We start from the raw sequence: 111,447 nt of genomic DNA on the forward strand, positions 1-111,447 counted from the left end.
TACGACCCGTCCATCGGCCGCTTCCTCAGTCCCGACCCCCTCCTCGACTCGGGCTCCCCGCAGTCCTGGAACGCCTACGACTACGCCGACGACTCCCCCGTCGCCACCTCCGACCCCACCGGAGCCTGCGCCGACATCGACTGCCCCACCCGCAACTGCGCCTACTGCACCAACGGCACGCCCACCGACTCCGACTCCATGCACCGGGCCATGAACGACCACCCCGGCTCGGGCAGCACCCCCAACAACACCAAGTCGTACGCCAAGAAGTACAAGGCCGACATCAGCAACAGCACGGCCAACGCACAGGCGGAACAGCACGCGCTCGAACGGCAGAAAGCGACAGCGGACGCGGCCGCGGCGGCCGCCAAGAAACAGATCTCAGGCTTCAAGCACCAACTGCTCAGCCTGGTCGCGGACGTTCTCGGCCTCACCGACGCCTACAACTGCTTCACCAAGGGCGACGTCATGGGCTGCGTCAACACCGCCCTGACCGCCGTTCCCTGGGGCAAAGCCTTCAAGGCCATCAAAGTGGGCGTCGAAGCCTTCAAGGTCTGGCGCGCGCTGGACCGCGCCTACACCGCCGTGAAGGACGCGGAAGAAGCCGCCAAGATCGCCGACGATGCCGTCGACGCGGAACATTTCTTGGCGGAGGCGGGCAAGACGGAGGGCGCGGGGGCCGAGGCGGTCGAATCCTGCGCGGTGCACAGCTTCGCGCCGGATACGGGGGTCCGCCTTTCCGACGGCACCTCCACGCCGATCAGCAAGCTGAAAGTCGGCGACACCGTTCTCGCGACGGACCCGCAGACCGGGCTCACCGCGCCCGAGCAGGTCCAACGGGTCATCGTCACCAAGACCGACAAAGACTTCACCACCCTCACCCTGAAAACGACCTCGCCCCACCGGAATCAACCCCATCCCCCCACCCGCGAAACCCTCACCACAACCTGGCACCACCCCTTCTGGGACGCCACCCACCACCACTGGACCGACGCCCGCAACCTCACCCCCGGCACAAAACTCCGCACAGCAACCGGCACCACAGCCACACTCACCAGCGTCCACAACTTCCACCACCACGGCACGACATACGACCTCACCGTCGAGAACCTGCATACGTACTATGTGGTGGCGGGGGCGACTCCGGTACTCGTTCACAATTGCGGAGATGCATCCGTTGACGAGCTGGCTGAGGCGGCGACTGGGCCTTACAAGAAGGCCAAAATCGACACGCGTACCGGTAAGATTGCTCGCGGTCAAAGCAATGCGGGACGGGCGTTGCAGAAGCATGCAGACCCCAGTCGAGGGCCGGTTCATGCGAGCAAGTTCCCGACCCTCGCGTCGGATGCAGAGCGTACGGAAATGGGCGACGACATGGTCCTTGAGTTGCTGACCAATCCAGGTAGTACAGACACACTGGGTTCCGCCTCGGCACACTATGGGGGAACTGTTCGCGACATATGGCATCCAAGCGGAAGCTATGGTGCACGCTGGAGTACGCGCGGAGGCGGACTCACGTTCGAAGGGTTCCTCGGGTGAGGATTGCGGAGATTTCCGGGCGTCGATATCGCCTCTTCATGGTGGCCAGCATTCACGAAGATGCCAGCTACGTTGAATGCCGTGCCATGGATACTGGAGATTGCGTATGCGAGATCCGTATTGATTCTCCAGAGGGGCTCTATCTGATGCCCATGGCGAGGGAGGCTGATGTGGATGTGGTCACCGAGACGATCGCTTACGCGAAAGAAGTAGCGCGCCCTTCAGCGGGTGCGGCGAGCAATTAGAATTCATTCGCCAAATGATCGCAAAGCCCCACCGGCAGTGGGCGAATTCCAGGGGTCGTTGCAACACAAGTGATCAACTGGCTGTGGCCAGGAGCTTAAGGGCTGTCCCGTAACTGCTGGTCACGGGTGAGATGATCTTGGTGTGGCTGGTGTGATCACGGCGTCGGAGCCGTCCTGGATAGCCCCGTTCACCGGGCTGAGCCCGCGGCAGTTCGGCAAGCTCGTGACCGTGCTGCGACGCGAGGGTGCGGAAGCCGTCCGCAAGGGCCGGCCGTGGAGCCTTCCGCTGGAGGACCGGGCGTTGCTGGTCGCCACGTACTGGCGCACGAACCTCACCATGCGGCAGCTCGCGCCGCTGTTCGGGGTGTCGAAGTCGGCGGCGGACCGGATCATCGACCACCTCGGGCCGATGCTCGCGCTCCAGCCCCGCAAGCGGTTCGCCAAGGACGCCGTGCTCATCGTCGACGGCACCCTGGTGCCCACCCGCGACCACACGATCGCCGAGCGGTCGAAGAACTATCGGTACTCCACCAACCACCAGGTCGTCATCGACGCCGACACCCGCCTGGTCGTCGTGGTCGGCCGACCGCTGGCCGGGAACCGCAACGACTGCAAGGCGTGGGAGGAATCCGGCGCCGAGGCCGCCGTCGGCAAGACCCTCACGATCGCCGACGGCGGCTACCTGGGCACCGGACTCGTCATCCCTCACCGCAGACAGCGCGGGCAGGCCGAACTCCCGGACTGGAAAGAGAGACACAACAAGCCCCACAAACATGTACGCGCCCGTGTCGAGCATGTCTTCGCCCGCATGAAGACCTGGAAGATCCTCCGCGACTGCCGTCTCAAAGGCGACGGCGTCCACCACGCCATGCTCGGCATCGCCCGGATGCACAACCTCGCCCTCGCCGGATAGGCCAGCGGGCCGTCCCGCGGCCTCCCCCTCCCGAGACAACACAAAGATCATTTACGGGACAGCCCTAAGCGTCGATGATTTGGCTGAGGCAGGGAAGGCTCCAGGGAAGAACGGGTTTACGCGCGCAGGAGGCCGGCGACAACACCAACCAGTACTTGCTGCCCGACCGAGGAGTTCAGTTCAGGTTTACGGTCCTGAGCGACGAAGCCGATGGTTGGGTTGCGGAGGGTTGGAGTCTGGGATTTCCGGGCGGAGAAGTCATGCATATCCTTTCTGCCGGACGGGAGGAGCTCAACGCGTACTGAGCCTGAGCCGTCCGCGTTGGGTGATGACAGATCTCGGCCCGTTCGCCTCTGTGACGCGCCCCGCACGAACAACACGTTCGGTCGTGAGCAGTCGGACGGACCCGCGTAGGGGATGGGGATAGGTGCGTCCGGACGTCCGCCGCCCGGATGCGGGGCCCCCACCCCCGGACCCCCGCCCCCTCGCCTTCGCGTCCGTCTCGACGGACACTCGTAGGCCATGGAGTTGGCGCCGGAGGGGGACGGGATATGCGGGACGGGCATCGGGGGGATGTCGAGCGGTTGTTGGTGCGGGCCGTGGAGGAGGAGGTGCGGCGGTCGGGTGGGCGCAGCGACGGGAGCGTGTTGCTGTCGCGGGCGCGTGGGGCGCTGGACGTGATGGCGCGGTCGGCCGCCGACGAGTACGGCGCGTACACGCGGGCGCTGGACGAGACGGAGGCGGGACGGCTCACGTTCGGGCAGCGGTACGCGCAGGACGGGGCCGGAACTCCCTTGCTGGTGGCTGCCGTTGCCGCCGTCGCGGCTGCCGTGTCCGACCTGGTCGCCGGCACCGACACGGCGACCGCGCTGGGCGTCGGCGTGACCGTGGGCCTGGTGGGCGCCGCCGCGACGGTGGTGAAGGTGGCCGGTGCGCATCTGCCCGCCGCCCATCACCGCGCCGGTGCGGCGAGTCAGCCGGGCGGCCCCGAGCAGCTGAGGTTGCAGTGGCTGACGGCGCTTGAGGTGCGGGGCATCCGGCCGTTCCTGGACCAGCAGCGGGTGTTGGCCGCGTCGACGGGGCCGAAGAAGAAGACCGGCGGGCCCCAGCTGCGCGGCGCGGACAAGAGCGGGGCGGCCCGGGGGCGGACGGTGCTGACCCAGTCGTTCGGTCATCTCCCGGACAGCAAGGGCGTGTTCGCGGGCCGGCGCGGCGAACTGGGCCGGATTCGGCAGTGGGTGCAGGCGTCGCGGGCGGCGACCGAGACCCGGCCGACGGTGGTCGTGCTGCACGGCGCGCCCGGCAGCGGGCGGACGGCGCTCGCGGTGCGGGCGACGCACGAGCTGAAGGACTACTTCCGGGGCGCCTGCGTCGTCGACCTGCGGGGTGCGAGCCCCGAGGAGCAGCCGCTGCCCACCCGGGACGCCCTGCTGCATCTGCTGAACCGGCTCGGCGCGCCGCGCGAACAGCTGCTGTTCCGGGAGCGTTCCTCCCCCGACCAACAGGTGCGGCGGCTGGGCGAGTTGTACCAGCAGCATCTGACCAACGTCGCCGTCACGATCGTTCTGGACGATGCCTCGGACCCGGAGCAGGTGCGGGCGTTGGTTCCTGAACGGTCGGACAGTCTGGTGCTGGTCACCGCGCGGCGCCCGTTGGAGTTGCCCGAACTGCCGGGGCAGGTGCACCAGTTGGCGGTGGAGGAGCTGGACGCGGCGGGGGCCGAGGAGTTGTTGGAGGCGGCGGCGCAGGAGAGCGCGGGGCCCTACGATGCCGAATCCGCCGACCGGATCAGGGAGTTGTGCGGTGGGCTGCCGCTGGCGCTGAGTGTGGCGGGGTCGGCGCTCGGGCCGCGTTCGCCGCGTCAACTGGCCACGGATCTGGGGGTGTACGGGCCGGTCGAGCCCATCGAGCGGGCGCTGTGGCTGCGTTACACCGACCAGTCGGAGGCGGCCCGGCGGCTGCTGCGGCGCCTCGCGCTCGCGGGGCGGGCGTCGCTGGGCGCGGCGGCGGCCGCCGCGCTGCTGGCGACAGACGAGACGGAGGCGAAACGGCAGTTGGCCGCGCTGTCGAGAGCGGGGCTGATCGCGCACGTGCGCGGCAACCGTTACCGACTGCACGATCTGGTACGGGCGTTCGCGCATGCCCGGCTGCTCGACGAGGAGGAGCAGGCGGAGCGGGCGGCGGCGCAGGAGCGGCTGATCGTGAACTACGCCGATCTCGCGGACTCGGTGCTGCGGCTGGTCGACGGCAACATGTCGACGCGTTCGGACCGGTTCAGCCCGCACGGATTCACCTCGCTGGACGAGGCGTTGCGCTGGCTGGACGACGAGACGAGCTTCATCACGTCCACGCTGCGGCACGCGGAGGGCGTCAACCAGGCCGCCGTGCTGAACCTGCTGGGCGCCCTGTGCGACTACTGCCTGTTGCGCGGTGACCTCTACCGCCTGGGCGAGATCAGCGAGTTGGCGCAGGCCGTCGATCAGGGGCTGCTGGTGCGCTCGGTGCAGTGGCGGACCGGTATCGCGGCCCGGCAGCTCGGCGAACTGGACAAGGCGCGGACGACGCTGGCGTCGGTGGTCGACCTGTACCGGGACGCGCAGCACGACGCGGGCGTGGCGCGGGCCCTGTGCTCGCTCGGCATCACCCTGCACCACCAGGGCAATCTGACCGAGGCGGCGGCGAAACTCCAGGAGGCCCTGGACCTCCAGGCCGCGCCGGAACTGGCCACCGACCGCGCCTGGACCCTGCACGCGCTGGCGGCGGTGGAACGCGACCGCGCCCATCTCGCGCGGGCGCTGACCCTGCTCACCGACTCCCTGGTGCTGCACCGCGCGGGCGAGTCCGTGCACGGCGAGGCGTGGGCCCACTTCCAGCTCGGGCAGCTGGCGCTGCGACTCGGCGACGTTCCCCGCGCGGAGGAAGAGTTGCGCACGGCCCTGGAGCTGTACGGCAGGACCCGGGACGCGCGCGGCGAGGCGTGGGCGCTGACGCAGTTGGCGCGGGCCCGGCTGGTGGCGGGGGACGCCTCACCGGCGGTCGACGCGCTGCGGCAGGCGGCGGCCAGGCACCGGGAGAACGAGGACGCGCGCGGCGAGGCCTGGACCGTCTACTACCTGGGCCAGGCGCTGGAGGAGACCGGTGATCTCGACCGGGCGGTACGGGAGTTGGAGCGGTCGCGCACGATGTTCTCGCGGATGCGGGACGTCTACGGGCTGGCGTGCGCCCGGCACCATTCGGCGCGGGTGACCCGGGACCAGCGGGCGGCGCAGACCGGTTCGCTGCGCAACTCCGGTTTCGCCCGCCAGCTCCTCGTCGACGCGCGCGCCGACTTCCAGCGCATCGGCGTCGCCCACGGCGAGGCGTGGACGTGCCTGGAGCTGGTCGTGGTGGACGCGGGCAACGGGCGCGCGCAGCAGGCGCTCGCCCTGTGCGAGGAGGCGACGGCGTTGTTCACGTCGTACGGTGACCGGCGCGGCGAGGACTGGGCGCGTTTCCTGCGCTGCACCCTGCTCCCCTACGCGGCGCCGGGCGGCACCGAGGTGGGCACGGCGGTCGCCGAAGAAGAACTGACGGAGCTGTCCCGCACCGGCCATCCGCTGCGGGACGAGAAGCTGGACGAGTACGTGGCCGCCTACCGGCTGCTGCTGGAACGCGGCGTCGACCTCGACACCGGCTGGCAGGCCTGGCGCCTGGGCATGGTCCCGGGCCGGCACGCCCGCGAGGTCATGGGGGTGGCGACCGGCGAACTCCAGGTCTGACCGCCGCCCCGCCCTGACCGACGTTCCACGCTGACCGCCGTTCCGCGCGACACCTGCACCGCCCCGGACCACTGTCCGGACCACCGCCGGACCACTGTCCGGACCACCGCACGGGTCACTGTCCGGATCGCCGTCGGTGAGGGTCGCGCGGAACGTCAGCCCTGGGTCTTCGAGCCCGCCGAGCCGGCCGCCGACTCCTCGGACTTCGCCCCGGCCTTCGACTCGGTCTGCGTCCCCGTCGTCGCCCGGGCGGCCGTCTCGGAGGCCGGTTCGGAGCCGGGCTCCTTGAAGTCGACCTTGTTCATGTGCTTGCTCATCGACTTCATCAGCCCCCAGACGGCGACCGCCATCGCCGCGAAGACGACGAAGCCGAGGACGCCGGGGGTGACCTTGTTCTCGTCCACCTCGGCGAGGGGGACGAGGTGCGTCATTGCGATGCTCAGACTTGCACTCATGTCAGGCATTGTCGCGGATGCCCGCGAAGAGGTCGTCCTCGGGGAGGGAGGTGTCGACGAGCGACTTCGCCAGCTCGTACTCCTCCGTCGGCCAGACCTCCCGCTGAAGCTCCAGCGGCACCCGGAACCAGCCCCCGTCGGGGTCGATCTGGGTGGCGTGCGCGAGCAGCGCCTTGTCACGGATCTCGTAGAAGTCGGCGCACGGGACATGCGTGGTCAGGGTGCGCTCCACCCGCTCGAACTCCTTCCACCGCTGGAGCCAGTCCCCGTACGGCGACTCCATGCCGCGCTCCAGCAGCGCCTGGTGCAGCGCCTCGGTGCGGGGCCGGTTGAAGCCCTGGTTGTAGTAGAGCTTGCTCGGCTGGAACGCCGGGCCGAACTCCGACTCCGGGTACTTCTCGGTGTCCGTCGCCCCCTCGAAGGCGACCATCGAGATCTTGTGGGTCATGATGTGGTCGGGGTGCGGGTAGCCGCCGTTCTCGTCATAGGTGGTGATCACCTGCGGACGGAACGAACGGATCTGCTTCACCAGCTCACCGGCCGCCTTGTCGACGTCCTCCAGGGCGAAGCAGCCCTCGGGCAACGGGGGCAGCGGGTCGCCCTCGGGCAGCCCCGAGTCCACGAACCCAAGCCACTCCTGCTTGATCCCGAGGATCTCCCGGGCCTCGTCCATCTCCTTCTTGCGTACCTCGTGGATGTGCTCCTCGATGTACGCGTCACCTTGCAGTTTCGGGTTGAGGATGGAGCCGCGCTCCCCGCCCGTGCAGGTCACGACCAGCACGTCCACCCCCTCGGACACGTACTTCGCCATGGTGGCCGCGCCCTTGCTCGACTCGTCGTCGGGGTGGGCGTGGACGGCCATCAGTCGCAGCTGGTCAGTCAAGACTCAATCCTCAGTCAGTCGGCGCCCCCGCGGACGGGAGTGCGATCGGCGGCTTCTATAGTGACCGAATCGGGGGGCGAATAATTCCGGGGTCCGCTCCGGAAGCCCCTTTCGGGACCTCGGTCCCGCACCTTGCGAGAGGACCGATCATGAGCACCGCGACCCCGCACCTGCCCGAGGGCCGTTACGGCCGTTCCTCGGACGAGCGGGCGGATCACAAGCTCAAGGTCCTCGGTGCGGTGCTCGGCGCCGTGCTGCTCGCCGTGGTCGGCTACTTCGCCTACTACTACGTCGTGCAGAACAAGATCAGCGCCGAGGTGATCGCCTTCGACACCGGCAAGGACTCGGTGAAGGTGCATCTGGAGGTCCGCAAGGACGCCGGTGCCGACGGCTACTGCACGCTGCGCTCCCAGTCCGCGGACGGCGCCGAGGTGGGCCGCGCCGACTTCCGCTTCGACGGCCGCGCCACCCGGATCGACCGGATGCTCACCCTCCGTACGACGGCCCCGGGGACCACGGCGGAGCTGCTCGGCTGTCACGCCGACTGACGCGACCGGCGCCGGTCGCGATACCTCGCCGCTGACCAGTACCGACGGGTTTCTGATGCCTTATGTCCTCCCCCTTCGGCCGGTGAATTGTTAGGCTCGTGGTTTCGCCCTTCCATGAAGGAACATTCTTCTGGGTAGGGCGATGCTTTGTATTCCCAGTACCTACGAGGAGCACCTGTGACCCAGACCAGTGAGAACGTCACCTGGCTGACCCAGGAGGCGTACAACCAGCTCAAGGCCGAGCTGGAGTACCTGTCTGGTCCCGCGCGCACGGAGATCGCCGGGAAGATCGCAGCCGCGCGCGAGGAAGGCGACCTGCGGGAGAACGGCGGGTACCACGCGGCCAAGGAGGAGCAGGGCAAGCAGGAGCTGCGGGTCCGCCAGCTCACCCAGCTCCTGGAGAACGCCCAGGTCGGCGAGGCCAAGCCCACCGCTGACGGTGCGGTCGGCCCTGGCATGGTCGTCACGATCGCCTTCGACGGCGACGAGGACGACACCCTCACCTTCCTGCTGGCCTCCCGCGAGTACGCCAGCTCCGACATCGAGACCTACTCGCCGCAGTCCCCGCTGGGCTCCGGCGTGATCGGCCACAAGGTCGGCGAGGACGCCGAGTACGAGCTGCCGAACGGCAAGAAGGCCTCGGTGAAGATCCTCAGCGCCGAGCCCTACAACGGCTGACCTGCCCCCGGCCCCACCCGGCCGACCCCCGCAAGCCCTTCGCGAGCCCCCGGTGTCCTGCCCTGTGACTCCGGGGGTTCCGCCATTCCCGGCCACCGTCCGTGCGGTCCTTCCCGGGCAACGTCCGTGCGGTCCGGGGAGTCTCCGGGCTCCCCGGGGCGGCGGCTGCCCGAGGCTGCTGCCCGGCGGGGCCGCCGGGCGGGGTGGGCCGGTCAGGCGGGCCCGTCAGGCGGGCCGGTCAGGCGGTCGCCGAGCGGTATGTGCGGACTGCCAGGGTCCGGAAGACCGCGACGATCAGGACCGAGTAGATCAGCGAGGCCCACACCGGGTGCTGCATGGGCCAGGCACCGGACTGGGAGAGGCCGGGGTCGCCGAAGAGCTGTCGGCACGCCTGCACCGTGGCGCTGAAGGGGTTCCAGTCGGCTATGTGCCGCAGCCAGGGAGTCATCTGGCCGGAGTCCACGAAGGCGTTCGAGATGAAGGTGACCGGGAAGAGCCAGATGATCCCGCCCGAGGTCGCCGCCTCCGGGGTCCGCACCGACAGGCCGATCAGCGCCCCGATCCAGGTGAAGGCGTATCCCAGGAGCAGCAGCAGGCCGAAGCCGGCCAGGATCTTCCCGGCGTCGGTCGGCTCGGCCGAGCCGGGGCGCCAGCCCACGATGAGCGCGACGATCGCGAGGACGAGCAGGGTGATGGCCGTCTGGACGAGGTCGGCGAGGGTGCGCCCGGTGAGAACCGCGCCGCGCGTCATGGGCAGCGAGCGGAAGCGGTCGACGAGCCCCTTGTGCATGTCGTCGGCGATGCCCGCGCTGGACCCTGCGGTGGCGAAGGTGACGGTCTGCGCGAAGATCCCGGCCATCAGGAAGTTCTTGTAGACGTCCGCGTCGGTGGTGTTCCCGATCTTCAGGGAGCCGCCGAAGACATAGGTGAACAGCACCACGAACATCACCGGCTGAATGACCCCGAACAGCACCATCTCGGGAATCCTGGTCATGCGGATCAGGTTCCGCTGGGTGATGACCAGGGAGTCCCGGATCGACTGGCCGATGGGGTTGCGGCGGGCCGGTACGGGGGCGGCCTCGGGGGCGGTGTGGGGAACGGTGCTCACTGGTCTACCTCCGTCTTCCGGCTGCGGTCCGTGCGCGGGTCCGGCGCCCTCGCCCCGTCTGCCGCTTCGTCTCTGTCGCCCGGGTCGCCTTCATCGGCTTCGTCGCCCTCTCCGGCCTCGGCGGCATGGCCGGTCAGGGAGAGGAAGACGTCGTCGAGGGTGGGGCGGCGCAGGCCGATGTCGTCCATCTCGACGCCGCGTCCGTCCAGTTCGCGGATGACCTCGGCGAGGAGGACCGCGCCGCCGGAGACGGGCACGGTCAGCTTGCGGGTGTGCTCGTCGACGGAGACGTCACCCTTGCCGAAGCCGTTCAGGACCTCGATCGCGGTCGGTATGCGGGTGCGCTCGTGCACCACGACCTCGACGCGCTCGCCGCCGGTGCGGGCCTTGAGCTGGTCGGAGGTGCCGCGGGCGATGACCCGGCCCTGGTCCACCACCGCGATGTCGTGCGCGAGTTGATCGGCCTCCTCCAGGTACTGGGTGGTCAGCAGCATCGTCGTGCCGCCGGAGACGAGCTGTTTGATGACCTCCCACAGCAGCTGGCGGTTGCGTGGGTCGAGTCCGGTGGTCGGCTCGTCCATGAACATCACCGGCGGGGAGACGACCAGGGCCGCCGCGAGGTCGAGCCGTCGGCGCATGCCTCCGGAGTAGGTCCTGGCAGGCCGGTCGGCGGCGTCCGTGAGGCTGAACTGGTCGAGCAGCTGCACGGCCCTGGCCTTCGCCGCCCTGCCCTTCATCTGGTAGAGACGGCCGACCATCTGGAGGTTCTCCCGGCCGGTCAGATACTCGTCGACGGCGGCGAACTGGCCGGACAGGCCGATCGAACGCCGTACCGCGTCGGGGTGTCTCAGGACGTCGAGGCCCGCGACGACGGCCCGGCCGCTGTCGGGGCGCAGCAGGGTCGTCAGACAGCGGACGGCTGTCGTCTTGCCCGCGCCGTTGGGCCCGAGCAGGCCGAGGACCGTGCCCTCGGGGACATCGAGGTCGACGCCGTCCAGAGCCCGTACGTCGCCGAAGGTCTTGACCAGACCTTCCGCATGGATGGCGCCTGGCATATCTGTCTCCACGTCATCGGGGATTCTTCGAGAAGCCTAGGTTTGTGCCGATTGATCCGCCCAGCGGATGCCACGAGACACACCATAACGCGATGTATCGCGTCTCTCAATGGGGTTACCCGAACGAGTGACAAAGTCATTCCGAGCCGACCGGCGAGACGCCTCTGACCTCAGTCGATGACCGTGTAACCGGCCTCGCGCAGGGTCCGGCCGACCTCGGCGCAGTGCTCCGGGCCCTTGGTCTCCAGGTGGAGTTCGACCTCGGCCTCGGTGATCCCGAGCCGGGAGTCGGTCCGCACGTGGCTGACATCGACGACGTTGGCGTCCGCCTCCGACAGCGACGCGAGCAGCGAGGCGAGGGCGCCGGGGCGGTCGGTCAGGCGCAGCCGGACGGCGAGGTAGCGGCCCTGCGCGACCATGCCGTGGCGCAGGATGCGCTGCATCAGCAACGGGTCGACGTTGCCCCCGGACAGCAGGGCCACGACCGGCCCCTCGAACTCCCTCGGCCGGGCGAGGAGCGCCGCCACCGGGCTCGCCCCCGCCGGTTCCACCACCAGCTTGGCCCGCTCCAGGCAGAGCAGCAGCGCGGCGGACAGCTCGTCCTCGCTGACCGTGCGGACCTCGTCCACCAGGTCGGCGACGATGCCGAACGGCACGTCGCCGGGCCGGCCGACCTTGATGCCGTCGGCCATCGTCGCCGGGTGGGGGATCGACACCGGGTGCCCGGCCGTCAGCGAGGGCGGGTAGGCCGCCGCGCCCTCCGCCTGGACGCCCACGATCCGCACATCGGGCCGCAGTGCCTTCACCGCGACGGCGATCCCGGCCACCAGGCCACCGCCGCCGATGCCCACCACGAGGGTGCGCAGCTGCGGGCACTGGTCCAGGATCTCCAGGCCGACCGTGCCCTGGCCCGCGATGATGTCCGGGTGGTCGAAGGGGTGGATGAAGACCGCGCCGGTCTCGGCCGCGTAGGCCTGCGCGGCGGCCAGTGTCTCGTCGACGACCTGGCCGTGCAGGCGGACCTCGGCGCCGTACTCGCGGGTGGCGCTGATCTTGGGGAGCGGGGCGCCCTTGGGCATGAACACGGTCGCCCGCACGCCGAGCAGCGCGGAGGCGAGGGCGACGCCCTGGGCGTGGTTGCCTGCGCTGGCCGCGACCACTCCGGCGGCCCGTTCCTCGGGCAGCAGCCCGGCGATCCGCACGTACGCGCCGCGCAGCTTGAACGATCCGGTCCGCTGGAGGTTCTCGCATTTGAGGTGGACCGGGGCACCGACCAGCTGGGACAGATGCCTGCTGCCCTCCATCGCCGTGACCCGCGCCACGCCCGTGAGCATCTTCTGGGCGCCTCGTACGTCGTCGAGGGTCACGGGCCGCAAGGAGTCAGCCGTGCTGTAGCTCATGAGTCAAGCATCGCAGTTCACGGCTGTCGGCGGCCTGTGTGACCAACCTCCGAGACCGGCTTTCCACAGCGCAGGTACGACCCGCCGCCCGGCCGCGTAACCTGTCCCCCATCCCAGCAGCCCCTTCATGAAGCGAGCCCCCGGCCATGCCCACAACGCCTGGAATGTCGATGGACATGACGACCGCCGGTGACACCGGTCTCCTCGAAACGTTGCAGCACGAAGTGGCGCTCTTCGCCCGCCGTGCCGAGCAGACCCGGCTCGGCGGGGTCGGCCAGGTGCGCAACTCCATGGACCGCGCCGCGTACCTGCTGCTCAACCGGCTCGACAAGGAGGGCCCGATGGGGGTGAAGGCGCTCGCGGCCAGCATGGGCATCGACTCGTCGACGGTCACCCGCCAGGTCGCGCCGCTCGTCGACACCGGGCTCGTCAAACGCACCTCGCACCCGGAGGACGGCCGCGCGGTGGTCCTTCAGCTGTCCCCGCGCGGGCTCGCCCGCCTGGAGGAAGTGCGGTCGTCCAGGCGCCAGTTGATGGCCGAGCTGACCCAGGACTGGGAGCCCGAGCAGCGTGAGGCGTTCTGCTCGCTGCTGACCCGGTTCAACGTGGCGCTGTCCGCGCGGATGTCGACGCAGGGTGTGGCGGGACCGGACGAGACGCCGTCCGCCTCATAGCGTTCGCGGGGTTTCCGGCCGCCACGCGTGCGTGGCCGCCCCCCTCTTGACGGAGGGCCGTCGCTGCCCTCCTATGGGACCGAGCCCTGTCGCGGACGCTCCCGTCGGCCGGGCCCGTCCCCTCGCGGGACGCGTCAGGCGGGAGGGCGTGGTGCGTGACCGGCAGGCCGCTCAAGACGCCCGCAGGGCCCGGGAGTTCGAGGCGTTCGTCGCGGGCGCGGCGGGACGGCTGCTGCATGCCGCGACCCTGCTGACGGCGGAGGCGCCTAACGGCAACCCCCGCGCGCGACGCCTGCTGACGCTCGCCCTCGCGCACACGTACGCGCGCTGGGACCGACCGCGCGGCGAGGACCCCTACGACCGCGCCCGCCGCCATCTGGTCGCCCGCTTCACCCGCGCCGCCTGGCACCGCCACGGCGGCCGCACCCGCCCTCGGGGCCCCCTCGCCCGGCTGACCCCGCCGGAACGCCTCGTCCTGGTCCTCAGACTCCATGAGGGCGTCGCCGAGGAGCAGACCGCGGCCCTGCTGGGGCTGGCTCCTGGACGCGTCCGGGCGATCTGCGACCGAGCGACGGCCACGCTGCTGCATCCGCCCAGGAAACCGGCGCCCCCGGTGACGGAGGTGACTCCGTTGTGAGCCGTGAGGGAGCAGCCGGGGAAAACGGCCGCCACGCGTGCGTGCCGTTCACCGGTCACGCGGCCTGCGGGCGGCGCCGGTGAACCGGCGTGAGACCGCCGTGCGGCGCCTCATGGACGGGCCGCCGCCTGCGGTACCGCCGGGACTGTACGCCGCTGCCGTGCGGCGCGGGCAACGGCAGCTGCGCCGTCGCAGGGCCGTCCGGCGGCTGCTGTGGCTGCTCCTGCTGACCGGCGTCGCCGCCTTCGCGGTCTGGGCGCTGACCGTGCGCCCCTGGGTGGAGCCGCCGTCGCAGACGACGCCGCCGCTCACCGGCTGGTGACGCCGGTGAGCGGTCGGGTCGGCTAGCCGAGCGCCTGCTGGATGTCCTCCAGGAGGTCTTCGACGTTCTCGATGCCCACGGAGAGGCGCACCAGGTCGCCCGGCACCTCCAGGGCCGAACCGGCCACGGACGCGTGCGTCATCCGGCCGGGGTGCTCGATCAGGGACTCGACGCCGCCGAGGGACTCGCCGAGGGTGAACACCTTGGCGCGGTTGCAGACCTCGACGGCCGCCTCCTCGCCGCCCTGCACCCGGAACGACACCATGCCGCCGAAGGAACGCATCTGCTTGGCGGCGACCTCGTGACCGGGGTGGTCGGGCAGGCCCGGGTACAGCACCTGCGTCACGCGCGCGTGCCGGGTGAGCATGTCGACGACCTTGGCGGCGTTCTCGCTGTGCCGGTCCATGCGCACCGAGAGCGTCTTGGTGCCGCGCAGCACCAGCCAGGAGTCGAACGGCCCCGAGACCGCGCCGATCGCGTTCTGGTGGTAGGCCAGCTCCTCGCCGAGTTCCTGGTCGGCGACGACCAGGGCGCCGCCGACGACGTCGGAGTGGCCGCCCATGTACTTGGTCAGGGAGTACACGACGACGTCCGCGCCGAGCGCCAGCGGCTGCTGGAGGTAGGGCGTGGCGAAGGTGTTGTCGACGACCAGCCGGGCGCCGGCCTCGCGGGCGACCTGGGCGACGGCCGCGATGTCGGTGATGCCGAGCAGCGGGTTGGAGGGGGTCTCCACCCAGACGACCTTCGTCCTCGGGGTGATCGCGGCCCGCACGGCGGAGGGGTCGCTGGTGTCGGCGACCGACCATTCGACGCCCCAGCGGGCGACGACCTTCGCGAACAGCCGGAACGTGCCGCCGTAGGCGTCGTTCGGGATGACCACGTGGTCGCCGGGGCTGAGCAGCGTACGCAACAGGCAGTCCTCGGCCGCCAGTCCGGACGCGAACGCGAGACCCCGGCGGCCGCCCTCCAGCGCCGCGAGGTTCTCTTCCAGGGCGGTCCTGGTGGGGTTGGCGCTGCGGCTGTACTCGTAGCCGCCGCGCAGTCCGCCGACGCCGTCCTGCTTGAAGGTCGAGACCTGGTAGATGGGCGGGACGACCGCGCCGGTGAGGGGATCGGCGGTGTTGCCCGCGTGGATCGCGAGGGTCTCGAAGTGCTGACTGGGGTGCCTGTCGCTCATGGACACCGAGCGTAATGCGCGCGGCGGTCCGGTGGCGGACGACGAGGGTCACGGGGCCGTTCCGCAGGGTTTCCCCCCGGCCCATGTGACGGGTTTTCCACAGGCTCGGGGGCGGGTTGGCCAATTGTCGGCGGTGTCTGGAACGCTTGTCGCATGACGATTCTGTGGGTCCTGATCTCCGTGGCCATGATCGGCTTCGTGCTGCTGCCGGTCATACGGCGGCGCCGGGGCGTGATCGAGCAGGTCCCGCCGGGCCACCCGGACGCGGCGGACCCGGCGAACTACGGCTTCGCGCCGCAGGAGGAGCTGGACGTGCGGATGCCGGGGCCCGACCAGGATCTGCTGGACGTCCTGGACGTGGTGCAGCACACGCAGGACTACCGCGCGGCCGCGCAGCTGCTGGCCGGCACGGCGGCTGCGGGTGAGCTGCGCTGGCAGCGCGTGCAGGCGTTCGCGGGCGCCGCGTCGCTGGAGCTGGCGCAGCGGCCGGGCGGGGTCGGTCAGACGCCGGGCGGGCAGTGGCTGCGGGTGTGGCGGGCGGAGAACCCGAAGGACGCGGGCGGCGCCGCGGTGCACGCGGAGTTCCTGGTCCAGCAGGCGTGGCGGACGTCGACGCCGGGCACGGACGACTTCCGGATCATCATGGAGGAGGCGCTGTCGGCGTGCGAGGACGCGGCGCTGCTGGCGCCGGGCGACCCGATCCCGTACCTCGTCGAGCTGTCCGTGGCCCGCGGACTCGCCTATCCCCAGGCGGAGTTCGAGCAGCTCTGGCTGAAGATCCTGGACCGCGCTCCGGCGCACATGGGCGCGCACCTGGCCGCCCTGCACTACTGGTGCGAGAAGTGGCACGGCTCCCGCGAGCTGGCGAACTCCTTCGCGGAGGCCGCCGCCGCCCGCGCCCCGCAGGGCTCGCTGCTCGCCGCGATGCCGCTGTTCGCGGTCTTCGAGCACCTGCCCGAGGTGAACCTCGTCCGAGGCTTCTACCAGAGCGAGGTCGTCACGAAGGCGATGCACGGCGCCCTCTTCGCGGTGCACGCCGCCCGCTCCGACGACCCCATGCTGGCCCATGTCCGCCATCTCCTGGTCTTCTTCCTGGTCCGCGGCGAACGCTGGGCCGAGGCCATGTCCCAGCTCGTCCACATAGACGGCCACGTGGGCGCCCTGCCCTGGACGCTCTCCCCGGACCCGGCGGCGGAGTTCGCGGTCTACCGCGCCCTGGCGGTGGCGGGCTACGAGGCGAACGGGGGCAGCCCGGCGTCGTTGCCGCACTGAGGGCGCGCCCGTGGCCGCTGTCGGGGCCCTCGGGTCACCGGCTCGCCGTGCCCAGGGGGCGTCCGTCGGCGAGGCCCGTGTTCCGGCGCCACCAGGGCGCGAGCTGGAGTACGCCGAACGTCACCTCGACGGCGAGGAACAGCCACAGCAGCCGCGTCGCTCCATGGACCAGCGCGTAGGCCTGCCACGTCGCGAACAGGACCCGGGCGATGCCGTCGAACAACCCGTGCTCCAGCCGTGGCCCGACGAGGCGCAGCAGGGCCCAGACGACCACCAGCGAGCCCATCAGATTGGCGAACAGGGTCTGCCACAGGTCGAGTTCGGGCAGGCCGCCGAGCCCGAGCGCGCTGCCGGTCGACGACAGCGCGTCGTGGACCAGCGCATACGTCCACGGAGTCGCGAACCCCGCCGTGACGACCAGGTCGTACCAGGCGCTGGCGCGCACGACGCGGAGGTAGGCGGCGGGACGAGCGGACGGGCGAAGACGGCTCACGACGAGACTCCTGCTGGTCAGGTGACAGCGACACCTGACGCTAAACAGTGGACTACGCTCCAAGGTCAAGCCCGATATCCGATGGAGGGTCATGCGCATCGGTGAACTTGCCGCACTGGCAGGCATGAGCAGGGACACGATCCGCTTCTACGAGAAGGTCGGCCTGGTCGAAAGCCGACGCCTGCCCAACGGATACCGCGACTTCCCACCCGAGACCCTGACCTGGCTGCAATACGTCCGCACCGCCCAGACACTCGGCTTCTCCCTGTCGGAGATCGCACACACCGGCGAGAGACTCCGCGAGGCCCCGGACACCGCGGCAGCCCTGTCGGCCCTCTTCGAGGAAAAGATCCAGGTGCTCGACGCCCGCATGGCCGAACTCACCACCCTGAGAGCCGAGTTGACAACCCGAGTCGGCACGGGCTGCCCCCTGCGAGTGCCGGAGGGACCGGTGACCCAGCAGGCTCTGCGGTGAGGCGAGACGGTACGGCGGTAGGCCGGTACAGGGCCGAGATACCGACGGCGCCCTCGGCGGTTCGCGGCACCGTCGGCCGTGCGGCCCCGGGGGTAATTCAGTGGCTCTGCCCTTCCGTTCCCCCGCACGCTGAAGGGTATGGAGCAGAGGCAGTGTGAGGTTCGGGCCGTTCATGGTGGGGCCACGGTCACCGTTTATCAGGCGTATCCGGTCGGGATCGGGGGGCCGGCGGCGCGGGACGGGCGGTTTCCCGGGGGGTGGAAGCGGGAGCGGATGACGTGGATCAAGCCGTCGTTCCTGTGGATGATGTACCGCTGCGGGTGGGGGACGAAGGAGGGGCAGGAGACCGTTCTCGCCGTCGAGATCACGCGGGACGGGTTCGCGTGGGCGTTGCGGAACGCGTGCCTGTCGAGCTATGTGCCCGGGGTGCACGCCGATCTCGCCTCCTGGCAAAGGGAGTTGAAGCGGTCCCCGACCCGGGTGCAGTGGGACCCGGAGCGGGATCTGCGGCTGCGGCCGTTGCCGTACCGGTCGTTGCAGCTCGGGCTCTCCGGTGAGGCGGTCCGGCGGTACGCGGACGAGTGGACGGTCGGCATCCGGGACGTGACCCCGCTCGCCCGGGAGATCCACGCCCTCGTACGTGACGACGATCTCGACGCGGCGCGGAAGCTGTTGCCGCCGGAGCGGCCCTACCCGGTCCCGGACGAGCTGCTGTCCCCGCTGCGGCCGACGGGAGCCCGGGACCAGGGGCCCAATTCCCCTGGCACTCGGCGCCGTTGAGGCTCTCCCGACTCTCGCGCGTCCAGCGTTTCGGCCGACGGCTCGGGCCTCGCCGTTCCGATCTCCCGAGGCATCCGCCCGCGCCCCTTCCCCCTTCACCCCTCCCCCGTGATGTGGGCAACTCCGGGGAGCGGTTAAGGTAAGGCTTGCCTTATAGGATGATCGGAGTCGTTGTGCGTGCAATCGGTGTGAAGGCCGGGCTGGCCGTGGTGGTCGTCGGAGGGCTGCTGGTCGGCTGCTCCTCCTCGGACGGCGGCGGCAAGGAGGGCTCCGGGACATCCGACTCCGGGCGCAACCAGGTCATCGGGGCCAGCGAGGGGCCGTCCGTCGCGCCCAGCGAGCTGGCCGCCGGGATGGGGTCGAGCGAGGCCGAGGACGGGGTGTTCCCGCGTACGGTCACGCACTTCAAGGGGAAGACGGCCCTGAAGTCCGCGCCCCTGAAGGTCGCCGCCCTCAGCACCGGGCAGCTCGACGACCTGCTCTCCCTCGGTGTCGTCCCGGCCGCCACCACCCGCGCCGACAACGCCGGGCTCGTGCCCGACTACCTCGCCGACGCGTTCCCGCAGGACAAGTCCAAGCTCGCCGCCATGACCGACGCGGGCACCCGGCAGGCGCCGAACCTGGAGACCCTCGCCAAGGCCAAGCCGGACCTCATCCTGGCCAACGCCTCCCTCGGCGACCTCTACCCCAAGCTCTCGAAGATCGCCCCCACCGTGATCACCGCGGGCAACGGCGTCAACTGGAAGCGCGACCTCCTCCTCGTCGGCGACGCCGTCGGCAAGGGCGAGGCCGCGCAGAAGCTGCTCGACGGGATCGTCTCCGACGCCGGGAAGAAGGGGGCCACGCTCGGCGACGGCACCGTCTCCATGCTGCGGTTCACGCCCGACCGCACCCGGATGTTCGGCGTCTCCTCCTTCACCGGGTCGATCGCCGCCGACATGGGGCTCAAGCGGCCCAAGTCGCAGCAGTTCAAGGCGATTTCGCAGGACATCGGTTCGGAGAGCATCGACACCGCCGACGGTGACTGGATCTTCTACTCGGTACAGGGCGACGCGTCCAAGACCGACGCGTCGAGCGTGCTCGCCGGTCCGCTGTGGAAGTCGATGAAGGCCGTCAAGGCGAAGCACGCCGTGAAGGTCGACGACGACCCCTGGTACCTCAACGCCGGTCCCACCGCCGCGCGTCTGGTCGTGAAGCAGCTCACCGAGCATCTCGGCAAGTGAGCCGACGCCTCGCCTGGCCGGCGGCGGCGCTCGCCGTCGCCGTCGCCGTCCTGCTCTCGCTCGCCGTCGGCACCCGCGCGGTGCCCCCGGCGGCGGTGCTCGACGCCCTGCTGCACGGCGGGAGTTCACCGGACGCGCTGGTCGTACGGTCGTTGCGGCTGCCGCGGACCGAGGTCGGGCTGACGGCGGGCGCGGCGCTCGGCGTGGCCGGGGCGGCGCTCCAGGCCGTCACCCGCAACCCGCTCGCCGACCCGGGCATCCTCGGGCTGAGCCAGGGTGCGGCGGCGGGGGTCGTCGTCGCCATCGCGTTCGGCCTCGCGAACGGCTTCGCGGGCTACGTCTGGTACGCGTTCGCCGGTGCCGTCGTCGCCGCGTGCCTGGTGTACGGGGTCGCGTCGCGCGGGCGGGGCGGGGCGTCGCCGGTCAAGCTGGCGCTGGCCGGGACCGCGCTGTCCGCGATGACGGCGGGCGGAACGACGGTCGTGCTGACGTCCAGTTCGGCCACGCTGGACCAGTTCCGGTTCTGGCAGGTGGGCGCGCTCAGCGGGCGGGACGCCGGAACCGTCGGGCGGATGCTGCCGTTCCTGCTGGCCGGGGCGGTGCTGGTGCTGGTCTGCGCGCGGGGCCTGGACGCGTTGGCCCTCGGCGACGAGACGGCGCGGGCGCTCGGCACGAAGGTGGGGCTGATCCGGGGTGCGGCGGCCTTCGGCGCGACTCTGCTGACGGCCGCCGCGGTCGCCGCCGCCGGGCCGATCGCGTTCATCGGCCTCGCCGTACCGCACCTCGCCCGGCGCCTCGTGACGTCCGGCGGGCATCGGGCGATCCTGCCGCTGTCGGCCCTGCTCGGCGCCGCGCTGCTGCTGGGCGCCGACGTCGCGGGCCGCGTGGTCCGCGCCCCGGCGGAGGTCCCGGCCGGCGTGATGACCGCCCTGGTGGGCGTACCGGTCCTGGTGGTACTGGTGCGACGCAGGGGGGCCGTGAGTTGAACGGGGGCACGGTGGTGCGTGGGGTGGGCGGGGGCCCGGTGGCCAGTTGGCTGGGCGGAGGCCCGGTGGCGCGTGGAGTGGGCGGGGGCCCGGTGGCCAGTTGGCTGGGCGAAGGCCCGGTGGCGCGTGGAGTGGGCGGGGGCCCGATGCGTGGGCTGGGTGGGGGGCCGCTTCGGGGGCGGGAGTTCAACGGGGTCCGCTGCGAGGGGGCTGTCTGGTGAGCGGGGTTCGGCGGGGCGGGGCCGGTGAGGCTCGGCGGGGTGAAGAGGCGCACGGTGCCGTTGAGGCTCACCGCGTCGGCGACGCGCCCGTGCCGCCGGGTGCCCGGGACCGTGCCGCAGTCGCCGTTGGCCCCGATGTTCCGCCTGCTGCGGCCCGCCGTGCCGTGCTGCTGCCGTCCGCCCAGGCGATCCTGCTCCGGCCCACTCCCCGGCTCTCGGTGCTGCTGCACCGGCGTTCCCTGCTGGTCGGTGTGCTGCTGCTCGGGCTGCTGCTGGCCCTGATGGTGCTGTCGGCGTGCGTCGGACAGACGTTCGTGTCACCCGGCGAGGTGTGGCGCACCGTGCGCGGCGAGAGCACCGCGAACGACCTCGTCGTGAACGAGTTGCGGGTGCCGCGGATCGTGCTCGGAGCGTTGGTCGGTGCCGCCCTCGGGCTCGCCGGGGCCCTCGTGCAGACCGTCACCCGCAACCCGCTGGCCAGCCCCGATGTCATCGGCGTCGGACACGGGGCCGCCGCCGCGACGGTGCTGGCGCTGGCCACCGGTGCCGTCGCCTCGCCGGGGGCGGTGCCGCTCGTGGCCGTCGTCGGGGGGCTCGCGGCGGCCGGGCTGGTGTATGTGCTGGCGTGGCGGCACGGGATGCAGCCGAGCCGGTTCGTGCTGACCGGGGTGGGGATCGGGGTCGCGCTCTCCGCGATCGTGCAGCTCTATCTCACCGACAGTGAGTTGGAGGCCGCCGAGCAGGTCAAGCTGTGGCTCACCGGGAGCCTGAACGGGCGGGGGTGGGAGCAGGCGGGGCCGCTGGGGGTCGTTCTGCTGCTGGCGCTGCCCGCGTTGGTGTGGGCGGCGCGGGCGGCTCGGCCGTTGGGGCTCGACCCGGAGACGGCCGCTGCGCTGGGGGTGCGGGTGGATCTGACGCGGCTGGGGCTCACTGTGCTGGGCGTCGTTCTTGCCGCTGCCGCGACGGGGGCTGCGGGGCCGGTGGGGTTTGTCGCGCTGACTGCTCCGCAGGTGGCTCGGCGGCTTACTCGTACGCCTCAGTTGCCGCTGGTGTGTTCCGGGGTCACCGGGGCGGTGGTGCTGGTCGGGGCGGATCTTGTGGCGCGGACTGGGCTTCCTCCGCTGGAGGTGCCTGTGGGTGCGCTCACCTCGCTGGTGGGGGGACCTTACTTGCTGTGGCTGCTTGGGCGCGGGCGCGGGCGGTAGGACAGGGTTGTCGGGCGGCTGACCCGCCGTCGTGGCTGGTCGCGCCCACGCGGCGGAGCCGCATATCGATACCGCCCCGCGCCCCTTACAAACAGGGCGTTGCCCTAGCCGTCGGCCACCCGCTCGGGCCAGCCACCGCCGCCCGAAAAAACCGGGCGTCGCCCAACCCCTCCCCGGCCCGCCCAGGCCAGCCGGTCGCGCCCACGCGGCGGAGCCGCATATCGATACCGCCCCGCGCCCCTTAAAAACAGGGCGCGCCCTAGCCGTCGGCTACCCGCTCGGGCCTGCCGGATGACGGCGGTGGCCCCGTACCCCCCCCGGGAGTGGGGAACGGGGCCTTGTGTGGCCGTCAGTTGGTCTGGGGCTGGTTGCTCAGATCGTTGCCGTGTCGATCACGAAGCGGTAGCGAACGTCGCTGGCGAGTACGCGCTCGTACGCCTCGTTGATCTCGGACGCGGAGATCAGCTCGATCTCCGCGCCGATGCCGTGCTCCGCGCAGAAGTCCAGCATCTCCTGGGTCTCCTGGATGCCGCCGATGCCGGACCCGGCGAGGGTCTTGCGGCCCATGATGACGGAGAAGAGGTTGAGGGAGACGGGCTCCTCGGGGGCACCGACGTTGACCAGCGCGCCGTCCGTCTTCAGCAGCGACAGGAACTGGCTCAGCTCCAGCGGCGCGGACACCGTCGAGATGATCAGGTCGAAGCTGCCGCGCAGTTCCTCGAAGGTCTTCGGGTCGCTGGTGGCGTAGTAGTGGTCGGCGCCGTGCTTCAGGCCGTCCTCCTGCTTGCGCAACGACTGCGAGAGCACCGTGACCTCCGCGCCGAGCGCGTGCGCGATCTTGACGCCCATGTGGCCGAGGCCGCCGAAGCCCACCACGGCGACCTTCTTGCCGGGACCGGCGTTCCAGTGCTTCAGCGGGGAGTACGTGGTGATGCCGGCGCACAGGAGCGGCGCGGCGACGTCGAGGGAGAGGCTGTCCGGGATGCGGACGACGAAGCTCTCGTCGACGACGATCTTCTGGGAGTAGCCGCCGTAGGTGGGCTCACCGTCCCGGCCGACGGCGTTGTAGGTGCCGGTGTTGCCTTCCAGGCAGTACTGCTCAAGGCCCTTGAGGCAGTTCTCGCACTCCCGGCAGGAGTCGACCATGCAGCCGACGCCCACCCGGTCGCCGACCTGGTACGTGGTGACGCCCGGGCCGACCTCGGAGACGACGCCCGCGATCTCGTGGCCGGGAACCATCGGGAAGATGGCCTCGCCCCAGCCCTCGCGAGCCTGGTGAATGTCGGAGTGGCAGATTCCGGCGTATTCGATGTCGATCAGCACATCGTGTTCGCGGACCGCGCGGCGCTCGATCGTGGTGCGCTCCAGCGGAGCCTTGGCGGCGGGTGCTGCGTAAGCGGCGACAGTGGTCATGCCGGAGAACTCCTTGTGAGGGTGGCTGACCCGGCCGGTTTCAGTCGGGTACGCCGTCCAGCCTGCCCCCATCGGCAAGGACTACCCACCCCTCGCTCCAACGTACGACTGCTGTGCCTACCACTGGCGGGGACAGACTCACCGGCGTACGACCTCGGGGCCCGGGTGAATACTGGGCGTATGGACGAGATGCCCGGCGCCTCCTCGGCGCCCCTGGACCGCAGGGCCGAGCTGAGTGAGTTCCTGCGCACCCGGCGGGCCAAGCTGAAGCCGGAGGACGTGGGCCTGCCCGACTTCGGCCGGCACCGCCGGGTACCGGGGCTGCGCCGCGAGGAACTGGCCCAGCTGGCCGGGGTCTCCGTCGCCTACTACACCCGCCTCGAACAGGGCAACGGCCGCAACGTCTCCGCCGAGGTCCTCGACTCCATCGCCCGCGCCCTGCGCCTCACCGACGCCGAGCACGCCCACCTGACGCACCTCGCCAAGCCGAAGCAGCTCAAGAAGAAACCGGCCGCCCGCACCCAGCAGGTACGGGGCGCGCTGCGCCAGCTCCTGGACTCGCTGGACGGGCTGCCCGCGTACATCTCGGGACGGCGGTGCGACATCCTCGCCTGGAACCGGATGGCGGCGGCCGTCTTCGGCGACTTCGGGGAGCTGCCCCCGCAGGACCGCAACTGGGCGCGGCTGGTGTTCCTGAAGCCCGAGTACCGGGATCTGTACCTCGACTGGGACCAGAAGGCCTCCGACGTCGTCAGCTATCTGCGGATGGACGCCGGCTGCCACCCGGACGACTCCCGGCTCTCCGCGCTGGTCGGTGAACTCTCCGTGAAGAGCGAGGAGTTCCGGCGGCTGTGGGCCCGGCACGACGTCAAGGAGAAGAACCACGGCGTGAAGCACCTGCGCCATCCGCTGGTCGGTGAGGTGTTCCTGTCCTACGAGTCCTTCAACCTCCCCGACGACTGTGAGCAGTACCTCGTCACCTTCCACGCCGAACCCGACTCGCCGTCGGCCGACGCCCTGCGCCTGCTGGCCAGTTGGGGCACCGACGCCACCCGGGCGGGCTCCTCCGCCCGACAGGCCTGACCGGACGCCGGAGAACGCCGATGCCGCCCCCGCAGGGACGGCATCGGCACAACCGCGTCGGAGCAGAACGGTGAAGCGGGGTTGTGGGGTCGGGCGGTGCGGGTCAGACGGCCGAACCGGCCTTCCAGTCGGCCCAGTTGAGGTTCCAGCCGTTGAGGCCGTTGTCCGGGGAGACCGTCTTGTCGCCGGTGTTCTTGATGACCACGACGTCACCCACCATCGAGTTCGTGTAGAACCAGTAGCCCGGCGTGCCCTTGTCGTCGGCGCCCTTGGTGTCGGACAGGCCCACGCAGCCGTGGCTGGTGTTGACGCTGCCGAAGACGGACTTGGCGCCCCAGTAGTTGCCGTGGATGAAGGTGCCGGAGTTGGTGAGGCGGATGGCGTGCGGCACGTCCTTGATGTCGTACTCGCCCTTGCCGTCGTCGTCGGTGAAGCCCACGGTCGCGCCGTTCATGCGCGTCTCCTTGAACTTCTCGGACATCACCATGGTGCCCTGGTACGTCTTGTTCTGCGGCGAACCGGCCGAGATCGGGATCGTCTTGATCGTCTTGCCGTCCTGCGTGACCTCCATCTGCTTGGTCTTCGCGTCGACGTAGGAGATCTGGTTGCGCGCGATGTGGAAGGTGATCGTCTTCTGCTGCACGCCGTAGACACCGGAGGCGCCCTCGACACCGTCGAGCGCGAGCTTCAGCGTGACGGTGGAGTTCTCCTTCCAGTAGTCCTCGGGGCGGAAGTCGATCCGGTTGGCGTTGAACCAGTGGCCGACGACCTCCTGGCCGCTGCTGGAGCTGACCGTGATGCCCTTCTGGACGGCGGCCTTGTTGGTGATCGCCTTGTCGAAGTTGATCGACACCGGCATGCCCACGCCGACCGTGGAGCCGTTCTCCGGGGTGAAGTTGCCTATGAAGCTGTTGGTCGGGGAGACCGTCGTGAACGACGCGTTCTCGTGCGCGACCAGGCCGTCGGAGTCCTTCGCGGCGGCCGTCACCTTGTAGGTGGTCGAGCGCTCCAGCTGGGTGGTGGGCTTCCAGCTGGTCTTGTCGGCCGAGAGCTGGCCCGCGACCTCGGCGCCGTCGGTGGTCTTCATGGAGACGCTGGTCAGCGTGCCCTTGGCGACCTTGACGGCGGCGGAGTTGTTGATCGAGGCGTTGTCGGAGCCGTCCTTCGGCGTGATCTGGATGTCGGCCGCCGAGCTCTTCTGGGCCGCGGCCTTGTCCGCCTCGGCCTGCGAGGACTCCTTGCCGCCGCTGCCCGAGGCGTCGTCACCGCCGGAGCAGGCCGAGAGCACCAGCACACCGCCGAGCAGTGCGGACGCGGCCATCAGACCCTTGCGCCGCTTACTGTCCGTCATCACACGCTTCTCCATCGTCGCCGAACCCGGAACCCACAGTCCCCGTATAACGAACTTCAACGCTACGACCGGTTCATCCCGTTCCGCGATGCGAAAACATGTGGGGCATGCCACGTCGCCGGGGATGCGTCGCGGTGCGGCGGCCGGTCGGTGCGTCTCCCTGAGACGAGCGAACCCCGGACGGCGGTTGCCGACCGGGGTCACGATTTCCCCAAGCCGCGTCAGCGAACGCCGTCCTCCGCGTCGTCGCCTTCTTCATCATCCTCGTCCAGGTCCCAGTCGGGCGAATCGGGGTCGTACTCGATCTCCTCGCTGGACCAGGAGGCCTGCGCGAGTTCCACCCCCGGCACCGCGCTGACCAGGTCGAACGGGTCGACGAGGTAGGCCAGGGCCTCCGCGGTGTCTTCGGTCACAGCCTGCTGTGCGGGTACCCGTTCCCCGTCGGTCACACCCTCGTCGGTGATCCGGGCGAGCGCGGCCTTCCGGACGGCGTCCGGGTCCGCCACTTCGAGAACGACTTCCACCCGAAGCCGGACAAAACGTGAGGTCTCTTCGATGCTCATGCCCGGAGCGTACGGCCCGTCGCTCCCGTGACTTTCCCGTGACCCGCGCCTTTCACTAACATCGCCCCACACGGCCAATTCACCAGCGCCACAAGGGGATCGATATTCCGTGTCATCCGCTCGCCGTCCGTTGCTGACCGCCACCGCCGCGGGGACCCTCCTCGGCGCCCTGTGGTTCGTCCCCTCCGCCAACGCGTCCCAGGACGCCCCGGCCCGCGACGAACCCTCGGTGACCGCGACGACGCAGGCCAGAGCGGTGTCGGTGACGTCCTCGACCGACGGCGACGAGGTCCGCCTCGCCGACACCGGAAGCTTCGACACCACGCCCTACGTCATCGGCGGCACCCTCTGCCTGACCCTGGGGGCGGGCTTCGTCGTCTACTCGGTGCGCCGCGAACGCCTGGGCTTTTAAAGCGATTTGACGTTTCCTTGACTGAAACCTCATAGTCCGCTCATGAAGAGATCATCGAGGGCGCGCCTGGTCGCCACGGTTTCCGTGAGCGCACTGTCGCTCGTCCTCATCACGGGGTGCGGTGGAGAGTCGTCCGACAACGGCTCCAACGACGCGAAGGAGAAGGGCACTTCCTCCTCCGAGTCCGCCGCGAAGACGTACAGCGCGGCCGAGTTGAAGAAGCTGATCGTCGCCAAGGCGGATCTGCCGGGCTACGAGATCCAGCCGGCCGCGGCCACCGAGCGGTTCGCCGCGTCGAAGGACGCGGTGACGGCCAAGGACGCCACGTGCGCGCCGCTCGCCTACGCGGTGAGCGGGTTCGCGCCGGGCGACGAGAGCGCCTACACCGACCTGATCACCACCAAGACGCCCAAGGACGCGACGTCCGGTGGCGGTCTCGACTCCACGGTCACGATGGTCTCCCTCTCCTCCTACGAGGGCGAGGGCGCCCAGGAGACCCTGAAGTCCGCCAAGGACGCGGTCGCCGCCTGCGCGGGCGGGTTCACCGTCTCGGCCAAGGGCCAGGAGACGCAGAAGTACACGAAGGTCGCCGAGGAGCAGTCCTCCGGCACCGGTGACGAGTCGGTGGCGTTCGCTGTCACCAATGAGGGCGCCGGCAAGATGGTCGCCCACGCGGAGATCGCCCGCCACGGCAACACTCTCGCCACGTACTACTCCCTCAACCTCACGGCAGCCATGACCGGCAAGAAGCTCGACTACACGGTCCCGGCAGAAATCCCGAAGGCCCAGTCCAGAAAACTGAAGTAGGCGTCCGGCACGTGCGGGTTCCCTGAGCGGCAGAAGCAGGTCCGGTACGCCCCCAAGCAGCCGGGCCTGCGCACGCACGACTGACAGCGGGCACCTCTCACCGCACCACTGCTACGGTCACGTCCATGGCGCTCTCGGTCTCCACGGGTCAGGTTGTCGACCTGCGTGTACAGCCGGTTGACGAGGTTCTTGATCGCGTCGAGCGGTCTCTCCACGTGGGGCTGCTCCCGGACACGATGGTGCGCAAGCGCCGCTCCGTGGGGGCCGGAACAGACCGCGACACCTGGGTACGGATCGAGCGGCGCCCGCTCGACAAGATCTCCGACCAGGGCTGGAACGGGACGGAAAGCGCCGCCCGTCTGAAGGGCGTCGCCCAGCCCGAATGGCACGGATGCGTGGTCTGGCGGGCCACGGACGGGCCGGTGATGTGGCGAGCCGACGAAACCGAGCTCCTGCCAGGGGCTCCTGTCGGCAGCGCCGTCCTGAGTGGAGCCCCGGAGCTCCCGGACGCCTGGTGGGAGGCGTTGAACACCTCGCTGGACGCGCTGGCGGCCCAGAGCACGCGGCGGATCGCCACCCCGGACACCGACACCATCACCCAGGCCCTCGTCACCGAGTCCGTCCGCGGTGTCTTCTCCGGCGATGTCGATACGACCATCGAGCAGTGGGTGCCCGCTCACGCGGATCTGAACTGGGCCAACGTGACCGCTCCGGCGTTCAGTCTCTTCGACTGGGAGGACTGGGGTGACGCGCCGCTGGGGCTGGACTCGGCCTCGCTGTGGGCGAGTTCCCTCGCTGTCCCGGCTCTGGCCGATCGCGTACGGCACGAGCGCCGGTCCGACTTCGAGAGCCGGGACGGCAAGGTGATGACGTTGTTCGCCTGCTCGAAGATCCTCGGGCCGTACGCACACCCGGAGGACCCTCGGCTGGAACCCGCCCGGCGCATGGCCGAACAGGTCGTCAAGGAGCTTCAGACCGGCTGATCGCGTGAACGGTCCCGCAGGAGACTCCGGTACTCCCGGACCGTTCGTTCCTCGACCTCTCCGACCAGGGCGCCGACGAGTTCGCCGAGATGGGCGGGCTCATCAGTGCCCACAGCCACAGCGCCGACCCTCGGGAGGTGATAGGCAGCCAGGAACGTCGCCTGCACGCGCGACAGTTGACAGCTGTCACCGAGGAAGACACGGGGGTCGATCGCGCCCCACACCGAGTCGCTGGTACTACCGCCGAAGGGGCTCATGCCCCATACCTCACTGGGGCCCAGGTCCCACACCTCGACGAGAGCGTCTGCGGCGTCCAGTGTTCCGACTCCGACGAGCAGACCGGCCCGGACCATGAGAGTCGCCGGCCTCGGTACGGTCGGGCCGATCAGTCCCACCAGGGCTGACGGCTCCCAGGAGGCGATGCCCCAGGCGGCACACAGGCCCTTGCTCGCAGCGTCATCGAGGGCAGCGCACGCTTCTGCCAGCACCTCCTGGCCATCCGGGCCGACCTCGCGGAGCGAGTGTTCCGGGTTGTGCAGAAACACCAGATCCGGTTCCCGCCCCAGATCCTCAGCCGCCTGTTCCACGGCCGCGTGCAGCCGTACGGGGTCCAAGGAGTGCTCCGCCCCGCCCGGTCGCGGAAAGTAGCCCACCTTCGTGGAAACGGCGAACTCCGGCAGCAGGTCTCCGGCCGTCCGCGCCAGGACCTGATGCGAACGGAAGCCGAGGTAGGTGGTACTGGTGTCGAGTGCCGTGACGCCGACGTCGAGCGCCCCGGTCAGGAGCCGACGTTCGTGACGAGACCGGTGTAGCCCGAGGACAACTCGGGGGTCAGCACCGCGCACAGCTCCTCCTCCACCAGGATCTCAGCAACGTCCCTGACTTCGGCTCCGACGACGGCCGTGCCGTGGTCCAGCCCCACCGGCTTGCCGCTGAGCAGCAGACGAAGTGCGGGCAGGGCCTTGGCCGCGAGGGTGAGCTTCTTCCCCGAGGCCACGATGCCGACGGTCTCTCCGTGCTCCTGAACCCGGGGCGGGAAATGGGTGGTGCACACCACGGCGTCGAGCGGCCCGAGCATGTCGAGGAACGGCACGTGCCGAGGCAGGGTCGTCGCCTGCTCACAGGCGGCCAGGAAGTCGGACGGCGGGCGTTCCCCGACCAGTTGAGCGGCGGCCGCGGTCAGGGCTTCGCTGTCGGTTGCCTGCCAGCGGTCGAGGTCGTGGCGGAAGATCTCGTGTTCGCGGCACCAGTCGGCCAGCCACGCGAGCCAGCTCGCCCCCGTGCGTTTGGTGATGCCGAACGTGACGTGCAGGCTCTTGCCGGAGCCGCTGCCGGTGCGTGTCGCCTGGTGCCAGTGGCCCCGGGGGATGTGCATGACGTCGCCGGTCCGCATCGGGCCGGACCAGATGATCTCGTCGCTCGGAGTGGTGTTGGGGTCGGCGTCCCGGTACATCGGGACCGCGCGGGAGGTCGCACGGACCTCCCACTCCTTCTCACCCGCGAGCTGAACGATGACGACATCGTGATCGTCCCAGTGCAGAGGGAAGCCGGAGGCGTCGTTCGTCGTCAGGTACGCGTTGACCTGGACTCGCTCGCTCGACCACCACTGCATGGCCCGGCAGGCGACTTCCATGGTCGGATCGAAGACGTTGGCCTGGTCCATGATCACCGTCGCGCCTTCTCCCAGGAGCCTGCCCAGGCCGCGCATGTTGACCATGGAGATGCTCTGGCCCCGAGGACTGACGCTGTCGGTGTAGTAGACGGCCGGATGGACCTCCTCGCCCTTCTGGAAGCACCGGAACTGAGGGCGGTTCAGGCTCCTGCGCATGGCGATGTCGAGCAGGCGGTTCGGGGTCATGATGCGGGAGACGAGTGCGGGATCGTCCACGCTCCCCCGCACGAAGTCCTTGCCGAGTTCCTCGGCTCCATTCCAGCCGAGCGCCGCCTCGATGGCGCTGATCAACCGGTGTTCCATCATGCGTCCTCCATGGGTTCGACCACTGATGCGGACACAGAGAGGGCCGACGCGGCCAAGCGCACCGGCCCTCACCGCTTGGTACCTACTCGCTGTCGTGCAGGTTGCCGTCGCCACCCGGCCACGGCGCGTCGCCGGAACTGCCCTGGTTGTCCGACCGGAGGCTGTCGTACCGGTCGTGGACGGCGGTCAACTCCTGCACGGCCACCAGGAGGCCGCTTCGGTCCGGAGGCGGTGTCGAGTTCTCTGCCACCTCGTGCTCCTTCCTCTTCGGTTCTCCCGTCAGGGCTCCGACGGGAGGTCGATGGCCGCCCCACGGCCGTGGGAGACGTGGGTTGCCGTGGGACGGCGGTCATGGGGCGCACGATGAGCGGCAGTCCGGCGCCGGGACAGGGCGGGTCAGCGGTGATTCGGAAGACCGTCTGCGCACGTGCGCACGGTGATACTCAGTCAACGGCCCCTGCTGGCAAGGCGGAACGTTTCCAGGGGGTTCCTCATGGGCGGCCGCCCTCCCCGTGCGCGGCCACGCGAAGTAGCCTCCCCACTACGCCTTGAGCGAATAGCGCATGACGGGAAGTGATGACATGCCTGGTGAGCCGTTGGCGGTCCACCCGCTGAGCTTCCTCCGCCAGACACGTGGATGGGGAAAGGCCGAGTTCGCCCGCCTCATGCAGGCCCACGGGCGGTCGCTCGGAATCCCGCTCGCGACCAACCGGACCACGGTGTGGAAGTGGGAGCAGGGCCAAGAGCCGGACGCGGACGCCCAACGCGTACTCGCCGACCTGCTGCGCGTCCCGTACGAGCAGGCGCCGAGGGAAGGTTGGCCCCGGTGGCTGCCGGTCTGGGAGGTCACGGGGCTCACCGCCCCGTGGACCGAGGCCGGTACCGTGGAGGCGTTGTCCGAACTCGTGGGGAGCGGCCGCATGGATCGCCGGGGCTTTCTCACCATCACCGGCGTCGCCCTGACCGGTCTCGCGGCGAGTTGGGTGGACGCGCCGTCCGCCTTCGCCTCGGCGCTGGACGGGGATCAGGTCACGGACACGATGGTCTCGACGATCGAGCAGCGCATCAGCACGCTCCGCACCCTCGACGACCAACTCGGCGGCGCCACACTCCTGGAGCAGGCACGCGGCGATCTCGCCCTCGTCACCGGCCTCCTGAGCACCGGCAGGTACACGGAGAGCATCCGAATCCGCCTCTACGCCCTGGCACGCATGTATGCCGCGCTGATCAGCGAGGTGGACGGTACGCGCCTGCTCGCTCCGGAGACCTTGGAGTCGGCGACCAGGGAGCAAACGGGCGGGAAGGATCAAGTGATGCTGATCCCGAGCCGATTCAGCTCCGGGTACATGCTGCCCACCGATTCCAACCCGATGGCCGGCCCACACTCCTTCGGCCACACGGGACGAGGAGGCTCACTCGGGTTCGCCGACCCTCATCACGGAATTGCCTTCGGTTACGTGATGAACAACGTCGTCGGAGGGGACGACGTGCGCGCGGCTTCGCTGGCCGACGCGGTACGAAGGTCACTCAGGTAGAAGTCTGTTGTCTTGGAGCCCACCTATCAAAGCCGGGCGTTGCCCGGCCCACGGGTTGAGGGGCGGAACGGCACTGTCGTGGCTGATCGCCCCCACAGACCCGCACCCCGCATGCAACCGAACCGCCCCTCCCCTGGCCCCGCGTCAGCGGAGGGGGCCGGTGATCATCTCGGCCGCGGCCACCACACCCCCGCCCCGCACGAACGCGTCCGCCGCCTCAAGGTCGGGCGCCAGGAACCGATCAGGTCCAGGCCCCGCCACCCCCGCGGAGCGCACCGCGTCCACGACCGCCCGGGACGCCGGCGCGGGCTCCAGCCCGGTACGCAGCTCGACCGCCCGAGTCGCCGCGTACAGCTCGACCGCCAGCACCCGCGCCAAGTTGCCGACAGCCACCCGCAGCTTCCGCGCGGCGGACCACCCCATCGACACGTGGTCCTCCTGCATCGCGGACGAGGGAATCGAGTCCGCGGACGCCGGAACGGCCAGCCTCTTCATCTCGCTGACCAACGCCGCCTGCGTGTACTGAGCGATCATCAGCCCGGAGTCGACGCCCGGGTCGTCCGCGAGGAACGGCGGCAGCCCGTGACTGCGATTCTTGTCGAGCAGCCGGTCGGTACGCCGCTCGGCGATGGAGGCGAGGTCGGCGGCGGCGATGGCGAGGAAGTCGAGAACGTAAGCGACCGGCGCCCCATGGAAGTTGCCGTTGGACTCGACCCGGCCTCCCCCAGCGCCAAGCAGCACAACGGGGTTGTCGACGGCGGCGGCCAACTCCCGTTCCGCGACGAGGCGGGCGTACGCCACCGTGTCCCGCCCGGCCCCGGCGACCTGCGGAGCGCACCGCACCGAGTAGGCGTCCTGGACCCGCGGCGCCCCGTCCTGGTGGTGCCCGGTGAGCCCCGAACCCTTCAGCACGGCCAGCATGTTGGCGGCGGCGTCCGCCTGCCCCGGGTGCGGCCGGATGGCGTGCAGTTCGGGGGCGAGCACCTTCTCCGTGCCGAGGAGGGCCTCCAGGGAGAGGGCGGCGGTGACGTCGGCGGTCTTGTAGAGGACGTCGAGGTCGGCGAGGGCCATCACCAGCATGCCGAGCATGCCGTCGGTGCCGTTGAGGAGCGCGAGCCCCTCCTTCTCGCGGAGTTCGACGGGCTGGATGCCGTGCGCGGCGAGCAGGTCACCGGCGGGGCCGACGACGCCGTCGGGGCCCTCGGCGTCGCCCTCGCCCATGAGGGTCAGGGCGCAGTGCGAGAGCGGCGCGAGGTCGCCGGAGCAGCCGAGGGAGCCGTACTCGTGGACGACGGGGGTGATCCCGGCGTTCAGGACATCGGCCATGGTCTGCGCGACCTCGGGGCGCACGCCGGTGCGGCCGGAGCAGAGGGTCTTCAGCCGCAGGAACATCAGCGCCCGCACGACCTCCCGCTCGACGCGCGGCCCCATCCCGGCGGCGTGCGAGCGGACGATGTTGCGCTGGAGGCGGGCGCGCAGCTCCGGGCTGATGTGCCGGCTGGCGAGGGCGCCGAAGCCGGTGCTGACGCCGTAGACGGGTTCGGGCTTGGCGGCCAGCGCGTCCACGACCTCGCGGGCGGCGGCGAGTGCGGCGACCGCCTCGGCGGAGAGTTCGACCCGGGCGCCGGCGCGCGCCACGGCGAGAACGTCGGAGGCCGTGACCCCGGACGTCCCCACCACCACAGTGTGCATATCCATATTCAGGAGCGTACGCAGTGAATTCCACGATGTCACCAGTGGATCGGGGCCCCGCCCCTTACCGATACCTCACACCGAGCACTACCCCGCGTCCCCGCCCCGCCCCCGGAACCGTCGTCGTTCGGCCCCGTCACCCCGGGGCGGCTGGTCGGCGAGCCGGATGACGGGATCGTCGGGCCCCTCCCGCCCGGCGACCACCGGAACGGCGGCCCGCACGGCCTTGGCCCGGTACTGGGCGGCGTCCGCGAGCCGGAAGAGCCGGCGGGCCGAGTGGACAGGCCCGATCGGGTCGGCGGTGGAGGCGACCCCGCAGGCCACCCCCTCGCCCAACTCCAACTCGGCGGCCCGGCGGCACAGTTCGGCGGCCGCCCGCACCACGTCGTCGGCCGAGGGGCCCACCGCGAGGAGGCAGAACTCGTCACCGCCCAGCCGAGCGGCCAGCGTCCCCGGCAGCATCGCCCCGCACAGCGACAGCACCGACCCGAACCGCTCCAGGAGCCGGTCTCCGACGGCGTGCCCGTGAGTGTCGTTGACGTGCTTGAGGCCGTTCAGATCGCAGACGACGAGGCTGACGACGACGCCCTCGACGCGGTGCCGTTCGATGGCCTCGTCCAGTTCGCCGTCGACGGCACGGCGGTTGGCGAGACCGGTGAGGGCGTCGGTGAAGGCCAGCCGCCGGGCCTCCTCAAGCCGCTCGGCCTGCGCGATCCCGGCGGCGACGACGGAGGCCAGAACGGTGGCGAAGTCGGCGTCGGCCCGTTCGAAGACGGGGGCGTCGGCCGGGCGGGCCACGTACAGCTCGCCCCAGGCCCGGCCGTTGAGCACGATCGGCGCGACCACACAGGAACCCCGGCCCCGGCGGCGCAGGGCGGCGACGCGCTGATGGACGTAGCCGGGGCGGTTGCCGGCCGCCGGCCCCTCCGCCGTCTCCACCCAGGCGTTGGGCTCACCGCCCCCGGCCCACCGTTCGTGCAGGAACTCGGTGATCTCCGGGAACTGGTGCACCGGATACGACTCGTCCTCGGGGAACTCGGCCTCCCCCGCGCCCCGCTCCCCCACATTGACGAGGACCCGCAGCCGCCCCACTCCGCGCTCCCACACCGACAGCGCGGCAAAACTCCCGTCCAGCGCGTGACAGGCACCGGTCGCCGCCGCCCGCCAGGCCTCGCGCGAACCGTGAGCCGCAGCCATCCCCTGCGCCAACGCGACCACGGCCGTGAGCCGCCTGTCCTCACTCATCGCCCCAGGCTAGGGACGTTTCGGACAATTAGGGACATTGACGACGCGGCGGGGTGACCGAACGGCTCCCGCCGCTACTCCCCCGGCCACTGGGGCGCGCGCTTCTCGTTGAACGCCGCCACCCCCTCGGCCCGGTCCCCGGAGAAGGCCACGGTCCGCCAGGCGGCGTCCTCGACCTCAAGGCCCGCGGCCAGATCGAGCCCGTGCCCGACCCGCAGCGCCCGCTTGGCCGCCCGCAGGCCGACCGGTGAGTTCGCGGCGATCCGCCCGGCCAGCGCCAGCGCCTCGTCCCGGTCCTGGCCCTCGTCCACGAGCAGGTCGACGAGCCCGATCCCGACCGCCTCGGCCGCCGCCACCCGCCGCGCGGTGAAGATCAGCTCGGCGGCCCGGGCGGCCCCCACCCGCCGGGGCAGCAACTGCGTCCCCCCGCCCCCGGGAATCACCCCCACCGAAACCTCCGGCAGCCCGACCACGGCCGTGGGGTCGGCCACGATCAGATCGCACGACAACGCCAACTCGAACCCACCCCCCAGCGCGAACCCGTGCACCGCGGCGATCGTCGGCATCGGCAGCGCGAGAACCCCGCCGTAGGCCCCCCGGCTGACCGGCCGCTGCCGTAGCAGATCGGCGTCGCTGAAGGAATTCCGCTCCTTCAGATCGGCCCCCACACAAAAGGCCCGCGGATGCGTCGACGTGACCACCACAACCCGAACCGACCGGTCCCCGGCAAGAGCCTCACACGCCCCCGCGATGGCCAGAGCCATCCCACTGGACACGGCATTCATGGCCCCGGGCCGATCAAGCACCAGCTCAGCAACACCCCCCTCCCGCCGAACCCCAACAAACTCCCCAAACCGCACCTCACCCACAACGCCTCCAGTTAACGAGAGTTAACCCCAGCCCAAATAATGACACCCCCAGACCACCCGGAAAAGGGACGCGGGGCTGTATCGACATTGACGGCCCGGCAACGCCGCTAAGGGGCGCGGGGAACTGCGCGACCAGCCACGACGAACCGTCACATACGCACGGGCGAGCACCCACCACTCACCCAGGGGCGCGGGGAACTGCGCAAAACCTCAGCCCCCACCCACCCGCACCCGGCAACGGCCCCTCACCCCGCGGCCGCGGCCCCGTCCCGCCGAGCCAACAACCACGGCTCCACCACACCCAACCCCCGCACAGGCCGCTGCCACATCGGCTGAAGCCCAAACCGATAACCCGGCCCCACCTCCCCCGCAGCAGCCTCGGAGGCCGGAGCCTCATCCATCCGAATCAGCTCCTGAGCAAACGCACTGTCGACAAGGACAGCGTCCCGAGGAGCTATCGACGTCAACCGCGAGGCAAGATTCACGGTCGTACCGAACACATCACCCATCCGAGTGGTGACCGTCCCGAACGCCATCCCGACCCGCAGCTCAGGCATCGTCTCGTCGTTCGCCATGGTCTCGATGAGCCGCAACGCGATCTCCGCGGCGACCCCCGCGTCATCGGCGGCGTACAGGACCTCGTCGCCGAGGGTCTTGATGAGCCGCCCGCCGTGCGCGGCGACGAGGTCGGCGGCGGTGGTCTCGAAGGCCTCGACGAGTTCGCCGAGTTCCTCCTCCTCCATGCGCCGGGTGAGGCGGGTGAACCCGACGAGGTCGGCGAAGCCGACGGCGAGCCGCCGGTCGACCATCTCCTCGTCGTCGGCGGCCTGCACGACCCGCCCGGTCGCGGCGGCGAGCTGGCGCCGCCAGACGTAGACGATGAACTCCTCCAGCTCGGGCAGGAGCAGCTCAATGAGGGGGTAGGTCACCTCGGTGCGGGTCATGCCCGGCTCGGGCGGCTCGGTGAGGCCCTCCAGGAACGAGTCGATCTGCCACTCGGCGAGCCGCGCCGTGGTCTGCCCCGTCGAACGGGCCACCTGCACCGCCATCGCCTCGCTGAGCAGCCCCGCCTCCACGAGCCCGGCGAGGCGCCGCAGGGCGAGCACGTCGGCCTCGGTGAGCGCCTTGGCCTGGCCTATGTCGGCGAAGCCCATCGCCCGCCAGAAGCGGGAGGCCAGTTCCATGGAGATACCGGCGCTGCGGGCGGTCTGGAAGGGGGTGTAGCGGCGCTCGGCGCCGAGGATGAGCTGTTCGAGGCGCAGGGCGAGCGGGTCCTCGCCGGTATCGGCGTCCTCGGGGTCCACGCGGCCGTGCGCGCCGGTGCCGGAACCCGTGTCGTCGACGGTCACGCCTGCTGCCCTTCCGATCTGCCACGGTCAGGTATCGACCGGCCACAACTCTACGGCAGGTGTGCGGTAGCTCACTCCCGTGGCGCCGCCGCTCCCCCGCCGTTCCTCCTCCTTAACGCCCGCCGCGCCGATATTGCTCAGCCGGTGGTCACACCGGCCGCAGATGAACGATGTCCCCGGCGCCGACCGGTTCCTGCACCCCGTTCTCGGTGGCGAGGACCAGCCGCCCGTCACCGTCGACCGCGACGGCCTCACCGACCAGCTCGCGCCCGCCGGGCAGCTCGGCGCGGACGGTACGGCCGAGGGTGGCGCAGCCGGCCGCGTAGGTCTCCTGGAGGCCGCTGGCGGCGGGGTCGCCGTCGGCCTCCACCCAGCGCCCGTACCACTGCTCCAGGGCCCGCAGAACGGCCCGCAGCAGCGGGTCCCGGTCGGTGCCGGCGGCGCCCGCGAGGGCGAGCGACCCGGCGCCGGGCACGGGCAGCTCGTCGGCGCGCAGGGTGACGTTGATGCCGACGCCGACGACGACGGCGTTATCGCCGGCCCGCTCTGCGAGGATGCCGCCGGCCTTGCGTTCCTGGCCGTCGACGGTGACCAGGAGGTCGTTGGGCCACTTGAGTGCCGTGTCGACGCCGGCCGCCCGGGACAGCCCGGTGGCGACGGCGACGCCGGTCAGCAGCGGCAGCCAGCCCCAGCGGGCGACGGGGACGGCGGGTTCGAGCAGGACGGAGAAGAAGAGGCCGGAGCGGGCGGGTGCGCTCCAGCGCCGGTCGAGGCGCCCGCGGGCCGCCGTCTGCTCCTCGGCGATCAGGACGGCGCCCTCGGCGGCCCGGCCCGCGACCGCGCGGGCGGCGAGGTCGGAGTTGGTGGAGCCGGTGCTCGCCACGATCTGGACGTCGTTCCACAGGCCGCCGTCGCGGACCAGTGCCCGGCGCAGGGCGGTGCCGTTCAGCGGCGGGCGTCCCAGGTCGGACCAGCGACTGTCGTCGGAAGCGTCTCGCGGGGTCATGCGCCCCACCCTAGGCGTGCCGTGCCCGGGTGTGCTGCGCCGGATGTGGTGAAGACCGCACTGCCGATCGCCAGGCCCCGCACTACTCTACGGATGAGTAACCGTCACGCCCTTTTGAGCAGGCAGGGAGCCGCATCCCGATGTCCGAGCCGGAAGAGATCGACATGCACACGACGGCGGGGAAGCTCGCGGATCTGGAACGCCGCATCCACGAGGCCACCCACGCCGGTTCGGCCCGTGCCGTCGAGAAGCAGCACGCGAAGGGCAAGTTGACGGCCCGCGAACGGATCGGGCTCCTCCTCGACGAGGACTCCTTCGTCGAACTGGACGAGTTCGCCCGGCACCGCTCCACCGACTTCGGCCTCGACGCCAACCGCCCCTACGGCGACGGCGTCGTCACCGGGTACGGCACCGTCGACGGCCGCCCGGTCGCCGTTTTCTCGCAGGACTTCACGGTGTTCGGCGGAGCCCTCGGCGAGGTCTACGGGCAGAAGATCGCCAAGGTGATGGACTTCGCGCTGAAGACCGGCTGCCCGGTCATCGGCATCAACGACTCCGGCGGCGCCCGCATCCAGGAGGGCGTGGCCTCCCTCGGTGCCTACGGCGAGATCTTCCGCCGCAACACCCACGCCTCCGGTGTCATCCCGCAGATCAGCCTGGTCGTCGGCCCGTGCGCGGGCGGCGCGGTCTACTCCCCGGCGATCACCGACTTCACGGTGATGGTCGACCAGACCTCGCACATGTTCATCACCGGGCCCGACGTCATCAAGACGGTCACCGGCGAGGACGTCGGCTTCGAGGAACTGGGCGGCGCCCGCACCCACAACTCCGCGTCCGGCGTGGCCCATCACATGGCCGGGGACGAGAAGGACGCCGTCGAGTACGTCAAGCAGTTGCTGTCGTTCCTGCCGTCCAACAACCTCAGCGAGCCTCCGTCGTTCCCGGAGGAGGCGGACCTCGCCGTCACGGACGAGGACCGCGAGCTGGACGTGCTGGTGCCGGACAGCGCCAACCAGCCGTACGACATGCACGCGGTGGTCGAACACGTCCTGGACGACGCCGAGTTCCTGGAGACGCAGCCGCTGTTCGCGCCGAACATCCTCACCGGGTTCGGCCGGGTCGAGGGCCGCCCGGTGGGCATCGTCGCCAACCAGCCGATGCAGTACGCCGGTTGCCTCGACATCAGGGCGTCCGAGAAGGCGGCCCGGTTCGTGCGGACGTGCGACGCGTTCAACGTCCCGGTCGTCACCTTCGTCGACGTGCCCGGGTTCCTGCCCGGCGTCGACCAGGAGCACGACGGGATCATCCGGCGCGGCGCCAAGCTGATCTTCGCGTACGCCGAGGCGACGGTCCCGTTGATCACCGTGATCACCCGCAAGGCGTTCGGCGGCGCGTACGACGTCATGGGCTCCAAGCACCTGGGCGCCGACCTGAACCTGGCGTGGCCGACCGCGCAGATCGCCGTGATGGGCGCGCAGGGCGCGGTGAACATCCTGCACCGGCGCACGATCACGGACGCGTCCGACGCCGACGCGACCCGGGCCCGCCTGATCCAGGAGTACGAGGACGCCCTCCTCAACCCCTACGTGGCGGCCGAACGCGGCTACATCGACGCCGTCATCCGCCCCTCGGACACCCGGGCCCAGATCGTCCGAGGCCTACGCCAACTCCGCACGAAGCGCGAGCAGCTCCCCCCGAAGAAGCACGGCAACATCCCCCTCTAAATCCCCCTCCAACCCCAGGACCCCCCATGGACATCAGGGTACTCAGGGGCAACCCCACCCCAGAAGAACTAGCAGCAGCCCTAACGGTGGTCAGAGCAAGGGCAGCAGCAGCAACACCACCCCCACCCCCCACACCCCCCACCCCCTCATCCTGGTCCGACCCCTCCAGAATCGCCACCGCCCCCCTACCACCCCCAGGCCCCACGTCCTGGTCCCGCACCTACTGGCCAACCTGACCAAGCCCACCTGCTTTTGGCTTTTAGGGGCGCGGGGCTGTATCGATATGCGGCTCCGCCGCGCGGGCGCAAAACCCCAGCCCCCACCAACCCGCACCCGCCCACAAACCTGAGTACGCATACTCAGGCGGCGCAGCCAATCCCCCCGCACCCTGGAGGGCATGCTGTGGTCCGACCCGGAGAACGAGCCACCCGAAGATCTCCGCAAGATGCAGGAGACCCTCAGACGCCTCGGCCTCTTCCTGGCCCTGGCCATGATCCTGGCCCTGATAGTCCTGGGCGCCGGATACCAGTAACGACCCGCACCGGCAGGTCGGACACCGACAACCCCCCGCACCGGCAGGTCGGATACCGGTACCGCCCGCCAGAACGCCGCCCCAGCCCGCCGCTAAGGTGACCGCATGCGCCGACTGGTACTCGCCTCCCAATCCCCCGCCCGCCTCAACCTCCTGCGGCAAGCGGGCCTCACCCCCGAGGTACTGGTCAGCGGCGTCGACGAGGACGCGGTCACCGCCCCCACCCCCGCCGACCTGGCCCTCGCGCTGGCCGAGGCGAAGGCCTCGGTGGTGGCCGCCCGCCCGGAGGTCCACGGCGCCCTGGTGATCGGCTGCGACTCGGTCCTCGACCTGGACGGTCAGGCCCTCGGCAAGCCCGCCGACGCCGAGGAGGCCACCGCCCGCTGGAAGGCGATGCGGGGCCGCGTGGGGACCCTCCAGACGGGCCACTGCGTCTGGGACACGGCGAGCGAACGGCACGTGTCGGCGACGGCGTCCACGGTGGTCCGTTTCGGCGAGCCCACCGACGCGGAGATCGCCGTGTACGTGGCGTCGGGCGAGCCCCTCCACGTCGCCGGGGCGTTCACGCTGGACGGCCGTTCGGCGCCGTTCATCGACGGCATCGACGGCGACCACGGCAACGTCATCGGCCTCAGCCTGCCCCTCGTGCGCCGCCTGCTGGCCGAGCTGGGCGTGGGGATCACGGAGCTGTGGGCGCCGCAGGAGGCGTGACAGGAGCCGCCCCGGGCCCTTCATGGGGCCCTTCTCCGGGCCCGCCCTCGGCCCGGCGGTCGGCGGGCGCGTCGTAGCTCACCAGGAGCAGCACGATCAGGGCGAGGACGACGACCATGTACAGGAACGTCGTCCAGCCCACCAGGCCCCACCCGAACGCGCCCAGCATCCCGTGCACCACCGCCGCGCTGATCAGCAGCGCCCTGCCGAGGCCGGCCGGCTCCCGGTCGCGGACCGCCACCAGCAGGGCGACCAGCGCGCACAGGGCGAAGTAGAGGCCGAAGACGATCGCGGCGATCTGCGTGGAGCGCACCATCAGCGCGGGGTCGACGCGCGCCAGGGACATGTGCTGGCGGTCGGCGACGACGCCGAGGAGCCAGTTGAGCGCCCCGACCGCGAACGCCTCCACGCCCAGCACGACCGCCACGGTCCACGCCACAGGCCTGCGGATCACCGGCCCCGCCCCCTCCCAGCGTTCGACGGTTCGCCTACACCGTGAACGCTACTAACGGGTAAACCTCGGGACAAGGGTTCCACCGAGCGCAAAGATTCATTGGGCCATTAGTAGGGACTCCACAAAGAAACCCGGTACCCCGCAGCGCGCTCTCACAGAGACCTGCACCGCGTAGGAGGGCTAGGGTTTCCGGGAGGAGTCCGGCGTACCGAGGTGCGACAAGGGATTTCCCGGGTCGAGCGGACCTCGGTTCACGCTCCGTGTGGGCAAGCTCACCTCGGGGGACGGGTCGATGCGCCGTGTCGGCTGTCCCTAAACTCGGCTTGTTTCAAGGAGGGAGCCTCAATCGTGCGCAAGGTGCTCATCGCCAACCGTGGCGAAATCGCTGTCCGCGTGGCCCGGGCGTGCCGCGACGCGGGAATCGCGAGCGTGGCCGTCTACGCCGACCCGGACCGGGACGCTCTGCACGTCCGGGCCGCGGACGAGGCGTTCGCCCTGGGCGGTGACACCCCGGCGACCAGCTATCTCGACATCGGGAAGGTCCTGAACGCGGCCCGCGAGTCCGGTGCGGACGCCGTCCACCCCGGATACGGCTTCCTGTCGGAGAACGCGGAGTTCGCCCAGGCCGTCCTGGACGCGGACCTGATCTGGATCGGCCCGCCCCCGCAGGCCATCCGCGACCTGGGCGACAAGGTCGCCGCCCGGCACATCGCCCAGCGCGCCGGCGCCCCCCTGGTCGCCGGCACCCCCGACCCGGTCTCCGGCTCGGCGGAGGTCGTCGCGTTCGCCGAGCAGCACGGGCTGCCGATCGCGATCAAGGCCGCGTTCGGCGGTGGCGGGCGCGGTCTGAAGGTGGCCCGCACCCTCGAAGAGGTGCCGGAGCTGTACGACTCGGCGGTGCGCGAGGCGGTCGCCGCGTTCGGGCGCGGCGAGTGCTTCGTGGAGCGGTACCTCGACAAGCCCCGGCACGTGGAGACCCAGTGTCTGGCCGACACGCACGGCAACGTCGTCGTCGTCTCCACCCGTGACTGCTCGCTGCAACGGCGTCACCAGAAGCTCGTCGAGGAGGCGCCGGCGCCGTTCCTGTCCGAGGCGCAGGTCGCGGAGTTGTACGCGTCGTCGAAGGCCATCCTCAAGGAGGCCGGGTACGTCGGTGCGGGCACCGTGGAGTTCCTCGTCGGCATGGACGGCACGATCTCGTTCCTTGAGGTCAACACCCGTCTCCAGGTGGAGCACCCGGTCACCGAGGAGGTCGCCGGCATCGACCTCGTGCGCGAGATGTTCCGCATCGCCGACGGCGAGGAACTCGGCTACGGCGACCCCGAACTGCGCGGCCACTCCTTCGAGTTCCGCATCAACGGCGAGGACCCCGGCCGCGGCTTCCTGCCCGCGCCCGGCACGGTCACCCTCTTCGACCCGCCGACCGGCCCCGGCGTCCGCCTGGACGCGGGCGTCGAGTCCGGCTCCGTCATCGGCCCCGCCTGGGACTCCCTGCTCGCCAAGCTCATCGTCACCGGCCGCACCCGCAAGGAAGCCCTGGAACGCGCCTCACGCGCCCTGGAGGAGTTCCGCGTCGAGGGCATGGCCACCGCGATCCCCTTCCACCGCACCGTGGTCCAGGACCCCGCGTTCGCCCCCGAACTCACCGGCTCCGCCGACCCGTTCACGGTCCACACCCGCTGGATCGAGACCGAGTTCGTCAACGACATCAAGGCGTTCACCGCCGCCGTCGACGGGGAGTCCGACGAGGAACCCGGCCGCGAGACCGTCGTCGTCGAGGTCGGCGGCAAACGTCTTGAGGTCTCCCTCCCCGTCTCCCTCGGCATGTCCCTCGCCCGCACCGGCCTCGCAGCCGGCGCCAAGCCCAAACGCCGGGCGGCGAAGAAGTCCGGCCCCGTCGCCTCCGGCGACACCCTCGCCTCCCCCATGCAGGGCACCATCGTCAAGGTCGCCGTCGAGGAAGGCCAGGAGGTCAAGGAAGGCGACCTCATCGTCGTCCTCGAAGCCATGAAGATGGAACAGCCCCTCAACGCCCACCGCGCCGGCACCATCAAGGCCCTCGCAGCAGAGATCGGCGCCTCCGTCACCTCCGGCGCCCCCATCTGCGAAATCAAGGACTGACCCCACAACGCAGGGTCCAACGTGCCCGGCGCCGCAGCCAGTTGGCTGCGGCGCCGGGCACGTTGCGTTGAGACGCGCCAGGGTCATCGCCGTTAAGGGGCGCGGGGCTGTTCCCCATATGCGGCTCCGTCGCGCGGGCGCGACCAACTCCAGGCGGCGGCCCTTCTGGTCCAAGGCTGCCCGGACCCACCTGCTTTTAAGGGGCGCGGGGAACTGCGCGGCCAGCCCCCACCTACCCGCACCTGCCCACTGCCCCTCTTGCGCGGCAGCGCCGGTCGTTCGAACGGCATAACGGTTCCGGCCGAATCAGGTGGGTGGGCTGACCGGATTCTCCGTCGTTCGTCCAGTCGCCCGGCGTTTCTAATGAAGATCCGCACGGGGGCACACGTCGTCTTGCGAGGTCGTCATGCCGGACTGCACAGGAATGACAGCGGGGCAGAAAGACGGGCCGGACCCCGTCCCCTTCCCCCAGGACCGGACCTGTCCCTACCACCCGCCCGCCGCCTACGACCCCCTCCGCGCCACCCGCCCACTGGCACGTGTCACCCACTTCGACGGCCGCGAGGCCTGGCTCGTCACCGGTCACGCTGTGGCCCGCGAGTTGCTGGCGGACCGGCGCCTGACCGCCGACCGCACCCGCCCCGGCTTCCCCGCGCACACCTTCCGCTTCGCCCCGTCCCGCGAGCGCGCCGCGCTCCTCGGCGTCGACGACCCCGAACACCGCGCCCAACGCCGCATGGTGGCCGCCGACTTCACCCTCAAACGGACCTCCGCGCTGCGCCCGCGCATCCAGCAGATCGTCGACGAACGGCTCGACGCGATGATCGCGCAGGGGCCGCCCGTGGATCTGGTGGCCGCGTTCGCGCTGCCCGTGCCGTCCATGGTGATCTGCGCCCTGCTCGGCGTGCCCTACGACGACCACGACTTCTTCGAGGAACAGTCCCGTCGGCTGCTGCGCGGTCCCGGGCCCGGTGATGTGCGGGACGCTCGCGAACGGCTCGGCGCGTATGTCGAGGGCCTGATCGACCGGAAGCGGGAGGAGCCCGGCGCCGGGCTGCTGGACGACCTCGTCCGGCGGGAGCTGCGCTCCGGGGAGGTCGACCGCGCGTACCTCGTCAACCTGGCCTTCATCCTGCTGGTCGCCGGGCACGAGACGACCGCCAACATGATCTCGCTCGGCGTCTTCACGCTGCTCCAGCATCCGGAGCGGCTCGCCGAACTCCGCTCTGATCCGGGGCTGTTGCCCGACGCGGTCGAGGAGTTGATGCGGCTGCTGTCGATCGCGGACATGTTGCGGATGGCTGTCGAGGACATCGAGATCGCCGGGACGACGATCCGGGCGGGTGAGGGGGTGATCTTCTCGGCCGCCGTCATCAACCGTGACGAGAGTGTCTACGGCGATCCGGACGGCCTCGACTGGCGCCGGCCGGTGCGTCATCATGTCGCTTTCGGCTTCGGCATCCATCAGTGCCTGGGGCAGAATCTCGCCCGGGCGGAGTTGGAGATCGCCCTGCACGCCCTCTTCGACCGGCTGCCCGGCCTCCGCCTGGCCGTTCCGCCCGACGAGATCCCCTTCAAACCCGCCGAGGCGGTCCAGGGATTGCTGGAACTCCCCGTGACGTGGTGAGGGGCACTCCGTGGGGGGCTGAGGTGTTGTGCGCAGTTCCCCGCGCCCCTGGGGTGGGGGTGGTGCCCGCCGGTGCGTGTCTGCCGGTCCGTCGTGGCTGGTCGCGCAGTTCCCCGCGCCCCTGAGCGGCGTTGGCCTGGCCGTATGTTGAAAGGCTCAGCGGCCCTGGTCGCGCCCACGCGGCGGAGCCGCAGATCGACACAGCCCCGCGCCCCTTAACGGCGTTGCGGCTCAGGTTTCCTTCAGGCCTCGCAGGGTGAGTGTGAGGAGGCGGTCGGCGAGGGCTGGGTCGGTGGGGGATTCCTCGGCGGCCAGGGCTATGGCGTGGGTCAGTTGGAGGAGGTCGGTGATGGTGATGTCCTGGCGGACCGAGGCCGACTGCTGGGCCCGGGTCAGCAACGCCCCGCCGGCCTCCCGGATGGGGTCACCGCAACGGGCGGCCAACGCCGACGTCGTGTCCGTCGACACGGTCATCAGGGCCCGCGAAAGACCCCGGTACTCCCCCGCGTGGGCGACCATCTCCCGCAACCAGGTCACCAACGCCGTGCACGGTTCCGGGGCGTGCAGGAGTTCGCGGGAACGGCTCAGCAGGTCGCCCACCGCGTCCTCGAAGACGGCGCTGAGCAAGGCGTGCCGGTTGGGGAAGTGCCGGTACAGGGTGCCGATGCCGAGCCCGGCGCGACGGGCGATGTCCTCCAACGACGCGTCCGCCCCGTGCGCGGCGAACACCCCCCGAGCCTCGGTGACCAGCCGCTCATAATTCCGCCGAGCATCGGCCCGCATGACGCGCCCCACCCCATCCACCATCCCCCCAGCATGCCATCGCCCCACCCCCTCACCCCGAGCAAGCCCCAACGCCGCCAAGGGGCGCGGGGCTGTGTCGATATGCGGCTCCGCCGCGTGGGCGCGACCAGGGCCGCTGAGCCTTTCAACATACGGCCAGGCCAACGCCGTTAAGGGGCGCGGGGAACGGCGCGACAAGCCACGACGGACCGGCAGACACGCACCGGCGGGCACCACCCACACCCCAGGGGCGCGGGGAACTGCGCACAAGGCCTCAGCCCGCGCGCACCCGCACCCGCACCCGCGCCCCGCGCGCACCCGCACCCGCGCCCCGCGCGACCGCCCCCCACGGCGAGTGGGCGGGCCCACCTCCCCGACCTAGCGTCGGCGCATATCGGCGACTCGCGCCCGTTCCGCCGCCCCACCCTCCCCCAGCACGGAAGCAGCCGCACTCCGCAACCCGGGCCCCGCCCCAGGAACCCCCCGCCGGGGCCCAGGAACCGGCACCTCCCGCCGCCCCGGCCGCGAGGCCACCGGCCCCGCCTCCCCCCCGGCGACAGCGATCTGAACCCCCTGATCGGCCAGCGCCTGCAACTCCGCACCCGCCCGATCATCATGCGCAGGCGGCTCATCGGTGATCAACCGAGTGATCAGATCCGTCGGCACGGTCTGGAACATCGTGTCGGACCCGAGCTTGGTGTGATCGGCGAGCACCACCACCTCCGCCGCGGCAGCGACCAGCGCACGATCGACGGACGCGGACAGCATGTTGGACGTGGACAGCCCACGTTCCGCGGTGAGCCCGCTCCCGGAGATGAACGCGCGGGAGACCCGCAACCCGTGCAGGGACTGCTCGGCCCCGCTGCCCACGAGGGCGTAGTTGGAGCCGCGCAGGGTCCCGCCGGTCATGACGACCTCGACCCGGTTGGCATGGGCCAACGCCTGGGCGACGAGCAGGGAGTTGGTGACGACGGTGAGACCGGGCACCCGGGCGAGCCGGCGGGCCAGCTCCTGGGTGGTGGTTCCCGCCCCGACCACGATGGCCTCGCCTTCTTCCACGAAGTTGGCGGCGAGGTCGGCGATGGCCGTCTTCTCGGCGGTCGCGAGATGTGACTTCTGCGGAAAGCCGGACTCTCGCGTGAACCCGCCCGGCAGTACCGCACCGCCATGCCGGCGGTCGAGGAGTCCTTCTGCCTCCAGTGCGCGCACGTCCCGCCGTACGGTCACTTCTGAGGTCTGGACGACGCGGGCGAGCTCACGGAGCGACACGGCTCCGTTCGCTCGCACCATTTCGAGGATCAATTGGCGACGTTCTGCAGCGAACACGAAACTGACAGTAACCCCAACGACCGTCTGCTTTCAGCAGTTTGCGCCGGATAACCGAAGTTGTTCGTACAGGAGGTCGGGGAGTGATATAAGGCCTACCCGCCCCGACTATGCCGAGCGCATGCCCGGGCAACGCGCCGTGACCAGCGGGGACCCGACAGGGAGTCGCCCCGGGCCGCTCAGCCCTCGCCGACCGCCTTCCGGCTGTGCAGCTGACGTGCCACCTCCGCGAGCGAACCCGAAAGAGACGGGTACACGGTGAACGCGTTCGCGATCTGTTCGACGGTCAGGTTGTTGTCGACCGCGATCGAGATCGGATGGATCAGTTCCGAGGCGCGCGGCGCGACGACCACCCCGCCGACGACGATGCCGGTGCCGGGCCGGCAGAACAGCTTGACGAAGCCGTCGCGGATGCCCTGCATCTTGGCGCGCGGGTTGCGCAGCAGCGGCAGCTTGACGCCGAGGGCGTCGATCTTCCCGGCGTCCATGTCGGACTGGGTGATGCCGACGGTGGCGATCTCCGGGTCGGTGAAGACGTTCGAGGAGACGGTCTTGAGGTTGAGCGGGGCCACCGCGTCGCCCAGGAAGTGGTACATGGCGATACGTCCCTGCATCGCGGCGACGGACGCCAGCGCGAAGACGCCGGTGACGTCACCGGCGGCGTACACGCCCGGCGCGGTGGTGCGGGAGACCCGGTCGGTCCAGATGTGCCCGGAGTCGCGGACCTTGACGCCGGCCTCCTCCAGACCGAGCCCCTCGCTGTTGGGGATGGCGCCGACGGCCATCAGACAGTGCGAGCCGGTGATGACCCGCCCGTCGGCGAGGGTGACCTCGACCCGGTCGCCGACCCGTTTGGCGGCGGCGGCGCGGGAGCGGGCCATGACGTTCATGCCACGGCGCCGGAACACGTCCTCCAGAACGGCGGCGGCGTCCGGGTCCTCGCCGGGCAGCACCCGGTCACGGGACGACACGAGGGTGACCTTGGAGCCGAGGGCCTGGTACGCGCCCGCGAACTCGGCGCCGGTGACACCGGAACCGACGACGATCAGTTCGTCCGGCAGCTCGGTGAGGTCGTAGACCTGCGTCCAGTTGAGGATGCGCTCGCCGTCGGGCAGCGCGTCCGGCACCTCGCGCGGGTGGGCGCCGGTGGCGAGGAGCACGGCGTCGGCGGTCAACGTCTCCTCGGAGCCGTCGGCGGCGCTCACGACGACCTTGCGGGAGCCGTCGAGCCCCTGCATGCCCTCCAGCCGGCCCCGGCCGCGCATCACGCGGGCGCCGGCCCGGGTGACGGAGGCGGTGATGTCGTGCGACTGGGCGAGCGCGAGCCGCTTCACACGCCGGTTGACCTTGCCGAGGTCCACACCGACGACCCTCGCCGCCTGCTTGTCGGGGGGCCCCGCGGCGGAGCCGCTGTTGGGCGGCGTGTCGGCGACGATGATGCCGAGTTCCTCGTAGGAGGAGTCGAAGGTGGTCATCACCTCCGCCGTCGCGATCAGGGTCTTCGACGGGACACAGTCGGTCAGCACCGACGCCCCGCCCAGACCGTCGCAGTCGACGACGGTCACCTCCGCGCCGAGCTGCGCGGCCACCAGCGCCGCTTCATAGCCGCCGGGTCCGCCACCGATGATCACGATCCGAGTCACATGCCCCATTGTCCCGCACCCTTCAAGGCGGCACCGCGCGGGGGGCCGACGGTGGTGCCCATGACACCGGAGGGGCAGGTGGTCCGGCTGCCGTACCCTCGGACCCATGTCGCTCTACGCCGGGTACGCCGGCAACCTCGACGCGCGGCTGATGACCCGCCGCGCCCCGCATTCGCCGATGCGCGCCACCGGCTGGCTGAACGAGTGGCGGCTCACCTTCGGGGGCGAGCACATGGGCTGGGACGGCGCCCTGCCGACCCTCGTCGAGGACCCCCTCTCGCAGGTCTTCGTCGCCCTGTACGACATCGCCCCGCCGGACGAGGAGTCCCTCGACCGCTGGGAGGGCGTCGGCCTCGGCATGTACCGCCGCATGCGGGTCCGCGTCCACACCCTGGACGGCGAGGAACCCGCCTGGGTCTACGTCCTCAACGGCTATGAGGGCGGCCTGCCCTCGGCCCGCCACCTCGGCGAGATCGCCGACGCGGCGGAGTCGGCCGGGGCACCCCACGACTACGTGATGGAACTGCGCAAGCGGCCCTGCTGACCATCTGGACGCGGGCGACGCCCTCGCCTCGGCCGCACTGTCCCTCCTCCCCTCTTCGCCGAGTGCGGCCCGGGGCGGTCGGTGGTGGTGGTCGGAAACGACAAGACAACGATCGCCATCCCGTGGCCTCTGTCATCTACGCGCGTAGGCGGAAAGCGGCTACGCTCGACGCCGTGAACGCATCTCTTCTTCCGGACGACATCCAGGGCGACCCCTACGGTGCCGCCGACGCCGCCGCCGCCCGACTGCGCGAACTGACCGGCGCCGAGACCCACGACGTCGCCCTCGTGATGGGCTCCGGCTGGGCGCCCGCCGTGGACGGCCTCGGCACGCCCGAGGCCGACTTCGCGGTCACCGAGCTGCCCGGTTTCCCGCCCCCGGCCGTGGAAGGACACGGCGGGCGCATCCGTTCGTACCGCACCGGCGAGAAGCGCGCGCTGGTCTTCCTCGGCCGCACCCACTACTACGAGGGCCGTGGGGTGGCCGCCGTCTCGCACGGCGTGCGGACCGCCGTCGCCGCCGGGTGCAAGACGATCGTGCTGACCAACGGCTGCGGGGGGCTCCGCGCGGGCATGCGGCCCGGGCAGCCGGTGCTGATCAGCGACCACATCAACCTGACGGCGGCCTCGCCGATCGTCGGCGCGAACTTCGTCGATCTGACCGACCTCTACTCGCCTCGGCTGCGGGCGCTGTGCAAGGAGGTCGACCCGAGTCTGGAGGAAGGCGTGTACGCCCAGTTCCCCGGGCCGCACTATGAGACTCCGGCGGAGATTCGGATGGCTCGGGTGATCGGGGCGGATCTTGTGGGCATGTCCACGGTTCTCGAAGCGATCGCTGCGCGCGAGGCGGGGGCCGAGGTGTTGGGGCTCTCCCTCGTCACGAACCTTGCCGCGGGGATGACCGGTGCGCCGCTCAACCACGAGGAGGTCTTGCAGGCCGGGCGGGATTCCGCGACGCGGATGGGCTCGCTGTTGGCCCAGGTCCTCGGCCGGCTGTAGTCCCGCCCCCCTGGGGGCTGCCGCCCCCAGACCCCCGCTTCGGCCTGAACGGCCTCGTCCTCAAACGCCGGACGGGCTGAAATGGGATCAGTGAACCCGCGTTGAAAGCTCACGAGAGGTAATCCCAGGTGTACGACGAAGTGTTCTCGCGAGCTGCCGTGTGGTTGGGGGAGGACCCTGATCCGGAGACTCGGGAGGAGTTGGGGAAGCTCCTTGAGGCTCGGGACGGGGTGGAGTTGGCCGAGCGGTTCTCGGGGACCTTGCGGTTCGGTACCGCGGGGCTGCGGGGGGAGTTGGGGGCCGGGCCGATGCGGATGAACCGTGCCGTCGTCATCCGGGCCGCCGCCGGGCTCGCCGCGTATCTGCGGGCGCGGGGGCAGGGCGACGGGCTGGTCGTGATCGGGTACGACGCCCGGCACAAGTCCGCCGACTTCGCCCGCGACACCGCCGCCGTGATGACCGGCGCCGGTCTCCGTGCCGCCGTGCTGCCCCGGCCGTTGCCGACGCCGGTGCTGGCGTTCGCGATACGGCATCTCGGCGCCGTCGCCGGTGTGGAGGTCACCGCCAGTCACAACCCGCCCCGCGACAACGGCTACAAGGTGTACCTCGGCGACGGTTCCCAGATCGTGCCGCCCGCCGACGCGGAGATCGCCGCCGAGATCGACGCCATCGTCTCGCTGCACGACGTTCCCCGTGCCGAGGACGGGTGGGAGATCCTCGGGGACTCGGTCCTTGACGCTTATCTCGCTCGTACCGATGCCGTGTTGGCTCCCGGGTCTCCCCGTACCGCTCGGACCGTCTACACCGCCCTGCACGGGGTCGGCAAGGACACGCTCCTCGCGGCGTTCGCGCGGGCCGGGTTCCCGGCTCCGGTGCTGGTGGCCGAACAGGCCGAGCCCGACCCGGACTTCCCCACCGTCGCCTTCCCCAACCCGGAGGAGCCGGGGGCCATGGACCTGGCCTTCGCGCGCGCCCGGGCCACCGAACCCGACCTCGTCATCGCCAACGACCCCGACGCCGACCGGCTCGCCGCCGCCGTCAAGGACGGGGACGCCTGGCGGATGCTGCGGGGCGACGAGGTGGGCGCCCTGCTCGCCGCGCACCTGGTGCGGCGCGGCGCCTCGGGGACGTTCGCCGAGTCGATCGTGTCCTCCTCGCTGCTGGGCCGGATCGCCGAGCGGGCCGGGCTGCCGTACGAGGAGACCCTCACCGGGTTCAAGTGGATCGCCCGCGTCGAGGGGCTGCGGTACGGGTACGAGGAGGCGCTCGGGTACTGCGTCGACCCGGAGGGCGTCCGTGACAAGGACGGCATCACCGCCGCGCTGCTCCTCACCGAGCTGGCCTCGGAGTTGAAGGAGACCGGCCGTACCCTCCTCGACGTCCTCGACGACCTCGCCGTCGCCCACGGGCTGCACGCCACGGACCAGTTGTCGGTGCGGGTGGCCGATCTGTCGTTGATCTCCGACGCCATGCGACGGCTGCGGGAACAGCCGCCGACCTCGCTGGCCGGGCTCGCCGTCACCCGGGCCGAGGACCTCACCCGGGGCACCGACGCGTTGCCGCCCACCGACGGGCTGCGCTACACGCTCGACGGCGCCCGGGTCATCGTCCGCCCGAGCGGCACCGAGCCGAAGCTCAAGTGCTATCTGGAGGTCGTTGTTCCGGTCAGCGGCTCCGGTGAGCTTCCCGAGGCTCGGGGGACCGCCGCCGCACTGCTCGACGCCCTCAAGCGGGATCTGGCCACGGCCGCCGGTATCTGACCGGGAGGGCGGCGGAGGGGTCAGTCACGGGCCTCTTCGTCGCCCTATCGGGTGATGTGAGGCGGGAACTTGACCGGGGTCCCCGTCCTCCCCCGGCCGCCGGGCAACGGTGGAGCGGAACCGTATCCGCCGCGTCCGCCCTGGAGCCGCCGCCGTGTCCACGACCGCCTTCCGGCCGCCCCTCCTGACGAGGGCCCTGCCCCCGCCACCGACGCCCCGCGGTTCCCCCGTCCCGGCGCTGCTCGCCTACCTCGGGGTGCGCGGCCTCGGGCTGCTGGTGCTCACCCTGTGGGCGCACCGGCGGCACACCGGCGTCCGGCATGTCCTCGCCACCCAGTGGGACGCCAACTGGTACCTCGGCATCGCCGACCACGGCTACGCGCACACCCTCGGCACCGCCTACGACGCCAACAACCTGGCGTTCTTCCCGCTCTACCCGTACCTGACGAAGGCGCTCGCCGCCGTCACCCCCGGCTCTCGCGCCTCGGTCGGCCTGGCCATCGCCGTGGTCGCCTCCGTCGTCGCCGCGTGGGGCGTCTTCGCCGTCGGGGACCGGCTGTACGGGCAGCGGGCCGGGGTGCTGCTCACCGTGTTGTGGGCGGCGCTGCCGGTCGGTTCGGTGCAGTGGATGGGGTACACGGAGTCCCTCTTCACGGCGTGCGCCGCGTGGGCCCTGTACGCCGTCCTCACCGACCGTCCGCTGCGGGCCGCGAGCCTGGCCGTGCTGGCCGGTCTGACGCGGCCCACGGGGCTCGCGGTGGTGGTGGCCGTCGTCGGCTGGGCGCTGTACCGGCTCCGCCGACGCCCCCGTGACCTGCGGTTCCTCGGCGCCGCCCTGCTCGCGCCGCTCGGCTGGGGCGGGTACGTGGGCTGGGTGGGGCTGCGGCTGGGCCGCTGGGACGGCTATCTCGCCGTCCAACGGCTCTGGCACAACGAGTGGGACGGCGGCGCCGAGACCCTGCGCCGGGTCCGGCAGTTGCTGGCGCAGGACGCGTCACCGCCGTTGTTCCTGCTGGTGGTGACGGGCACGTTGATCGGGGCGGTGGTGCTGTTCGGGGTGGCGGTGGCGGACCGGCAGCCGCTGCCGTTGCTGGTGTTCTCCGGCGTGCTGCTGGTCATCGTCCTGGGCAGCGGGGGCGTCTACTTCTCGCGCGCCCGCTTCCTGCTCCCGGCGTTCCCGCTGCTGCTCCCCCTCGCCCTGCACCTGGCCCGCGCCTCTCTCCGCCACCGCGCCCTGGCCCTGACGACGGCCGTGCTCGGCGGGACCTACCTCAGCGCCTACATGTCCCTGGTATGGGCCAAGCCGATGTGAGGGAGGTGAGGAGGGCAGAAAAAAGGGCCGGACCATGAATCCCGTCCCGCCACTTTCCGGCTGTCCCGGCACTTTCAAGCTATAGCGCACCGGGGGGCTTGCGGCAAGGCCCCCGTCGTGGCGGAGAATCGCTGCTCCAAGCCGGACATCCGGTTCATCACAGCCCGGACATCCGGTTCATCACAGCAGGGACGGTTCGCGACGTGGGTGTGCAGTTGTCGGTTCATGGGGCGCGGGGTGCGAATGCCCGCCCCGTTCGCGGGACCGGATCGGAGCCGACGGGATGAAACCCCTGACCAGCAGCGCGTTCGAGCTGCCCGAGCGGCTCGCGGCCAAGGACGACCCGGCGCTGATCGCCGGTGACGAGCGGCACTTCCTGGCCATCGCCGAGAGCCTCCAGGCGACCATCGCCGAACTGACCGCGCGTCTCGACGCCGAACGCCGCTCCCCCGGCGGGCTCGGCCGGGCCGCGATGGAACGGGACCTGGAGGTCCACCGGCTCACCGGGCGCCTGCGGGCCCTGCGCCGGTTCGGTCTCGACCTGTGCCTCGGGCACATCGTGCACGCCGACGACCCCGAGCCCGTCTACATCGGCCGCCTCGGCCTCACCGACAGCACGGGCCGACGGCTGCTGCTGGACTGGCGTTCCCCGGCCGCCGAGCCCTTCTTCGCGGCCACCCACGCCCGCCCGATGGGCCTGACCAGCCGCCGCCGCTACCGCTGGACACGCGGCCGGATCAGCGACTACTGGGACGAGGTCTTCACCGCCGACGGCCTCGAAGGGCACGCGGCCCTCGACGACCAGTCCGCGTTCATCGCGAGCCTCGGCGGTAACCGTTCGGCGCGGATGCGGGACGTGCTCGCCACCATCCAGGCCGACCAGGACGCCGTCATCCGGGCGGGTTCGCGCGGCGCCCTCGTCGTCGACGGCGGGCCCGGCACCGGCAAGACCGTCGTCGCCCTGCACCGTTCGGCCCACCTGCTCTACTCCGACCCGCGGCTGGGACACCGGCGGGGCGGGGTGCTGTTCGTCGGCCCGCACCAGCCCTACCTGGCGTACGTCGCCGATGTGCTGCCGAGCCTCGGTGAGGAGGGCGTACGGACCTGCACCGTGCGGGACCTGGTCGCCGAGGGCGCGACCGCAGGACCCGAGCCCGACCCGGAGGTGGCCCGCCTCAAGTCGTCCGCGCGCCTGGTCGGGGCCGTCGAACCGGCCGTCCGCTTCTACGAGGAACCGCCCGCGAAGGGCATGAACGTCACGACCCACTGGAACGACATCTGGCTGAGCCCCGAGGACTGGGCCACCGCGTTCGAGGCGGCGGAACCGGGCACCGCCCACAACGAGGCCCGCGAGCAGGTCTGGGAGGAGCTGCTCACGATCCTGATCGAGAAGCACGACGGTGACGCCCCGGACCATCTGCTGCGCAAGTCCCTGGTCCGCAACCGGGAGTTGCGCACGGCGTTCGGGCGGGCGTGGCCGTTGCTGGAGGCGGCGGACCTGGTCGGCGACCTGTGGACCGTGCCCGCGTATCTGCGCCGGTGCGCGCCCTGGCTCACCCCCGCCGAGGTGAGCGCCCTCCAGCGCCCCGAACCGCAGGCCTGGACCGTGTCCGACCTGCCGTTTCTGGACGCGGCCCGGCAACGGCTCGGCGACCCGGACACCGCCCGCCGCCAGCACCGGCACAACGTCGCCGTCGCCGCCGAGCGTGAGCGGATGTCCGGCGTCATCGACAACATCCTCGCCGCCGACCCGGACGGCGAGGGCGCGGTGACCATGCTGCACGGGCAGGACCTGCGCGACTCCCTGATCGACGAGAGCGGGTTGCCGACGGGGGACCCGGAGCCGTTCGTCGGGCCGTTCGCGCATGTCGTCGTGGACGAGGCGCAGGAACTGACCGACGCCGAGTGGCAGATGCTGCTGCTGCGCTGTCCGTCCCGCAGCTTCACCGTCGTCGGTGACCGCGCGCAGGCCCGGCACGGGTTCACGGAGTCCTGGCGGGAACGGCTGGAGCGGGTCGGCTTCGACCGCATCGACGTGGCCTCCCTGAGCGTCAACTACCGTACGCCGGAAGAGGTGATGGCGGAGGCGGAGCCGGTGATCCGCGCGGCGATCCCGGACGCCAACGTCCCGACCTCGATCCGCGCCAGCGGTATCCCGGTCACGTACGGCGCCCCGGGGGACCGGGACCAGATCCTGACCACCTGGCTGACGGCCCACCCGGAGGGCATCGCCTGCGTCATCGGCGACCCGACGTTCCGTCCGACCCCGAGGGTCCGCTCCCTCACCCCCGAACTGTCCAAGGGCCTCGAATTCGACCTGGTCATCCTGGTCAACCCGACATCCTTCGGCCCAGGCATCGAGGGCGCGGTAGACCGCTACGTATCCATGACCCGAGCAACCCAACAACTCACGGTACTGGAGGGGTAGTTGGGGGGGTGCGGTGAGTGGATGACTGCGGGGCCGCTGTGGCTGATCGCGCAGTTCCCCGCGCCCCTAGGGGGTTGGCCCCGGCCCGCGTTGGCAGGCTCGCGAAGGTCTGCGCAGCTGTGCGCGCGCCCCCGCTCACTACCCCACGACGAGCAGGACCGTCAGCAAGATCGCCCCCGCAACCGCAGGCGCGACAACCTCGTACGCCCACCGCACGCTCACGTCGCCCACCTCACGCCGGGTCCCCCGCTGCTCCTCGTCAGCCGCGAGCAACGCCCGCAAGTCGTCCATCGCCCGGTCCCCCTCGGCCCGCACGGGCTCACTCCCCCCGGCTCCAGCAGGCCCCCGAAGCCCGCCAAGGACACGCCCGCCGCCCGCCCCCGCCTCACCGGCCGCCGTCGCCCGAGCTTCCCGTCGGCCGGCACGCTTACGCCCCCGCAACGACACCGGCAACGCCCAGAGCTGGTACTTGGCCCCGCCCTCGGTGATCACCTCGTTGGAGAGGCTGGACCGCAGCACGGCAACTCGCCCCCACGGCACGACGATCACCCGGAACGGGTTCCGGACCCGCACCCGCTCATCGTTGGCGTACACCGCGGGCCGGAACGTGAACGCGACGATCAACGGAACCGCCAGGATCAACACGGCCAGCGCCACCCAGGGCGTACGGCCCTGCCCCCGCACCACCGCGTCGATGCCGAGCCAGCCGACGATCGCGAGCATCAGGACACCACCGGCGATCGCACCGGACGACCGATAGACCCGATCCCGGGTCTCGGGTTCGGGCACCGAGGGCTGCGGCGCGGAAGACTGCGATTCCGGAGACGTCATACCCCGATTCTGCCCGACCCCCCACAACCCGCACCCCCACCCCCAAGGGCCACAACCACAACCAGCCGAGCCAAGCAACACAACCAACGCCAGAGCAACCCCCTGCCTTTAAGGGGCGCGGGGAACTGCGCGACCAGCCACGACGGACCCGCACTCACCCACCCAAGGGGCGCGGGGCTGTGCCAATCTGCGACTCCGCCGCGCGGGCGCGACCAGCCACAACGAACCCGCACCCACCCACTCCCCACACCCCCCACCCCCCAGGGGCGCGGGGAACTGCGCAAACACCACCACGCACCCGCACCAAGAACACCGCCCAAGCCAAGCGCCCAGCGCCCCGCAGGGGGTTGTCCTGCCGCTACGCGCGTAGATATGCTCGGCTGGTGACCATGCCCACCGCACCCGCCCCAAGGGACCTCACCGCGTCCGACAGCTCCCTACGCCGCTACCTCCACGGCCTCCCCGGCGTCGACCCCGTCGGCCTGGAGGCCCGCGCCGCCTCCCTCGGAACCCGTTCCGTCAAGGCGGCCTCGAAGGCGTACGCCATCGACCTGGCCATCTCGATGGTCGACCTGACGACCCTGGAGGGCGCGGACACCCCCGGCAAGGTCCGCGCGCTCGGCGCCAAGGCCGTCCACCCGGACCCCACCGACCGCGCCACCCCCGCGACCGCGGCCGTCTGCGTCTACCCCGACATGGTGCCGTTCGCGAAGGAGGCCGTGGCCGGCTCCACGGTGAAGGTCGCCTCGGTCGCCACCGCCTTCCCGGCCGGCCGCGCCGCCCTCGACGTGAAACTGGCCGACGTCCGGGACGCGGTCGCCGCGGGCGCCGACGAGATCGACATGGTCATCGACCGCGGCGCGTTCCTCGCGGGCAAGTACCTGAAGGTGTACGAGGAGATCGTCGCCGTGAAGGAGGCCTCCGGACCGGCCCGCCTGAAGGTCATCTTCGAGACCGGCGAGCTGTCGACGTACGACAACATCCGCCGGGCCAGCTGGCTCGGCATGCTGGCGGGCGCCGACTTCATCAAGACGTCGACAGGCAAGGTCGCCGTCAACGCCACGCCCGCCAACACCCTCCTCATGCTGGAGGCGGTCCGCGACTTCCGCGCCCAGACCGGCGTCCAGGTCGGCGTGAAACCGGCCGGCGGCATCCGCACCACCAAGGACGCGATCAAGTTCCTGGTGCTGGTCAACGAGACCGCGGGCGCCGACTGGCTGGACAACCACTGGTTCCGCTTCGGCGCCTCCTCGCTCCTGAACGACCTGCTGATGCAGCGTCAGAAGCTGGCCACCGGCCGCTACTCCGGCCCCGACTACGTGACGGTGGACTGATCCCCATGGCATCCGCATTCGAGTACGCACCGGCGCCCGAGTCCCGCGCCGTCGTCGACATCGCGCCCTCCTACGGCCTGTTCATCGACGGCGAGTTCACCGACGCGGCCGACGGCAAGGTCTTCAAGACCGTCAGCCCCAGCACGGAGGAAGTCCTCTCCGAGGTCGCCCGGGCCGGGTCCGCGGACGTCGACCGCGCGGTCCGGGCCGCCCGCAAGGCGTTCGAGAAGTGGTCGGCGCTGCCCGGCGCCGAACGCGCCAAGTACCTGTTCCGCATCGCCCGGATCATCCAGGAACGCAGCCGCGAACTCGCCGTTCTGGAGACGCTGGACAACGGCAAGCCGATCAGGGAGACGAGGGACTCCGACCTGCCCCTCGTCGCCGCGCATTTCTTCTACTACGCCGGCTGGGCCGACAAGTTGGACCATGCCGGGTTCGGCGCGAGCCCCCGGCCGCTGGGCGTCGCCGCCCAGGTCATCCCGTGGAACTTCCCGCTGCTGATGCTGGCGTGGAAGATCGCCCCGGCGCTGGCCACCGGCAACACGGTGGTGCTGAAGCCGGCCGAGACGACGCCGTTGTCCGCGCTGTTCTTCGCGGACATCTGCCGCCAGGCGGGCCTGCCCAAGGGCGTCGTCAACATCCTTGCGGGGTACGGCGATTCGGGCGCCGCGCTGGTCGCGCACCCGGACGTGGACAAGGTCGCCTTCACCGGTTCGACGGCCGTCGGCAAGGAGATCGCGCGGACGGTCGCGGGCACCCGCAAGAAGCTCACGCTCGAACTGGGCGGCAAGGGCGCCAACATCGTCTTCGACGACGCCCCGATCGACCAGGCGGTGGAGGGGATCGTCACCGGCATCTTCTTCAACCAGGGCCAGGTCTGCTGCGCGGGCTCGCGGCTGCTGGTCCAGGAGTCGATCCAGGAAGAGTTGCTGGATTCGCTGAAGCGCAGGCTCGCCACGCTGCGGCTCGGTGACCCGCTGGACAAGAACACCGACATCGGCGCGATCAACTCCGCCGAGCAGCTGGCCCGGATCACCGCGCTGGTCGACCAGGGCGAGGCCGAGGGCGCCGAGCGCTGGTCCCCGGCGTGTGAACTCCCCTCCGCCGGTTACTGGTTCGCGCCGACGCTCTTCACGAACGTCGCCCAGGCGCACACCGTGGCCCGCGACGAGATCTTCGGCCCGGTGCTGTCGGTGCTGACCTTCCGCACCCCCGACGAGGCGGTGGCGAAGGCCAACAACACGCCGTACGGCCTGTCGGCGGGCATCTGGACGGAGAAGGGTTCGCGCATCCTCGCGGTCGCGAACAAGCTCCGGGCGGGTGTCGTCTGGTCCAACACGTTCAACAAGTTCGACCCGACCTCGCCGTTCGGCGGGTACAAGGAGTCGGGCTTCGGCCGCGAGGGCGGCCGGCACGGCCTGGAGGCGTACCTCGATGTCTGACGCGCGACTGTCGGTGTTCAAGACCTACAAGCTGTACGTCGGGGGCAGGTTCCCCCGCAGCGAGAGCGGCCGGGTGTATGAGGTGACCGACTCCAAGGGCGGCAACTGGCTTGCCAACGCGCCCCTTTCGTCCCGCAAGGACGCCCGGGACGCCGTCGTCGCGGCCCGCAAGGCGTTCGGCGGCTGGGCGGGCGCGACGGCCTACAACCGGGGCCAGATCCTCTACCGCGTCGCGGAGATGCTGGAGGGCCGCAAGGAGCAGTTCGGCCGTGAAGTGGCGGACGCGGAGGGCCTGTCGAGGTCCAAGGCGGCCGCGGTGGTGGACGCGACGATCGACCGCTGGGTCTGGTACGCGGGCTGGACCGACAAGATCGCCCAGGTGGTCGGTGGCGGAAACCCGGTAGCGGGCCCGTACTTCAACCTCTCCTCCCCCGAACCGACCGGCGTGGTAGCCGTCCTGGCCCCGCAACGGTCGTCGTTCCTCGGCCTGGTCTCGGTGCTGGCCCCGGTGATCGCGACCGGCAACACGGCTGTCGTGATCGCCTCCGAGAAGTCCCCCCTCCCGGCCCTCTCCCTCGGCGAGGTCCTCGCCACCTCCGACGTCCCCGGCGGCGTCGTCAACGTCCTGTCCGGCACAACGGCGGAGATCGCGGCGCCTCTCGCGGCCCACCAGGACGTCAACGCGATCGACCTCGCGGGCGCCGGCGAAGAGTTGGCGAAGGAGCTGGAGATCGCGGCGGCCGACAACCTCAAGCGCGTCCTGCGCCCCCACCCGGGCACCGACTGGACGGCAACACCGGGCACCGACCGCCTGACGGCCTTCCTGGAGACAAAAACGGTCTGGCACCCCACCGGCGCCCTGGGCGCCACAGGCTCCGCCTACTGACCCACACCGCACCGCCGGGTGGCCGTCGACCGGGCCACCACAGACCGGGAGCCGCGGCCGTCCCCCGTCCGGGGTGGGCGCGGCTCCCTTCTGGGCGGTGGGCGTCAGCCGCCCACGCCGCCGAGCAGTCCGGTCACCTGCCCCAGTACCGGGATGTTCCCGATCGACGAGGCCTGGGCGATCGGGGCGGTCAGCATCTGGGTGTTGACGGCCTTGAAGTCGGCGAGCTGGGTGCCGACGCCGTTGTCCAGCGGGTCGACGCCGGTGCCGGCCAGCGGGTTGGGCTTGAGGGCCGAGAGCGGTCCGGTGACGTAGCCGACGGAGCCGGTCACCGCCTGGAGACCGGCCTGCGGGTCGATCTTGCCGAGGGTCGTGGGCCGGGTCCGCATGACGTCCACCACGGGTGCGGTGTCGGCCGCGGCCGTCGCGGCGCCCGCGCCCAGGGCCACTCCCGCGGTGGCGAGGGCGATCAGGGCGCGCTGGGCGGTCGGGTGCGGGGAGGGCGCTTGTCGTGCCATCGCTGATGCCACCTTCTGTGGGGCGCAGGGTAATCAGGTCGACACGAAGGGTAGTTGAGGTGTGATGCGCACTCCAAAGACGACCCGCGGGGTCGGCAGGGCGTACGGAATACGTCAAACTGGTGTCCCGTGAGCATCCATCTCCCCTCCTCCGCCCGCGTCGTGCTGCTCTGCGGCCCCTCGGGCTCGGGCAAGTCCCTCGTCGCCGCCCGCTGCGGCCTGCCCGTGCTGCGGCTCGACGACTTCTACAAGGAGGGCGACGATCCCACGTTGCCGCTGGTGGTGGGGAGTTCGGACATCGACTGGGACCACCCGGGGTCCTGGGACACCGAGGCGGCCGTCGCCGCGATCGCCGAGCTGTGCCGCACCGGCCGCACCGAGGTGCCGGTCTACGACATCTCGCTCAGCGCCCGCACCGGCACCGAGGGTGTCGACATCGCCCGCACCCCGCTCTTCGTGGCGGAGGGCATCTTCGCGGCCGAGATCGTCGCCCGCTGCCGGGAACTGGGCCTGCTGGCCGACGCGCTGTGCCTGAGCCGGGGCCCGCTGACCACGTTCCGCCGCCGTTTCCTGCGGGACCTGAAGGAGGGGCGCAAGTCGGTGCCGTTCCTGCTGCGCCGAGGCTGGCGCCTGATGCGCCAGGAACGCACGATCGTCGTCCGCCAGACCGCCCTGGGCGCCCACCCCTGCGACAAGGACGAGGCCCTCACCCGCCTCGCGGCAGCGGCGGTGGGCCGCCAACCAGCCCCGACCCCGGCCCCGGCCCCGGCCCCGACCAACTGACGGAACGAATCGGGCCACTTCCGCGTCCCAGAACAGAGCCCCGACGCAGAAGGAACCCACCGATGCCCGTTGTCCGCCGCCTGCTCCTGACGGCCGCCCTGCTGACCTCCGTCGCCGCCTGCACCCGCGTGGAGGGCGTGTCCTCCTGCGCGTACCGCGTGACGTACGAGGGTCGCAGCTACGGCGATGTGTCGAACGTCGACTTCACGGCCGGCGAGAGAGTGGGCACCGCCGTCCTGCCGCCCTGCGACCCCGAAGGCGGCGACTCCGGCCAGCGGCTCGCGGCGTACGCGGTCGAGGGAACGGACCCGTCCATCGCCCTCGCCGTCGGCCACGAACCGGACGACCTGACGTACGTGGAGACCCTGTCGCAACAGTGAGAGGGTCTCACGGAAGTGAACCCCAACCCGGATGTTAGAGGGTCTCACGAAAGTGAACGCCACCCCGGGCGCTAGAGGGTCTCACGGAAGTGAAGCCGTATCCCGTTCGCGAAGGGGCGGACATGAGAACGGGACTGGATGGACCCCCCGGCCCTCCAGTCCCGTTCTCCCCCCGTTCCCCCGAGCGATCCCCCGTGATCCCCCGCGGTGACGACCGGCGGCGCTCCCCCGAGCGCTGCCCGCCGTCTCCCCCCTCGAACCTTCAGGCGACAAGCTCCCCGAAGGCGTCCTGCTCGTCACGGCCGAAGGTGAGGACCTCGTCCTCGCGCATCCGGCGCAGGGAGCGCCAGATGCTCGACTTCACCGTGCCGACACTGATGTCGAGAAGCTCCGCGATCTCCGGGTCGGTGCGGCCCTCGTAGTACCGCAGGACCAGCATCGTGCGCTGGAGTTCGGGCAGCCGGGCCAGCGCCTGCCACAGGACGGCGCGCAGTTCGGTGCCGCGCATGGCGTCCGTGTCGCCGGGCGTCTCCGGCAGCTCCTCGGTCGGGTACTCGTTCAGCTTGCGGCGGCGCCACGCGCTGATGTGCAGGTTGGTCATGGTCCGGCGCAGATATCCGCCGACGGCGGCCTTGTCGGTGATCCGCTCCCACGCCCGGTACGTCGAGAACAGCGCGCTCTGGAGCAGGTCCTCGGCCTCGAAGCGGTCGCCGGTGAGGTGGTAGGCGGTGGCGTACAGGGAGGCGCGGCGCTCCTGGACGTAGGCGGTGAACTCCGCCTCCGTCAGCGAACGACGTTCCCCCGTGCCCTCCCTGTACTCGCTTCCCCCGTACGTCTCCCCCGTACCGGCGTCCACCACCGTCATGTAGGCGGTGTGCTGACGCCCGGTGCCGCGACCGCACCCCCGCCCGGTCATGACGGCACCGGACTTCTCCGAACCCCGTGTCACGTCGTGCAGTCGCGTGACCACCGCGCAGTTGCTGGTGCTGTGCAGGGTGTTCATCTCGCGCCCCCCGTCGTGGACTTCCGGTGTTCCGTTCGCTCCGGCGCTTGAGCCCCGCCGATGTCGAAAACTGTGCCGGGGCCACTTCATCGCCTTGTCCGCCGACTGTCACAGAGCTGTCACAGGGGCCCACCACGCGGCACGCACAGGACGATCACATAATCAGCCGCTACGGGTACGTACCTGTACAGGAGTCGAAACCCCGCCCCCGCATGGGCCAGAATGAGCCCCGTGCCTTCCCTGTTGCTGATCGAGGACGACGACGCCATCCGCACGGCCCTGGAGCTCTCACTGACGCGCCAGGGACACCGCGTGGCCACCGCTGCCACGGGAGAGGATGGCCTGAAACTGCTGCGTGAGCAGCGCCCTGACCTGATCGTGCTGGACGTGATGCTGCCCGGCATCGACGGTTTCGAGGTGTGCCGCCGCATCCGGCGCACCGACCAGCTGCCGATCATCCTGCTGACCGCGCGCAACGACGACATCGACGTCGTCGTCGGCCTGGAGTCGGGTGCCGACGACTATGTCGTCAAGCCCGTGCAGGGCCGGGTCCTGGACGCCCGTATCCGGGCCGTGCTGCGGCGCGGTGAGCGCGAGGCGAACGACGCGGCGACCTTCGGCAGCCTCGTCATCGACCGCGCCGCGATGACCGTCACGAAGAACGGCGAGGATCTCCAACTCACCCCGACCGAGCTGCGGTTGCTGCTCGAACTGAGCCGGCGGCCCGGACAGGCGCTGTCCCGGCAGCAGTTGCTGCGGCTGGTGTGGGAGCACGACTACCTGGGCGACTCCCGGCTGGTGGACGCCTGTGTGCAGCGGCTGCGCGCCAAGGTCGAGGACATCCCGTCGTCGCCGACGCTCATCCGCACGGTGCGCGGGGTCGGTTACCGCCTGGACGTTCCTCAGTGACCGACGCGGACGGGGCGGGGCGCGGCTGGGCCGCGGCCCGTAAGGGGATCTGGTCGCGGCTGCGCTTCACGAGCCTGCGGCTGCGGCTTGCGCTGGTGTTCGGCCTGGTGGCGCTCACCGCGGCGGTGTCCGCGTCGGGCATCGCCTACTGGCTCAACCGCGAGGCGGTGCTCACCCGCACCCAGGACGCGGTGCTGCGCGACTTCCAGCAGGAGATGCAGAACCGCGCGGGCGCCCTGCCCGAGAACCCCTCGCAGGACGAACTCCAGCGCACGGCGGGGCAGATGGCCGACAGCAGCCAGCGCTTCAGCGTGCTGCTGGTCGCCGAGTCGGCGGGCGGCAAGGCCGTGTACGGGACTTCGGGCGCGCTGGACGGCTTCTCCCTCCAGGACGTGCCGAGTTCACTCCAGAAGGCGGTGAACAGGAAGCAGAAGGTCGACTCCGCCAACAAGTACCCGTATCACCTGTACTGGCAGCGGGTGGTCGAGCACGGCACCCCGTATCTGGCGGCCGGCACGCAGGTGATCAACGGCGGCGCGACCGGTTACATGCTCAAGTCCCTTGAGCCGGAGGCCAAGGACCTCAACTCCCTCGCCTGGTCCCTCGGGATCGCCACCGCGCTGGCCCTGGTCGGCTCGGCGCTGCTCGCGCAGGCCGCCGCGACGACGGTGCTGAAGCCGGTGCACCGGCTCGGGGTGGCCGCCCGCAGCCTCGGCGAGGGCAAGCTCGACACCCGCCTGCGGGTCTCCGGCACCGATGAACTCGCCGATCTGTCACGGACGTTCAACCTCGCGGCGGAGGCGCTGGAGAAACGTGTCGCCGACATGGCGGGCCGGGACGAGGCGTCCCGCAGGTTCGTCGCGGACATGAGCCATGAGCTGCGCACGCCGCTCACCGCCATCACCGCCGTCACCGAGGTGCTGGAGGAGGAGCTGGAGGCGGAGTCGGGGAGCATCGACCCGATGATCGAGCCCGCCGTGCGCCTCGTCGTCAGCGAGACCCGGCGGCTGAACAACCTGGTGGAGAACCTGATGGAGGTCACCCGCTTCGACGCGGGCACCGCCCGCCTGGTCCTGGACGACGTCGACGTCGCCGACCAGATCACCGCCTGCATCGACGCCCGCGCCTGGCTGGACGCGGTGGAGCTGGATGCCGAGCGCGGCATCCACGCCCGCCTCGACCCGCGCCGCCTCGACGTCATCCTCGCCAACCTGATCGGCAACGCCCTCAAGCACGGCGGTTCCCCGGTGCGGGTGTCGGTGCGGACGGCCGGGGAGCGGCGCGACGAGATCGTCATCGCGGTGCGCGACCACGGTCCCGGCATCCCCAAGGACGTCCTGCCGCACGTCTTCGACCGGTTCTACAAGGCGAGCGCCTCCCGGCCGCGCTCCGACGGCAGCGGCCTCGGCCTGGCCATCGCCCAGGAGAACGCCCACTTCCACGGCGGTGAGCTGACCGCCGCCAACTCCCCTGAAGGCGGTGCGGTGTTCACGTTCCGGCTGCCGAGGGACGTGTCGGAGCTGACGGCCGAGCCGGACGACGGCGACGCGCCGGAGGGGGAGGTCCGATGAGGGCGCGCGCGCTGCTCGCGGTGCCGTTGCTGGCCGGTCTGCTGGCCGGGTGCGGCATCCGTTCGACGCAGGTGCCGACGGACTTCGGGGCGGCGCCCTCGCGGGTGCAGTGCTCGCCGGCCGACCCGAACGTCTCCACGGAGGCCGCGCGGGGGCTGCCGGTGCAGGTGTTCCTGCTGTGCGGGGAGTCCCTGGTCGCGGTGGACCGCACGGTGCGGGTCCCGGACGGAACGGCGGATTCCGCGCGGCGCGTCCTGGTGGCGCAGGGTCTGCTGGACGAACTGGCGGCGACGCCGTCGTCGTCGGAGCAGGAGGCCGGGTACACGACGGACGTGCGCGGCGGGATGACGGTGGACGGGCCCCGGCACGGCGATCCGGAGGACACGTTGCGGCTGAGCAGTCCGCCTGCCGACCTCACGTCGTACGCGCTCGCGCAGATCGTGTGTACGTTCTCGGACTCGGCGGCGGCCGAGGGCGACGGTTCGGTGATCCTGGGCGGCCCGGGCACGGACGTGCTGCGCCGTTACGAGTGCACCGACGACGTCCGCTCCCGCCCCGGCACCCTGACCCCGCCGTCGTCCGAGGTCGGCAAGGGCTGAGGCCGGGTGTGGCGGACGCCTCATGGGGCGGGCGGTGCGCACCGGAACCGTTCCCGCCGGGCGTGGCGTCTTGGGTGGCGTGCAGCGTGAAGGCTCAAACGGCGAAAGCCCCGCGATCCGACTCCGGGTGACGGGAGGTGTCCTCCTCGTCGCACACCTGGTGCTCGTCGCCTGGCTGACCCTGAGACCGCTGGACGTGCCCTGGGTGGCGCCGGCCAATCTGCATCCGTTCGCCGGTATCCGCGCCGACCTCGCGCTGGGCGGCCCGACGGCGGCCCGCCGGATCGCCGAGGGCCTCGCGCTGCTCGCCCCGCTGGGGGTACTGATCCCGCTGGCGCACGGCAGGCTCCAGGCGCCGCCGCTGGGTTCCTTCGTGCGGACGGTGGCGGCGGGCTTCCTCGTGTCGCTGGCGATCGCCCTGTTGCAGACGGGGGTGCCGGGGCGGGTCCCGGACATCGACGCGGTGCTCCTGAACACCGTAGGGGTGGCCCTCGCGCACGCCGTGGTGGTGCCGGGCGGGCGGGCCAGGGCCCGTCGCCGGGGTGCGCGCGAACGGCGCAGCGACGCCCCGAAGGAGGGAGCGTCTCAGGGTCGGACCCCGACGATTCCCAGGGTCGGGATCGTCCCGTAGACGGACGGTTTGTCTTGGGGGGCGGGCGTAGCGTGGAGTTCGGACGGGGCAGCCGCACCGGCGCCCCGGTCAGATGACGCTCACGAAGGAGCAGCACATGTCCGCCCTTGTCCGCCCCACCAACGGCCGCGTGATCGGCGGAGTCTGTGCCGCGCTCGCCCGGCGCTTCGGCACCTCCGCGACGACGATGCGGGTGATCTTCCTGCTGTCCTGCCTGCTGCCGGGCCCGCAGTTCCTGCTCTACATCGCCCTGTGGATACTGCTCCCCGCCGAGAACAAGTCCCGCACCGCCTGGTAGCGGCGCGCCCCCCTTGGCCACGGGGAAACGGCCACCGGGAAACGGCCACGGGGAACGGCGACGGGGCGCACCCCCGTGTCCAAGGGGTGCGCCCCGTCGGCGCGTCGAGGAGGCTCAGCCGAGCGGAATGCCGTTGATCGGCAGACCCTTGGTGGGCAGGCCGCTCAGCAGGGGCAGGCCGCCGAGGAGACCCTTGACCGGGGCGGTGGGGCCGTCGGCCAGCACGTTCGCGGCGGCCGGCTGCGCGGCGGCGACACCGGCCTGGACGGCGGCCGTGCCGTGGGTCAGCGCCTGACCGGCACCCGGCAGCGCGTTGGCGAGGCCCGCGGCGGGCAGCGCCGAGGTGACGGTGCCCAGCGCCTGGGTCGTGTCCGGGAGCGCCGGGGCCGCGCTGGCGGCGCCCGCACCGGCGGCGGCGAAGGCGGCACCGAGGGCGGCGACACCGAGGGTCTTGGCAGCAGACTGCTTCATGAAATGCGTCCTCGAAATGGGGTTACAGGGTACGAGCGGTCCCCGAACGTAAACACGCGAAGGCACCCGCCGCAAACATCGAAATGCGGACGGGTTGTGAATACCGGCCGCATTTACGCGCCCCGAACTCCTGTGTTCACTCGATAGATTCGACAGAACCGCTGGTGGACGCGGTCTGCTGGAACAGCCATTCGGATTTCAGTTCCGCATATCCGGGCTTCACGACGTCGTTGATCATCGCGAGTCGTTCGTCGAAAGGAATGAACGCTGATTTCATCGCATTGACAGAGAACCACTGGATGTCGTCGAGCGTGTAACCGAATACTCCGACGAGATGCTCGAACTCCTGACTCATGCTGGTCCCCGACATCAGCCGGTTGTCCGTGTTGACGGTGGCACGGAAATGCAGCCGCCGCAGCAGTCCGATCGGGTGCTCGGCGTAGGAGGCGGCGGCCCCGGTCTGGAGGTTGGAGGACGGGCACAGTTCCAGGGGGATGCGCTTGTCGCGCACATAGGAGGCGAGCCGTCCGAGGGTGACGGTGCCGTCGTCGGCGACCTCGATGTCGTCGATGATGCGCACTCCGTGGCCGAGCCGGTCGGCGCCGCACCACTGGAGGGCCTGCCAGATGGAGGGCAGCCCGAAGGCCTCGCCGGCGTGGATGGTGAAGTGGTTGTTCTCCCGCTTCAGATACTCGAAGGCGTCGAGGTGCCGGGTGGGCGGGAACCCGGCCTCGGCGCCCGCGATGTCGAAGCCGACGACGCCGAAGTCGCGGTAACGGTTGGCGAGTTCGGCGATCTCCAGGGAGCGGGCCGCGTGCCGCATCGCGGTGAGCAGGGCGCCGACGCGGATGCGGTGGCCGTCGGCGCGGGCGAGGCGTTCCCCGTCCCGGAAGCCCTCGTTGACGGCCTCGACGACCTCTTCGAGGGTGAGTCCGCCCGCGAGGTGCTGTTCGGGCGCGTACCGCACCTCGGCGTAGACGACGCCGTCGGCGGCGAGGTCCTCGGCGCACTCGCGGGCGACCCGCACCAGCGCGTCCCGGGTCTGCATGACGGCGACGGTGTGGGAGAAGGTCTCCAGATACCGTTCCAGCGAGCCGGAGTCGGCGGCCTCCCGGAACCAGAGGCCCAGTGCGCCGGGGTCGGTCTCCGGGAGACGTGCGTATCCGGTCTCCCGGGCGATGTCGACGACGGTGCCCGGACGCAGGCCGCCGTCGAGGTGGTCGTGCAGCAGAACCTTCGGCGCCCGGCGGATCTGGTCCGGCGTCGGGGTGTTCGCGATGCTCTGACTCGTCATGTCCGCACTGTAACTCCTCATCTCCTACGCGCGTAGACGTCCGGGTGTGTGCCCCCGTCGATACGGAACGGTGACCGCACGGACGGGGCGGGGACACCGTCGCTTCTGACACTGTTCTGTCATGGCACACCAAGTGACGCCGGTGCGGCGGGCCCGGCTGGGGAGGGCGTTCGGCCCGCGACCGACGGCGGTGAGCGGGGCGGTGCTGCTGCTGCCGCGCGGCGACGAGGACTCGGCCCGCAGACCGTCGCCGCTGCTCGCGACGGCGTCCGTGCGGGGGCTCGGGCGCAGGTTGGCCCGGGCGGGGCGGGGCGAGGGGCTCGCGGTGCACGTCGTGCACTATCGCGGGCGCGGCTGGAACGGAGAGGCGGCGCGGCTCGCGCAGGACGCGGAGTGGGGTGCCGACGAGGTCGTCCGGCGCTACGGGGATGTGCCGGTCTGTCTCGTCGGCGTCGACATGGGCGGGCGGGCGGCGTTGCGCTCCGGTGGGCACGAGGCCGTCAACTCCGTGCTGGCGATCGCCCCTTGTCTGCCCGAGGAGGATCTCGCTGCGCCACTCGAACCGGTGAAGCAGCTGGTGGGGCGGCGGGTGATGGTCGTGCACGGCACGAATGACCGGCGGACCGATCCGGAGCTGTCGTTCCGGCTTGCCTCGCGGGCGAAGAAGGCGAATCGGGAGGTGTGCCGGTTCGAAGTCCATGCCGACGGGCATGGGTTGCATCAGTACCGGGCCGAAGTGCATGCCCTCGCGGAGGATTTCGTGATGGGTGCGTTGTTCGGGCGGGCCTTCTCGCGCCCTGTGGAGGATGCGCTCGCGGCTCCGCCGCCTCTGGGCTTGCGCATGCCGCTGGCCGCGGGCTTCGGAAAGTCCCTACACCGACACTAGCCACCCGACTGCCGACCGGCGAGGGCAAACAGGCGGTGCCGCCTGGGGCTCTCGATTCGACTGACGGCCGGTGGGGGCTGATCGCGCAGTTCCCCGCGCCCCCTAAAAGCAAGGCGGTGCCGCCTCGGGCTCTCGATTCGGCTGCCGGCCGGTGGGGGCTGGCCGCGCAGTTCCCCGCGCCCCTTACTCGGCGTGGCCGGACCGTCGGCGAAAAGGCTCGGCCCAGTTGGTCGCGCCCACGCGGCGTCGCCGAAACGGGCCCTTCAGGGGGCGAGTCAATGCGGCGCCGGTTCAGCAGCGCCCCGAAAGGGGCGCGGGGAACTGCGCGGCCAGCCCCCACCGGGCGGCACTCGAAACTCAAGCCCAGGGCGGCACCGCCCCGTCTTCAAGGGGCGCGGGGAACTGCGCGGCCAGCCACCACCGGGCGCAGGCCGAAACGGGACCCGAGGCGGCACCGCCCCGTCTTTAAGGGGCGCGGGGAACTGCGCGGCCAGCCACCGCCGGGCGGTGGTCGGATCGCGAGCCCTGGGCGGCACCGCCCTGTCTTTACGGGCGCGGGGGACTGTGCGGCCAGCCAGCGCCGGGCGCAGGCCGAAACGGCAGCCCGAGGTGGGTTATTGGGTTAGCAAGTTGCCCTTTCTTGAGAGGAGGAAGTTTTTGAAGGCTGTCACCGGTGGGGTGTCCGGGTGGCCGTCCAGCCAGGTGAGGGCGATCTCCCGGACCGCCCGAGGCGAGGTGACGGCCAGCTCGACGACCCCGGGGCGAGGAAAGACCGGCGGCGGGAGAAGCGCGACCCCCAGCCCCGCAGCCACCAGCCCACGCAACGTCTCCGCCTCCTCCCCCTCAAAGGCCACCCGAGGCTTGAAGCCCGCTTCGAGGCAGGCGGCGTCGGTGATACGCCGCAACCCGTACCCGGCTTCGAGGGTGACGAACGTTTCCTCGGCGGCCTCCGCGAGCCGCACCCGACGCCGCGCGGCGAGCCGATGATCGGCCGGCACGACCAGGTACAGCTTCTGCTCGTCGAGGCGGCGAGCCACGAGATCGGGGGCGTCCGGCACCGGAGAGGTGAGGCACAGGTCGAGTTCACCGGCGCGCAGCCGCTCCAGCATGGCCTCGCCGTACGTCTGGACCAGCGAGAAACGGACCCGGGGATGATCCGCGCGGAACGCCTGGAGCAGCCCCGGCACCGTCTCCGCCCCCATCGTGTGCAGGAACCCGAAGGCGACCTTCCCGGTGGCCGGGTCGGCATCCGCCCGCACCTCCTCCACCGCACGGCCGATCTCCGCGAGCGCCCGCTCCACCGAGCCCAGGAAGGCGCGCCCGGCCGGGGTGAGCGAGACCGTGCGGCCGTGCCGGGCGAACAGGTCGACGCCGAGATCCTGCTCCAGCCGCACCAGCGCCCGGGACAACGTCGACTGCGGCACCCGCATCTCGTGCGCGGCCCGCGTGACGTGCTCGGTCCGCGCCACCCCGGCGAAGTGCGCAAGCCGCGGGACGAGCGACAGCACGATGGCTTCTGTGTCACTGGACGGTGACAGGTTCCCCTGTGACCTCTGCTGATGCTCCATGGGAACGATTATGGCCAGTTCGGGCATTGGACGGATGAGTCGGTCGTCCCTATCGTCGAAGGCATGTCTCCCGCCAGTACCGGGGCGTCCACCACCCAGGGCGCCGCAGCCCCACCCGCTCCCTCCGCCTCCGCCGCCTCCTCCTCCCTTTCCTCCCCAGACACCCGGCTGGCCCCAGGCTCCCCCGGCTACCGGCGGATGAGCTTCGCGCTCTTCCTGGCGGGCGTCGCGACGTTCGCGCTCCTCTACTCGACGCAGGCGCTGCTGCCGTTGATCTCCGGGGAGTTCGGGGTCGCGGCGAGCGACGCGAGCTGGACGGTGGCGGCGGCGACCGGCGGTCTCGCGCTGTTCGTGCTGCCGATGAGCGCCCTGTCGGAACGGTTCGGGCGTCGAACGGTGATGACGGCGTCCCTCGTGGTCGCGGTCTCCGTCGGCCTGCTGGTGCCGTTCGCGCCGTCGATCGGCACGTTGGTGGCGCTGCGCGCGGTGCAGGGCGCGGCGCTGGCCGGGCTGCCCGCGTCGGCGACGGCGTATCTCGCCGAGGAGGTCAGGCCGAAGGCGCTGGTGACGGCGATCGGCCTGTTCGTGGCGGGCAACAGCGTCGGCGGGATGAGCGGCCGGATCATCACCGGCTGGGTCGCGCAGGAGTGGGGCTGGCGGGTCGCGGTCGGTGTGATCGGCGCCCTCGCGGTCGGGTGCGCGGTCGCGTTCCGGCTGCTGCTTCCGGCGCCGACGCACTTCACGGCGGGGTCGCTGCGGCCCCGGGTGCTGCTCGGGACGGTCCGCGACCATCTGTCCAACCCGTTGCTGCGGCGCCTGTACGCGATCGGCGCCCTGTTCATGACGGTGTTCGGCGGCGTCTACACGGTGATCGGATACCGGCTGAGCGCACAGCCGTTCGGGCTCGCTCAGGGTGTCGTGGGGTCGGTGTTCCTGGTGTACCTGGTCGGTACGGTGTCGGCGTCGACGGCCGGTCGGCTGGTGGAACGGCTGGGTCGGCGCGGCACGTTCTACCTGGCCGGGGGGACGACCGCGGCGGGGCTGCTGCTGTCGCTGGTGGACTCGTTGGTGCCGGTGCTGCTCGGGCTCGTGCTGATCACCGCGGGGTTCTTCGCGGGGCACGCGGTGGCGTCGTCGGCGGTCAGCCGGACGGCGACGCGGGGGCGGGCGCAGGCGTCGGCGTTGTACCAGTCGTCGTACTACATCGGGTCGAGCACCGGCAGTACGGTCGGGGCGGTCGCGTTCCACTCGGGGGGCTGGGGCGGCACGGTCTGCGTGGGCCTGCTGGCCGTGCTGGGCGTCGGTGCGATCACCCTGGCGGGTAGCAGGGCGGCGTCCCGGGCGCAACCGGTGCCTACCGGCTGACGCCGGGGTCTGTGCGGGGCAGGTTGTCGGTCGGCTGCGGCGCCGTGGGGGCTGGTCGCGCCCGCGCGGCGGAGCCGCATATAAGACACAGGCACGCGCCCCTTTAGAAGCAGGGCGTTGCCGTCATCGTTGGCAACAGGTTCGCGCCCCCTAAAAGCAGGGCGTTACCGTCGTCGTCGGCGACATCGTCCCCGGCCCGGCTGGTCGCGCCCACGCGGCGGAGCCGCATATAAGACACAGCCCCGCGCCCCTTTAGAAGCAGGGCGTTGTCGTCGTCGTTGGCAACAGGTCCGCGCCCCTTGAAAGCAGGGTGTTGCCGTTGTCGGCGGCCGAAATAGGAGGGCTTCCACCCGTCGAACTGTTGAACCCGACCGGCCCCCGCCTGGGGGTTTTCTGCTGTGGGGGACGTTGTCAGTGGGCTGGGGTAGGTTCCGGAGTGGGGCGCGATGGTGCGCTATGGGAACGCCAGGGGTGGGTGGACGGCGATGACGACGGACCTCGACATCACGTTGGACAAGTACCGGACCGAGCTGACCGGGTACTGCTACCGCATGCTCGGGTCGTCCTTCGAGGCGGAGGACGCGGTGCAGGACACCATGGTGCGGGCGTGGCGCAGCTACGGGACGTTCGAGGGGCGGTCCAGCCTCCGTTCGTGGCTCTACCGGATCGCCACCAACGTGTGCCTGGACATGCTGAGCGCGGGCAACAAACGGGCCCGTCCGATGGACCTCTCCGACGCGACACCGCTGGCCCGGGCCGCCCTGTCGCCCCGCCCGGACACCACCTGGCTGGAGCCGATGCCGGACGCGCGGGTGCTGCCGGCCGTCGAGGACCCGGCGGAGGCGGCGGTCGCCAAGGAGTCGGTGCGGCTGGCGTTCATGGCCGCGCTCCAGCAACTGCCGCCCAAGCAGCGGGCGGTGCTGATCCTGCGGGAGGTGCTGGCCTGGCGCGCGAGCGAGGTCGCCGAGTTGCTGGGCACCTCGGTGGCGTCGGTCAACAGCGCGTTGCAGCGGGCCCGGGCGACGCTCGCCGAGCGGGAGGACAAGGGGGCTGGCGCGGCCGTCTCCGATCCGTTGGACGAGGAGCAGCAGAAGCTTCTGGAGCGCTATGTGGCGGCGTTCGAGGGGTACGACATGACGGCGCTGACGGCGTTGCTGCACGAGGACGCCATCATGACGATGCCGCCGTTCGACCTGTGGCTGACCGGGCATGCGGACATCGCGGGGTTCATGACGACGATCGGCGCGGCCTGCGCGGGCTCGCGTCTGCTGCCGGTGCGGGTGAACGGGCTGCCGGGGTTCGCCCAGTACAAGCCGGACCCGGAGCAGGGCGGTTTCGCGCCCTGGGCGATCCAGGTGCTGGAGATCTCAGACGGCCGGCTCACCGGGTTCCACTTCTTCCTGGACACGCAGCGCTGGTTCCCGCTCTTCGGGATGCCCCTCCACCTCGACGGGGAGGCCGACCAGGTCGAGGACGGCGCGTAGGGCGGGGGCGGGGTCCCGCAGCCGAATCCGCCCGTCGGCCCGGCGGGCGGCCAGCTGGAGCCGGGCCAGCAGCTCGACGGCGGCGAGGCCGGGCGGCCCGATCCCGGCGACGTCGACCACGACGACGCCGTTCCGACCGGCCGCGAGCCCGGCCCTGACGTCGTCGCAGAGCCCCCTCACCTCGTCCCGGGTGACGGGTCCCGGCGGCGCGACTACGACGGGTGTCATGGCGTCCACGACCGGTAGACCCGACGAGCGGGCGTAACTCATCGCGCCCGGCGGCCGGTCCACTGGTCGGGATCACATTGACCTGTCCCCCTTCTCCCGGGTTGGGTTGGTGTATGCCCCAAGGATCAGCGCCCCCCTGGATACCCGACGCCCTCGCTCACCCGTGGGAGGTGTCGTGCAGGGCGTTCTGACCGGGTTCGCGGTCATCGCGGTCGTCATCGGCGTCGGGTATGTCATCGGGCTCCAGGGTCACCTGGGCGAGCACGGCCGGGAGGTGCTGACGAAGCTGGCGTTCCATGTGGCCTCCCCCGCGCTGATGTTCACGACCCTGGCCCGCACGGATCTCTCGGTCGTCTTCTCCAGCCGCCTGCTGGTGACGGCGGTGAGCACGGCGGTGGCGGCCGGGGTCTTCGCGGCGGTCGGCGTGGCCCGGGGGTGGGGCGTGGGCCGCACCACGATCGGCGCCCTGTGCTCCAGTTACGTCAACTCCGGGAACCTGGGCATCCCGATCGCGGTGTATGTGCTGGGGGACGCGTCACTGGTGGCGCCGGTGGTGCTCTTCCAGCTGGTCGTCGTCACCCCGGTCGCCCTCATGGTCCTCGATCTGGCGGGCGGCGACGGGCAGGACCCGTTGTGGCGTCGTCTGCTGGCCCCGCTGACCAACCCGATCGCCCTCGCGTCCCTGGCGGGTGTGGCGGTCTCGGCATCGGGGCTGCGGGTGCCGGGGCCGGTGCTTGAGCCGTTGACGCTGATCGGCAACATGTCGGTGCCCGCGGTGCTGTTGGCGTTCGGGATCTCCCTGTGCGGCAGCACGATGCCGGGCAAGGGCGCCGAACGGCATCCGGTGTTCCTGTCGGTCGCCCTGAAGGTGGTGGGCCAGCCGCTGGCCGCGTGGGCGCTCGCGGCGGGCGTGTTCGACCTGCACGGCCACCAACTCCTCGACGTGGTCGTCACCTCGGCCCTCCCGGCGGCCCAGAACCTCTACACCTACGCCAGCCGCTACCGCGTCGCCGAGACCCTGGCCCGCGACTCGATCCTCGTCTCCACAGTCCTGTCGGTCCCGGTCCTGGTGGCCATCGCGACGGTGCTGGGCTGAGGGGCGGTCAGCCGACGGGGCTTCGGGGGCCCAGCGGTCGATGAGGAGGCAGAGGGGGTGCCCGCCGCAGCGTAGGCAGCCACCTTGGTGATGTCGTCCCAGCTCCGACCGGGGTCCTGGCTGACGGCGCGTGCGCTCATGACGGTTTTCTCTCGCGTGAGCGTCGCTCCCAGCACGTCGAACGGGACCGGCGATGGTCCGCCGATCCCGTTCACCCAGACGAAGGAAGCGCAGGTCAGGCGATACGTTCCCGCACCACCGGGGTCGCCGTGAACGGCGTTCCCTCGGGGCTGATGTCGTAGGAGCCCGCCGTCGCCTCCAGGGCGTAGGGGAAGCGGGCCGGGGTGTCGGTGTGGAGGGTCAGGAGGGGCTGGCCCGCGGTGACGTGGTCGCCGGGCTTGGCGTGCAGTTCGACGCCCGCGCCCGCCTGCACCGGGTCCTCCTTGCGGGCGCGGCCCGCGCCCAGGCGCCAGGCGGCGATGCCGACGTCGTAGGCGTCGAGGCGGGTCAGGACGCCCGCGGCCGGGGCGGTGACGACGTGCTGTTCCTTCGCCGTGGGCAGCGGGGCGTCCGGGTCGCCGCCCTGCGCCGCGATCATCCGGCGCCAGACGTCCATCGCGGAACCGTCGGCCAGCGCCTTCGCCGGGTCGGCGTCCTTCACACCGGCCGCGTCGAGCATCTCGCGGGCCAGCGCGATCGTCAGCTCGACGACGTCGGAGGGGCCGCCGCCCGCCAGCACCTCGACGGATTCCCGGACTTCGAGGGCGTTGCCGGCCGTGCGGCCCAGCGGGGTCGACATGTCGGTCAGGAGCGCGACCGTCTTGACCCCGTGGTCGGTGCCCAACCCCACCATCGTGGACGCCAGTTCACGCGCGTCCTCGATCGTCTTCATGAAGGCGCCCGTGCCCACCTTCACGTCCAGGACCAGGGAACCGGTGCCCTCGGCGATCTTCTTCGACATGATCGAGGAGGCGATCAGCGGGATCGCCTCGACCGTGCCGGTGACATCGCGCAGCGCGTACAGCTTCTTGTCGGCCGGGGCCAGGCCGTCGCCCGCCGCGCAGATCACCGCGCCGGTGGTGTCGAGAACGGCGAGCATCTCCTCGTTGGAGAGCAGGGCCCGCCAGCCGGGGATGGACTCCAGCTTGTCGAGGGTGCCGCCGGTGTGGCCGAGGCCCCGGCCCGAGAGCTGCGGGACGGCCGCGCCGCAGGCCGCCACGAGCGGGGCCAGCGGGAGCGTGATCTTGTCGCCGACGCCGCCCGTGGAGTGCTTGTCGGCGGTGGGGCGGGACAGCGCGGAGAAGTCCATGCGCTCGCCGGACGCGATCATCGCGGCGGTCCAGCGGGCGATCTCGCTCCGGTTCATGCCGTTGAGGAGGATGGCCATCGCGAGCGCGGACATCTGCTCGTCGGCGACCTCCCCGCGGGTGTACGCGTCGATGACCCAGTCGATCTGCTCGTCGCTGAGTTCACCGCGGTCCCGCTTGGTGCGGATGACGGAGATGACGTCCATGGCCTTGGCTTTCCTTCCGACGGTCAAAGAAAGACGCGGCCCCTCCGTGTCGGGCAGAGGGGCCGCGCGGGAGTTACTGGGCGGCCGTGAGGTGCCCGGGGCCGAAGGCCTGCGGGAGCATGTCCGCCAACGGCAGGATGCCCGCCGGGGTTTCGAGGAGCAGGTCGGCGCCGCCGAACTCGTACAGGAGCTGTCGGCAGCGGCCGCACGGGACGAGGATCTCGCCCTGGCCGTCGACACAGGTGAAGTGGGTCAGCCGGCCGCCCCCGGTGCGCTGTAGCTCCGAGACGAGACCGCACTCGGCGCACAGGCCCAGGCCGTAGGACGCGTTCTCGACGTTGCAGCCGGAGATGATCCGGCCGTCGTCGACACGCGCGGCCACCCCGACCGGGTACCCGGAGTAGGGGGCGTAGGCGTGGGTCATGGCCTCGCGGGCGAGGGCGCGCAGCGCGGGCCAGTCCACGGCGCCGGTCACTTGCCCTGTCCTCTGCGGTAGGGCATGCCGTCCGCCTTCGGCATCCGCAGGCTCTGCGCGGACAGCGACAGCACCAGCAGGGTGACGAGGTACGGGGTGGCGGTGACGACCTGCTTGGGGACGTCGTCGGTGGTGGCGTACCAGACGAACATCAGGGCCGAGGTGACCAGCGTGATGACGGCGGGCGTGTACCGCTTCCTCCAGGCGAGGTAGGCCGCGCCGAGGACGAGGAGGATCGCCAGGAGCAGGATGAGGGCGTGCACGTTGGTGGTGCCGCCGCGCAGGTTGAGGCTGTCGGTGTAGCCGAACAGGCCCGCGCCGAGGGCGAGTCCGCCCGGCATCCAGTTGCCGAAGATCATCGCGGCGAGGCCGATGTAGCCGCGCCCGGCGGTCTGGCCGTCGAGGTAGACGTTGGAGGCGACGATCGAGAGGTAGGCGCCGCCCAGGCCCGCGAAGCCGCCGGAGACGATCACGGCGATGTACTTGTACTTGTAGACGTTGACGCCGAGCGACTCGGCGGCGACCGGGTTCTCGCCGCAGGAGCGCAGCCGCAGCCCGAACGCGGTGCGCCACAGCACGTACCAGGAGAGCGGAACGAGGGCGACGGCGACGACGGTCAGCGGCGACAGGTCGGTGATCAGACCGCCGACGAGTCCGGCCAGGTCGGAGACGAGGAACCAGTGCTTGTCGTTGAGGGTCTCCAGGGCGCTGGAGAGGCCGGGGACGTCGAAGCTGCCCAGGGAGTCGATGGGCGGGGACTGCTTGGAGGAGCCGCCGGGCGCGTTCTCGAAGGTGAACTTCGAGAGGTAGCGGGTGGAGCCGAGGGCGAGGATGTTGATGGCGACGCCGGAGACGATGTGGTTGACGTTGAAGGTGACGGTCGCGATCGCGTGCAGGACCGCGCCGAGGGCGCCGCCGACGATGCCGAAGACGACGCCGGTCCACGGGCCCCACTGGTAGCCGGCCCAGGCGCCGAACCAGGTGCCGAGGATCATCATGCCTTCGAGGCCGATGTTGACGACGCCGGCCCGCTCCGACCACAGGCCGCCGAGCCCGGCCAGGCCGATCGGGACGGCGAGGCTGAGCGCGGTGGACATCTGGCCGGTGGAGGTGATGCCGTCGGCGCCGGTGATCAGGCGGACCACCGAGGTGAGGACCAGGACGCCCGCGATGATCAGCAGGAGGACCGGCAGGGACAGGCGGCGGCTGCGCGTGCCGGGCTTCTTCGCCTCGGGCTTGCTGAGGGTCGCGGTGCTCATCGGGCCGCCACCTCCTTCTTCTCGGTGTTCTGGGCGGCGGCCGCGGCCAGTTCGGCGCCGACCTGGCGCTGTTGCCTGCGCAGCCCCCACTGGCGGACGGCCTCGTAGGAGATGACGACGGCGAAGACGATCAGGCCCTGCATGATCGTCGCGATCTCCTTCTCGTACGCGACCGGGGTGGCGTAGTCGAGGGCCGGGGAGGCCTTGTCGAGGAAGGCGATCAGGAGGGCGGCGAAGGCGATGCCGACCGGGTTGTTGCGGCCGAGCAGGGCGATGGTGATGCCGGTGAAGCCGAGTCCGGTGGGGAAGCTGAGGCTGTAGGTGTGGGCGTCGCCGAGCAGCAGCGGCAGCCCGGACAGGCCCGCGACCGCGCCGGAGATGAGCATCGCGGTGAGGACCATCTTCTTGGCGTCGACGCCGGAGGCCGCGGCGGCGGTCTCGGAGGCGCCGGTGGCGCGCAGGTCGAAGCCGAACCGGGTGCGGTTGAGGATCACCCAGTAGGCGACGCCGAGCAGCACGGCGAGGAAGACCAGGCCGTAGATCTCGCCGACGTCCGCGCCGAGGTCGATGCCGGGCACCCAGCCGGAGGCCTTCATGGTGCCGGTGGTCATGTTGTTGCCGACCTGCACGCCGAAGACGTCGGAGAGGGTGAGGTAGCCGATGACGCTGGTGGCGATGGCGTTCAGCATGATCGTGGCGACGACCTCGCTGACCCCCCGGGTGACCTTCAGGACGCCCGCGATACCGGCCCAGAAGGCGCCGGTGAGGGCGCCGACGAGCAGCAGCAGCGGGATCTGGAGGAATGACGGCAGCGCGAGGTGGGCTCCGACGACGGCGGTCATCATCGCGGCGAGCCGGTACTGGCCGTCGACGCCGATGTTGAAGAGGTTCATCCGGAAGCCGACGGCGACCGAGAGGGCGGCGATGTAGTACATCGACGCCTGGTTGAGGATCAGCACCTGCACATCGGAGAACCCGACCTGCTCCAGCATCAGCACATACGGCTGGAACGGGTTCTTGCCGGACGCGATCAGCACGATCGAGGTCAGCAGGATCGCCGCGACGAGCGCGATGACCGGCCCGGCCACCGCGAGGAGCACGCGCTCCTTGTCGAACTTCTTCATCGGGCCTCGTCCTCCGGACCGGCGGCGTGCGCGGGGTCGTCGGTGCTCTCGGTGCTCACGGGGTCTGCGGGGGCAGTGGGTGCTGCGGGTGCCGCGGTTTCATCGGAGTCGGTGTGTTCCAGGTGGCCGGAGGCGGCGCCCGTCATGGCGGAGCCCAGCTCCTCCGGGGTGACGGTGGCCGGGTCGGCGTCCGCGACGAGGCTGCCGTTGTAGATCACCCGCAGGGTGTCCGACAGGCCGATCAGCTCGTCCAGGTCGGCGGAGATCAGCAGCACCGCCAGGCCCTCGCGGCGGGCCTCCCGGATGCGGTCCCAGATCTGCGCCTGCGCGCCGACGTCCACGCCCCGGGTGGGGTGGGCGGCGATCAGGAACTTCGGCGCGTGGCTCATCTCCCGGCCGACGATCAGCTTCTGCTGGTTGCCGCCGGACAGGGAGGCGGCGGTGACGTCGATGCCGGGGGTGCGGACGTCGTACTCCTCGACGATCCGGCGGGTGTCGGCCTGGGCGGCCTTCGGGGTGAGCCAGAAGCCGCTGGCGTTGGGGGCCTCGGTGACATGGCCGAGGATGCGGTTCTCCCACAGCGGCGCTTCCAGGAGCAGCCCCTGGCGGTGCCGGTCCTCGGGGATGTAGCCGACGCCGCCCACCCGGCGCCTGCGGGTGGACCAGCCGGTGATGTCCTCGCCGAGGAAGGCGATGGCGCCGGAGTCGGCGTGCTTGGTGCCGATCAGCGCGTCGATCAGCTCGGTCTGGCCGTTGCCCTCGACGCCGGCGATGCCCATGACCTCACCGGCGTGGATGGTGAAGGTGACGCCGTCGAGGACCTTCTTGACCTCGCCGCCCTCGTGGGCCAGGCCGATCCCGCCGGACGGTTCGGACTCGACGCCGAGGGAGGCGCCGCCGCTGGCGTAGACGGTGAGGTCGCGGACCTCGACGACCGGGCGGTCGGTGACCGTGGACTCGGCCGTCTCGGGGGTGGGCAGTTCGCTGCCGACCATCATCTCGGCGAGCTGACGCGGGGTGGTCTCGGCGGGGACGGCCGTGCCGACGGTGGTGCCGCGCCGGATGACGGTGATCTCGTCGGCGACCGAGAGGACCTCGCCGAGCTTGTGCGAGATGAAGATGACCGAGAGGCCCTCGGCCTTCAGTTCGCGCAGGTTGTCGAAGAGGGCGTCGACCTCCTGCGGGACCAGCACGGCGGTCGGCTCGTCGAGGATGAGGGTGGTGGCGCCGCGGAAGAGGACCTTGAGGATCTCCACGCGCTGCCGGTCGGCGACGCCGAGTTCCTCGACGAGGGCGTCGGGGCGCACCCCGAGGCCGTAGCGGTCGGAGATCTCGCGGATCTTCTTGCGGGCGCCGGCGCCGATGCCGTACAGCTTCTCGCTGCCCAGGACGACGTTCTCCAGGACGGTCAGGTTGTCGGCCAGCATGAAGTGCTGGTGGACCATGCCGATGCCGCGCGCGATGGCGTCGGCGGGGCTGGCGAACGTGACCTGCTCGCCGCCGACCGCGATGGTGCCCTCGTCCGGCTTCTGCATGCCGTAGAGGATCTTCATCAGGGTCGACTTGCCGGCGCCGTTCTCCCCCACCAGGGCGTGCACGGTGCCCTTGCGGACGCTCAGGTGGATGTCGTGGTTGGCGACGACACCGGGGAACCGTTTGGTGATTCCGGCCAGCTCGACAGCGATCGCGGTGCGATCGCCGAGCGGAGGGCTACTGGTCGCGTCGATGGCGCACACTCTCCTCGGGAAAGGGGCCTCTCTACGCGCGTAGCGCCCCTGCTTTGCCTAGTGCTCGGACCCCGGTCGATCGTGATCGTCTCGCGATCGGCTGTCGATCCGTTCCGAGCATTCTGCCGCGCGAACGGGGCACGAGGAGACATCGTCCCCGCGCCCCGTTCCGCGGCCGTAACGCTGTCATTACAGCGCCCCCATGGCCATGGACCCACCGGCCCGGCGTCAAGAGCGGGTCAGGAGGTCTTGACCTTGATGCTGCCGTCCTTGATGCCCGCCTCGGCCTTGCTGATCGCGGCCTGCATGTCGGCGTTGTTCTTGAAGGTCGGGTTGGACTCCGAGAGGCTCACGCCGCCGTTGGCCAGGCTGCCGCGGACCTCGCTGGTCTCGGGCTTGCCGGCGTGCACGGACTTGGCGAGGGTGAAGACCGCGCCCTGCACGTTCTTCATCGCCGAGGTGAGGATGTACTTCTTGTACGTGGCCAGCGCGTCCTGCTTGTACTGGTCGGAGTCGACGCCGATCGCCCAGATCTTGTGCGCGGCGGCCGCCTTGATGACGCCCTGTCCGGAGAGACCGGCGGCCGCGTAGACGACGTCGGCGCCCGAGTCGATCTGGCCCTCGGCCGCGTTCTCGCCCTTGTCGGGGCTGGAGAAGCCGCCCTCCTCGGCGGTCTCGGTCAGGTACTGCGACTTGACCGTGATCCCCTTCTTGGTGTCGGCGACGCCCTGCTTGTAGCCCGCCTCGAACTTGTGGATCAGCGGGTTGTCGACGCCGCCGACGAAGCCGACGGTGTTCGACTTGGTGGTCTTGGCGGCGGCGACACCGGCCAGGTAGGAGGCCTGCTCCTCGTGGAAGACCAGGTCCGCGACGTTGTCGGCCTTGATGGTCTCGTCGTCCACGATGCCGAAGGTCACCTTCGGGAACTTGGCGGCGACCTCCTTGACGGCCGGCGCGTAGGCGAAGCCGACGCCGATCACCGGGTTGTAGCCGGACTTGGCGAGCTGCTCCAGGCGCTGCACCTTGTCGGCGCTCGACTCGCCGTCCTGCGGCTCGACGGCCGTCGACTTGTAGCCGAACTCCTTGTCGGCCTGGTCGAGACCGGCCGTCGCGGCGTCGTTGAAGGACTGGTCGCCCTTGCCGCCGACGTCGTACGCGAGGGCCAGGCCCTTGTCGCCGCCGGAGGAGGAGGTGGAGCTGGTCGAGCTGCTGCCGCAGGCGGAAACAGCCACAGCGAGAGCGGCAGTTGCAGCGCCTGCAACCGCGATACGGGACACCCGGCGCATGGAAGGAGACTCCTTTGTACAAGCGCCTGGACCGGCGCTGGTTCCGGCGCAGCGTAACGCGCGTAGACCAGACGGAAAACCCCTTCTGTCCGGTCCGTTACCGACCTGTGGCCACAGATCCTTCACCGATGACGGACGGCAATGCGCCCCTCGCACAAGGCGAGGGGCGCAGGGGGTCGACGGCGCCCGAAAGGGGCGTCGGGGGTCACTTGGTGTTGACGGTGACCTTCCCGTCGATGATGTCCTTCTCGGCCTTCTCGACGGCCGCGACGACCGCCGGCATCGCCTTGTACTTCGGGTTGGAGTCGGCGAAGCCCACCCCGCCCGACTTCAGGTCGGCGCGCACCTCGCCGCTCAGCGGCTTGCCGTCGACGACGGACTTCGTGAGGTCGTAGACGGCGCCGCCGACGTTCTTCAGGGCGGAGCCGAGGATGTAGTCCTTGTACTTGGCCAGCGCGTTCTGCTTGTACTGGTCGGAGTCGACGCCGATCGCCCAGACCTTGTGCGCGGCGGCCGCCTTGATGACGCCCTGCCCGGACAGACCGGCGGCCGCGTAGACCACGTCGGCGCCCGAGTCGATCTGGCCCTCGGCCGCGTTCTCGCCCTTGTCGGGGCTGGAGAAGCCGCCGTCGGCCGCGGTCTCGGTCAGATACTGCGACTCGATCTTGATCTTCGGGTTGATGGACTTGGCGCCCTGGTCGAACCCGGCCTCGAACTTGTGGATCAGCGGGTTGTCGACGCCGCCGATGAAGCCGATGTGGTTCTTCTTGGTGGCCTTGGCGGCCGCGACCCCGGCGAGGTAGGAGGACTGCTCCTCGTGGAAGACCAGGTCGGCGACGTTCTTCGCCTTGATGGTCTCGTCGTCGATGATGCCGAAGGACACCTTCGGGAACTTGGCGGCGACCTCCTTGACGGCGGGCGCGTACGCGTAGCCGACGCCGATGATGGGGTTGTACCCGGCCTGGGCGAGCTGCTCCAGGCGCTGTTCCTTGTCCGCGTCGGTCTCGTTGTCGCTGGGTTCGACGTCCCGGCCGCTGAGCTTGAACGCCTTCTCGGCCTTCTCGAAGCCCGCGTAGGCGGCGTCGTTGAAGGACTGGTCGCCCTTGCCGCCGACGTCGTAGGCGAGCCCGATGCCCTTGCCCGAGTACTTTCCGGACCCGGAGGAGCTGCCCGTCGAGTCGGTGGAGGACTTGCCGCAGCCGGTGGCGGCGAGCGTGACGACCACGGCGGTGACCGCGGCCAGGGAGAACGTGCGCCTCCGCGACGTCCGAGATGTGTAGCCCACAACAAGCACCCTTCGTCCCAACGGAACCATGGCCGGTCCGCTCCCCCGGTGTCCCGCCCAAGACGGCGATTGCGGCGCACAGTACGCGCGTAGAGCGGGCCGAAACAGGGGTGACGGCGGCTGTTATCGAACCGTGCCGACGCCTGGTTACGTCTGTGCGCCGCCGGTTACATCAGGGTGACACAAGGGGACGAAGGGGCGCCAAACGGGCACCCCCTCGCTGTCGGGCTGTCGGGCTGTCCGGTCAGGTACCGGCGTCCAGCAGCGCGGCGGCCGTGAACAGCTCCACGCCGACGGTGATGGCGGCCTCGTCGGCGTCGAAGTCTCCCTGGTGCAGATCGCGCACGGTCCGCTCGCCCGGGGTGCGGACGCCGAGCCGGGCCATCGCGCCGGGCACATGCTCCAGGTACCAGGAGAAGTCCTCGCCCCCGAGGCTCTGCTCGGTGCTCTCGACGGAGTCGGGCCCGCGCCGCAGCGTCATCGCGTCCCGCAGCAGGTCGGCGACGTCGGGGTCGTTGACGACCGGCGGGACGCCACGGACGTAGGTGATCTCCGACTTGGCCCGGTGCAGGTTGGCGACCTCGTCGATAGCGGCGACCACCAGGTCGGGTGCCTTGCGCCAGGCGGGCAGGTCGAGGCAGCGGACGGTGCCGGACAGCTCGGCGTGCTGCGGGATGACGTTCGACGCGTGGCCCGACTCGATGCGGCCCCAGGTGACGGCGACGCCGCTGCGGCTGTCGACCCGGCGGGCGACCAGCGCGGGCACGTCGACGGCGACGCGGGCGGCGGCGGTGACGAGGTCGGTGGTGAGGTGCGGGCGGGCGGTGTGGCCGCCGGGGCCGTCGAGGGAGACCTCCAGGCGGTCGCAGGCCGACGTGATCGCGCCGTGCCGCAGCCCGATCCGGCCGGCGTCCACGCGGGGGTCGCAGTGCACGGCGACGATCCGGCCGACGCCGTCGAGCACCCCGCACGCGACGACCTCGTCGGCGCCGCCGGGCAGCACCTCCTCGGCGGGCTGGAACAGCAGCCGCACCCGGCGCGGCAGCCGCCCCTGCCGGTGCAGCTCGGCCAGCACGAGCCCGGCGCCGAGCACGACGGTGGTGTGGACGTCGTGGCCGCAGGCGTGCGCCCGGTCCGGCACCGTGGAGCGGTAGGCGCAGCCGCTCTTCATGTCCGGGATGGGCAGGGCGTCGATGTCGGCGCGCAGGGCGAGCATCGGACGGTCGTCGTCGGGGTCGCCGATGTCACAGATGAGCCCGGTGCCCAGGGACAGGACCTGTGGTTCAAGACCGGCCTGCTCCAGGCGCCGCTTGAGCGCGGCGGTGGTGCGGAACTCCTGGTTGCCTAGCTCCGGGTGCATGTGCAGGTCCCGCCGGAACGCGACGAGTTCGGCACGCAGCGCCTCGGGCAGCGTGCCGGGGAGCACGGCTTCGCGGAGAAGTTCGGCATCGGACTCTGGTGACATCAGTTGCTTCACCCTCTGAAGGGTAGGACGCCTTCCCCCTCAACCACCCATGATCACCGAAACTTCAGCCCCCCGAGAGAAATTTCCCACGCCGTGGACGCATACGCTCCCCCACACCTGGGTAAAGTAACGGCCCCCTCCACGGAGAACAGGGGCCAGGGCAACGCCCTGCTTTTGGCTTTTCAGGGGCGCGGGGCTGTATCGATGTGCGGCTCCGCCGCAGCGGGCGCGACCAGCCCCCACGGCGCCGCAGCCGAAACACAACCCGTCGTCCCCGCCCCACCACCGGAGGTCACATCGCTGGGGCGACCGACTGGAGGCGGGTCACATCCCGCGCCGTGCCGGTGACGCCGGAGAGAAACCCCTGCGCCCGGGGCGAGGCATGCTGAGTGAGCCAGGCCGGGTCGATGTCACAGACCGCAACCTTGACCTCGGTCCCGGCCAGCGCCAACGGCAACGTGTGCACGACCGTCGACGGAAAACTGAGGATCGTGCGCCCGATCGGCCCCCGCCGGGCGATCAGCTCCAGCGGCAGATCCGGCCGCACGATCTCCAACCCGGTCTCGACGGCCAGCCGGTGCAGTTTCTCGGTGCTCTCGCGCCGATGCGCGAAGTACCGGGTGACCCCGTGCGCCCCGGCGAGGCTGCGCACCGCCTCCAGGTAGTGGCCGTCGTCGACCACACCGGTCTCCACCAGCGAGGTCCCGACCAGGTCCGCGCCCCTGGTGAGCCGGGGCGGCCCGAACCGGGCGCGGGTCCACGCGAAGGAGTTCTCGATGACCGTGACCCCCTCGGGCTTGTCGGTCACCGGCATCGAGGAGAACACCGTCACCCGGCGCTTGCCGCTCGGGGTGAGGCGGCGCCTGGCGACCGAGGAGACCGGCGCGAAGACCAGGTCGCGGGGTCCGGGCCGGCCGCCCTTGCGGTGCCAGCGCACCAGCCGTTCCCCGCGGGCGAGTTGGGCGACGAACTCCATGGTCGCGGTGCCGTCGTCGACGACGACGAGGTCACGGGCGCTGGTGATGGTCAGCAGCAGCTGCACGTAACGGGAGAACGGGTCGCCCAGGACGATGCGGGAGGCCCGCCGGAGCATCCCGGTCAGCCCGCCGATGGTCTGGAACGGTGCCGCTGGCCCGCCCCTGGCCTCTTCCCAGCGGACCTGGTGGCCCTCGTCGCGGGCCAGCTCCGCCATCCGGCGCAGCTGCCCGCGGGTCATCGGGTCGGTCGGGGACAGCACGACCAGGGTGAGCCCCGCGCCGGCCGCGTGGCCGTGCGCCCACTCCAGCACGTTGAGAAGTTGTACCGGGCTCTCGACGAACGCGAGAGTGGGGTGCCCTGCGGCTTTGGCGCGGAGGCTCATCGGGTGTAAACGTCCCCTGGGAGTGTCGGACCGGGTGGGTCAGACCGCGACCGGCTCGCCCGCGGCGGCGGCGATCTCCGCCTCGGCGACGACGCCGGAGACGCGGCGCAGCTTCTTCATCGGGCCCAGCTCCGAGTCGTAGACCTTCTTGACGCCGTCACCGAGGGAGGCCTCGATGGTGCGGATGTCGCGGACCAGACGGGTCAGGCCCTGCGGCTCGACGGAGGCGGCCTGGTCGGAGCCCCACATGGCGCGGTCGAGGGTGATGTGCCGCTCGACGAAGGTGGCGCCGAGCGCGACGGCGGCCAGCGTGGTCTGAAGGCCCGTCTCGTGGCCGGAGTAGCCGATCGGGACGTTGGGGTACTCGGCCTGGAGGGTGTTGATGACGCGGAGGTTCAGCTCCTCGGCCTGCGCCGGGTACGTCGAGGTGGCGTGGCACATGAGGATGTTCTCGCTGCCGAGGACCTCGACCGCGTGCCGGATCTGCTTCGGCGTCGACATGCCGGTGGAGAGGATCACCGTGCGGCCGGTGGCACGCAGGGCGCGCAGCAGCTCGTCGTCGGTGAGGGACGCGGAGGCGACCTTGTGGGCGGGGACGTCGAACTTCTCCAGGAAGGCGACGGCCTCGGTGTCCCACGGGGACGCGAACCAGGCGATGCCCCTCTTCTTCGAGTACGTGTCGATCTGGCGGTACTCGTCCTCGCCGAACTCCACGCGGTGGCGGTAGTCGATGTAGGTCATGCGGCCCCAGGGGGTGTCCCGCTCGATGTCCCACTGGTCGCGCGGCGTGCAGATCTCGGGGGTGCGCTTCTGGAACTTGACGGCGTCACAGCCGGCCTCGGCGGCGGCGTCGATGAGCTTGAACGCGTTCTCCAGGTCGCCGTTGTGGTTGATGCCGATCTCGCCGACGACGTAGACGGGGCGGCCGGGGCCGGCCTCGCGCGAACCGAAGGAACGGATACGGGAGTTGGTGCTCATGGCAGGAACTGTCCTTACTTGTCGAGGGAGTCGAGAGAGGGACCGAGGAGCCAGCTGGCGATCTCTCGGATCGCGCCGTCACCGCCGGGGAGGGTGGTGACCGCGCGTGCGGCGCCGCGTACGACGTCGTGGGCGCTCGCGACCGCCACCGGCCAGCCCGCGAGGGCGAAGCAGGGGAGGTCGTTGACGTCGTTGCCGACGTAGAGCACGCGCTCGGGCGCGATGCCCTGCTCCTCGCACCACTGCTTCAGCGCGAGGTCCTTCCGGTCGATGCCGTGCAGGACCGGGATCTTGAGCTTCCGGGCCCGGGCGGCGACGACCGGGTTCTGCTCCGTGGAGAGGATCAGCATCTTCAGGCCGCTCGTGCGCAGCGCGGCGATGCCGAGTCCGTCGCCGCGGTGCACGGAGACGAACTCCTTTCCATCGGCGTCGATCAGCACCCGGTCGTCCGTCTGGGTGCCGTCGAAGTCGAGAACGACCGCGTCGACGTCGTCCGTCGTCGGCAGCGAACCGGGGCGGTCCGCGTCGAAGACGGGGGCCAGCGCGCGGGCGCGGGCCAGGTCGTGCGGGTCGTCGATCTCCAGCACGCGCGCGGGGTCCGTGCGGACCAGCTCGGTGCGGCCGAAGAAGCGGTGGCGGTGCTCACGGAAGCCGGTGGCGTCCATGGCGTAGGCCGCGCCGGTCTCCAGGAAGTCCTGGGGGCGGTCCTGGCGGCGCGGGCGGAAGGTCTTGTCGTGGTTGACGCCGTGCCCGCCCTCGGCGGCCTCGTCGGCGTGCCGCCAGACGAAGCCGTGGAACGGTGCCACCGCGACGGCGGTGTCCGCGCCCTGTTCGGCGACCGCGCCGGCCACGGCGTCGACGTCCTCGCGGACCAGGAAGGGGCTGGTGCACTGCACGAGCATGACCACGTCGACGGGGGCGCCGTGCAGGGCCTCGTGGGTGTCCATGGCGTGCAGGACGGCGGCCTCGGAGGTGGCGGTGTCACCGGCGATGGCGGCGGGCCGCAGCACCACTTCGGCGCCTGCCTGGCGGGCGGCGGCGGCGATGGCCTGGTCGTCGGTGGAGACGACGACGTCGGTGACGAGCCGGGTGGAGCGGCATTCGCGGACGGCGCGGGCGACCAGCGGGACGCCGCCGATGGGGGCGAGGTTCTTGGCGGGCACCCCCTTGGAGCCGCCGCGCGCGGGGATCACGGCGAGGACGCGGGGCACCCTGGCTGCGGTGTCGGACATGACCTGCTCTCCTTGAGGCTTCGGGAATCCACCGGGCCGCGGCTGCTCGACGGCGCTCACAGCTCGCCCATCCGCCGGATGACGGGGGCGACGCGCTGGACGCCGTGGCGGTAGGCGCCGCGGGCGGCCCGGCGTACGACCTGCCGGACGGGTCCCGGTGCCCGGTCGGCGGCGGGTGCCCCGGGCAGCGGGCTCCCGTCGGGGCCGAGGTGGTGACGGGCGAGGATGCCGGGCAGATAGCCGGGCGCGGTCTGCGGTGTGTAGTACGGGGCGAGCGGCGCGGCCGGGGCGCCGAGCAGCCCGGCGATCCGCTCCCGGGCGGCGTCGAAGGCGGTGGCGTACGTTCCGTCGGCCACGACACCTTGGCGGGCCACCCATTCCGGGTCGGGCTCGGGGCGGTGCCCTTCGTCCAGCTGGTCCCAGGAGGCGAGGCAGCCGGAGCCCACGAAGTGGTGGTTGCCGAGCGTCTCGCGGATGCCGAGGTCGGTGAGGACGACGGTGGGGACACTGCGGTGCAACGACTCCAGCGCGGCCGTCGAACTGACGGTCACCAGCAGGTCGGTGCGGTCGAGGACCTCGCCCATGTTCCCGTACACCAGGCGGAAGTTGGCCGGCGCGTCGAGCCGCCCGGCCAGCTTCTGGTACGGCAACTCCTCGATGTGCGTGGTGTGTTCACCCGGCCGGGACCGCAGCTTGAGCAGCACCTCGCGCTCGGGGTGCGTGCGGGCGTGCCGGATCAGGCGCTCCAGCAGGTACGTACGGTCGCGCCGGTTGTCCGGGACGGACGGCTGGGCGGCGAACACCACGGTGTACGGGTCGTGTTCGCCCTCGTAGGGCGCCCCGCCGAGGAACGGCAGCGCGACCTCGGTGACGGCCGAGGCGTCGGCGCCGACCCCTTCGTACACGGCGCGGAAACGCTCCGCGTCCTGGCGGGAGTTGGCGAGCACCAGGTCAGCGCCGTGCCGCAGCAGCAGACCGTCGGCGAGCTTCTCGTAGACGACGCCGACATAGCCGGTGACGACGACGGGACGCCGCTCGCGCCCCTGCCACCCGTGTGCCAGGCCGTGCAGCATGGCCTGGACACCGCCGCCGACGAGGGCGAGAACGACGATGTCGTACTCCTCCTCGGTCATGGCGCGCAGGAACTCGGCGGCCGTGACCTCGCGCAGGGAGTCGGCGCGGACGCCCACCTCGGCGAGCTGGCGCGGGGTCGGCGTGGACCGGCCGCGCAGCAGGAACCCGCTGAGCCGGGGTCCGGCTTGCGCGTCGTCGCTGGTTTCGGTTTCCCTGGACGGACCCGGCGCGATCCGGGCCGCCGTCAACGCTCCCCATTTCCAACGGGTGTCGGAGTCCGCGAGGACCGCGATGCGTATGGGCTTCGGAGTACTTGGTGGCACGCCCTAGACGCTAGGAAGCAATTCCGAGGAGCGGCCCAACCGCACCTCAACAAAGAGTTAACAACACCCCGCCGTAAACCGAACTGGGCCGCCGATCGACCGGAAGTACAGCTGGTGCACCGTTCCGTCACATGGAGTTCACCCCCTGTACCGGCACCGGAAAGTTACGGCTCCGGGCCTGCTCCTAGGGTTTCTCGGGTGCCCAAGCTTTCCGTGATCGTGCCGTTCTACAACGTGCAGCAATACGCCCCGGACACCCTGCGAAGTCTCCGTCTCAATGCGCGCGCGGATTTTGAATTCGTGCTGGTGGACGACCATTCGAAGGATGAGACTCCGGCCATTCTCGAACGTGCGGCCGCGCAGCTCTCCGAGGTGGCCCAGGTGCGCCATATCCGTCATGAGAAGAACGGAGGACTCGCCACCGCGCGCAACACCGGACTGGACGCCGCGACCGGCGAGTATCTGACGTTCCTGGACGGCGACGACTGGCTCGCGCCCGGCTACTTCAGCCGACTGGTCGGCTCCATCGAGGAGTTGGGCTGCGACTTCGTGCGCACCGACCACGTCCAGTGCACCGCGCGCGCCCGCACCGTGCAACGGGTGCCGCACGGCCGGCGCCGGGAGGTGCTGAACCCGCGGGAGGCGATCCTGCCGGCCGACCGCACCACCTCCGTGGACTACGCGTTCGCGTGGGCAGGTGTCTACCACCGGCGGCTGCTCGACCGTGGGCTGCTGCACTTCACGGACGGGCTGCGCACCGCCGAGGACCGGCCGTGGATCTGGAAGCTGCACCGGGAGGCGGAGTCGTTCGCCGTGGTGAGCCTGCTCGGCGTGTTCTACCGGCGCGGGGTGGCCTCGTCGCTGACCCAGATCGGTGACGTCCGCCAGCTCGACTTCATCCGCGCCTTCGACCAGGTCATCGAGGAGACCGCGAAGGACCCGGACGCCGAACGGCTGCTGCCCAAGGCCGTGCGCACCTACTGCGCGATCATCGCCCACCACCTCTCCGACCGGGCCAAGTGGGAACCCGCCGTGGCCAAGCAGCTGCGGACGATGAGCGCCGCCGCCCTTCAGCGCATGCCGCAGGACGCGCTCGACGACGTGCTCGACACCATGGACCCGCACCGTTCCGCCCGGCTGCGGCGGCTGCGGCGCCGGACCACCACCGCGAAGGCGGCCGCCTGATGTCCCGTACCACCCGGATCTTCTGCGTCTCGACCCTGTACGGCGCCGCCACGCTGGCCGCCGCGATCGACTCCGACCTGTTCACGGAGGAGGACCGTCGGCTGCTGCTGGTGTTCAACAACTCCACCACGCCGGAGACGACCACCCCTGTCGACGCGATGCCCGGCTTCGAGCCGCTGCGCGCCCGCTTCGACGGCGTGCTGTCCTGGAACGAGGCGATCAGCCCCTTCCACCCCGGCGCGTGGACGCCCCGCGCGGACGACGTCCCGATCCTGGAGCGGTATCTGCGGATGCTGTGGGACCTCGGCGACGACCGGGTGGAGCTGGTCGTGGAGTCCATCCAGGTCACCCCGGCGCTCACGGTGGCCCAGCTGTTCCCCGAAGCGCCGGTCCACGTCTACGCCGACGGCCTGATGAGCTACGGCCCGACCCGCAACAAGATCGACCCGCTGGTCGGCACGCGGGTGCGCAGGCTGCTCCACCTGGACCTGGTGCCGGGTCTGACGCCGCTGCTGCTCACGGAGTTCGGGGTGCCGGCGGAGCTGGTCCCGACGGAGGCGTTCCTCAAGTCGCTGAGTGAACTGACGTCCTCGGTCACGGAGTTGCCGTCCCTTCCCGACAACTCGGCGCTCCTGCTCGGCCAGTACCTCTCCGCGCTGGACATCCTCACTCCCGACGAGGAGGAGGACCTGCACATCCGGATGCTCAGGGGCGCTGTCGCACGCGGTCACCGCGAGATCGTCTTCAAGCCGCACCCCACCGCGCCGGCCCGCTACAGCCGTGCGCTGGAGGCGGAGGCGGAACTGCTCGGCGTCGACCTCACCGTGCTCGACCTGCCGATACTCGCCGAGATCCTCTTCGAGAAGTCGCCGCCCGGACTGGTCGTCGGCTGCTTCTCGACGGCGCTGTTCACGGCGTCCGCGTTCTACGGGCTGCCCGTCGCCCGCATCGGCACCGAGCGGCTGCTCGACCGGCTCACGCCGTACCAGAACAGCAACCGGATGCCGACGGTCCTCGCGGACGCGTTGCTGCCGGATCTGGAGGGGCGTGCGGGTGAGGAGCCCCTCGCCGGGGAGGAGTTGACCGGGCTGGTCGAGGCGGTCGGGTTCACCATGCAGGCGCAGCTGTATCCCGGGTTGCGGGGGGCGGCGGAGCGGTACCTCTCGCGGCACCTCGGGGGGCGAACCCGGCGGTACTTCAAGAAACGGCGGCTCACCGCGTTGGGGTTGCCTGGGGGCATCCCCGAACGGCTGGCGTTCCTGCCGCACAACGCGACGGCGCGGCGGGTCGTGCGCAGGGCGCGGGCCCTGAAACGGAGCGTCAAGCGCTAACGGGACGGGGTTGCTGTCCGGCTGCGGCGCCGTGGGGGGGGAGGGAACGGGTTGTTCGTTCGGCTGCGGCGCCGTGGCGGTGAGAACGGGTTGTTCGTTCGGCTGCGGCGCCGTTGTGGCTGGTCGCGCCCACGCGGCGGAGCCGCATATCGACACAGCCCCGCGCCCCTTGGCGGCGTTGCTGCGCCGTGTATTGACAGGAGCCCGGCGCTCCTCAACCGGCGTTGCCCGGACGCGTGTTGACGGGAGTCCGGAGATTCTGGTCAGGACCCTGTACTCCCGTAGGTCGCCTCGATGCCGGTGAGGATGAGGTGGAGGCTTTCCTCGAAGTGGGGGGTGTAGTCGGTGAAGAGTTCGGGGCCGGCGGCTGCTGCCAGGGGGAAGTCGGTGAGACGGGCGGCGCGGGTGGGGATGTCGTAGCCGTCGCGGCGTTCGCCGGGCATGGGCTGGACGCCCTGTTCCTCGGTGACGAAGCCGAGGGTGAAGAGGTAGGTCGTGGAGGCGGCGCGGGCGGCCCGGCCGAGTGAGAAACCGGCGTCGACGAGGAGCCGCAGGGTGTCCTCCAGCTGCTCGGCGTGCTCGATGCCGGTGAAACGGGAGCCGCTGAAGACGCGGGCGCCGTCGCGGTAGCCGAGCAGGGCGGTGCGCAGCCCGCGGTTGGACTTGAGCAGCCGTTCCTGCCAGGTGTCGGCGGGATCGAGGGGCGTGGCCGCGACCATCCGCCGGTACATCTCCGTCGCCATCTCGTCGAGCAGGGCCTGCTTGTCCTTGAAGTGCCAGTAGAGGGCGGGCGCCTTGACGTCCAGCTCCTTGGCGATGGCCCGCAGGGTCAGCCCGTCGAGCCCGACGTCGTTCAGGAGCGTCAGGGCGGTGTCGGCGACCCGCTTGCGGTCGAGGGGGGTGCGTCGTTCCGTACTCACACTTGACACCTTAACAGCGTTAAGGGCACTCTGGTGAGCAACGGAGCTTAACGACGTTAAGGAGGCGTGCCATGGACACCGATGTGGTGATCGTGGGCGCGGGCCCGACCGGCCTCACCCTGGGCATCGACCTGGCCCGGCGCGGGGTGGCGGCGCTGGTGGTGGAGAAGGCGCCTGGCCTGTTCCCGGGGTCACGCGGCAAGGGCCTCCAGCCCCGCACGATGGAGGTCTTCGACGACCTGGGCGTGATCTCCGCGATCAGGGCGGCGGGCGGCCCCTACCCCACCCAGCTCTTCTGGCGGAACGGCGAACCGGCCGAGGAACGTGCCATGTTCGACCCGGCGGAGGAGACCGAGGACTCCCCGTACCTGGAGCCCTGGATGGTGCCGCAGTGGCGCACCCAGCAGATCCTGTCCGACCGGCTGACGGAGTTGGGCGGCCGGATCGCCTTCCGCCACGAGGTCAGCGGCCTCTCCCAGGACGAGCACGGCGTCACGCTGTCCTTCGCGAACGGCGTGAGTCTGCGGGCGCGTTACGCGGTGGCCGCCGACGGGGGCCGGTCGACGGTCCGCCGGGCGCTGGACATCGCGATGACCGGCGAACAGGTCGATCCGCACCCGATGCTGGTCGCGGACGCGAGGATCACCGGGCTGCCCCGGACCCACTGGCACGTGTTCACGGACGCCCCGGACGGTTACCTGGCGATCTGCCCGCTGGCCGGCACGGACGACTTCCAGGTCACGGCGAGTTTCCCGGAGGGCAGCACGGTCGACCTCTCCCCCGAGGGTGTCCGGGCGGTCGTCGCCACCCGCTCCCATCTCACGGCCGACGCCGTCACCGAGGTCGGCTGGGCCTCCGACTTCCGCCCCCGCGCGGCCCTCGCCGACCGTTTCCGGTCCGGCCGGGTCTTCCTCGCCGGGGACGCGGCCCACGTGCACTCCCCGGCCGGCGGCCAGGGCCTCAACACCAGCGTCCAGGACGCCTACAACCTGGGCTGGAAGCTGGGCGCGGTCCTCACCGGCGGGGCACCGGCCACCCTCTTGGACACCTACGAGGAGGAGCGCCGCCCGATCGCCGCGAGCATGCTCGGCATCTCGACCGGCGTCCACCGCGGCACGGTCCGCCGAGGCGCGGCCACCCGCCAACTGGGCCTGTCCTACCGGGAATCGCCCCTCACCCGGGAAACCCGCGCCGATCCGGGCCCCGTCCGGGCGGGAGACCGGGCCCCGGATGCCACGGTCGCGGGCACCCGTCTCTTCGACGCGTTCAGGGGCCCGCACTGGACCCTGCTGTCCCTCGACACCCCGCCTCCGCCGATCAAAGACCTCCCCACCCTCACGGGCCCACCCCCACCCCCGTACACCCCAGGCCTCTACCTGATCCGCCCAGACGGCTACATAGCCTGGACAGGAACAACCCCCGATTCCCTACACACCTACACCAAAGAAACCTCCCTCCCCCCACCCCCGCAGCCCTGACCGGAAAGACGCCCCAACAACGCCGACTGAGAAGCGCCGGACTCCCGTCAACACACGGCCCGGCAAACCGGATTGAGGAGCGCCGGGCCCCTGTCAACACACGGCCCGGCCACGCCGTTAAGGGGCGCGGGGCCGTATCAATATGCGGCTCCGCCGCGCGGGCGCGACAAGCCCCCACGACCCCGCACCCAACCACGAACCGGTCTTCCAGGGGCGCGGGGCCGTATCAATATGCGGCTCCGCCGCGCGGGCGCGACCAGCCCCCACGGCGCCGCACGCAACCACGAACCGGTCTTCTAGGGGCGCGGGGAACTGCGCGACCAGCCCCCACGGCGCCGCACCCGACACACAACCCCTCAAGGGGCGCGGGGAACTGCGCACCCCCACCCCGGCCCAGCCGCACTCACCCCAGGGGCAAGCCCCTCACCCCGCCCACCTCAAGAGCTGGCGACAGTCAATTTCGCCGCAAACCCCAAGAACAACACCCCCGCAGCGGAGCTACCCGCCGCAGACAACCCCCGCCGCCGCCGAAACACCGCAGCCAACCGAGTCCCCCCAAATATCAACGCACTGAGATACACAAAACTCGCCACCTGCGCAAAAACCCCGAGCACAACGAACGACAACGCCGGATACGCATACGCAGGATCGACGAACTGCACAAAAAAGGCCACGTAAAACAGAATCGCCTTCGGATTGACGAGGCTCACGAAAAACGCCCGCTTGAACGGCCGTTCCTCCCCAGGCGAAGCCTCCCCGCCCCGCTCGGCAACCCGCTCACGCCGAGCCCGCCACATACTCCAAGCCCCCCGCAGCATCCCGACCGCGAGCCACGTCAGATACCCCGCGCCCGCATACTTCACGATCCCGAACAGCACCGCGTTCCCCTGGAGCAGCGAGGCCACCCCGGCCGCGGAGAGCGTCATCAGCACGGTGTCCCCGCACCAGACACCGGCGGCGGCCGTGTACCCCGAGCGCACCCCGCGCCGGGCGGCGACGGACAGGACGTAGAGGGAGTTGGGACCGGGCAGCAGGACGATCAGGGCGAGGCCGGCCAGATAGGTGGGCAGATCGATGACACCGAACATGGAAACGAGTCTTGCACGGGGGTCTGACAGTCACAGAGGTCTGACAGTCACGCGGGTCTGACCGTGCGGTCCCGGACATCACCGCCCGCCACAGTTCACGGCCCGACCCCCGTGGGCAGCATCCGAGTTGGCACGGCCGGAGCAGAGCCAGGACGACCACGGAGGCCCGCGATGCGCAGCAGAAGGCACACCACCGCAGCCGCACTCGCAGCCGCGCTGCTGGCAACCTTGTGCGCCTGCACCGTGCAACCCCTACCCGGCACCAGCACAGGCACCCCCGACAACAAGCCCACCTACCCCGTGCACCTCCAACTCCCCACCCCCACACCCCCGTCGAACGCCGCAGTCACGCCCGACACCCCCCGCACCCTCTGGTCACCCGGCGACACCGGACCGGACGTGCGCGCACTCCAGGCCCGGCTGCGCCAGACGGAGTGGCTCTACGACGGCCCCACCGGCACCTACGACGACCTCACCGCACGCGCCGTCAGCGGTTTCCAGGGCAAACGGGGCCTGCCCCGCACCGGCGTCATGGACACCGTCACCTGGCAACGACTGGTCGACATGTCCCGCGAGCCCGGCACTTGGGACCTCTACCTGATGGGCGGCCAACCGCCGGGCCCACCGGACCCGCGCTGCCTGACCGGACGCGTGCTCTGCATCGACAAGGCCAGCAGAACCCTGCGCTGGATGATCGACGGCCGAACCGTGTCGACGATGGCCGTGCGCTTCGGAGCGACGGGCACACCGACCCGGGAGGGCGTGTTCCACGTCTACTGGAAGTCGCGCCACCACTGGTCGACGTTGTACGACTCGTCGATGCCGTACGCGATGTTCTTCAGCGGCGGCCAGGCCGTGCACTACTCGTACGACTTCGCGGCCCGGGGCTACGCGGGCGGCTCGCACGGCTGCGTCAACGTCCGCGACGAAACGGCGATCGCCGCCCTGTACGGCCAGGTCCGCGACGGCGACAAGGTCGTCGTCCACGGGTGAACGTATGGGGCGCGGACGGGACCGGGGGAACGTGTCCCGCCCGCGCCAGGTTGCACGAGCCGTGGGTACGGGGGGAACCCCCGGCTCATGCGACGGCCGATGACCAGTCGGCCCACTCACTACTGCGCCGGTACGACCGAAAACGTCACACCAGTTGGCCAAGATCGTCCGCAACCCCCCGAGACGAGGAAGAACCCGCAGGTCACCCGGCCCGAGCCCGCCCACCCCGATCCCGACCGGCACCACCACGGTCGCCCCCGTCGCCCCCGTTGCCACCTTCACCACTCTCGCGCCCTTTACCACCTTTAGCGCTTTTGCTGCTTTTGCCCCCTTTACTGCCCCCATCCCCCACATCACCCTTAATCCCCTTGCTGCCCTTGCTGCCCTTGCTGCCCTTGCTGCCCGGGGTTATGTGATGCCCTTCGTCGTCGCTCTGGTCGGTCTGGCGGTCGGCGCGGGTGCCGCCGTCCGTTCCGGTGCGGCCCCGGCCGGTGGTGGTGGGGTCGGCGGCGAGGGACGTGCAGTAGGTGCGGACGCGGCCCGTGCCCCCGGCCGCGTCCTTGAGGGCGCGTCTGCGGTCGGCGGAGAGTTCCTTGCCGGCGCGCACGTCACGGCAGGCGGACAGGGCGCCGTCCCACTGCCCGGCGGCGCGGTCGCCGCCCGGCGAGGGCGTGCCCCGGGTGTCCCCGTGCGGGGCGCGCGAGGTCGGGACCCCGGACGTCGGCTCGGGCAGCGCGGAGCGCGACGACGGTGACAGCAGCGGACGTTGCGGGGTGGACGCGACCGAGGCGGAGGCGACGGGGCGCGACGGGGCGTCGTCGAACGGCGCGGGCAGCACCCCGCTGGTCGCGGCGACGGCGGCCCCGCCCGCCATCCCGACGGCCAGCACGGCCGTGAGCCCGAACCGGAAGGGACGGCTCCACCGGGGGCGCCCGGAATTCCGTTCAGGACCGTCGATCCGGATCGGACCGGCGTCGGAGGGGTGCGGCGGGGCGGGCCTGGACGCGGTGGCGCGGGCGGCGCGGAAGGCGGCCAACGCGGCGGCCTCGCCGGGGAGTTCGACGTCGGGTTTGACGGGCTCGGCGGTCAGCGCCTCCAGCGTCCGCGCGAGCCGTTCGGCCTGGTCACGGGTGTCGGCGGGGACGGGTTCGAGGGACTCTCCGCGCAGCAGGATCTCCGCTGTCGCACGGTCCAGCCACCGGTACTGCTCGTCGGCCATCACATGTCCTTCTGCGTCCGCGCACGCGTATCCGTCACACTCGCGGACGTCACCGCGTGATCGCGCGGTTCTCGCTGGGGCGGCAGCGCGTCGAGCACGCCGGCCGATTCCGGATCGTCGCCGAGGAGTTCGGCGAGCCGTTTCAGACCCCGGTGGGCGGCGGTGCGGACGGCGCCGGGCCGTTTGCCGAGGGTCGCGGCGGCGGTCTTGGCGTCGAGGCCGACGACGACCCGCAGCACGACGGCCTCCGCCTGGTCCTGCGGCAGCCGCGCGATGAGGGAGAGGGTCCGGTCGGTGCCGAGGGCCTCGATGGCCTCACCGGCGGTGTCGGAGTCGGCGGCCCGGCCGGTCAGTTCGGTCTCGTCGCCGCCGATGGCGGGGCGGCGGCCACGCATCCGGAGGTGGTCCAGGGCGCGGTTGCGGGCGACGCGGGCCGCCCAGCCCCGGAAACGGTCGGCGTCGCCGTCGAAACGTTCCAGGTCACGGGCGATCTGGAGCCAGGCCTCGGAGGTCACGTCCTCGCTGTCCGCGTCGCCGACCAGTGTCCGCACGTAGCTCAGCAGCCGCGGGTGCACCGACCGGTACACAGTCCGGAACGCGGTCTCGTCCCCGTCCTGTGCCGCACGCACCGCGGCGGTCAACTCCGCGTCGTCCCCCAGCACCGTGATTCCTCAGTCGAAGATGGCCGATGGCCGCGGACACGCTGAGCCGCCCCGCGCCCGGCGCGAAAAGCACGTTACGACCTGAAACCGCTGCTCGTCCATGTCCGTACCCGGTACGACGGCCCAGGGTGTGACAGAAAACGCACTCCCGGCGCTGAACAAAGTACGGGCCGCCGCGCGGCCCGCACCGCGCGACGGCCGGACCTCTCCTGTGGGGGGTGGCGGTCCGGCCGTTGCCGGGTATTCCCGCCCACCAGCCCCTCGGCCTGCTCCACCACACACGCGGGGATGGCCCGTACGGCTACGCGTCCATCGTGTCCAGTGAGTTATCGGCCCCGCGCCTGCGGGGATGGCCCCCGCCTCAACCACCCCACCCCACCGGCGACTTCGCCGCCGTTCCCCCGCCGCCCCGCTACTCCCCCGCCCCCACCGCGTCGCGGCACAGCAGCCGCAGGGAGCCATCCCCGGTGAAGCGGCGTCGGGCCTCGTCGATGGGGTCCCAGAGGCGGCCGTCCGGGGTGCGGAGCCAGTGATCGCCGCCGGTCGCCCACCACTCACCGCCGGTGCGCCGCGCGATGACCTCACCGGCGTACGCCCCGAACCCGCGCAGGACGCCCTCGACGGCGACGTACGGGGTGTCCTCGCGGCGCAGGTCGTCGATGATGCGGTCGACGCGCCACAGGCTCTGCGCCGAGTAGTCGAGCCGCAGCCGCGCCCCCTCCCGCATGGTCGCCACGACGTCGGCGGCCCACCGGGAGGGTTTGACGGCGGCGCTGGGCCGGTCGTGGTGGGGTTCCGCTGCTGCCTCTGCTGTCCTGAAGTGCGCTGTCACACCAGGGACAGCGCTCTGGAGAACCGTTTCGTCACAGGGATTCGGCGGACTGCCCCGGACCGGTGCAGGACCGCCCCACCGACCGCGCACGACGCTCACACGATTCCCCCAGGGGAAGGGGTTTGCCCTGGGGGAAGGAGTCCGTTGATGGAGGGAGGGGGCCGTCGAGCGGGCGGGGTCAGCCCAGGCTGTTGGCCAGGGACGTGAACTGTGTCCACGTCAGGTCCGGTTTCCCGCTGTCCCACAGTTTCTGGACCGTCGCCCGCAACGGCATCCGGATGCCGGCCGCGACCTGCGCCTCGGTCTGCGAGTTGGCGAGGTCGCACCAGACCGCGAAGGTGCCGCCGAGGATCTGGCCGTCGTACCTGGCGGGCACCGCCCCCGTGCCGCGCACCACCAACGGCGTCCACTGCTCGTAGATGCGCTGTCCCGTCGGATAGACGAACGTGTTCGGCTGCCCGAGCACGTAGTACAGGAACTCGTCGTTGTAGTTGACGACCTTCCGTCCCGCGCTCAGATACTCGACCGGCGCTCGGGCGCCCAGCTCCTTGCCGGTCCAGTAGGCGACCTGGAGATCCTTGGCGGGCTGCACGGACGTTCCCGTCAGGAAACCGTCGTTCCAGGCGCGCATGGTGCGACTGTGGGCGCGGATGGTGTCGGCGCGGTCGTTCAGCCAGCCCGTGGCCAGGTCGGCGACGGTGCCGCCGGAGCCGTACTTGGCGCGGGCGGCGCTGGCGAGCTGCGGGAAGGACGCCTGCGGGTTGGCGACGGTGAGCGCCTGGTACTCGTCGCCGCCAAGGTTCCACTGCTTGCCGGGGAACAGCCCGGCGAACTCGTTCAGCAGGTCGTCGACGAGGGCGGCGGCGGCCGGTTTCGAGATGTCGACGGCGCCCTTGGTGGCCACGCCCTGGGCGTTGCGCAGTTGCAGATCGGGGTGGGCGGTGATGACGGCGCCCAGGTGTCCCGGGGAGTCGATCTCGGGCACGACGGTGATGTGCCGGCTCTCCGCCAGCTTGATGATCTTCGTGACCTGCGCCTGGGTGAGGTGCACCTTCGACACGATCTCCGGGTGGGTCTTCGACTGGATGCGGAAACCCTGGTCGTCGGAGAAGTGCAGGCCCAGTTCGTTGTACTTGAGGTCGCCCAGTTCACGGACCCGGTCCTCGATCCAGGACTCGGAGAAATCCTTGCGGGCTATGTCCAGCATGAAGCCGCGTATCTGCTTGGCGGGCTGGTCCTTGACCACGCCCTCCGGCGCCGTGCCGCCGCCGTGCACCTCCTGCTTGAGGGTGCGGGTGCCGTAGAACACGCCCGAGTCGGCGGGCCCGCTGATGTTCACCCGCCCGCCGCTCACGGTCATCGTGTACGACTCCGGGTTCGCGCCCTTGCCGCCGGATATCGCGAGGCGGACGTCACCGGCGCGCACGTCGCTCGTGCGGCCCGCGTAGGACAGGCCCAGTTCGGAGGCGAGCAGCTTCCCCTCGTCCGCCAGCGTGTCGTCGTCCACCACGACCCGCTGCCCCTTCGCGGGGCGCCAGCCGGGCCCGCGCGCGGCGGTGTGCGAACCGACGGCGGGGATCGTGCGGGGCGCCTGCGAGAGCGGGTACGAGCGGCTGGGGCTCGGTTTCGCGCTCGCGGACGGGGTGGCGGCGAGGCCGGGGTCGGCGTTGGACGCCGCGGTCCGTTCCTCGGAGGGCGCCCGCGTGCCGTTGCCGCCTGCGCCGCCGGAGGCCCACACCCCGACGCCGGCCCCGAGGACGACGGTCCCGGCGAAGGCCGCTCCGACGACGGCCCGCCTACGCTTCACGTTCCGCGCCGCTGCACGGCGCCTGTGCTGGCTCACATCGCCAACGTAGGGCCCCTACGAGGTGCCCGCAGCCCGGCCCCGAACCCGGAACTCTTTCCACTGGGTGAAATTCGGGCATCTGTCGGACACGCGGGCCCACCTGTCGCTAACGTGTCCGCCACACCTCTCCCATCCCTCTCCGCCGAAACACCTGTGACGCCCACACACCTTCCTGGCCGAGTCGCCATACCCGCGCTCCCCGAGCAGCCGCGCACCCCGTCCCCGACGGCCCTGCACGCCTTCAACACGGCGGCCGAGGACGACGCCCACCGCTTCCTGGCGAGCTGTCTGAACAGCACCCGCTGGACGCACCGCGTCGCGGCCCACCGCCCCTACCCCGACCTGGACGCCCTCCTCGCGGCGGCGGACGAGGCGGCCTACGACCTCAGCCCGACCGACCTCACCCAGGCGCTGGCCGCCGAGACCCTCCCGGCCCTGCCCACGGACATGTACGAGGCCGCCCATCTGGCCCTGGGGGCAGCCCACGCGGCCTACGAGACCCGCTTCGGCCACGCCTTCGTCATCAGCCTGGCCACCGTTACGCCGGACGAGTGTCTCAACCACGTCCTCACCACCATCCACACCCGTCTCTCCCACGACCCGGAAAAAGAGCGAGCGGTAGCAGCGGACCAACTCCGCCGCCTGGCCAGAGACCGCCTGACCACCCACCTGGGCGCCGCGAGCAAGTAAGGGACACGGGCACCTGTTCGAGCAACGACCACTCCAACGCCGATAAGGGGCGCGGGGCTGTATCGATATGCGGCTCCGCCGCGTGGGCGCGACCAGCCACGAACCCGCACCCGGCCCATATGGGAAATACCCGCCCCAGATGCCGCAAGGATCACTCAAACGCATGCCACTTTGATCACACAGGTAGGCCCACCGCAAAGCTCGCGCCGGCACATGGCTACGATGCTGGGGGCCGGTGGACCGTACCCGGCCGGGCCCGACCGACAGAGAAGCCGGCGCGGCTCTCAATCCCCGCTCCCGGAGGGCTTCCGTGCCGGCTGGAACGCTGTACCGCGGCCGGGAAGGAATGTGGTCCTGGGTGGCTCATCGAGTCACCGGCGTCCTCATCTTCTTCTTCCTGTTCGTTCACGTGCTGGACACCGCACTCGTCCGTGTCTCCCCCGAGGACTACGACAAGGTCGTAGCCACGTACAAGACCCCACTCGTCGCGTGTCTGGAGTACGGCCTCGTCGCCGCCATCCTCTTCCACGCGCTCAACGGCCTGCGCGTCATCGCCGTCGACTTCTGGTCGAAGGGCCCGCGCTACCAGAAGCAGATGCTCTGGTCCGTCGTGGGCCTCTGGCTGGTGCTGATGCTCGGGGCGATCTACCCCGTTCTCGGCCACGCCGCTCGTGAACTGTTCGGGAGCTGACGCCGATGTCCACCACCGAATCCACCGCGTCCGGCGTGGGCCCCGTCGAGGGCGCCCACCTCTACGACGTCGACCACCCGGCGCCCCTCATCGAGGCCCCGCGTCAGCGCACCAAGAAGTCCCCGAAGTCCACCCGGGGCAACTTCGAGATGTACGGCTGGCTGTTCATGCGGCTGTCCGGTGTCGTGCTGGTCGTCCTGGTCCTGGGTCACCTGCTGATCCAGCTGGTCCTCGACGGCGGCGTCTCCAAGATCGGCTTCGCCTTCGTGGCCGGCCGCTGGGCCTCGCCGTTCTGGCAGGTCTGGGACCTGCTGATGCTCTGGCTCGCGATGCTGCACGGGGCCAACGGCCTGCGCACGGTCATCAACGACTACGCGGAACGCGCGAACACCCGGCTCTGGCTCAAGGGCCTGCTCTACACCGCCACGGTGTTCACCATCCTGCTGGGCTCGCTGGTGATCTTCACCTTCGACCCGAACATCCGCTAGGCACGGGGCTGCGAGAATCATGAAGATCCACAAATACGACACCGTCATCGTCGGCGCGGGCGGCGCCGGTATGCGCGCGGCCATCGAGTCGACGAAGCGCAGCCGCACCGCCGTGCTCACGAAGCTGTACCCCACCCGCTCCCACACGGGCGCGGCGCAGGGCGGCATGGCCGCCGCGCTCGCCAACGTGGAGGAGGACAACTGGGAGTGGCACACCTTCGACACGGTCAAGGGCGGTGACTACCTGGTCGACCAGGACGCCGCCGAGATCCTCGCGAAGGAGGCCATCGACTCCGTTCTCGACCTGGAGAAGATGGGTCTGCCGTTCAACCGGACGCCCGACGGGACGATCGACCAGCGCCGCTTCGGCGGGCACAGCCGCAACCACGGCGAGGCCCCGGTCCGCCGGTCCTGCTACGCGGCCGACCGCACCGGCCACATGATCCTCCAGACGCTGTATCAGAACTGCGTGAAGGAGGGCGTGGAGTTCTTCAACGAGTTCTACGTCCTGGACCAGTTGATCGTCGAGGTCGACGGGGTCAAGCGGTCGGCGGGCGTCGTCGCGTACGAGCTGGCGACCGGCGAGATCCACGTCTTCCAGGCGAAGGCCGTGATCTACGCGTCCGGCGGCTGCGGCAAGTTCTTCAAGGTGACGTCGAACGCGCACACCCTGACCGGTGACGGCCAGGCCGCGGTGTACCGGCGCGGGCTGCCGCTGGAGGACATGGAGTTCTTCCAGTTCCACCCGACCGGCATCTGGCGCATGGGCATCCTGCTGACGGAGGGCGCCCGCGGTGAGGGCGGCATCCTGCGCAACAAGGACGGCGAGCGCTTCATGGAGAAGTACGCGCCGGTCATGAAGGACCTCGCGTCCCGTGACGTCGTGTCCCGCTCCATCTACACGGAGATCCGGGAGGGCCGCGGCTGCGGTCCCGAGGGCGACCACGTCTACCTCGACCTCACCCACCTCCCGCCGGAGCAGCTCGACGCGAAGCTCCCGGACATCACCGAGTTCGCGCGCACCTACCTGGGCATCGAGCCGTACACGGACCCGATCCCGATCCAGCCGACCGCGCACTACGCCATGGGCGGCATCCCGACCAACGTCGAGGGTGAGGTCCTGCGCGACAACACCACCGTCGTCCCGGGTCTGTACGCGGCCGGCGAGGTCGCCTGTGTCTCCGTGCACGGCGCCAACCGGCTGGGCACCAACTCCCTCCTGGACATCAACGTGTTCGGGCGCCGGGCGGGCATCGCGGCGGCCGAGTACAGCCAGACGGCGGAGTACGTCGAGCTGCCGAAGAACCCGGCGGAGCTGGTCGTCGCGCAGATCGAACGGCTGCGTGAGTCCACCGGCACCGAGCGGGTGGCGGTGCTGCGCCGCGAGTTGCAGGAGACCATGGACGCCAACGTCATGGTGTTCCGCACCGAGCAGACCATCAAGACGGCGGTCGAGAAGATCGCGGAGCTGCGCGAGCGGTACCGCAACGTCTCGGTCCAGGACAAGGGCCGGCGGTTCAACACGGACCTCCTCGAAGCCGTCGAGCTGGGCAACCTGCTCGACCTGGCCGAGGTCATGGCCGTCTCCGCGCTGGCCCGCAAGGAGTCCCGCGGCGGCCACTACCGCGAGGACTACCCCAACCGCGACGACGTCAACTTCATGCGCCACACCATGGCGTACCGCGAGGTCGGCGACGACGGCACCGAGTCCATCCGTCTCGACTACAAGCCGGTCGTCCAGACCCGCTACCAGCCGATGGAGCGTAAGTACTGATGGCTACCCCTGTTCTGGAGAAGGCTGACGCGGCCCCCGAGCCCGGTTTCGCCGACTCCCCGTACATCACGGTCACCTTCCGCATCCGCCGCTTCAACTCCGAGGTCTCCTCGGAAGCGGTCTGGGAGGACTTCCAGCTGGAGATCGACCCGAAGGAACGCGTCCTCGACGGCCTCCACAAGATCAAGTGGGACATCGACGGCACGCTGACTTTCCGGCGCTCCTGCGCCCACGGGATCTGCGGCTCGGACGCGATGCGGATCAACGGGAAGAACCGTCTCGCCTGCAAGACGCTGATCAAGGACCTCTCCCCGGAGAAGCCGATCACGGTCGAGCCCATCAAGGGTCTGACGGTCCTGAAGGACCTGGTCGTCGACATGGAGCCGTTCTTCCAGGCGTACCGGGACGTGATGCCGTTCCTGATCACGAAGGACACGAACGAGCCGACGCGTGAGCGGTTCCAGACGGCGGAGGACCGGGAGCGGTTCGACGACACGACGAAGTGCATCCTGTGCGCCGCCTGCACGTCGTCCTGCCCGGTCTTCTGGAACGACGGCCAGTACTTCGGCCCGGCCGCGATCGTCAACGCGCACCGTTTCATCTTCGACAGCCGTGACGAGGCGGGCGAGCAGCGCCTGGAGATCCTCAACGACCGTGACGGCGTGTGGCGTTGCCGCACCACGTTCAACTGCACGGACGCCTGCCCCCGAGGCATCGAGGTCACCAAGGCGATCCAGGAAGTGAAGCGGGCCCTGATCACCCGCCGCTTCTGACCCCACCGCCAACACCCCGAGAGGCCCCGTTTCCACCGGAAACGGGGCCTCTCGGCCGTCCGGTCCCCTAGGGGGTCTCGACACAGGCCCGCAGGAGGCACCAGATGTCCGCTGCGTCCGTCGAGGACCCCTACGGGGAGTACGCGCTGATCGCGGAGGCCAACCTGCTCATGGAGCCGAGGTGGTCCTCGACGTCTCCGAGGTGCTCGGCGCCGGGAAGTCTGCGGAGGGCGGGGAATGACGCGATCCCGGTCGGTCCGTGGGTGAGCGGGACCGCCGGGATCGGGGCGTGCGTCGCCGCTTGCGCGGCGGGGTGGGTCAGCCGCGCAGGACGTTGCCCTGCTTGTCGGTGCGGTCGTTGCTGACGAGGAAGATGATGCCGTCGATCAGCGCCCAGAAGCCGAGGCCACCGCAGGTCAGGAGCTGGGCGACGCCCACGCCGACGGAACCGACGTAGAAGCGGCCGACGCCGAAGCAGCCCAGGAAGATCTGGAGGATGCCCGCGACGATCTTGGACTTCGAGGAGTACGGGCGGCCCTGGGGGTCGACGCCGAACGGGGCCTGGGGAGTGGGGACGGACATGGGTGTTGCTCCTGGGATGCGGTGGGACGAGAAGACGGAGCCCCGAGACGGGGTTGCTCCGGTGGACGCGCAGGGGACAGCCCTGCACGACGAGATCTCGTCGCCAGCCCCCTGTGAAGGAAGTCTAGGGAAGGTAAAGATGCTGTTAGTACCGGAGTGCGGGATCGTTCCTGTTCCGTGATCGAATTCGGTCAACGCGCATGGGGATTGGGCGGGTTCGGGGTGCTCCGACCCGCCGGATTCCGCCTTATCCGACGACGTTGCGGGCGATCGTCCAGGCCACCGCGGTCACCAGGATCGCCGCCTGCCCCCAGCGTCCGATCTCCGGCTGCCAGCGTCGGCCGCGCAGCCCCTCCCAGGTCCAGCGGCCGAGCAGGCCCAGCGCGAGGGGCGAGGCGAGCAGCAGCAGACGGTTGTCCAGCCAGGCCGCGGCGTAGTGGCCGTGCATCAGGTCGTAGACCATGCGGGTGCCGCCGCACGCCGGGCAGAGCAGGCCGGTGAGCAGCCGGAACGGGCACTGCGGCAGCAGGTGTCCCGGCTGGTGCGGGTCGGTGCCGTAGAGGTAGGCCGCGGCGGCCGCCCCGGCGGCGAGCACCGCGAGAGGTGTCACCGCCGGATGCCGGGGCCGACGCTGCTGATGCGGCTGACGTGGCTGAGTCGGCCCGACCGGCACGTCAGCTCCGCAGGACACGGCCGTCGGAGTCGGTGATCTGGTTGCTGGTCAGCATGATGATGCCGTCGACGAGCGCCCAGACGCCGCAGCCGCCGCAGGTGAACAGCTGGGCCAGGCCGAGGCCGATGTGGCCGGTGTAGAACCGTCCGACGCCGAGCGAGCCGAGGAAGAGTTGCAGGACACCCGCGACGATCTTCGACTTCTCGGAGAACGGCCGCCCGAACTGGTCGTACCCGTACGGGGCGTTGGGGTCGCCGGTGTAGGTGCCGGGCGGCGGGAAGTAGCCGCCGGGAGGCGGGTAGCCGCCCTGCGGATAACCACCCGGCGGATAGCCACCCGGCGGAGGGTGACCGCCAGGGGGCGGGTAGCCGCCGGGGGCGTAACCGCCCTGCGCGTAGCCGCCGGGGGCGTGGCCGTCCTTCGGGGGGCCGCCGTCCTGCGGGGCGGCGAACGGGTTGCCGGTGCCCGGGGCGGGATCGGGGCCGGGGTAGCCGTATCCGGGCGGGGGCTGGGGCGGCTGCGGGGGCGGCGGCTGGTCGGTCATGCGGTACTCCGGTGGGCTCAGACGATGAACGCACCATCTTGCAGCAGGTTCTGCCGAAGTGTGCAGCGGGTTCAGGAGTCGCGCACCGGAAATGCCGGGTTCATGTAGGTACGGCACTTAATCTGACCGCATGTCAGATGATCAGTCGTACGAGCTGCTCGGTTTCGACAACGTGCTGTTGCCCGTCGGGGACCTCGGTGAGGCCGTGGGGTTCTACCAGCGGGCCGGGTTCGCCGTGGGGTTCCGGCTGGACGAGGCCGGGATCGCGGTGCTGAAGGTCGGCGGGGAGGTGCCGGGGCTGCTGCTGCGGGTCGAGGAGGCGCTCGGGCACCGGACACCGCCGTGGCCGTCGGCCCGGGTGTGGATCGAGGTGGGCGATGTGCGCGAGGCGGCGCGGGCACTGCGGGCGGCCGGGATCGCGCTGCTCGACGAGCCGTTCCCGGTGGCCACCGGCTGGACCGTCGAGATCGCCGACCCCTGGGGGAACGTCATCGGATTCACCGACTACTCGAAGCGTCCGGAGCTGGGCCGCCGGCCGTGACGCAGGCCCCGCCCTTCTTGGTTGAACGCGTTCAAAAACAGGGCTACAGTCATCCCTGTCAACGTTTTGAACGTGTTCAAGAAGGGGTGGGGGCATGGACCGCACGGTCATCGCCTACGTCATCTACCTGCTCGTCAGCATCGGTCTGACGATCTGGGTGGCCCGCACGCTCAGCAAGAACGGGCGGTTCTTCCTCGCCGACGTGCTGCGCGGCGACGAGAAGCTCGCCGACGCCGTCAACCACCTCCTGGTGGTCGGCTTCTACCTGGTCAACCTCGGTTTCGTCGCCCTCTACCTGAGCGGCGACGGCGCCGTCCGGGACACCCGGGGCATCTTCGAGGCGCTCTCGACCAAGCTGGGCGTGGTGCTGCTGGTGCTCGGCGTGATGCATCTGGGCAACGTGTATGTCCTCAGCCGCATCCGGCGGCGCGGGGTGCTGGAGCGGGAGCAGCTGCCGCCGGTCGCGCCGCAGGGCTGGGTCGCGCCGACGACCGGGGCGTGAGGGTCGTGCGGGCGATCGAGGGCCGGGACGCCGAGGTGCGCGTCCCGGTCCGCGGGCTCACCGTTCTCTACGACGCCGAGTGCTCGCTCTGCTCGTTCCTGCGCGACTGGCTGCAACGGCAGCCGCAGCTGGTGCCGCTGGAGCTGGTGCCGGCCGGTTCGGCCGAGGCGCGGCGGCGGTTTCCCGACCTCGATCACCGGGTGACGTTCGAGGAGGTCACCGTCGTCGGGGACACCGGGCAGGTGTACCGGGACACGGCCGCCTGGATCGTCGTTCTGTGGGCGCTGCGGGCGCAGCGGCCGCTGGCGTACCGGTTCGCCACGCCGTCCGGGGCGCGGCTCGCCAAGGGGGCGGTGCTGGCCGCCGCGAAGTGGCGCGGGGCGCGGCAAGGGGCGCGGTGGGGCGGGCGGTCGTACGCGCGGGCGGACGGGTGGGTGTACGAGCCGGGCTCGGGCTGGTCGTTCGCCGGGCCGGGCTGCGTCGATGACTCCTGCGCCAGTCGCTAGGCTCTCTTCCCGTGTCAGCGAAGAACGACGGTCCCGACGGGTCCGGCTCCCCCAGCAAGTCCGAGCAGACCCGCGCGCTGATCCTGGAGACCGCGATGCGGCTGTTCCAGGAACGCGGCTACGACAAGACGACCATGCGGGCCATCGCCCACGAGGCCGGGGTGTCGGTCGGCAACGCCTACTACTACTTCGCCGGCAAGGAACACCTGATCCAGGGGTTCTACGACCGGATCGCCGCCGAGCACCAGGCGGCGGTCCGGGGCGTGCTGGAGCGGGAGACGGATCTGGAGGCGCGGCTCGCGGGCGTCCTGACGGTGTGGCTGGACATCGCTCGGCCGTACCACGAGTTCGCCGTGCAGTTCTTCAAGAACGCGGCCGATCCGGACAGTCCGCTCAGTCCGTTCTCGCCGGAGTCGGAGCACGCGCGCGATGCTGCCATCGCCGTGCACAAGGAGGTGCTCTTCGGCGCGAAGACCAAGGTGGCGCCGGAACTTCGGGAGATTCTGCCGGAGTTGATGTGGCTGTCCCAGATGGGGCTGGTGCTGTATTGGATCTTCGATCGGACGGAGGGGCGTGAGCGGAGTTATCGGCTTGCCGAGCGGGGGGCGAAGCTCACGGCCCGTGGGGTGTCGTTGGCTCGGTTCCGGGTGCTGCGGCCTCTGGTGCTGGAGGTGCACGAGCTGTTCACGGACTTCTTGCCCGGCATGACACGGGTTTTGCGTGACCCGGCACGCGGAGAAAAGGCGGACTAGATGAGTGAGTCCGATGTGTGTGCTGGTAGCGACCATGGCGAAGGGCGCCCGTTGGTCAGTGTGTGAAGACAGACCTGGACGCCCTTCTGACGGCACTGTACGTGTTCATCGACGACCATGTGGCGCCTTGTCGCCGGATCGGGCGACCCCCGAAACTGACGGACGCCGAACTGCTGTGCCTGGCAGTCGCCCAGGTCCTGCTGGGCTTCCCCTCCGCACGGCACTGGATGCGCTTCGCCCACGCCCGGCTGGGACACCTCTTCCCCTACCTGCCCCAGCAGTCCGCCTACAACAAACGCCTCAACACCGCCGGCCCGCTCATCTCGCAGGTGACCGAGGCCCTGGCCCGGCAGGTGCCGACCTGGCACGACAGCCTCCGGCTGATCGACTCCACCCCCCTGCC

Annotated in this window: 108 protein-coding genes and 1 pseudogene (1 of these 109 running past the window's edge); 59 read left to right on the forward strand and 50 right to left on the reverse strand. The window is 70.8% G+C overall.

The genetic code is table 11. From position 1 onward, the window contains the following. The 4 genes from ACIQOU_RS20000 to ACIQOU_RS20015 all read left to right on the forward strand — a co-directional run. Nucleotides 1-1,539, forward strand: the 3' portion of a protein-coding gene (locus tag ACIQOU_RS20000) for an RHS repeat-associated core domain-containing protein (protein ID WP_401538094.1). It extends 5,229 nt beyond the left edge of the window; only the last 1,539 of its 6,768 coding nucleotides appear in the window; its start codon lies off the left edge, out of view; its stop codon occupies nt 1,537-1,539. Nucleotides 1,540-1,577: 38 nt separating this feature from the next. Continuing rightward, on the forward strand, nt 1,578-1,784 hold the full coding sequence (locus ACIQOU_RS20005) for a hypothetical protein (RefSeq protein WP_401538095.1): 207 nt from the start codon (nt 1,578-1,580) through the stop codon (nt 1,782-1,784). A 142-nt stretch (nt 1,785-1,926) separates the two neighbouring features. Next, nucleotides 1,927-2,697, forward strand: a complete 771-nt coding sequence (locus ACIQOU_RS20010) for a transposase (RefSeq protein ID WP_401538096.1) — start codon at nt 1,927-1,929, stop codon at nt 2,695-2,697. A 551-nt stretch (nt 2,698-3,248) separates the two neighbouring features. After that, nucleotides 3,249-6,455, forward strand: coding sequence for a tetratricopeptide repeat protein (locus ACIQOU_RS20015; protein ID WP_401538097.1), 3,207 nt, complete (start codon nt 3,249-3,251; stop codon nt 6,453-6,455). A gap of 155 nt (nt 6,456-6,610) precedes the next feature. On the opposite strand, the gene ACIQOU_RS20020 is transcribed toward ACIQOU_RS20015, so the two are convergent. Beyond that, nucleotides 6,611-6,919, reverse strand: a complete 309-nt coding sequence (locus tag ACIQOU_RS20020; protein ID WP_401538098.1) for a hypothetical protein — start codon at nt 6,917-6,919, stop codon at nt 6,611-6,613. Then, nucleotides 6,912-7,793 carry a mycothiol conjugate amidase Mca gene (mca, locus tag ACIQOU_RS20025; protein ID WP_401538099.1) on the reverse strand — a complete coding sequence of 294 codons (882 nt, stop codon included), beginning with the start codon at nt 7,791-7,793 and terminating at the stop codon, nt 6,912-6,914. The genes ACIQOU_RS20020 and mca overlap by 8 nt, the downstream gene beginning before the upstream one ends. 149 nt (nt 7,794-7,942) lie before the next feature. Here mca and ACIQOU_RS20030 point away from each other — a divergent pair, with 149 nt between their 5' ends. Then, nucleotides 7,943-8,341 (forward strand): DUF4307 domain-containing protein, encoded by a 399-nt coding sequence (locus tag ACIQOU_RS20030; RefSeq protein WP_401538100.1) that lies wholly within the window; start codon nt 7,943-7,945, stop codon nt 8,339-8,341. A 177-nt stretch (nt 8,342-8,518) separates the two neighbouring features. Beyond that, on the forward strand, nt 8,519-9,019 hold the full coding sequence (greA, locus tag ACIQOU_RS20035) for a transcription elongation factor GreA (RefSeq protein WP_401538101.1): 501 nt from the start codon (nt 8,519-8,521) through the stop codon (nt 9,017-9,019). A gap of 238 nt (nt 9,020-9,257) precedes the next feature. On the opposite strand, the gene ACIQOU_RS20040 is transcribed toward greA, so the two are convergent. From ACIQOU_RS20040 to ilvA, 3 genes are all read right to left on the reverse strand, one after another. Continuing rightward, a complete protein-coding gene (locus ACIQOU_RS20040) occupies nt 9,258-10,127 on the reverse strand; it encodes an ABC transporter permease (protein ID WP_401538102.1) in 870 nt (289 codons plus the stop codon). Further along, a complete protein-coding gene (locus ACIQOU_RS20045; protein WP_401538103.1) occupies nt 10,124-11,182 on the reverse strand; it encodes an ATP-binding cassette domain-containing protein in 1,059 nt (352 codons plus the stop codon). The genes ACIQOU_RS20040 and ACIQOU_RS20045 overlap by 4 nt, the downstream gene beginning before the upstream one ends. A 170-nt stretch (nt 11,183-11,352) precedes the next feature. Next, the gene (ilvA, locus tag ACIQOU_RS20050) at nt 11,353-12,582 is read right to left on the reverse strand and encodes a threonine ammonia-lyase (RefSeq protein WP_401538104.1); all 1,230 of its coding nucleotides are present in this window, start codon (nt 12,580-12,582) and stop codon (nt 11,353-11,355) included. A 170-nt stretch (nt 12,583-12,752) separates the two neighbouring features. On the opposite strand from ilvA, the gene ACIQOU_RS20055 reads away from it, so the two are divergent. From ACIQOU_RS20055 to ACIQOU_RS20065, 3 genes are all read left to right on the forward strand, one after another. Then, complete coding sequence (locus tag ACIQOU_RS20055; RefSeq protein ID WP_401538105.1) at nt 12,753-13,256, forward strand: MarR family winged helix-turn-helix transcriptional regulator; 504 nt, start codon at nt 12,753-12,755, stop codon at nt 13,254-13,256. Between the two features lie 151 nt (nt 13,257-13,407). Beyond that, nucleotides 13,408-13,893: a sigma factor-like helix-turn-helix DNA-binding protein gene (locus tag ACIQOU_RS20060; RefSeq protein WP_401538106.1), complete on the forward strand. Its 486-nt coding sequence runs from the start codon at nt 13,408-13,410 to the stop codon at nt 13,891-13,893. Nucleotides 13,894-14,005: 112 nt separating this feature from the next. Then, complete coding sequence (locus ACIQOU_RS20065; protein WP_401538217.1) at nt 14,006-14,215, forward strand: hypothetical protein; 210 nt, start codon at nt 14,006-14,008, stop codon at nt 14,213-14,215. Between the two features lie 22 nt (nt 14,216-14,237). On the opposite strand, the gene ACIQOU_RS20070 is transcribed toward ACIQOU_RS20065, so the two are convergent. After that, nucleotides 14,238-15,392 carry a cystathionine gamma-synthase gene (locus ACIQOU_RS20070; RefSeq protein WP_401538107.1) on the reverse strand — a complete coding sequence of 385 codons (1,155 nt, stop codon included), beginning with the start codon at nt 15,390-15,392 and terminating at the stop codon, nt 14,238-14,240. A 153-nt stretch (nt 15,393-15,545) separates the two neighbouring features. Here ACIQOU_RS20070 and ACIQOU_RS20075 point away from each other — a divergent pair, with 153 nt between their 5' ends. Next, entirely contained in the window at nt 15,546-16,664 is a 1,119-nt protein-coding gene (locus tag ACIQOU_RS20075) for a hypothetical protein (RefSeq protein WP_401538108.1), read from the forward strand. Between the two features lie 34 nt (nt 16,665-16,698). Here ACIQOU_RS20075 and ACIQOU_RS20080 read toward each other — a convergent pair whose 3' ends face one another. Then, entirely contained in the window at nt 16,699-17,157 is a 459-nt protein-coding gene (locus ACIQOU_RS20080; RefSeq protein ID WP_401538109.1) for a hypothetical protein, read from the reverse strand. 91 nt (nt 17,158-17,248) lie between these two features. Here ACIQOU_RS20080 and ACIQOU_RS20085 point away from each other — a divergent pair, with 91 nt between their 5' ends. From ACIQOU_RS20085 to ACIQOU_RS20105, 5 genes are all read left to right on the forward strand, one after another. Continuing rightward, nucleotides 17,249-17,632: a MerR family transcriptional regulator gene (locus ACIQOU_RS20085; protein WP_401538110.1), complete on the forward strand. Its 384-nt coding sequence runs from the start codon at nt 17,249-17,251 to the stop codon at nt 17,630-17,632. 138 nt (nt 17,633-17,770) lie between these two features. Next, nucleotides 17,771-18,412 carry a DUF4291 domain-containing protein gene (locus ACIQOU_RS20090; protein ID WP_401538111.1) on the forward strand — a complete coding sequence of 214 codons (642 nt, stop codon included), beginning with the start codon at nt 17,771-17,773 and terminating at the stop codon, nt 18,410-18,412. Between the two features lie 173 nt (nt 18,413-18,585). Then, nucleotides 18,586-19,635 (forward strand): ABC transporter substrate-binding protein, encoded by a 1,050-nt coding sequence (locus tag ACIQOU_RS20095; RefSeq protein WP_401538112.1) that lies wholly within the window; start codon nt 18,586-18,588, stop codon nt 19,633-19,635. Continuing rightward, a complete protein-coding gene (locus tag ACIQOU_RS20100) occupies nt 19,632-20,621 on the forward strand; it encodes a FecCD family ABC transporter permease (RefSeq protein WP_401538113.1) in 990 nt (329 codons plus the stop codon). The genes ACIQOU_RS20095 and ACIQOU_RS20100 overlap by 4 nt, the downstream gene beginning before the upstream one ends. A 388-nt stretch (nt 20,622-21,009) precedes the next feature. Next, a complete protein-coding gene (locus tag ACIQOU_RS20105; protein WP_401538218.1) occupies nt 21,010-22,047 on the forward strand; it encodes a FecCD family ABC transporter permease in 1,038 nt (345 codons plus the stop codon). A 372-nt stretch (nt 22,048-22,419) separates the two neighbouring features. On the opposite strand, the gene ACIQOU_RS20110 is transcribed toward ACIQOU_RS20105, so the two are convergent. Further along, nucleotides 22,420-23,460, reverse strand: a complete 1,041-nt coding sequence (locus tag ACIQOU_RS20110; RefSeq protein ID WP_401538114.1) for an NAD(P)-dependent alcohol dehydrogenase — start codon at nt 23,458-23,460, stop codon at nt 22,420-22,422. A gap of 180 nt (nt 23,461-23,640) precedes the next feature. Here ACIQOU_RS20110 and ACIQOU_RS20115 point away from each other — a divergent pair, with 180 nt between their 5' ends. Further along, nucleotides 23,641-24,543 (forward strand): helix-turn-helix domain-containing protein, encoded by a 903-nt coding sequence (locus ACIQOU_RS20115; RefSeq protein WP_401538115.1) that lies wholly within the window; start codon nt 23,641-23,643, stop codon nt 24,541-24,543. A 103-nt stretch (nt 24,544-24,646) separates the two neighbouring features. Here ACIQOU_RS20115 and ACIQOU_RS20120 read toward each other — a convergent pair whose 3' ends face one another. Both ACIQOU_RS20120 and ACIQOU_RS20125 read right to left on the reverse strand, forming a co-directional pair. Continuing rightward, nucleotides 24,647-25,909, reverse strand: a complete 1,263-nt coding sequence (locus tag ACIQOU_RS20120) for an Ig-like domain-containing protein (RefSeq protein ID WP_401538116.1) — start codon at nt 25,907-25,909, stop codon at nt 24,647-24,649. Nucleotides 25,910-26,115: 206 nt separating this feature from the next. Further along, a complete protein-coding gene (locus ACIQOU_RS20125; RefSeq protein WP_401538117.1) occupies nt 26,116-26,457 on the reverse strand; it encodes a hypothetical protein in 342 nt (113 codons plus the stop codon). 109 nt (nt 26,458-26,566) lie between these two features. On the opposite strand from ACIQOU_RS20125, the gene ACIQOU_RS20130 reads away from it, so the two are divergent. The 3 genes from ACIQOU_RS20130 (at nt 26,567) to ACIQOU_RS20140 (ending at nt 28,659) form a co-directional block, all read left to right on the forward strand. After that, on the forward strand, nt 26,567-26,869 hold the full coding sequence (locus ACIQOU_RS20130) for a hypothetical protein (RefSeq protein ID WP_401538118.1): 303 nt from the start codon (nt 26,567-26,569) through the stop codon (nt 26,867-26,869). An 84-nt stretch (nt 26,870-26,953) separates the two neighbouring features. Further along, nucleotides 26,954-27,676: a hypothetical protein gene (locus ACIQOU_RS20135; RefSeq protein WP_401538119.1), complete on the forward strand. Its 723-nt coding sequence runs from the start codon at nt 26,954-26,956 to the stop codon at nt 27,674-27,676. Nucleotides 27,677-27,801: 125 nt separating this feature from the next. After that, nucleotides 27,802-28,659, forward strand: a complete 858-nt coding sequence (locus tag ACIQOU_RS20140; RefSeq protein WP_401538120.1) for a hypothetical protein — start codon at nt 27,802-27,804, stop codon at nt 28,657-28,659. Here the strand turns inward: ACIQOU_RS20140 and ACIQOU_RS20145 are convergent. From ACIQOU_RS20145 to ACIQOU_RS20155, 3 genes are all read right to left on the reverse strand, one after another. Further along, nucleotides 28,647-29,504 carry an aldo/keto reductase gene (locus tag ACIQOU_RS20145; RefSeq protein WP_401538121.1) on the reverse strand — a complete coding sequence of 286 codons (858 nt, stop codon included), beginning with the start codon at nt 29,502-29,504 and terminating at the stop codon, nt 28,647-28,649. The two genes, ACIQOU_RS20140 and ACIQOU_RS20145, sit on opposite strands and share 13 nt — an antisense overlap. Further along, nucleotides 29,438-30,634, reverse strand: coding sequence for a JmjC domain-containing protein (locus ACIQOU_RS20150; RefSeq protein WP_401538219.1), 1,197 nt, complete (start codon nt 30,632-30,634; stop codon nt 29,438-29,440). Before ACIQOU_RS20150 ends, ACIQOU_RS20145 begins: the two co-directional genes overlap by 67 nt. An 85-nt stretch (nt 30,635-30,719) precedes the next feature. Next, nucleotides 30,720-30,887, reverse strand: coding sequence for a hypothetical protein (locus ACIQOU_RS20155; RefSeq protein WP_401538122.1), 168 nt, complete (start codon nt 30,885-30,887; stop codon nt 30,720-30,722). A 331-nt stretch (nt 30,888-31,218) separates the two neighbouring features. Between ACIQOU_RS20155 and ACIQOU_RS20160 the strand changes: the two genes are divergently transcribed. Next, complete coding sequence (locus ACIQOU_RS20160; RefSeq protein ID WP_401538220.1) at nt 31,219-32,172, forward strand: serine hydrolase; 954 nt, start codon at nt 31,219-31,221, stop codon at nt 32,170-32,172. Between the two features lie 144 nt (nt 32,173-32,316). Here the strand turns inward: ACIQOU_RS20160 and hutH are convergent, their stop codons facing one another. The 5 genes from hutH to ACIQOU_RS20185 all read right to left on the reverse strand — a co-directional run bounded on the left by hutH (nt 32,317) and on the right by ACIQOU_RS20185 (nt 38,333). Then, on the reverse strand, nt 32,317-33,864 hold the full coding sequence (hutH, locus tag ACIQOU_RS20165; protein ID WP_401538221.1) for a histidine ammonia-lyase: 1,548 nt from the start codon (nt 33,862-33,864) through the stop codon (nt 32,317-32,319). 87 nt (nt 33,865-33,951) lie between these two features. Further along, nucleotides 33,952-35,109 carry a diguanylate cyclase domain-containing protein gene (locus ACIQOU_RS20170; RefSeq protein ID WP_401538124.1) on the reverse strand — a complete coding sequence of 386 codons (1,158 nt, stop codon included), beginning with the start codon at nt 35,107-35,109 and terminating at the stop codon, nt 33,952-33,954. A 74-nt stretch (nt 35,110-35,183) separates the two neighbouring features. Continuing rightward, nucleotides 35,184-35,978: an enoyl-CoA hydratase/isomerase family protein gene (locus tag ACIQOU_RS20175; RefSeq protein WP_401538125.1), complete on the reverse strand. Its 795-nt coding sequence runs from the start codon at nt 35,976-35,978 to the stop codon at nt 35,184-35,186. Nucleotides 35,979-36,223: 245 nt separating this feature from the next. Beyond that, complete coding sequence (locus ACIQOU_RS20180; RefSeq protein ID WP_401538126.1) at nt 36,224-37,327, reverse strand: adenylate/guanylate cyclase domain-containing protein; 1,104 nt, start codon at nt 37,325-37,327, stop codon at nt 36,224-36,226. Nucleotides 37,328-37,475: 148 nt separating this feature from the next. After that, the gene (locus tag ACIQOU_RS20185; RefSeq protein WP_401538127.1) at nt 37,476-38,333 is read right to left on the reverse strand and encodes a biotin--[acetyl-CoA-carboxylase] ligase; all 858 of its coding nucleotides are present in this window, start codon (nt 38,331-38,333) and stop codon (nt 37,476-37,478) included. A 140-nt stretch (nt 38,334-38,473) separates the two neighbouring features. Here ACIQOU_RS20185 and ACIQOU_RS20190 point away from each other — a divergent pair, with 140 nt between their 5' ends. From ACIQOU_RS20190 to ACIQOU_RS20205, 4 genes are all read left to right on the forward strand, one after another. Beyond that, a complete protein-coding gene (locus tag ACIQOU_RS20190) occupies nt 38,474-40,057 on the forward strand; it encodes an acyl-CoA carboxylase subunit beta (RefSeq protein WP_401538128.1) in 1,584 nt (527 codons plus the stop codon). Between the two features lie 26 nt (nt 40,058-40,083). Next, nucleotides 40,084-40,293 carry an acyl-CoA carboxylase subunit epsilon gene (locus tag ACIQOU_RS20195; RefSeq protein ID WP_401538129.1) on the forward strand — a complete coding sequence of 70 codons (210 nt, stop codon included), beginning with the start codon at nt 40,084-40,086 and terminating at the stop codon, nt 40,291-40,293. Nucleotides 40,294-40,454: 161 nt separating this feature from the next. After that, entirely contained in the window at nt 40,455-40,589 is a 135-nt protein-coding gene (mmpB, locus tag ACIQOU_RS20200) for a morphogenic membrane protein MmpB (RefSeq protein WP_401538130.1), read from the forward strand. A 105-nt stretch (nt 40,590-40,694) separates the two neighbouring features. Next, entirely contained in the window at nt 40,695-41,300 is a 606-nt protein-coding gene (locus ACIQOU_RS20205; RefSeq protein ID WP_401538131.1) for a Maf family protein, read from the forward strand. Here ACIQOU_RS20205 and ACIQOU_RS20210 read toward each other — a convergent pair. Further along, nucleotides 41,269-41,754: a hypothetical protein gene (locus ACIQOU_RS20210; protein WP_401538132.1), complete on the reverse strand. Its 486-nt coding sequence runs from the start codon at nt 41,752-41,754 to the stop codon at nt 41,269-41,271. The genes ACIQOU_RS20205 and ACIQOU_RS20210 overlap by 32 nt on opposite strands. Before the next feature lie 348 nt (nt 41,755-42,102). On the opposite strand from ACIQOU_RS20210, the gene ACIQOU_RS20215 reads away from it, so the two are divergent. After that, nucleotides 42,103-43,875, forward strand: a complete 1,773-nt coding sequence (locus tag ACIQOU_RS20215; RefSeq protein WP_401538133.1) for an acetyl/propionyl/methylcrotonyl-CoA carboxylase subunit alpha — start codon at nt 42,103-42,105, stop codon at nt 43,873-43,875. Between the two features lie 406 nt (nt 43,876-44,281). Further along, nucleotides 44,282-45,502 carry a cytochrome P450 gene (locus tag ACIQOU_RS20220; protein WP_401538134.1) on the forward strand — a complete coding sequence of 407 codons (1,221 nt, stop codon included), beginning with the start codon at nt 44,282-44,284 and terminating at the stop codon, nt 45,500-45,502. A 231-nt stretch (nt 45,503-45,733) separates the two neighbouring features. On the opposite strand, the gene ACIQOU_RS20225 is transcribed toward ACIQOU_RS20220, so the two are convergent. The 3 genes from ACIQOU_RS20225 to ACIQOU_RS20235 form a co-directional block, all read right to left on the reverse strand. Continuing rightward, nucleotides 45,734-46,309, reverse strand: a complete 576-nt coding sequence (locus ACIQOU_RS20225; protein ID WP_401538135.1) for a TetR/AcrR family transcriptional regulator — start codon at nt 46,307-46,309, stop codon at nt 45,734-45,736. A gap of 354 nt (nt 46,310-46,663) precedes the next feature. Continuing rightward, nucleotides 46,664-47,611 carry a DeoR/GlpR family DNA-binding transcription regulator gene (locus ACIQOU_RS20230; protein ID WP_401538136.1) on the reverse strand — a complete coding sequence of 316 codons (948 nt, stop codon included), beginning with the start codon at nt 47,609-47,611 and terminating at the stop codon, nt 46,664-46,666. 179 nt (nt 47,612-47,790) lie between these two features. Continuing rightward, complete coding sequence (locus tag ACIQOU_RS20235; protein WP_401538137.1) at nt 47,791-49,263, reverse strand: NAD(P)H-quinone dehydrogenase; 1,473 nt, start codon at nt 49,261-49,263, stop codon at nt 47,791-47,793. A gap of 97 nt (nt 49,264-49,360) precedes the next feature. On the opposite strand from ACIQOU_RS20235, the gene ACIQOU_RS20240 reads away from it, so the two are divergent. The 5 genes from ACIQOU_RS20240 (at nt 49,361) to helR (ending at nt 56,296) form a co-directional block, all read left to right on the forward strand. Beyond that, a complete protein-coding gene (locus ACIQOU_RS20240) occupies nt 49,361-49,798 on the forward strand; it encodes a gamma-glutamylcyclotransferase (RefSeq protein WP_401538138.1) in 438 nt (145 codons plus the stop codon). 173 nt (nt 49,799-49,971) lie between these two features. Further along, a complete protein-coding gene (locus ACIQOU_RS20245) occupies nt 49,972-50,796 on the forward strand; it encodes a purine-nucleoside phosphorylase (RefSeq protein ID WP_401538139.1) in 825 nt (274 codons plus the stop codon). A gap of 128 nt (nt 50,797-50,924) precedes the next feature. Beyond that, the gene (locus ACIQOU_RS20250) at nt 50,925-52,556 is read left to right on the forward strand and encodes a phospho-sugar mutase (RefSeq protein ID WP_401538140.1); all 1,632 of its coding nucleotides are present in this window, start codon (nt 50,925-50,927) and stop codon (nt 52,554-52,556) included. Nucleotides 52,557-52,710: 154 nt separating this feature from the next. Then, nucleotides 52,711-53,868 (forward strand): hypothetical protein, encoded by a 1,158-nt coding sequence (locus ACIQOU_RS20255; RefSeq protein ID WP_401538141.1) that lies wholly within the window; start codon nt 52,711-52,713, stop codon nt 53,866-53,868. A gap of 283 nt (nt 53,869-54,151) precedes the next feature. After that, complete coding sequence (gene helR / locus ACIQOU_RS20260; protein WP_401538142.1) at nt 54,152-56,296, forward strand: RNA polymerase recycling motor ATPase HelR; 2,145 nt, start codon at nt 54,152-54,154, stop codon at nt 56,294-56,296. Nucleotides 56,297-56,434: 138 nt separating this feature from the next. On the opposite strand, the gene ACIQOU_RS20265 is transcribed toward helR, so the two are convergent. Next, nucleotides 56,435-57,127, reverse strand: a complete 693-nt coding sequence (locus ACIQOU_RS20265; RefSeq protein WP_401538143.1) for a PH domain-containing protein — start codon at nt 57,125-57,127, stop codon at nt 56,435-56,437. A gap of 389 nt (nt 57,128-57,516) precedes the next feature. Here ACIQOU_RS20265 and deoC point away from each other — a divergent pair, with 389 nt between their 5' ends. From deoC to ACIQOU_RS20280, 3 genes are read left to right on the forward strand one after another with little or no spacing between them, the layout of a single operon-like run. Further along, the gene (gene deoC / locus ACIQOU_RS20270; protein WP_401538222.1) at nt 57,517-58,461 is read left to right on the forward strand and encodes a deoxyribose-phosphate aldolase; all 945 of its coding nucleotides are present in this window, start codon (nt 57,517-57,519) and stop codon (nt 58,459-58,461) included. 5 nt (nt 58,462-58,466) lie between these two features. Continuing rightward, nucleotides 58,467-59,903 carry an aldehyde dehydrogenase family protein gene (locus ACIQOU_RS20275; RefSeq protein ID WP_401538144.1) on the forward strand — a complete coding sequence of 479 codons (1,437 nt, stop codon included), beginning with the start codon at nt 58,467-58,469 and terminating at the stop codon, nt 59,901-59,903. Continuing rightward, nucleotides 59,896-60,789, forward strand: a complete 894-nt coding sequence (locus ACIQOU_RS20280) for an aldehyde dehydrogenase family protein (RefSeq protein WP_401538146.1) — start codon at nt 59,896-59,898, stop codon at nt 60,787-60,789. Before ACIQOU_RS20275 ends, ACIQOU_RS20280 begins: the two co-directional genes overlap by 8 nt. A 104-nt stretch (nt 60,790-60,893) precedes the next feature. On the opposite strand, the gene ACIQOU_RS20285 is transcribed toward ACIQOU_RS20280, so the two are convergent. After that, complete coding sequence (locus ACIQOU_RS20285; protein WP_401538147.1) at nt 60,894-61,307, reverse strand: hypothetical protein; 414 nt, start codon at nt 61,305-61,307, stop codon at nt 60,894-60,896. 129 nt (nt 61,308-61,436) lie between these two features. Between ACIQOU_RS20285 and ACIQOU_RS20290 the strand changes: the two genes are divergently transcribed. Beyond that, nucleotides 61,437-62,090: a uridine kinase gene (locus tag ACIQOU_RS20290; RefSeq protein ID WP_401538148.1), complete on the forward strand. Its 654-nt coding sequence runs from the start codon at nt 61,437-61,439 to the stop codon at nt 62,088-62,090. A gap of 62 nt (nt 62,091-62,152) precedes the next feature. After that, nucleotides 62,153-62,470 (forward strand): DUF6281 family protein, encoded by a 318-nt coding sequence (locus ACIQOU_RS20295; RefSeq protein WP_401538150.1) that lies wholly within the window; start codon nt 62,153-62,155, stop codon nt 62,468-62,470. A 262-nt stretch (nt 62,471-62,732) separates the two neighbouring features. On the opposite strand, the gene ACIQOU_RS20300 is transcribed toward ACIQOU_RS20295, so the two are convergent. Next, on the reverse strand, nt 62,733-63,473 hold the full coding sequence (locus ACIQOU_RS20300) for a SigE family RNA polymerase sigma factor (protein ID WP_401538151.1): 741 nt from the start codon (nt 63,471-63,473) through the stop codon (nt 62,733-62,735). Between the two features lie 231 nt (nt 63,474-63,704). Between ACIQOU_RS20300 and afsQ1 the strand changes: the two genes are divergently transcribed. The 5 genes from afsQ1 to ACIQOU_RS20325 all read left to right on the forward strand — a co-directional run bounded on the left by afsQ1 (nt 63,705) and on the right by ACIQOU_RS20325 (nt 67,481). Then, nucleotides 63,705-64,382, forward strand: a complete 678-nt coding sequence (gene afsQ1 / locus ACIQOU_RS20305) for a two-component system response regulator AfsQ1 (RefSeq protein WP_401538152.1) — start codon at nt 63,705-63,707, stop codon at nt 64,380-64,382. Beyond that, a complete protein-coding gene (locus ACIQOU_RS20310) occupies nt 64,379-65,953 on the forward strand; it encodes an ATP-binding protein (RefSeq protein ID WP_401538153.1) in 1,575 nt (524 codons plus the stop codon). Before afsQ1 ends, ACIQOU_RS20310 begins: the two co-directional genes overlap by 4 nt. Further along, entirely contained in the window at nt 65,950-66,552 is a 603-nt protein-coding gene (locus ACIQOU_RS20315; RefSeq protein ID WP_401538154.1) for a hypothetical protein, read from the forward strand. The genes ACIQOU_RS20310 and ACIQOU_RS20315 overlap by 4 nt, the downstream gene beginning before the upstream one ends. A gap of 79 nt (nt 66,553-66,631) precedes the next feature. Then, nucleotides 66,632-67,183, forward strand: a complete 552-nt coding sequence (locus tag ACIQOU_RS20320) for a VanZ family protein (RefSeq protein WP_401538156.1) — start codon at nt 66,632-66,634, stop codon at nt 67,181-67,183. Nucleotides 67,184-67,280: 97 nt separating this feature from the next. Next, nucleotides 67,281-67,481 (forward strand): PspC domain-containing protein, encoded by a 201-nt coding sequence (locus ACIQOU_RS20325; protein WP_401538157.1) that lies wholly within the window; start codon nt 67,281-67,283, stop codon nt 67,479-67,481. A 114-nt stretch (nt 67,482-67,595) separates the two neighbouring features. On the opposite strand, the gene ACIQOU_RS20330 is transcribed toward ACIQOU_RS20325, so the two are convergent. Both ACIQOU_RS20330 and ACIQOU_RS20335 read right to left on the reverse strand, forming a co-directional pair. Further along, a complete protein-coding gene (locus ACIQOU_RS20330; protein ID WP_401538158.1) occupies nt 67,596-67,952 on the reverse strand; it encodes an ATP-binding protein in 357 nt (118 codons plus the stop codon). A gap of 136 nt (nt 67,953-68,088) precedes the next feature. Beyond that, nucleotides 68,089-69,246, reverse strand: coding sequence for an adenosine deaminase (locus ACIQOU_RS20335; protein ID WP_401538159.1), 1,158 nt, complete (start codon nt 69,244-69,246; stop codon nt 68,089-68,091). Nucleotides 69,247-69,367: 121 nt separating this feature from the next. Between ACIQOU_RS20335 and ACIQOU_RS20340 the strand changes: the two genes are divergently transcribed. Continuing rightward, nucleotides 69,368-70,132 (forward strand): prolyl oligopeptidase family serine peptidase, encoded by a 765-nt coding sequence (locus ACIQOU_RS20340; RefSeq protein WP_401538161.1) that lies wholly within the window; start codon nt 69,368-69,370, stop codon nt 70,130-70,132. Between the two features lie 614 nt (nt 70,133-70,746). On the opposite strand, the gene ACIQOU_RS20345 is transcribed toward ACIQOU_RS20340, so the two are convergent. Continuing rightward, entirely contained in the window at nt 70,747-71,700 is a 954-nt protein-coding gene (locus tag ACIQOU_RS20345; RefSeq protein WP_401538162.1) for a LysR substrate-binding domain-containing protein, read from the reverse strand. A gap of 63 nt (nt 71,701-71,763) precedes the next feature. Between ACIQOU_RS20345 and ACIQOU_RS20350 the strand changes: the two genes are divergently transcribed. Both ACIQOU_RS20350 and ACIQOU_RS20355 read left to right on the forward strand, forming a co-directional pair. Next, on the forward strand, nt 71,764-73,065 hold the full coding sequence (locus ACIQOU_RS20350) for an MFS transporter (RefSeq protein ID WP_401538163.1): 1,302 nt from the start codon (nt 71,764-71,766) through the stop codon (nt 73,063-73,065). Between the two features lie 485 nt (nt 73,066-73,550). Further along, complete coding sequence (locus ACIQOU_RS20355) at nt 73,551-74,549, forward strand: sigma-70 family RNA polymerase sigma factor (RefSeq protein WP_401538164.1); 999 nt, start codon at nt 73,551-73,553, stop codon at nt 74,547-74,549. Here ACIQOU_RS20355 and ACIQOU_RS20360 read toward each other — a convergent pair. After that, a complete protein-coding gene (locus ACIQOU_RS20360; RefSeq protein WP_401538165.1) occupies nt 74,433-74,777 on the reverse strand; it encodes an STAS domain-containing protein in 345 nt (114 codons plus the stop codon). The genes ACIQOU_RS20355 and ACIQOU_RS20360 overlap by 117 nt on opposite strands. A gap of 175 nt (nt 74,778-74,952) precedes the next feature. Here ACIQOU_RS20360 and ACIQOU_RS20365 point away from each other — a divergent pair, with 175 nt between their 5' ends. Beyond that, nucleotides 74,953-75,873, forward strand: coding sequence for an AEC family transporter (locus ACIQOU_RS20365; protein ID WP_401538166.1), 921 nt, complete (start codon nt 74,953-74,955; stop codon nt 75,871-75,873). A gap of 235 nt (nt 75,874-76,108) precedes the next feature. Here the strand turns inward: ACIQOU_RS20365 and ACIQOU_RS20370 are convergent, their stop codons facing one another. From ACIQOU_RS20370 to ACIQOU_RS20425, 12 genes are all read right to left on the reverse strand, one after another. Beyond that, on the reverse strand, nt 76,109-77,386 hold the full coding sequence (locus tag ACIQOU_RS20370; protein ID WP_401538167.1) for a thymidine phosphorylase: 1,278 nt from the start codon (nt 77,384-77,386) through the stop codon (nt 76,109-76,111). Between the two features lie 73 nt (nt 77,387-77,459). After that, nucleotides 77,460-77,861, reverse strand: a complete 402-nt coding sequence (locus ACIQOU_RS20375) for a cytidine deaminase (protein WP_401538168.1) — start codon at nt 77,859-77,861, stop codon at nt 77,460-77,462. Further along, nucleotides 77,858-79,120 carry an ABC transporter permease gene (locus ACIQOU_RS20380; RefSeq protein WP_401538169.1) on the reverse strand — a complete coding sequence of 421 codons (1,263 nt, stop codon included), beginning with the start codon at nt 79,118-79,120 and terminating at the stop codon, nt 77,858-77,860. Before ACIQOU_RS20380 ends, ACIQOU_RS20375 begins: the two co-directional genes overlap by 4 nt. Next, nucleotides 79,117-80,244 (reverse strand): ABC transporter permease, encoded by a 1,128-nt coding sequence (locus tag ACIQOU_RS20385; RefSeq protein ID WP_401538170.1) that lies wholly within the window; start codon nt 80,242-80,244, stop codon nt 79,117-79,119. Before ACIQOU_RS20385 ends, ACIQOU_RS20380 begins: the two co-directional genes overlap by 4 nt. Continuing rightward, nucleotides 80,241-81,929: an ABC transporter ATP-binding protein gene (locus ACIQOU_RS20390; protein WP_401538223.1), complete on the reverse strand. Its 1,689-nt coding sequence runs from the start codon at nt 81,927-81,929 to the stop codon at nt 80,241-80,243. Before ACIQOU_RS20390 ends, ACIQOU_RS20385 begins: the two co-directional genes overlap by 4 nt. 281 nt (nt 81,930-82,210) lie before the next feature. Continuing rightward, complete coding sequence (locus ACIQOU_RS20395; protein WP_401538171.1) at nt 82,211-83,257, reverse strand: BMP family protein; 1,047 nt, start codon at nt 83,255-83,257, stop codon at nt 82,211-82,213. 205 nt (nt 83,258-83,462) lie between these two features. Next, nucleotides 83,463-84,500, reverse strand: a complete 1,038-nt coding sequence (locus ACIQOU_RS20400; protein ID WP_401538224.1) for a BMP family protein — start codon at nt 84,498-84,500, stop codon at nt 83,463-83,465. Between the two features lie 286 nt (nt 84,501-84,786). Then, nucleotides 84,787-86,007 carry an amidohydrolase gene (locus ACIQOU_RS20405; RefSeq protein ID WP_401538172.1) on the reverse strand — a complete coding sequence of 407 codons (1,221 nt, stop codon included), beginning with the start codon at nt 86,005-86,007 and terminating at the stop codon, nt 84,787-84,789. A 292-nt stretch (nt 86,008-86,299) separates the two neighbouring features. Then, on the reverse strand, nt 86,300-87,367 hold the full coding sequence (locus ACIQOU_RS20410; protein WP_401538174.1) for a hypothetical protein: 1,068 nt from the start codon (nt 87,365-87,367) through the stop codon (nt 86,300-86,302). A 39-nt stretch (nt 87,368-87,406) separates the two neighbouring features. Next, the gene (locus tag ACIQOU_RS20415; RefSeq protein WP_401538175.1) at nt 87,407-88,345 is read right to left on the reverse strand and encodes an N-acetylneuraminate synthase family protein; all 939 of its coding nucleotides are present in this window, start codon (nt 88,343-88,345) and stop codon (nt 87,407-87,409) included. Nucleotides 88,346-88,359: 14 nt separating this feature from the next. Then, nucleotides 88,360-89,577, reverse strand: a complete 1,218-nt coding sequence (locus ACIQOU_RS20420) for a cytidylyltransferase domain-containing protein (RefSeq protein ID WP_401538176.1) — start codon at nt 89,575-89,577, stop codon at nt 88,360-88,362. A gap of 56 nt (nt 89,578-89,633) precedes the next feature. Then, nucleotides 89,634-90,974: a DUF6716 putative glycosyltransferase gene (locus tag ACIQOU_RS20425; RefSeq protein ID WP_401538177.1), complete on the reverse strand. Its 1,341-nt coding sequence runs from the start codon at nt 90,972-90,974 to the stop codon at nt 89,634-89,636. A gap of 198 nt (nt 90,975-91,172) precedes the next feature. Between ACIQOU_RS20425 and ACIQOU_RS20430 the strand changes: the two genes are divergently transcribed. Next, nucleotides 91,173-92,159, forward strand: coding sequence for a glycosyltransferase family 2 protein (locus ACIQOU_RS20430; RefSeq protein WP_401538178.1), 987 nt, complete (start codon nt 91,173-91,175; stop codon nt 92,157-92,159). After that, nucleotides 92,159-93,490 carry an alpha-2,8-polysialyltransferase family protein gene (locus tag ACIQOU_RS20435; RefSeq protein ID WP_401538179.1) on the forward strand — a complete coding sequence of 444 codons (1,332 nt, stop codon included), beginning with the start codon at nt 92,159-92,161 and terminating at the stop codon, nt 93,488-93,490. The genes ACIQOU_RS20430 and ACIQOU_RS20435 overlap by 1 nt, the downstream gene beginning before the upstream one ends. Before the next feature lie 263 nt (nt 93,491-93,753). Here ACIQOU_RS20435 and ACIQOU_RS20440 read toward each other — a convergent pair whose 3' ends face one another. After that, nucleotides 93,754-94,410 carry a TetR/AcrR family transcriptional regulator C-terminal domain-containing protein gene (locus tag ACIQOU_RS20440; RefSeq protein ID WP_401538181.1) on the reverse strand — a complete coding sequence of 219 codons (657 nt, stop codon included), beginning with the start codon at nt 94,408-94,410 and terminating at the stop codon, nt 93,754-93,756. Nucleotides 94,411-94,481: 71 nt separating this feature from the next. Here ACIQOU_RS20440 and ACIQOU_RS20445 point away from each other — a divergent pair, with 71 nt between their 5' ends. Next, nucleotides 94,482-95,888 carry an FAD-dependent monooxygenase gene (locus tag ACIQOU_RS20445; protein WP_401538182.1) on the forward strand — a complete coding sequence of 469 codons (1,407 nt, stop codon included), beginning with the start codon at nt 94,482-94,484 and terminating at the stop codon, nt 95,886-95,888. A 437-nt stretch (nt 95,889-96,325) separates the two neighbouring features. Here ACIQOU_RS20445 and leuE read toward each other — a convergent pair whose 3' ends face one another. Next, nucleotides 96,326-96,976: a leucine efflux protein LeuE gene (leuE, locus tag ACIQOU_RS20450; RefSeq protein WP_401538184.1), complete on the reverse strand. Its 651-nt coding sequence runs from the start codon at nt 96,974-96,976 to the stop codon at nt 96,326-96,328. Between the two features lie 171 nt (nt 96,977-97,147). Between leuE and ACIQOU_RS20455 the strand changes: the two genes are divergently transcribed. Further along, nucleotides 97,148-97,969, forward strand: coding sequence for a L,D-transpeptidase family protein (locus ACIQOU_RS20455; protein ID WP_401538185.1), 822 nt, complete (start codon nt 97,148-97,150; stop codon nt 97,967-97,969). 202 nt (nt 97,970-98,171) lie between these two features. On the opposite strand, the gene ACIQOU_RS20460 is transcribed toward ACIQOU_RS20455, so the two are convergent. The 4 genes from ACIQOU_RS20460 to ACIQOU_RS20475 all read right to left on the reverse strand — a co-directional run bounded on the left by ACIQOU_RS20460 (nt 98,172) and on the right by ACIQOU_RS20475 (nt 102,489). Next, on the reverse strand, nt 98,172-99,188 hold the full coding sequence (locus tag ACIQOU_RS20460) for a hypothetical protein (protein WP_401538186.1): 1,017 nt from the start codon (nt 99,186-99,188) through the stop codon (nt 98,172-98,174). Further along, nucleotides 99,188-99,850 carry an RNA polymerase sigma factor gene (locus ACIQOU_RS20465; protein ID WP_401538188.1) on the reverse strand — a complete coding sequence of 221 codons (663 nt, stop codon included), beginning with the start codon at nt 99,848-99,850 and terminating at the stop codon, nt 99,188-99,190. The genes ACIQOU_RS20460 and ACIQOU_RS20465 overlap by 1 nt, the downstream gene beginning before the upstream one ends. A 412-nt stretch (nt 99,851-100,262) precedes the next feature. Continuing rightward, the gene (locus tag ACIQOU_RS20470; protein WP_401538189.1) at nt 100,263-100,682 is read right to left on the reverse strand and encodes a hypothetical protein; all 420 of its coding nucleotides are present in this window, start codon (nt 100,680-100,682) and stop codon (nt 100,263-100,265) included. Nucleotides 100,683-100,860: 178 nt separating this feature from the next. Then, a complete protein-coding gene (locus ACIQOU_RS20475; protein WP_401538191.1) occupies nt 100,861-102,489 on the reverse strand; it encodes a glycoside hydrolase family 20 protein in 1,629 nt (542 codons plus the stop codon). A 192-nt stretch (nt 102,490-102,681) separates the two neighbouring features. Between ACIQOU_RS20475 and ACIQOU_RS20480 the strand changes: the two genes are divergently transcribed. The 5 genes from ACIQOU_RS20480 (at nt 102,682) to ACIQOU_RS20500 (ending at nt 106,944) form a co-directional block, all read left to right on the forward strand. Beyond that, nucleotides 102,682-103,218, forward strand: coding sequence for a 2-oxo-4-hydroxy-4-carboxy-5-ureidoimidazoline decarboxylase (locus ACIQOU_RS20480; RefSeq protein WP_401538192.1), 537 nt, complete (start codon nt 102,682-102,684; stop codon nt 103,216-103,218). Between the two features lie 235 nt (nt 103,219-103,453). Continuing rightward, on the forward strand, nt 103,454-103,909 hold the full coding sequence (sdhC, locus tag ACIQOU_RS20485; protein ID WP_401538193.1) for a succinate dehydrogenase, cytochrome b556 subunit: 456 nt from the start codon (nt 103,454-103,456) through the stop codon (nt 103,907-103,909). 5 nt (nt 103,910-103,914) lie between these two features. After that, nucleotides 103,915-104,397: a succinate dehydrogenase hydrophobic membrane anchor subunit gene (locus ACIQOU_RS20490; protein ID WP_401538194.1), complete on the forward strand. Its 483-nt coding sequence runs from the start codon at nt 103,915-103,917 to the stop codon at nt 104,395-104,397. Nucleotides 104,398-104,416: 19 nt separating this feature from the next. Then, nucleotides 104,417-106,171 carry a succinate dehydrogenase flavoprotein subunit gene (gene sdhA, locus ACIQOU_RS20495; RefSeq protein WP_401538195.1) on the forward strand — a complete coding sequence of 585 codons (1,755 nt, stop codon included), beginning with the start codon at nt 104,417-104,419 and terminating at the stop codon, nt 106,169-106,171. Beyond that, nucleotides 106,171-106,944, forward strand: a complete 774-nt coding sequence (locus tag ACIQOU_RS20500; RefSeq protein ID WP_401538197.1) for a succinate dehydrogenase iron-sulfur subunit — start codon at nt 106,171-106,173, stop codon at nt 106,942-106,944. Before sdhA ends, ACIQOU_RS20500 begins: the two co-directional genes overlap by 1 nt. Before the next feature lie 318 nt (nt 106,945-107,262). On the opposite strand, the gene ACIQOU_RS20505 is transcribed toward ACIQOU_RS20500, so the two are convergent. From ACIQOU_RS20505 to ACIQOU_RS20515, 3 genes are all read right to left on the reverse strand, one after another. Continuing rightward, the gene (locus tag ACIQOU_RS20505) at nt 107,263-107,526 is read right to left on the reverse strand and encodes a TM2 domain-containing protein (RefSeq protein ID WP_401538198.1); all 264 of its coding nucleotides are present in this window, start codon (nt 107,524-107,526) and stop codon (nt 107,263-107,265) included. Between the two features lie 247 nt (nt 107,527-107,773). Beyond that, a complete protein-coding gene (locus tag ACIQOU_RS20510; protein WP_401538199.1) occupies nt 107,774-108,136 on the reverse strand; it encodes a DUF2752 domain-containing protein in 363 nt (120 codons plus the stop codon). Nucleotides 108,137-108,200: 64 nt separating this feature from the next. Next, nucleotides 108,201-108,743, reverse strand: coding sequence for a TM2 domain-containing protein (locus ACIQOU_RS20515; RefSeq protein WP_401538200.1), 543 nt, complete (start codon nt 108,741-108,743; stop codon nt 108,201-108,203). A 130-nt stretch (nt 108,744-108,873) separates the two neighbouring features. Between ACIQOU_RS20515 and ACIQOU_RS20520 the strand changes: the two genes are divergently transcribed. From ACIQOU_RS20520 to ACIQOU_RS20540, 5 genes and pseudogenes are all read left to right on the forward strand, one after another. Then, nucleotides 108,874-109,284 carry a VOC family protein gene (locus ACIQOU_RS20520; protein WP_401538201.1) on the forward strand — a complete coding sequence of 137 codons (411 nt, stop codon included), beginning with the start codon at nt 108,874-108,876 and terminating at the stop codon, nt 109,282-109,284. A gap of 94 nt (nt 109,285-109,378) precedes the next feature. After that, entirely contained in the window at nt 109,379-109,786 is a 408-nt protein-coding gene (locus ACIQOU_RS20525) for a hypothetical protein (protein ID WP_401538202.1), read from the forward strand. Continuing rightward, nucleotides 109,783-110,292, forward strand: coding sequence for a thiol-disulfide oxidoreductase DCC family protein (locus ACIQOU_RS20530; RefSeq protein WP_401538203.1), 510 nt, complete (start codon nt 109,783-109,785; stop codon nt 110,290-110,292). Before ACIQOU_RS20525 ends, ACIQOU_RS20530 begins: the two co-directional genes overlap by 4 nt. Nucleotides 110,293-110,303: 11 nt before the next feature. After that, on the forward strand, nt 110,304-111,044 hold the full coding sequence (locus ACIQOU_RS20535) for a TetR/AcrR family transcriptional regulator (protein WP_401538205.1): 741 nt from the start codon (nt 110,304-110,306) through the stop codon (nt 111,042-111,044). A 62-nt stretch (nt 111,045-111,106) separates the two neighbouring features. Next, nucleotides 111,107-111,447 (forward strand): annotated as a pseudogene (locus tag ACIQOU_RS20540) (IS982 family transposase); the annotation flags it as partial.

Source organism: Streptomyces sp. NPDC091279, from assembly GCF_044757465.1.
Classification (GTDB): domain Bacteria; phylum Actinomycetota; class Actinomycetes; order Streptomycetales; family Streptomycetaceae; genus Streptomyces.

What these genes read in the sequence shown, in the direction of transcription:
- ACIQOU_RS20005 (WP_401538095.1), top strand. Translation starts at nt 1,578, where the DNA reads ATGGTGGCCAGCATTCACGAAGATGCCAGCTACGTTGAATGCCGTGCC.
- ACIQOU_RS20015 (WP_401538097.1), top strand. Translation starts at nt 3,249, where the DNA reads ATGCGGGACGGGCATCGGGGGGATGTCGAGCGGTTGTTGGTGCGGGCC.
- ACIQOU_RS20020 (WP_401538098.1), bottom strand. Translation starts at nt 6,919, where the DNA reads ATGCCTGACATGAGTGCAAGTCTGAGCATCGCAATGACGCACCTCGTC.
- ACIQOU_RS20030 (WP_401538100.1), top strand. Translation starts at nt 7,943, where the DNA reads ATGAGCACCGCGACCCCGCACCTGCCCGAGGGCCGTTACGGCCGTTCC.
- ACIQOU_RS20045 (WP_401538103.1), bottom strand. Translation starts at nt 11,182, where the DNA reads ATGCCAGGCGCCATCCATGCGGAAGGTCTGGTCAAGACCTTCGGCGAC.
- ilvA (WP_401538104.1), bottom strand. Translation starts at nt 12,582, where the DNA reads ATGAGCTACAGCACGGCTGACTCCTTGCGGCCCGTGACCCTCGACGAC.
- ACIQOU_RS20055 (WP_401538105.1), top strand. Translation starts at nt 12,753, where the DNA reads ATGGACATGACGACCGCCGGTGACACCGGTCTCCTCGAAACGTTGCAG.
- ACIQOU_RS20065 (WP_401538217.1), top strand. Translation starts at nt 14,006, where the DNA reads ATGGACGGGCCGCCGCCTGCGGTACCGCCGGGACTGTACGCCGCTGCC.
- ACIQOU_RS20070 (WP_401538107.1), bottom strand. Translation starts at nt 15,392, where the DNA reads ATGAGCGACAGGCACCCCAGTCAGCACTTCGAGACCCTCGCGATCCAC.
- ACIQOU_RS20075 (WP_401538108.1), top strand. Translation starts at nt 15,546, where the DNA reads ATGACGATTCTGTGGGTCCTGATCTCCGTGGCCATGATCGGCTTCGTG.
- ACIQOU_RS20085 (WP_401538110.1), top strand. Translation starts at nt 17,249, where the DNA reads ATGCGCATCGGTGAACTTGCCGCACTGGCAGGCATGAGCAGGGACACG.
- ACIQOU_RS20090 (WP_401538111.1), top strand. Translation starts at nt 17,771, where the DNA reads ATGGAGCAGAGGCAGTGTGAGGTTCGGGCCGTTCATGGTGGGGCCACG.
- ACIQOU_RS20110 (WP_401538114.1), bottom strand. Translation starts at nt 23,460, where the DNA reads ATGACCACTGTCGCCGCTTACGCAGCACCCGCCGCCAAGGCTCCGCTG.
- ACIQOU_RS20115 (WP_401538115.1), top strand. Translation starts at nt 23,641, where the DNA reads ATGGACGAGATGCCCGGCGCCTCCTCGGCGCCCCTGGACCGCAGGGCC.
- ACIQOU_RS20120 (WP_401538116.1), bottom strand. Translation starts at nt 25,909, where the DNA reads ATGGAGAAGCGTGTGATGACGGACAGTAAGCGGCGCAAGGGTCTGATG.
- ACIQOU_RS20125 (WP_401538117.1), bottom strand. Translation starts at nt 26,457, where the DNA reads ATGAGCATCGAAGAGACCTCACGTTTTGTCCGGCTTCGGGTGGAAGTC.
- ACIQOU_RS20140 (WP_401538120.1), top strand. Translation starts at nt 27,802, where the DNA reads ATGGCGCTCTCGGTCTCCACGGGTCAGGTTGTCGACCTGCGTGTACAG.
- ACIQOU_RS20150 (WP_401538219.1), bottom strand. Translation starts at nt 30,634, where the DNA reads ATGGAACACCGGTTGATCAGCGCCATCGAGGCGGCGCTCGGCTGGAAT.
- ACIQOU_RS20160 (WP_401538220.1), top strand. Translation starts at nt 31,219, where the DNA reads ATGCCTGGTGAGCCGTTGGCGGTCCACCCGCTGAGCTTCCTCCGCCAG.
- hutH (WP_401538221.1), bottom strand. Translation starts at nt 33,864, where the DNA reads ATGCACACTGTGGTGGTGGGGACGTCCGGGGTCACGGCCTCCGACGTT.
- ACIQOU_RS20170 (WP_401538124.1), bottom strand. Translation starts at nt 35,109, where the DNA reads ATGAGTGAGGACAGGCGGCTCACGGCCGTGGTCGCGTTGGCGCAGGGG.
- ACIQOU_RS20185 (WP_401538127.1), bottom strand. Translation starts at nt 38,333, where the DNA reads ATGACCCCGCGAGACGCTTCCGACGACAGTCGCTGGTCCGACCTGGGA.
- ACIQOU_RS20190 (WP_401538128.1), top strand. Translation starts at nt 38,474, where the DNA reads ATGTCCGAGCCGGAAGAGATCGACATGCACACGACGGCGGGGAAGCTC.
- ACIQOU_RS20195 (WP_401538129.1), top strand. Translation starts at nt 40,084, where the DNA reads ATGGACATCAGGGTACTCAGGGGCAACCCCACCCCAGAAGAACTAGCA.
- mmpB (WP_401538130.1), top strand. Translation starts at nt 40,455, where the DNA reads ATGCTGTGGTCCGACCCGGAGAACGAGCCACCCGAAGATCTCCGCAAG.
- ACIQOU_RS20205 (WP_401538131.1), top strand. Translation starts at nt 40,695, where the DNA reads ATGCGCCGACTGGTACTCGCCTCCCAATCCCCCGCCCGCCTCAACCTC.
- ACIQOU_RS20220 (WP_401538134.1), top strand. Translation starts at nt 44,282, where the DNA reads ATGCCGGACTGCACAGGAATGACAGCGGGGCAGAAAGACGGGCCGGAC.
- ACIQOU_RS20225 (WP_401538135.1), bottom strand. Translation starts at nt 46,309, where the DNA reads ATGGTGGATGGGGTGGGGCGCGTCATGCGGGCCGATGCTCGGCGGAAT.
- ACIQOU_RS20235 (WP_401538137.1), bottom strand. Translation starts at nt 49,263, where the DNA reads ATGGGGCATGTGACTCGGATCGTGATCATCGGTGGCGGACCCGGCGGC.
- ACIQOU_RS20240 (WP_401538138.1), top strand. Translation starts at nt 49,361, where the DNA reads ATGTCGCTCTACGCCGGGTACGCCGGCAACCTCGACGCGCGGCTGATG.
- helR (WP_401538142.1), top strand. Translation starts at nt 54,152, where the DNA reads ATGAAACCCCTGACCAGCAGCGCGTTCGAGCTGCCCGAGCGGCTCGCG.
- ACIQOU_RS20265 (WP_401538143.1), bottom strand. Translation starts at nt 57,127, where the DNA reads ATGACGTCTCCGGAATCGCAGTCTTCCGCGCCGCAGCCCTCGGTGCCC.
- deoC (WP_401538222.1), top strand. Translation starts at nt 57,517, where the DNA reads ATGCCCACCGCACCCGCCCCAAGGGACCTCACCGCGTCCGACAGCTCC.
- ACIQOU_RS20275 (WP_401538144.1), top strand. Translation starts at nt 58,467, where the DNA reads ATGGCATCCGCATTCGAGTACGCACCGGCGCCCGAGTCCCGCGCCGTC.
- ACIQOU_RS20280 (WP_401538146.1), top strand. Translation starts at nt 59,896, where the DNA reads ATGTCTGACGCGCGACTGTCGGTGTTCAAGACCTACAAGCTGTACGTC.
- ACIQOU_RS20285 (WP_401538147.1), bottom strand. Translation starts at nt 61,307, where the DNA reads ATGGCACGACAAGCGCCCTCCCCGCACCCGACCGCCCAGCGCGCCCTG.
- ACIQOU_RS20295 (WP_401538150.1), top strand. Translation starts at nt 62,153, where the DNA reads ATGCCCGTTGTCCGCCGCCTGCTCCTGACGGCCGCCCTGCTGACCTCC.
- ACIQOU_RS20300 (WP_401538151.1), bottom strand. Translation starts at nt 63,473, where the DNA reads ATGAACACCCTGCACAGCACCAGCAACTGCGCGGTGGTCACGCGACTG.
- ACIQOU_RS20315 (WP_401538154.1), top strand. Translation starts at nt 65,950, where the DNA reads ATGAGGGCGCGCGCGCTGCTCGCGGTGCCGTTGCTGGCCGGTCTGCTG.
- ACIQOU_RS20325 (WP_401538157.1), top strand. Translation starts at nt 67,281, where the DNA reads ATGTCCGCCCTTGTCCGCCCCACCAACGGCCGCGTGATCGGCGGAGTC.
- ACIQOU_RS20330 (WP_401538158.1), bottom strand. Translation starts at nt 67,952, where the DNA reads ATGAAGCAGTCTGCTGCCAAGACCCTCGGTGTCGCCGCCCTCGGTGCC.
- ACIQOU_RS20335 (WP_401538159.1), bottom strand. Translation starts at nt 69,246, where the DNA reads ATGACGAGTCAGAGCATCGCGAACACCCCGACGCCGGACCAGATCCGC.
- ACIQOU_RS20340 (WP_401538161.1), top strand. Translation starts at nt 69,368, where the DNA reads ATGGCACACCAAGTGACGCCGGTGCGGCGGGCCCGGCTGGGGAGGGCG.
- ACIQOU_RS20345 (WP_401538162.1), bottom strand. Translation starts at nt 71,700, where the DNA reads ATGGAGCATCAGCAGAGGTCACAGGGGAACCTGTCACCGTCCAGTGAC.
- ACIQOU_RS20350 (WP_401538163.1), top strand. Translation starts at nt 71,764, where the DNA reads ATGTCTCCCGCCAGTACCGGGGCGTCCACCACCCAGGGCGCCGCAGCC.
- ACIQOU_RS20355 (WP_401538164.1), top strand. Translation starts at nt 73,551, where the DNA reads ATGACGACGGACCTCGACATCACGTTGGACAAGTACCGGACCGAGCTG.
- ACIQOU_RS20360 (WP_401538165.1), bottom strand. Translation starts at nt 74,777, where the DNA reads ATGACACCCGTCGTAGTCGCGCCGCCGGGACCCGTCACCCGGGACGAG.
- ACIQOU_RS20370 (WP_401538167.1), bottom strand. Translation starts at nt 77,386, where the DNA reads ATGGACGTCATCTCCGTCATCCGCACCAAGCGGGACCGCGGTGAACTC.
- ACIQOU_RS20380 (WP_401538169.1), bottom strand. Translation starts at nt 79,120, where the DNA reads ATGAGCACCGCGACCCTCAGCAAGCCCGAGGCGAAGAAGCCCGGCACG.
- ACIQOU_RS20385 (WP_401538170.1), bottom strand. Translation starts at nt 80,244, where the DNA reads ATGAAGAAGTTCGACAAGGAGCGCGTGCTCCTCGCGGTGGCCGGGCCG.
- ACIQOU_RS20395 (WP_401538171.1), bottom strand. Translation starts at nt 83,257, where the DNA reads ATGCGCCGGGTGTCCCGTATCGCGGTTGCAGGCGCTGCAACTGCCGCT.
- ACIQOU_RS20405 (WP_401538172.1), bottom strand. Translation starts at nt 86,007, where the DNA reads ATGTCACCAGAGTCCGATGCCGAACTTCTCCGCGAAGCCGTGCTCCCC.
- ACIQOU_RS20410 (WP_401538174.1), bottom strand. Translation starts at nt 87,367, where the DNA reads ATGAGCCTCCGCGCCAAAGCCGCAGGGCACCCCACTCTCGCGTTCGTC.
- ACIQOU_RS20415 (WP_401538175.1), bottom strand. Translation starts at nt 88,345, where the DNA reads ATGAGCACCAACTCCCGTATCCGTTCCTTCGGTTCGCGCGAGGCCGGC.
- ACIQOU_RS20420 (WP_401538176.1), bottom strand. Translation starts at nt 89,577, where the DNA reads ATGTCCGACACCGCAGCCAGGGTGCCCCGCGTCCTCGCCGTGATCCCC.
- ACIQOU_RS20435 (WP_401538179.1), top strand. Translation starts at nt 92,159, where the DNA reads ATGTCCCGTACCACCCGGATCTTCTGCGTCTCGACCCTGTACGGCGCC.
- ACIQOU_RS20445 (WP_401538182.1), top strand. Translation starts at nt 94,482, where the DNA reads ATGGACACCGATGTGGTGATCGTGGGCGCGGGCCCGACCGGCCTCACC.
- leuE (WP_401538184.1), bottom strand. Translation starts at nt 96,976, where the DNA reads ATGTTCGGTGTCATCGATCTGCCCACCTATCTGGCCGGCCTCGCCCTG.
- ACIQOU_RS20455 (WP_401538185.1), top strand. Translation starts at nt 97,148, where the DNA reads ATGCGCAGCAGAAGGCACACCACCGCAGCCGCACTCGCAGCCGCGCTG.
- ACIQOU_RS20460 (WP_401538186.1), bottom strand. Translation starts at nt 99,188, where the DNA reads ATGGCCGACGAGCAGTACCGGTGGCTGGACCGTGCGACAGCGGAGATC.
- ACIQOU_RS20490 (WP_401538194.1), top strand. Translation starts at nt 103,915, where the DNA reads ATGTCCACCACCGAATCCACCGCGTCCGGCGTGGGCCCCGTCGAGGGC.
- sdhA (WP_401538195.1), top strand. Translation starts at nt 104,417, where the DNA reads ATGAAGATCCACAAATACGACACCGTCATCGTCGGCGCGGGCGGCGCC.
- ACIQOU_RS20500 (WP_401538197.1), top strand. Translation starts at nt 106,171, where the DNA reads ATGGCTACCCCTGTTCTGGAGAAGGCTGACGCGGCCCCCGAGCCCGGT.
- ACIQOU_RS20505 (WP_401538198.1), bottom strand. Translation starts at nt 107,526, where the DNA reads ATGTCCGTCCCCACTCCCCAGGCCCCGTTCGGCGTCGACCCCCAGGGC.
- ACIQOU_RS20515 (WP_401538200.1), bottom strand. Translation starts at nt 108,743, where the DNA reads ATGACCGACCAGCCGCCGCCCCCGCAGCCGCCCCAGCCCCCGCCCGGA.
- ACIQOU_RS20520 (WP_401538201.1), top strand. Translation starts at nt 108,874, where the DNA reads ATGTCAGATGATCAGTCGTACGAGCTGCTCGGTTTCGACAACGTGCTG.
- ACIQOU_RS20525 (WP_401538202.1), top strand. Translation starts at nt 109,379, where the DNA reads ATGGACCGCACGGTCATCGCCTACGTCATCTACCTGCTCGTCAGCATC.